The sequence below is a fragment of the Micromonospora sp. CNZ297 genome (assembly GCF_007827625.1).
In genome coordinates, this window is record NZ_VISU01000013.1 from 1 (window position 1) to 110760 (window position 110760).

Annotated in this window: 118 protein-coding genes, 1 tRNA gene, 1 pseudogene and 2 riboswitches (1 of these 122 only partly in view); of the genes and pseudogenes, 48 read left to right on the forward strand and 72 right to left on the reverse strand. The window is 73.3% G+C overall.

Annotated elements, in window-relative coordinates:
• Positions 1-145 precede the first annotated feature (145 nt).
• Positions 146-796: a flavodoxin family protein gene (locus FB454_RS21640; protein ID WP_145823373.1), complete on the reverse strand. Its 651-nt coding sequence runs from the start codon at positions 794-796 to the stop codon at positions 146-148.
• Positions 797-860: 64 nt separating this feature from the next.
• Entirely contained in the window at positions 861-1631 is a 771-nt protein-coding gene (locus FB454_RS21645) for a lysophospholipid acyltransferase family protein (protein ID WP_047894256.1), read from the reverse strand.
• Between the two features lie 207 nt (positions 1632-1838).
• Between FB454_RS21645 and FB454_RS21650 the strand changes: the two genes are divergently transcribed.
• Entirely contained in the window at positions 1839-3251 is a 1413-nt protein-coding gene (locus FB454_RS21650; protein ID WP_186461635.1) for a cytochrome ubiquinol oxidase subunit I, read from the forward strand.
• Between the two features lie 17 nt (positions 3252-3268).
• Positions 3269-4267 (forward strand): cytochrome d ubiquinol oxidase subunit II, encoded by a 999-nt coding sequence (gene cydB / locus FB454_RS21655; protein WP_013286337.1) that lies wholly within the window; start codon positions 3269-3271, stop codon positions 4265-4267.
• Positions 4268-4337: 70 nt separating this feature from the next.
• On the opposite strand, the gene FB454_RS21660 is transcribed toward cydB, so the two are convergent.
• Positions 4338-5024: a hypothetical protein gene (locus FB454_RS21660; protein ID WP_145823374.1), complete on the reverse strand. Its 687-nt coding sequence runs from the start codon at positions 5022-5024 to the stop codon at positions 4338-4340.
• A gap of 65 nt (positions 5025-5089) precedes the next feature.
• Positions 5090-5554, reverse strand: coding sequence for a peroxiredoxin (locus FB454_RS21665; RefSeq protein ID WP_221488069.1), 465 nt, complete (start codon positions 5552-5554; stop codon positions 5090-5092).
• Positions 5555-5644: 90 nt separating this feature from the next.
• On the opposite strand from FB454_RS21665, the gene FB454_RS21670 reads away from it, so the two are divergent.
• Positions 5645-6037, forward strand: a complete 393-nt coding sequence (locus FB454_RS21670) for a YciI family protein (RefSeq protein WP_186461636.1) — start codon at positions 5645-5647, stop codon at positions 6035-6037.
• Positions 6038-6056: 19 nt separating this feature from the next.
• Entirely contained in the window at positions 6057-7277 is a 1221-nt protein-coding gene (locus tag FB454_RS21675) for a DUF6596 domain-containing protein (protein ID WP_145823375.1), read from the forward strand.
• Between the two features lie 40 nt (positions 7278-7317).
• Here FB454_RS21675 and FB454_RS21680 read toward each other — a convergent pair whose 3' ends face one another.
• On the reverse strand, positions 7318-8151 hold the full coding sequence (locus tag FB454_RS21680; protein ID WP_013286343.1) for a patatin-like phospholipase family protein: 834 nt from the start codon (positions 8149-8151) through the stop codon (positions 7318-7320).
• 75 nt (positions 8152-8226) lie between these two features.
• On the opposite strand from FB454_RS21680, the gene FB454_RS21685 reads away from it, so the two are divergent.
• Positions 8227-8955, forward strand: a complete 729-nt coding sequence (locus FB454_RS21685; RefSeq protein ID WP_013286344.1) for an SDR family NAD(P)-dependent oxidoreductase — start codon at positions 8227-8229, stop codon at positions 8953-8955.
• Between the two features lie 50 nt (positions 8956-9005).
• On the opposite strand, the gene FB454_RS35500 is transcribed toward FB454_RS21685, so the two are convergent.
• Together FB454_RS35500 and FB454_RS21690 are read right to left on the reverse strand one after the other, a co-directional pair.
• Positions 9006-9131 (reverse strand): MFS transporter small subunit, encoded by a 126-nt coding sequence (locus FB454_RS35500; protein WP_013286345.1) that lies wholly within the window; start codon positions 9129-9131, stop codon positions 9006-9008.
• Positions 9128-10546 carry an OFA family MFS transporter gene (locus FB454_RS21690; protein WP_013286346.1) on the reverse strand — a complete coding sequence of 473 codons (1419 nt, stop codon included), beginning with the start codon at positions 10544-10546 and terminating at the stop codon, positions 9128-9130. The genes FB454_RS35500 and FB454_RS21690 overlap by 4 nt, the downstream gene beginning before the upstream one ends.
• A 179-nt stretch (positions 10547-10725) precedes the next feature.
• Between FB454_RS21690 and pdxY the strand changes: the two genes are divergently transcribed.
• The 5 genes from pdxY to FB454_RS21715 all read left to right on the forward strand — a co-directional run bounded on the left by pdxY (position 10726) and on the right by FB454_RS21715 (position 15417).
• Entirely contained in the window at positions 10726-11577 is an 852-nt protein-coding gene (gene pdxY / locus FB454_RS21695; protein ID WP_013286347.1) for a pyridoxal kinase PdxY, read from the forward strand.
• Positions 11578-11676: 99 nt separating this feature from the next.
• Positions 11677-12141 (forward strand): helix-turn-helix transcriptional regulator, encoded by a 465-nt coding sequence (locus FB454_RS21700; protein WP_013286348.1) that lies wholly within the window; start codon positions 11677-11679, stop codon positions 12139-12141.
• 5 nt (positions 12142-12146) lie between these two features.
• Positions 12147-12557 carry a VOC family protein gene (locus FB454_RS21705; RefSeq protein WP_013286349.1) on the forward strand — a complete coding sequence of 137 codons (411 nt, stop codon included), beginning with the start codon at positions 12147-12149 and terminating at the stop codon, positions 12555-12557.
• A gap of 8 nt (positions 12558-12565) precedes the next feature.
• On the forward strand, positions 12566-13015 hold the full coding sequence (locus tag FB454_RS21710; protein ID WP_071095000.1) for a pyridoxamine 5'-phosphate oxidase family protein: 450 nt from the start codon (positions 12566-12568) through the stop codon (positions 13013-13015).
• Positions 13016-13041: 26 nt separating this feature from the next.
• Complete coding sequence (locus FB454_RS21715) at positions 13042-15417, forward strand: ATP-binding cassette domain-containing protein (protein ID WP_030272240.1); 2376 nt, start codon at positions 13042-13044, stop codon at positions 15415-15417.
• Positions 15418-15487: 70 nt separating this feature from the next.
• Here the strand turns inward: FB454_RS21715 and FB454_RS21720 are convergent, their stop codons facing one another.
• Complete coding sequence (locus FB454_RS21720) at positions 15488-18271, reverse strand: hypothetical protein (RefSeq protein ID WP_145823376.1); 2784 nt, start codon at positions 18269-18271, stop codon at positions 15488-15490.
• A 677-nt stretch (positions 18272-18948) separates the two neighbouring features.
• Here FB454_RS21720 and FB454_RS21725 point away from each other — a divergent pair.
• The 3 genes from FB454_RS21725 (at position 18949) to FB454_RS21735 (ending at position 21968) form a co-directional block, all read left to right on the forward strand.
• Positions 18949-19938 carry a tyrosine-type recombinase/integrase gene (locus FB454_RS21725; protein WP_041799035.1) on the forward strand — a complete coding sequence of 330 codons (990 nt, stop codon included), beginning with the start codon at positions 18949-18951 and terminating at the stop codon, positions 19936-19938.
• 51 nt (positions 19939-19989) lie between these two features.
• The gene (locus FB454_RS21730) at positions 19990-21009 is read left to right on the forward strand and encodes a hypothetical protein (protein WP_013286355.1); all 1020 of its coding nucleotides are present in this window, start codon (positions 19990-19992) and stop codon (positions 21007-21009) included.
• Positions 21007-21088, forward strand: a riboswitch (ZMP/ZTP riboswitch). It overlaps the preceding gene by 3 nt.
• Positions 21089-21101: 13 nt before the next feature.
• Complete coding sequence (locus FB454_RS21735; RefSeq protein WP_013286356.1) at positions 21102-21968, forward strand: bifunctional 5,10-methylenetetrahydrofolate dehydrogenase/5,10-methenyltetrahydrofolate cyclohydrolase; 867 nt, start codon at positions 21102-21104, stop codon at positions 21966-21968.
• A gap of 3 nt (positions 21969-21971) precedes the next feature.
• Here the strand turns inward: FB454_RS21735 and FB454_RS21740 are convergent, their stop codons facing one another.
• A complete protein-coding gene (locus FB454_RS21740) occupies positions 21972-22751 on the reverse strand; it encodes an endonuclease/exonuclease/phosphatase family protein (protein ID WP_013476774.1) in 780 nt (259 codons plus the stop codon).
• Between the two features lie 174 nt (positions 22752-22925).
• Between FB454_RS21740 and FB454_RS21745 the strand changes: the two genes are divergently transcribed.
• Both FB454_RS21745 and FB454_RS21750 read left to right on the forward strand, forming a co-directional pair.
• Positions 22926-23699 (forward strand): sulfite exporter TauE/SafE family protein, encoded by a 774-nt coding sequence (locus FB454_RS21745; protein ID WP_174361713.1) that lies wholly within the window; start codon positions 22926-22928, stop codon positions 23697-23699.
• On the forward strand, positions 23684-24487 hold the full coding sequence (locus FB454_RS21750) for a GNAT family N-acetyltransferase (protein WP_013286359.1): 804 nt from the start codon (positions 23684-23686) through the stop codon (positions 24485-24487). The genes FB454_RS21745 and FB454_RS21750 overlap by 16 nt, the downstream gene beginning before the upstream one ends.
• On the opposite strand, the gene def is transcribed toward FB454_RS21750, so the two are convergent.
• Complete coding sequence (gene def / locus FB454_RS21755) at positions 24467-24976, reverse strand: peptide deformylase (protein ID WP_030272226.1); 510 nt, start codon at positions 24974-24976, stop codon at positions 24467-24469. The genes FB454_RS21750 and def overlap by 21 nt on opposite strands.
• A 99-nt stretch (positions 24977-25075) precedes the next feature.
• Here def and pip point away from each other — a divergent pair, with 99 nt between their 5' ends.
• The gene (pip, locus tag FB454_RS21760) at positions 25076-26026 is read left to right on the forward strand and encodes a prolyl aminopeptidase (RefSeq protein WP_013286361.1); all 951 of its coding nucleotides are present in this window, start codon (positions 25076-25078) and stop codon (positions 26024-26026) included.
• Between the two features lie 123 nt (positions 26027-26149).
• Here the strand turns inward: pip and FB454_RS21765 are convergent, their stop codons facing one another.
• Complete coding sequence (locus FB454_RS21765) at positions 26150-27343, reverse strand: chorismate-binding protein (RefSeq protein ID WP_013286362.1); 1194 nt, start codon at positions 27341-27343, stop codon at positions 26150-26152.
• Positions 27344-27466: 123 nt separating this feature from the next.
• On the opposite strand from FB454_RS21765, the gene FB454_RS21770 reads away from it, so the two are divergent.
• Positions 27467-27667, forward strand: a complete 201-nt coding sequence (locus FB454_RS21770) for a DUF5999 family protein (protein ID WP_013286363.1) — start codon at positions 27467-27469, stop codon at positions 27665-27667.
• 94 nt (positions 27668-27761) lie between these two features.
• Here the strand turns inward: FB454_RS21770 and gcvP are convergent, their stop codons facing one another.
• Together gcvP and FB454_RS21780 are read right to left on the reverse strand one after the other, a co-directional pair.
• Complete coding sequence (gcvP, locus tag FB454_RS21775; protein WP_013286364.1) at positions 27762-30584, reverse strand: aminomethyl-transferring glycine dehydrogenase; 2823 nt, start codon at positions 30582-30584, stop codon at positions 27762-27764.
• 73 nt (positions 30585-30657) lie between these two features.
• Positions 30658-30748, reverse strand: a riboswitch (glycine riboswitch).
• Positions 30749-30805: 57 nt separating this feature from the next.
• Complete coding sequence (locus tag FB454_RS21780) at positions 30806-31648, reverse strand: NAD-dependent protein deacetylase (RefSeq protein WP_145823377.1); 843 nt, start codon at positions 31646-31648, stop codon at positions 30806-30808.
• A gap of 88 nt (positions 31649-31736) precedes the next feature.
• On the opposite strand from FB454_RS21780, the gene FB454_RS21785 reads away from it, so the two are divergent.
• Complete coding sequence (locus FB454_RS21785; protein WP_013286366.1) at positions 31737-32393, forward strand: NAD(P)H-binding protein; 657 nt, start codon at positions 31737-31739, stop codon at positions 32391-32393.
• 49 nt (positions 32394-32442) lie between these two features.
• Here the strand turns inward: FB454_RS21785 and FB454_RS21790 are convergent, their stop codons facing one another.
• The 15 genes from FB454_RS21790 to FB454_RS21860 form a co-directional block, all read right to left on the reverse strand.
• Positions 32443-33123, reverse strand: a complete 681-nt coding sequence (locus FB454_RS21790; protein WP_013286367.1) for a DivIVA domain-containing protein — start codon at positions 33121-33123, stop codon at positions 32443-32445.
• Positions 33120-34286: a globin domain-containing protein gene (locus tag FB454_RS21795; RefSeq protein WP_013286368.1), complete on the reverse strand. Its 1167-nt coding sequence runs from the start codon at positions 34284-34286 to the stop codon at positions 33120-33122. The genes FB454_RS21790 and FB454_RS21795 overlap by 4 nt, the downstream gene beginning before the upstream one ends.
• 2 nt (positions 34287-34288) lie before the next feature.
• Positions 34289-34678 (reverse strand): group I truncated hemoglobin, encoded by a 390-nt coding sequence (locus tag FB454_RS21800; RefSeq protein WP_013286369.1) that lies wholly within the window; start codon positions 34676-34678, stop codon positions 34289-34291.
• A gap of 436 nt (positions 34679-35114) precedes the next feature.
• The gene (locus FB454_RS21805) at positions 35115-35708 is read right to left on the reverse strand and encodes a MerR family transcriptional regulator (RefSeq protein ID WP_083395227.1); all 594 of its coding nucleotides are present in this window, start codon (positions 35706-35708) and stop codon (positions 35115-35117) included.
• Between the two features lie 216 nt (positions 35709-35924).
• Positions 35925-36389, reverse strand: a complete 465-nt coding sequence (locus FB454_RS21810; protein ID WP_036311069.1) for a bifunctional nuclease family protein — start codon at positions 36387-36389, stop codon at positions 35925-35927.
• Between the two features lie 211 nt (positions 36390-36600).
• Positions 36601-37302, reverse strand: a complete 702-nt coding sequence (gene ftsR, locus FB454_RS21815; RefSeq protein WP_174361714.1) for a transcriptional regulator FtsR — start codon at positions 37300-37302, stop codon at positions 36601-36603.
• Between the two features lie 50 nt (positions 37303-37352).
• Entirely contained in the window at positions 37353-37805 is a 453-nt protein-coding gene (gene odhI / locus FB454_RS21820) for an oxoglutarate dehydrogenase inhibitor Odhl (RefSeq protein ID WP_007071101.1), read from the reverse strand.
• 216 nt (positions 37806-38021) lie between these two features.
• Complete coding sequence (gcvH, locus tag FB454_RS21825; RefSeq protein WP_013286373.1) at positions 38022-38402, reverse strand: glycine cleavage system protein GcvH; 381 nt, start codon at positions 38400-38402, stop codon at positions 38022-38024.
• A gap of 54 nt (positions 38403-38456) precedes the next feature.
• Positions 38457-39395 carry a DUF881 domain-containing protein gene (locus tag FB454_RS21830; protein WP_013286374.1) on the reverse strand — a complete coding sequence of 313 codons (939 nt, stop codon included), beginning with the start codon at positions 39393-39395 and terminating at the stop codon, positions 38457-38459.
• A gap of 10 nt (positions 39396-39405) precedes the next feature.
• Positions 39406-39738 (reverse strand): small basic family protein, encoded by a 333-nt coding sequence (locus tag FB454_RS21835; protein ID WP_007071104.1) that lies wholly within the window; start codon positions 39736-39738, stop codon positions 39406-39408.
• On the reverse strand, positions 39735-40700 hold the full coding sequence (locus FB454_RS21840) for a DUF881 domain-containing protein (protein ID WP_013286375.1): 966 nt from the start codon (positions 40698-40700) through the stop codon (positions 39735-39737). Before FB454_RS21840 ends, FB454_RS21835 begins: the two co-directional genes overlap by 4 nt.
• Positions 40697-41335 (reverse strand): cardiolipin synthase ClsA, encoded by a 639-nt coding sequence (clsA, locus tag FB454_RS21845; protein ID WP_013286376.1) that lies wholly within the window; start codon positions 41333-41335, stop codon positions 40697-40699. Before clsA ends, FB454_RS21840 begins: the two co-directional genes overlap by 4 nt.
• A 307-nt stretch (positions 41336-41642) precedes the next feature.
• On the reverse strand, positions 41643-42113 hold the full coding sequence (locus FB454_RS21850; protein ID WP_013286377.1) for a MarR family transcriptional regulator: 471 nt from the start codon (positions 42111-42113) through the stop codon (positions 41643-41645).
• Between the two features lie 48 nt (positions 42114-42161).
• Positions 42162-43349 carry a PP2C family protein-serine/threonine phosphatase gene (locus tag FB454_RS21855; protein ID WP_013286378.1) on the reverse strand — a complete coding sequence of 396 codons (1188 nt, stop codon included), beginning with the start codon at positions 43347-43349 and terminating at the stop codon, positions 42162-42164.
• A 98-nt stretch (positions 43350-43447) separates the two neighbouring features.
• A complete protein-coding gene (locus FB454_RS21860; RefSeq protein ID WP_013286379.1) occupies positions 43448-44194 on the reverse strand; it encodes an SAM-dependent methyltransferase in 747 nt (248 codons plus the stop codon).
• A 128-nt stretch (positions 44195-44322) separates the two neighbouring features.
• Between FB454_RS21860 and FB454_RS21865 the strand changes: the two genes are divergently transcribed.
• The 3 genes from FB454_RS21865 (at position 44323) to FB454_RS21875 (ending at position 45996) form a co-directional block, all read left to right on the forward strand.
• Entirely contained in the window at positions 44323-45168 is an 846-nt protein-coding gene (locus FB454_RS21865; RefSeq protein ID WP_091327721.1) for a universal stress protein, read from the forward strand.
• A 148-nt stretch (positions 45169-45316) separates the two neighbouring features.
• Positions 45317-45526 carry a hypothetical protein gene (locus FB454_RS21870; protein ID WP_013286381.1) on the forward strand — a complete coding sequence of 70 codons (210 nt, stop codon included), beginning with the start codon at positions 45317-45319 and terminating at the stop codon, positions 45524-45526.
• Complete coding sequence (locus tag FB454_RS21875; RefSeq protein ID WP_013286382.1) at positions 45523-45996, forward strand: hypothetical protein; 474 nt, start codon at positions 45523-45525, stop codon at positions 45994-45996. The genes FB454_RS21870 and FB454_RS21875 overlap by 4 nt, the downstream gene beginning before the upstream one ends.
• Here the strand turns inward: FB454_RS21875 and FB454_RS21880 are convergent.
• Positions 45993-46193, reverse strand: a complete 201-nt coding sequence (locus FB454_RS21880) for a hypothetical protein (RefSeq protein ID WP_013286383.1) — start codon at positions 46191-46193, stop codon at positions 45993-45995. The two genes, FB454_RS21875 and FB454_RS21880, sit on opposite strands and share 4 nt — an antisense overlap.
• Before the next feature lie 127 nt (positions 46194-46320).
• On the opposite strand from FB454_RS21880, the gene FB454_RS21885 reads away from it, so the two are divergent.
• Positions 46321-46977, forward strand: coding sequence for a hypothetical protein (locus tag FB454_RS21885; protein WP_145823378.1), 657 nt, complete (start codon positions 46321-46323; stop codon positions 46975-46977).
• A 6-nt stretch (positions 46978-46983) separates the two neighbouring features.
• Here FB454_RS21885 and FB454_RS21890 read toward each other — a convergent pair whose 3' ends face one another.
• The 10 genes from FB454_RS21890 to FB454_RS21930 all read right to left on the reverse strand — a co-directional run bounded on the left by FB454_RS21890 (position 46984) and on the right by FB454_RS21930 (position 58402).
• Entirely contained in the window at positions 46984-47166 is a 183-nt protein-coding gene (locus FB454_RS21890; RefSeq protein WP_013286385.1) for a hypothetical protein, read from the reverse strand.
• Positions 47167-47232: 66 nt separating this feature from the next.
• Positions 47233-48510: a hemolysin family protein gene (locus tag FB454_RS21895; protein WP_013286386.1), complete on the reverse strand. Its 1278-nt coding sequence runs from the start codon at positions 48508-48510 to the stop codon at positions 47233-47235.
• Positions 48510-48707, reverse strand: coding sequence for a hypothetical protein (locus FB454_RS21900; protein ID WP_013286387.1), 198 nt, complete (start codon positions 48705-48707; stop codon positions 48510-48512). Before FB454_RS21900 ends, FB454_RS21895 begins: the two co-directional genes overlap by 1 nt.
• A 45-nt stretch (positions 48708-48752) precedes the next feature.
• A complete protein-coding gene (gene selB, locus FB454_RS21905; protein ID WP_145823379.1) occupies positions 48753-50516 on the reverse strand; it encodes a selenocysteine-specific translation elongation factor in 1764 nt (587 codons plus the stop codon).
• 5 nt (positions 50517-50521) lie between these two features.
• Positions 50522-51814, reverse strand: coding sequence for an L-seryl-tRNA(Sec) selenium transferase (gene selA, locus FB454_RS21910; RefSeq protein ID WP_145823380.1), 1293 nt, complete (start codon positions 51812-51814; stop codon positions 50522-50524).
• A 22-nt stretch (positions 51815-51836) separates the two neighbouring features.
• Positions 51837-51932: transfer RNA gene (locus FB454_RS34965), tRNA-Sec, on the reverse strand.
• Between the two features lie 44 nt (positions 51933-51976).
• Entirely contained in the window at positions 51977-53158 is a 1182-nt protein-coding gene (gene nrfD, locus FB454_RS21915; protein WP_145823381.1) for an NrfD/PsrC family molybdoenzyme membrane anchor subunit, read from the reverse strand.
• Complete coding sequence (locus tag FB454_RS21920) at positions 53155-54198, reverse strand: 4Fe-4S dicluster domain-containing protein (RefSeq protein ID WP_013286391.1); 1044 nt, start codon at positions 54196-54198, stop codon at positions 53155-53157. Before FB454_RS21920 ends, nrfD begins: the two co-directional genes overlap by 4 nt.
• Positions 54191-57514, reverse strand: a complete 3324-nt coding sequence (fdh, locus tag FB454_RS21925; protein ID WP_013286392.1) for a formate dehydrogenase — start codon at positions 57512-57514, stop codon at positions 54191-54193. The genes FB454_RS21920 and fdh overlap by 8 nt, the downstream gene beginning before the upstream one ends.
• 300 nt (positions 57515-57814) lie before the next feature.
• A complete protein-coding gene (locus FB454_RS21930) occupies positions 57815-58402 on the reverse strand; it encodes a hypothetical protein (RefSeq protein ID WP_013286393.1) in 588 nt (195 codons plus the stop codon).
• Positions 58403-59285: 883 nt separating this feature from the next.
• Between FB454_RS21930 and FB454_RS21935 the strand changes: the two genes are divergently transcribed.
• On the forward strand, positions 59286-59612 hold the full coding sequence (locus tag FB454_RS21935; RefSeq protein WP_013476750.1) for a hypothetical protein: 327 nt from the start codon (positions 59286-59288) through the stop codon (positions 59610-59612).
• Entirely contained in the window at positions 59609-60259 is a 651-nt protein-coding gene (locus tag FB454_RS21940) for a nucleotidyl transferase AbiEii/AbiGii toxin family protein (protein ID WP_013286395.1), read from the forward strand. Before FB454_RS21935 ends, FB454_RS21940 begins: the two co-directional genes overlap by 4 nt.
• Before the next feature lie 91 nt (positions 60260-60350).
• On the opposite strand, the gene FB454_RS21945 is transcribed toward FB454_RS21940, so the two are convergent.
• On the reverse strand, positions 60351-61253 hold the full coding sequence (locus FB454_RS21945) for an SDR family oxidoreductase (protein ID WP_013476749.1): 903 nt from the start codon (positions 61251-61253) through the stop codon (positions 60351-60353).
• A gap of 150 nt (positions 61254-61403) precedes the next feature.
• On the opposite strand from FB454_RS21945, the gene FB454_RS21950 reads away from it, so the two are divergent.
• On the forward strand, positions 61404-63194 hold the full coding sequence (locus FB454_RS21950; RefSeq protein WP_145823382.1) for a 5'-nucleotidase C-terminal domain-containing protein: 1791 nt from the start codon (positions 61404-61406) through the stop codon (positions 63192-63194).
• Positions 63195-63231: 37 nt separating this feature from the next.
• On the opposite strand, the gene FB454_RS21955 is transcribed toward FB454_RS21950, so the two are convergent.
• Positions 63232-63417, reverse strand: coding sequence for a hypothetical protein (locus tag FB454_RS21955; protein ID WP_135240224.1), 186 nt, complete (start codon positions 63415-63417; stop codon positions 63232-63234).
• A gap of 95 nt (positions 63418-63512) precedes the next feature.
• Between FB454_RS21955 and FB454_RS21960 the strand changes: the two genes are divergently transcribed.
• Positions 63513-64547, forward strand: a complete 1035-nt coding sequence (locus FB454_RS21960; protein ID WP_123111734.1) for an NAD(P)-dependent alcohol dehydrogenase — start codon at positions 63513-63515, stop codon at positions 64545-64547.
• A 43-nt stretch (positions 64548-64590) separates the two neighbouring features.
• On the opposite strand, the gene FB454_RS21965 is transcribed toward FB454_RS21960, so the two are convergent.
• Positions 64591-65727 carry a geranylgeranyl reductase family protein gene (locus FB454_RS21965; RefSeq protein WP_123111738.1) on the reverse strand — a complete coding sequence of 379 codons (1137 nt, stop codon included), beginning with the start codon at positions 65725-65727 and terminating at the stop codon, positions 64591-64593.
• A gap of 143 nt (positions 65728-65870) precedes the next feature.
• Between FB454_RS21965 and FB454_RS21970 the strand changes: the two genes are divergently transcribed.
• Positions 65871-66107: a hypothetical protein gene (locus FB454_RS21970; RefSeq protein ID WP_013286401.1), complete on the forward strand. Its 237-nt coding sequence runs from the start codon at positions 65871-65873 to the stop codon at positions 66105-66107.
• Positions 66108-66178: 71 nt separating this feature from the next.
• On the forward strand, positions 66179-67633 hold the full coding sequence (locus tag FB454_RS21975; protein ID WP_145823383.1) for an MFS transporter: 1455 nt from the start codon (positions 66179-66181) through the stop codon (positions 67631-67633).
• On the opposite strand, the gene FB454_RS21980 is transcribed toward FB454_RS21975, so the two are convergent.
• The gene (locus tag FB454_RS21980; RefSeq protein WP_145823384.1) at positions 67606-68163 is read right to left on the reverse strand and encodes a helix-turn-helix domain-containing protein; all 558 of its coding nucleotides are present in this window, start codon (positions 68161-68163) and stop codon (positions 67606-67608) included. The genes FB454_RS21975 and FB454_RS21980 overlap by 28 nt on opposite strands.
• A gap of 71 nt (positions 68164-68234) precedes the next feature.
• On the opposite strand from FB454_RS21980, the gene FB454_RS21985 reads away from it, so the two are divergent.
• Positions 68235-68576, forward strand: a complete 342-nt coding sequence (locus FB454_RS21985) for a hypothetical protein (RefSeq protein ID WP_145823385.1) — start codon at positions 68235-68237, stop codon at positions 68574-68576.
• Positions 68573-69490 (forward strand): alpha/beta fold hydrolase, encoded by a 918-nt coding sequence (locus FB454_RS21990; protein WP_145823386.1) that lies wholly within the window; start codon positions 68573-68575, stop codon positions 69488-69490. The genes FB454_RS21985 and FB454_RS21990 overlap by 4 nt, the downstream gene beginning before the upstream one ends.
• Positions 69491-69541: 51 nt before the next feature.
• On the opposite strand, the gene FB454_RS21995 is transcribed toward FB454_RS21990, so the two are convergent.
• The 5 genes from FB454_RS21995 to FB454_RS22015 all read right to left on the reverse strand — a co-directional run bounded on the left by FB454_RS21995 (position 69542) and on the right by FB454_RS22015 (position 74326).
• On the reverse strand, positions 69542-70093 hold the full coding sequence (locus FB454_RS21995; protein ID WP_071094959.1) for a hypothetical protein: 552 nt from the start codon (positions 70091-70093) through the stop codon (positions 69542-69544).
• A gap of 334 nt (positions 70094-70427) precedes the next feature.
• On the reverse strand, positions 70428-71153 hold the full coding sequence (locus tag FB454_RS22000) for a hypothetical protein (RefSeq protein ID WP_030275023.1): 726 nt from the start codon (positions 71151-71153) through the stop codon (positions 70428-70430).
• Positions 71154-71373: 220 nt separating this feature from the next.
• Positions 71374-72474, reverse strand: a complete 1101-nt coding sequence (locus tag FB454_RS22005) for a DUF3626 domain-containing protein (protein WP_145823387.1) — start codon at positions 72472-72474, stop codon at positions 71374-71376.
• Positions 72475-72611: 137 nt separating this feature from the next.
• Positions 72612-73241 (reverse strand): MBL fold metallo-hydrolase, encoded by a 630-nt coding sequence (locus FB454_RS22010; RefSeq protein ID WP_145823388.1) that lies wholly within the window; start codon positions 73239-73241, stop codon positions 72612-72614.
• Positions 73238-74326, reverse strand: coding sequence for an S-(hydroxymethyl)mycothiol dehydrogenase (locus tag FB454_RS22015; protein WP_013286410.1), 1089 nt, complete (start codon positions 74324-74326; stop codon positions 73238-73240). Before FB454_RS22015 ends, FB454_RS22010 begins: the two co-directional genes overlap by 4 nt.
• Positions 74327-74465: 139 nt before the next feature.
• Here FB454_RS22015 and FB454_RS22020 point away from each other — a divergent pair, with 139 nt between their 5' ends.
• Positions 74466-74879 carry a hypothetical protein gene (locus tag FB454_RS22020; protein ID WP_013476735.1) on the forward strand — a complete coding sequence of 138 codons (414 nt, stop codon included), beginning with the start codon at positions 74466-74468 and terminating at the stop codon, positions 74877-74879.
• A gap of 38 nt (positions 74880-74917) precedes the next feature.
• On the opposite strand, the gene FB454_RS22025 is transcribed toward FB454_RS22020, so the two are convergent.
• The 5 genes from FB454_RS22025 to FB454_RS22045 form a co-directional block, all read right to left on the reverse strand.
• On the reverse strand, positions 74918-76201 hold the full coding sequence (locus FB454_RS22025) for an MFS transporter (protein ID WP_145823389.1): 1284 nt from the start codon (positions 76199-76201) through the stop codon (positions 74918-74920).
• On the reverse strand, positions 76198-76848 hold the full coding sequence (locus FB454_RS22030) for a GntR family transcriptional regulator (protein ID WP_036311809.1): 651 nt from the start codon (positions 76846-76848) through the stop codon (positions 76198-76200). The genes FB454_RS22025 and FB454_RS22030 overlap by 4 nt, the downstream gene beginning before the upstream one ends.
• A gap of 68 nt (positions 76849-76916) precedes the next feature.
• Positions 76917-77756, reverse strand: a complete 840-nt coding sequence (locus tag FB454_RS22035; protein ID WP_013286414.1) for an alpha/beta fold hydrolase — start codon at positions 77754-77756, stop codon at positions 76917-76919.
• Positions 77753-78664, reverse strand: a complete 912-nt coding sequence (locus tag FB454_RS22040; RefSeq protein WP_013286415.1) for an SDR family NAD(P)-dependent oxidoreductase — start codon at positions 78662-78664, stop codon at positions 77753-77755. The genes FB454_RS22035 and FB454_RS22040 overlap by 4 nt, the downstream gene beginning before the upstream one ends.
• A complete protein-coding gene (locus tag FB454_RS22045) occupies positions 78657-80153 on the reverse strand; it encodes a flavin-containing monooxygenase (protein ID WP_145823390.1) in 1497 nt (498 codons plus the stop codon). Before FB454_RS22045 ends, FB454_RS22040 begins: the two co-directional genes overlap by 8 nt.
• A 115-nt stretch (positions 80154-80268) precedes the next feature.
• Here FB454_RS22045 and FB454_RS22050 point away from each other — a divergent pair, with 115 nt between their 5' ends.
• Positions 80269-80949 carry a TetR/AcrR family transcriptional regulator gene (locus tag FB454_RS22050; protein WP_013286417.1) on the forward strand — a complete coding sequence of 227 codons (681 nt, stop codon included), beginning with the start codon at positions 80269-80271 and terminating at the stop codon, positions 80947-80949.
• On the opposite strand, the gene FB454_RS22055 is transcribed toward FB454_RS22050, so the two are convergent.
• A complete protein-coding gene (locus tag FB454_RS22055; RefSeq protein ID WP_145823391.1) occupies positions 80924-81379 on the reverse strand; it encodes a hypothetical protein in 456 nt (151 codons plus the stop codon). The genes FB454_RS22050 and FB454_RS22055 overlap by 26 nt on opposite strands.
• Positions 81379-81855, reverse strand: coding sequence for a hypothetical protein (locus tag FB454_RS22060; protein WP_145823392.1), 477 nt, complete (start codon positions 81853-81855; stop codon positions 81379-81381). The genes FB454_RS22055 and FB454_RS22060 overlap by 1 nt, the downstream gene beginning before the upstream one ends.
• Before the next feature lie 44 nt (positions 81856-81899).
• Here FB454_RS22060 and FB454_RS22065 point away from each other — a divergent pair, with 44 nt between their 5' ends.
• Positions 81900-82895 carry a helix-turn-helix transcriptional regulator gene (locus FB454_RS22065; protein WP_013286420.1) on the forward strand — a complete coding sequence of 332 codons (996 nt, stop codon included), beginning with the start codon at positions 81900-81902 and terminating at the stop codon, positions 82893-82895.
• Between the two features lie 51 nt (positions 82896-82946).
• On the opposite strand, the gene pdxR is transcribed toward FB454_RS22065, so the two are convergent.
• A complete protein-coding gene (pdxR, locus tag FB454_RS22070; protein ID WP_013286421.1) occupies positions 82947-84422 on the reverse strand; it encodes a MocR-like pyridoxine biosynthesis transcription factor PdxR in 1476 nt (491 codons plus the stop codon).
• A 29-nt stretch (positions 84423-84451) separates the two neighbouring features.
• Between pdxR and FB454_RS22075 the strand changes: the two genes are divergently transcribed.
• Positions 84452-85060, forward strand: coding sequence for a LysE family translocator (locus tag FB454_RS22075; protein ID WP_013286422.1), 609 nt, complete (start codon positions 84452-84454; stop codon positions 85058-85060).
• A 27-nt stretch (positions 85061-85087) separates the two neighbouring features.
• A complete protein-coding gene (locus FB454_RS22080; protein WP_013286423.1) occupies positions 85088-85795 on the forward strand; it encodes a B3/B4 domain-containing protein in 708 nt (235 codons plus the stop codon).
• A 132-nt stretch (positions 85796-85927) separates the two neighbouring features.
• Here the strand turns inward: FB454_RS22080 and FB454_RS22085 are convergent, their stop codons facing one another.
• Positions 85928-86317, reverse strand: a complete 390-nt coding sequence (locus FB454_RS22085) for a hypothetical protein (protein WP_013286424.1) — start codon at positions 86315-86317, stop codon at positions 85928-85930.
• 93 nt (positions 86318-86410) lie between these two features.
• On the opposite strand from FB454_RS22085, the pseudogene FB454_RS22090 reads away from it, so the two are divergent.
• Positions 86411-87215 (forward strand): annotated as a pseudogene (locus tag FB454_RS22090) (SDR family oxidoreductase).
• Positions 87216-87339: 124 nt separating this feature from the next.
• Here FB454_RS22090 and FB454_RS22095 read toward each other — a convergent pair.
• The 5 genes from FB454_RS22095 to FB454_RS22115 form a co-directional block, all read right to left on the reverse strand.
• The gene (locus FB454_RS22095; RefSeq protein WP_145823393.1) at positions 87340-88446 is read right to left on the reverse strand and encodes a dipeptide ABC transporter ATP-binding protein; all 1107 of its coding nucleotides are present in this window, start codon (positions 88444-88446) and stop codon (positions 87340-87342) included.
• Entirely contained in the window at positions 88443-89507 is a 1065-nt protein-coding gene (locus FB454_RS22100; protein WP_145823394.1) for an ABC transporter ATP-binding protein, read from the reverse strand. Before FB454_RS22100 ends, FB454_RS22095 begins: the two co-directional genes overlap by 4 nt.
• 16 nt (positions 89508-89523) lie before the next feature.
• Positions 89524-90513, reverse strand: a complete 990-nt coding sequence (locus FB454_RS22105; protein WP_047894706.1) for an ABC transporter permease — start codon at positions 90511-90513, stop codon at positions 89524-89526.
• A gap of 65 nt (positions 90514-90578) precedes the next feature.
• Positions 90579-92324 carry an ABC transporter substrate-binding protein gene (locus FB454_RS22110; RefSeq protein WP_013286428.1) on the reverse strand — a complete coding sequence of 582 codons (1746 nt, stop codon included), beginning with the start codon at positions 92322-92324 and terminating at the stop codon, positions 90579-90581.
• A 56-nt stretch (positions 92325-92380) separates the two neighbouring features.
• On the reverse strand, positions 92381-93388 hold the full coding sequence (locus FB454_RS22115; RefSeq protein ID WP_013476719.1) for an ABC transporter permease: 1008 nt from the start codon (positions 93386-93388) through the stop codon (positions 92381-92383).
• Positions 93389-93796: 408 nt separating this feature from the next.
• On the opposite strand from FB454_RS22115, the gene FB454_RS22120 reads away from it, so the two are divergent.
• From FB454_RS22120 to FB454_RS22135, 4 genes are all read left to right on the forward strand, one after another.
• Positions 93797-94198: an SSI family serine proteinase inhibitor gene (locus FB454_RS22120; protein ID WP_013286430.1), complete on the forward strand. Its 402-nt coding sequence runs from the start codon at positions 93797-93799 to the stop codon at positions 94196-94198.
• A 26-nt stretch (positions 94199-94224) separates the two neighbouring features.
• On the forward strand, positions 94225-95226 hold the full coding sequence (locus FB454_RS22125; protein WP_435089632.1) for a pentapeptide repeat-containing protein: 1002 nt from the start codon (positions 94225-94227) through the stop codon (positions 95224-95226).
• A gap of 188 nt (positions 95227-95414) precedes the next feature.
• Complete coding sequence (locus tag FB454_RS22130; RefSeq protein WP_013286432.1) at positions 95415-95669, forward strand: hypothetical protein; 255 nt, start codon at positions 95415-95417, stop codon at positions 95667-95669.
• A gap of 36 nt (positions 95670-95705) precedes the next feature.
• Positions 95706-95966, forward strand: coding sequence for a hypothetical protein (locus FB454_RS22135; protein ID WP_013286433.1), 261 nt, complete (start codon positions 95706-95708; stop codon positions 95964-95966).
• Here FB454_RS22135 and rnhA read toward each other — a convergent pair.
• Positions 95885-96448, reverse strand: a complete 564-nt coding sequence (gene rnhA, locus FB454_RS22140) for a ribonuclease HI (protein WP_013286434.1) — start codon at positions 96446-96448, stop codon at positions 95885-95887. The two genes, FB454_RS22135 and rnhA, sit on opposite strands and share 82 nt — an antisense overlap.
• A gap of 70 nt (positions 96449-96518) precedes the next feature.
• On the opposite strand from rnhA, the gene FB454_RS22145 reads away from it, so the two are divergent.
• The 3 genes from FB454_RS22145 (at position 96519) to FB454_RS22150 (ending at position 98500) form a co-directional block, all read left to right on the forward strand.
• A complete protein-coding gene (locus FB454_RS22145) occupies positions 96519-97307 on the forward strand; it encodes a tyrosine-protein phosphatase (protein WP_145823395.1) in 789 nt (262 codons plus the stop codon).
• Between the two features lie 75 nt (positions 97308-97382).
• Entirely contained in the window at positions 97383-97547 is a 165-nt protein-coding gene (locus FB454_RS35505; RefSeq protein ID WP_486485439.1) for a hypothetical protein, read from the forward strand.
• Positions 97544-98500, forward strand: coding sequence for a serine hydrolase domain-containing protein (locus FB454_RS22150; protein WP_486485440.1), 957 nt, complete (start codon positions 97544-97546; stop codon positions 98498-98500). The genes FB454_RS35505 and FB454_RS22150 overlap by 4 nt, the downstream gene beginning before the upstream one ends.
• Here FB454_RS22150 and FB454_RS22155 read toward each other — a convergent pair.
• The 5 genes from FB454_RS22155 to FB454_RS22175 all read right to left on the reverse strand — a co-directional run bounded on the left by FB454_RS22155 (position 98497) and on the right by FB454_RS22175 (position 103196).
• Positions 98497-99681 (reverse strand): lycopene cyclase family protein, encoded by a 1185-nt coding sequence (locus tag FB454_RS22155; protein WP_174361716.1) that lies wholly within the window; start codon positions 99679-99681, stop codon positions 98497-98499. The genes FB454_RS22150 and FB454_RS22155 overlap by 4 nt on opposite strands.
• A gap of 48 nt (positions 99682-99729) precedes the next feature.
• Positions 99730-100977 carry an MFS transporter gene (locus tag FB454_RS22160; RefSeq protein WP_013286438.1) on the reverse strand — a complete coding sequence of 416 codons (1248 nt, stop codon included), beginning with the start codon at positions 100975-100977 and terminating at the stop codon, positions 99730-99732.
• A 42-nt stretch (positions 100978-101019) separates the two neighbouring features.
• Entirely contained in the window at positions 101020-102165 is a 1146-nt protein-coding gene (locus tag FB454_RS22165) for an RNA polymerase sigma factor (RefSeq protein ID WP_013286439.1), read from the reverse strand.
• An 8-nt stretch (positions 102166-102173) separates the two neighbouring features.
• Complete coding sequence (locus FB454_RS22170; RefSeq protein ID WP_047893363.1) at positions 102174-102611, reverse strand: YciI family protein; 438 nt, start codon at positions 102609-102611, stop codon at positions 102174-102176.
• Positions 102612-102779: 168 nt separating this feature from the next.
• Positions 102780-103196 (reverse strand): DUF6069 family protein, encoded by a 417-nt coding sequence (locus FB454_RS22175; RefSeq protein WP_145755394.1) that lies wholly within the window; start codon positions 103194-103196, stop codon positions 102780-102782.
• 169 nt (positions 103197-103365) lie between these two features.
• On the opposite strand from FB454_RS22175, the gene FB454_RS22180 reads away from it, so the two are divergent.
• From FB454_RS22180 to FB454_RS22195, 4 genes are all read left to right on the forward strand, one after another.
• A complete protein-coding gene (locus tag FB454_RS22180; protein ID WP_145823396.1) occupies positions 103366-104469 on the forward strand; it encodes a histidine kinase in 1104 nt (367 codons plus the stop codon).
• Positions 104466-105134, forward strand: a complete 669-nt coding sequence (locus FB454_RS22185) for a response regulator (protein ID WP_013286443.1) — start codon at positions 104466-104468, stop codon at positions 105132-105134. Before FB454_RS22180 ends, FB454_RS22185 begins: the two co-directional genes overlap by 4 nt.
• A gap of 242 nt (positions 105135-105376) precedes the next feature.
• Positions 105377-105859, forward strand: a complete 483-nt coding sequence (locus tag FB454_RS22190) for a hypothetical protein (protein ID WP_013286444.1) — start codon at positions 105377-105379, stop codon at positions 105857-105859.
• A gap of 73 nt (positions 105860-105932) precedes the next feature.
• A complete protein-coding gene (locus FB454_RS22195) occupies positions 105933-106580 on the forward strand; it encodes a class F sortase (RefSeq protein ID WP_013286445.1) in 648 nt (215 codons plus the stop codon).
• A gap of 3 nt (positions 106581-106583) precedes the next feature.
• Here FB454_RS22195 and FB454_RS22200 read toward each other — a convergent pair whose 3' ends face one another.
• The gene (locus FB454_RS22200) at positions 106584-107585 is read right to left on the reverse strand and encodes an aminoglycoside phosphotransferase family protein (RefSeq protein ID WP_145823397.1); all 1002 of its coding nucleotides are present in this window, start codon (positions 107583-107585) and stop codon (positions 106584-106586) included.
• An 84-nt stretch (positions 107586-107669) separates the two neighbouring features.
• Positions 107670-108350 (reverse strand): tyrosine-protein phosphatase, encoded by a 681-nt coding sequence (locus FB454_RS22205; protein WP_145823398.1) that lies wholly within the window; start codon positions 108348-108350, stop codon positions 107670-107672.
• Positions 108351-108525: 175 nt separating this feature from the next.
• Here FB454_RS22205 and FB454_RS22210 point away from each other — a divergent pair, with 175 nt between their 5' ends.
• On the forward strand, positions 108526-108942 hold the full coding sequence (locus FB454_RS22210) for a YchJ family protein (RefSeq protein ID WP_145823399.1): 417 nt from the start codon (positions 108526-108528) through the stop codon (positions 108940-108942).
• Between the two features lie 98 nt (positions 108943-109040).
• Here the strand turns inward: FB454_RS22210 and FB454_RS22215 are convergent, their stop codons facing one another.
• Both FB454_RS22215 and FB454_RS22220 read right to left on the reverse strand, forming a co-directional pair.
• A complete protein-coding gene (locus FB454_RS22215; protein ID WP_030273179.1) occupies positions 109041-109430 on the reverse strand; it encodes a DUF2267 domain-containing protein in 390 nt (129 codons plus the stop codon).
• A gap of 124 nt (positions 109431-109554) precedes the next feature.
• Positions 109555-110760, reverse strand: partial view of a transketolase gene (locus FB454_RS22220; RefSeq protein WP_145823400.1) — the 3' portion only. It continues 657 nt past the right edge of the window; 1206 of the gene's 1863 nt are visible here — the last part of the coding sequence; its start codon lies off the right edge, out of view — the gene reads right to left on this strand; it ends in the stop codon at positions 109555-109557.

Consider the following 110760-nt stretch of genomic DNA (forward strand, 5'->3'; position numbering starts at 1 on the left):
ACCCGCTGCCTCAAGCGCTACATCGCCCGACAGCTCTACCGCACCATCACCACCCACCACCAAACCCCTTGACAACCCCACTCACAGATCGACGGCGGAGCAGCGGGCCGCGGGGTCGGGTCGGGTGCGGGCAGGGGGCGCCGGGTCAGCCGGACTGGCTGCTGGGGCCGGTGCCTGCGCCGCGGGTTCCGGGTGGCGGGTAGGGCTGCTCCGCGAGCAGCCGGGCCAGGTGGGCGCTGTTGAGCGCCAGCGCGGCGGTGGTGCGGCCGGTCGTGTCGGGTTTGGGGCGGGCGTCGACGTAGTCGGTCTTGTGCAGCGCCTCCCCGACCCAGTAGGTGGCCCCGGCGGCCGGGCAGGTGAACCCCACCTCGTTGAGGGCCTGCTGCACCTCGGCGATGGTGTGGTGCGCGCCGTCCTCGTTGCCGACCACGGCCACCCCGCCGACCTTGCCGTAGGTGCGCAGGCGGCCCTGGTCGTCGGTCTCGGACAGCTCGGCGTCCAACCGTTCGAGGACCATCTTGGTCACCGACGAGGGCTGACCGAGCCAGATCGGCGTGGCGATGATCAGGATCTGGGCGGCGAGCAGCTTGGCGCGGATGCCGGGCCAGCCGTCGCCGTCGCCCTCGTCGACGGAGACCCCGAAGCGCACGTCGTGGTCGACCACCCGGACGATCTCGCCGTCGACGCCCTGCTCGGCCAGCGCGTCGAGCACCTCCTGACCGAGCACCTGTGAACTGGACGTCGCCGGGGAGCGCTTCAGGGTGCAGTTGAGAACGAGTGCTCGGACAGCGGTCATGACCAGGTCCTCTCCACCTGAAGGGGCGCGAGGACTTGATACCCGCCACCGGCGCCGGGATGCGTCAGCCGGTGCGGCGGCGACGGTGGGCGCGGGCGGTGTCGACCGGCCGGCCCGGGTCGACGTGGCGCGGCCGGTCCGGCTCGTCGGGGCGCAGCGGCACCAGGTCGTCGGTGATCGCGTCGATGATCCGGTCGGTGGCCTGCCGGGCCGCGCCGGGGGAGCCCGACCGCAGGTCGTCCAGCGGCACCGGGGCGCCGAAGTGCACCCGGATGGCGGGCCGGCGGACGATCGCCCGGGCTGTCGCGCGCAGCATGCCCTTGGGCGCCCGGTAGGGGAGCACCTCGTGCGAGCCCCACTGGGCGACCGGGACCACGGCGGCGCCGCTGGCGAAGGCGAGCCGGGCGGCGCCGGTCTTGCCCCGCTCGGGCCACATGCCCGGGTCGAGCCCGATGCGTCCCTCCGGGTAGACCACCACCACCGAGCCGCCGGCCACGGCCTCGGCGGCGACCTCCAGTGACCGGTGCACCGCGGAGGTGCCCCGGTCGACGCGGATGTGCCCGGCGCGGCGCATCAGCGACCCGATCACCGGGGCGCGGAACAGACCGCCGGTGGCCATGATCCGGGGCGCGACGCGCCGGACCCGGCAGGCGGCGGCGAGCACCACCGGGTCGAACGGGCTGATGTGGTTGGCGGCCAGGACCAGCGGGCCGTGGCGCAGCGCGTCGGGCACGTCGCCGGTGACCTCCAGCCGGCCGACCAGCCCGACGACGGCGCGGGCGAGCGTCTGCGCGCTCCGCCACAGCAGCGGCGCGCGCCAGGGGGTGCTGTTCATCAGTGCTGGATGTTCCCACGCGCGGGCACAGCGGGGGGAGCCGGTGGGGGTCCTCCGGCGTGGGTGATCCCGGGACCGCAGGTCCTCCGGCAAGGTGATCAGGGTCATTGGTCCCGGGCCGGGTGGGGCCCTGCGGCCCTGCTGCTTTCGCTACGACGCCGAGTAGTATCTACTACGTCTCGTAGTATGCGCAGCTGGGGGTTTCAGGTGGACGCGTTGGACGTCGCCCGCTGGCAGTTCGGTGTCACCACCGTCTACCACTTCTTGTTCGTGCCGTTGACCATCGGCCTGTCCGTGCTGGTGGCGATCCTCCAGACCATGTGGCACCGCACCGGCAACGAGCGGTACCTCAAACTCACCAAGTTCTACGGCAAGCTCTTTCTGATCAACTTCGCGATGGGTGTGGTCACCGGCATCGTGCAGGAGTTCCAGTTCGGCATGAACTGGAGTGACTACTCCCGCTTCGTCGGTGACATCTTCGGCGCGCCGCTGGCCATCGAGGCCCTGGTGGCGTTCTTCCTCGAATCCACGTTCATCGGCCTGTGGATCTTCGGCTGGGACCGGCTGCCCAAGCGCCTGCACCTGGCCGCGATCTGGGCCGCCGCGATCGGCACCAACCTGTCGGCGTACTTCATCCTCGCCGCCAACTCGTTCATGCAGAACCCGGTCGGGTTCCGGATCAACCCGGAGAGTGGCCGTGCCGAGCTGACGGACTTCGTCGCCGTGCTCACCAACAAGGTCGCCCTGGTGACCTTCCCGCACACCCTGGCCGGCGCGTTCCTGGTCGCCGGGTCGCTGATGGTCACCGTCGGCCTGTGGCACGTGATGCGCAACCGCGACAGCGCCGACACCGGCGCGTACCGCTTCGCCACCAAGCTCGGCTCCTGGGTCGTCCTGATCTCCTCGGCGCTGGTCATCCTCACCGGCGACATCCAGGGCAAGATCATGACCGAGGTGCAGCCGATGAAGATGGCCGCCGCCGAGGGCCTCTACACCACCGAGAGCCCCGCCTCGTTCTCCGTGTTCACCGTCGGCAGCCTCGACGGCAGCCGCGAGCTGTTCGCCGTCAAGATCCCGTACCTGCTGTCGTTCCTCGGCACCGGCGACCCCAACGGCACCGTGCAGGGCATCAACGACCTGCAGGCCCAGTACGCCAGCCAGTACGGCCCCGGCAACTACGCCCCGATCATCCCGGTCACCTACTGGAGCTTCCGCTTCATGATCGGCTTCGGGCTGGCCGCCGCCGCGATCGCGCTGCTGGTGCTGTGGAGCCAGCGCAAGGGCCGCACCCCCACCAGCAAGTGGCTGCTGCGGGCCGGCCTGGTCATGCCCGTGCTGCCGCTGCTCGCCAACTCCTTCGGCTGGATCTTCACCGAGATGGGCCGCCAGCCGTGGATCGTCTTCGGCGAGATGCTCACCCGCGACGGCGTGTCCCGCAGCGTCTCCCTGACCGAGGTGCTCACCTCGTTCACCGCGTTCACCCTCATCTACGCCGTCCTCGCGGTGGTCGAGTTCAAACTGCTGGTCCGCTACGCCCGCGCCGGCGTACCGGACGTCACCCCCCAGTCCGACGACGACGACACCGACGACGCCGAGCGCCCGCTGGCGTTCGCCTACTGACACCCCGGAGCCCAACCGTGGAACTGACGACCGTCTGGTTTCTCCTCGTAGCAGTGCTCTTCACCGGCTACTTCATCCTCGAAGGCTTCGACTTCGGCGTCGGGATGCTGCTGCCGGTGCTCGGCCGCGACGACAGGCAGCGCCGCGTCCTGATCAACACCATCGGCCCGGTCTGGGACGGCAACGAGGTGTGGCTGATCACCGCCGGCGGCGCCATGTTCGCCGCCTTCCCCGAGTGGTACGCCACCCTGTTCTCCGGCTTCTACCTGCCGCTGCTGCTCATCCTGCTGGCCCTGATCGCCCGCGGCGTCGCCTTCGAGTACCGCCACAAGCGGCCCGAGGCGTCCTGGAAGCGCCGCTGGGACCAGGCCATCTTCTGGGGCTCGGCGATCCCGGCCGTGCTGTGGGGCGTGGCGTTCGCCAACATCTTCCGCGGCGTGCCGCTGGACGCCGACCACGAGTACGTCGGCGGCCTGCTCGACCTGCTCAACCCGTACGCGCTGCTCGGCGGCCTGACCACGCTGGGGCTGTTCCTCACCCACGGCGCGGTGTTCCTGGCGCTCAAGACCACCGGTGACATCCGGGAGCGCGCCGGTGCCCTCGCCGTGAAGCTCGGTGTCGGCACCGCCGTGGCCGCCGTGGCGTTCCTGAGCTGGTCGCTGAGCATCCGCTCCAGCGCCGCCGCCGTCGTGCTCGCCGTCGGCGCCGCCCTCGCCCTGCTCGGCGGTCTGGCCGCGGCCAAGGTACGCCGGGAGGGCTGGGCGTTCACCGGCACCGCCGTGGCGATCGCGCTGGCCGTGGCGACGCTGTTCGCCGCGCTGTTCCCGAACGTGATGCCGTCCACCCTCGACGCGGCCGGCACGCTGACCGCCACCAACGCCGCGTCCACCCCGTACACCTTGAAGATCATGACCTGGGTGGCTGTGGTGTTCACGCCGATCGTGCTGGCGTACCAGGGTTGGACGTACTGGGTGTTCCGCCGCCGGATCGGGGTACAGAACATTCCGCAACACTGATCGACCTGTGGGCGCAGGGGCGCGGGGCCGGTGCGAGGGGGTCGCACCGGCCCCGCGGGGCGTTCCGGGGTCAGCGCGCCTCGCGCAGCTCCGCCAGCCGCGCCTCGATCTCGGCCAGCTCGGCGCGCAGCTTCTCCGCCTGCTGCTCGGCCTCGGCCCGCTCGGCGGCCAGGATCTGCTCCACCGCCTCCTGCACCCCGGGAACGTCGACCAGCGCCACCATCCGCAGCGACTCGGCCGGCTTCACCACGTACGGCCGGGCCAGCGCCTTCGTGCCCTGCTGCGCGGCCACCGTCCACTCGCCCTCGGCGTAGGCCAGCGTGACGGTCAGCCCCGGCGGGGTCTTCGGCTTCACGGCCTTCACGACCCGCTTCGCCGGCTTCGGCTCCGCCTGCGGCTGCTCGGCCTTCGGCTCCTCCCGCCGCGGCGCCGGCACCCGCGGCGTGTCCAGCACGAACTCCGGCTCCGGCGCGGCCGGCGGCTGCTCCGGTTCCGGCTTCGCCTCGGCTGCCGGACGCCGCCCGGCACCCTTCGGGGCGATCGCCACGTCGGCGGGGGAGAACGGCAGCTCGTCGCGGCCGAACCGCACCACCACGAACTCCTCCGACGCCGCCGGGTCGGTCAGCTCCACCACCTGCCCGAGCTGCCCGGCCATCTGCCCGGCCGCCTCGGTGAACACCACCCGGGGCTTGCGGCCCGCGGCCAGCGCCTCCCGGATCCCCTGAACCTCGTCAGTGGACAAACCCTGACCCGCCATCACGCCCTCTTCCGTACACCTGTTTGACGCAGCCTTGATACCAGCCGGCTGCGACACCGCGATGATCAGCCCCCGAGGGCCCGCAGCGCCGCGTCGGCGTGCTCGTTCATGCTCAGCTCGCTGTGCACCACTGCGAGCACCCGCCGGTCCGTGCCGATCACGAACGTCATCCGCCGGGTGCTCAGCGCGCCCAGCGGCAGCCGCCGCCGCACCCCGAACGCCCGCGCCACCTCGCCGTCGACGTCGGACAGCAGCGGATAGTCGAACCCGTGCCGGCGGGAGAACTCCGCCTGCCGCTGCACCGGATCCCGGCTGATCCCTACCCGAGACGCGCCCACCGCCGCGAACTCCGCCGCCAGATCCCGGAAGTGGCAGCTCTCCGCCGTGCAGCCCCGCGTCATCGCCGCCGGGTAGAAGAACAGCACCACCGGACCGGCGGCCAGGAACTCCGACAGCCGCCGTGGCGTGCCCGTCTCGTCCGGCAGCGTGAAATCCTCGACCAGGTCACCGACACCCACCGCGTCACTCATGACGCGAGGATATGTAGACATCGGCGATCCCGCTCCGTCGTACCCGGCGAGCGGCGGGGAGGCACCGCCGCACGACGCGAAGGACCGACAGTGAAGTACGTGATCATGATCCACTCCAACCCGGAGCCGTGGGGCCACCCCACCTCCGAATACCTCGCCGCCCACCAGGAGCTGCCCGCCGAGGTACGCGACCGGCTCAACGCCGACTTCGAGCAGGTGATGACCGAGCTGCACGCCAACGGGGAACTGGTCGTCGGCGAGGCGCTCGCCGACCCCCGCACCGCCCGGCTCTACCGGTGGCGCGACGGCGCACCCCTGGCCACCGACGGCCCGTACTCCGAGGCCAAGGAACACCTCGCCGGTTTCTTCCTCATCGACGTCGAAGACCAGGCCCGCGCCGACACCGTCGCCGCGAAGTTCGCCGGCCCCGGGGAGACCGTCGAGCTGCGGCCCCTGATGTGGCCGGGCGGGTCCGATCAGTAACGCCCCGCCCCTCGCGGACGTGTGGCGCCGGGAGGCGCCGCACGTCCGCGCCGCGCTGCTGCGCCGCTACGGGCAACCCGACGCCTGCGAGGACGCCCTCCAGGACGCGGCGGAGGCGGCCGCCGCCCGGTGGCCGCTCACCGGCGTGCCCGACGAACCGCGGGCCTGGCTCATCCGGGTCGCCTCGCGACGGCTGATCGACCGGATGCGCGCCGAGGAGGCCCGCAGCCGCCGCGAGCGGCTCGACGCGGTCCGGCAACCCGGCGCCGGCGTCGTACCGCCCGTCGACGACACACCCGTGACCGGCGCCGACGACACGCTGCGGCTGCTGTTCCTGTGCTGCCACCCGGCGCTGAGCCGCCCCTCCCAGGTCGCGCTGACCCTGCGCGCGGTCGCGGGACTGCGCGTGGAGCAGATCGCCGCCGCCTACCTGGTGCCGGCCCGGACCATGACCCAGCGGCTGAGCCGGGCCCGCGCGACGCTGCGCGAGGCGGGCGCCCGGTTCACCATGCCGCCGCCGGACGCTCTGCCCGGCCGGGTGGCCGCCGTGCTGGACGTGTGCCACCTGGTGTTCAGCGAGGGCTACACCCGCACCTCCGGCGACCAGCTCCTCGACGTGGAACTCGCCGAGGAGGCGATCCGGCTCACCCGCCAGGTCCACGCCGCGCTGCCCGGCCACCACGAGGTCACCGGCGCGCTGGCGCTGATGCTGCTCACCCACGCCCGGTCGCCCGCCCGCACCGACGCCGCCGGTGACCTCGTGCCGCTGGCCGACCAGGACCGCTCCCGCTGGCGCGGCGACCTCATCGACGAGGGCGTCACGCTGCTCGGCCGGGCCCTGCCCCACGGCCCGGTGGGCCGCTACCAGCTCCAGGCGGCCATCGCCGCCGTGCACGCCGAGGCACCGGCCTTCCCGGACACCGACTGGCTGCAGATCAGCGTCCTCTACGACATGCTGAGCCGGGTCGCCCCCAGCCCGTTCGTCACGCTCAACCAGGCCGTCGCGGTGGCCATGGCGCACGGCCCCGCCGTCGGGCTGGCGCTGCTCGACCCGCTGCTGGCCGACCCGGCGATGCGCGGCCACCACCGGCTGCACGCCGTCCGCGCGCACCTGCTGGAACTCCACGGCGACCCACAGGCCGCCGCCGAGCACTACCGGCTGGCCGCGCGGCTGACCGGAAGCCTGCCCGAACAGCGCTACCTCAACCGGCGCCTGAGCCGCCTGACCGGCGTCTCCTGAGCTGCGGCGCCGGTCAGGCCGCGCCGTGCTGCACGCCCGGTCAGCGCCACACCGCGGCCACCTCGTCGGCCACCGCGTCGGCCTGGGCGAACCCGGCCCGCGCCGACGCCGCCCGCCGCGCCGGGTCCAGCACGTTGCGGCCGATCGCCGTCCGCGCCGCCCGGTCCGGCGATACCACTGCCACCCGCGCCCCCGCCTCCCGCAACGCCGCCACCTGCGCCGACAGCCGCGGCATCGGCCCCACCGCCGCGCGCGTCGGCGCCAGGACCACCACCTGCCCGCACCCGGCCGCCAGGTCCGCGTTCACCGGCGAGCGGACCCCGCCGTCGACGTAGCGCCGGCCGCCGACTGTGACCGGCGGCCACACCCCCGGCACCGCGCAACTCGCGCCGACCGCGTCCACCAGCGGCACCCCGCTGTCCGCGTCGAACACCACGAACTCGCCGGAGGCCGCGTCCACGGCGGTGACCAGCAGCCGCGCCGCCGGCCAGTCCGGCGACGGCAGCCGCGCCGCGATCACCGCCCGCCGTGACTGCTCCGACGGGGTACGCGCCGACAACGCCATCGCGCCGATACGTGCCCGGGCCCGCGCCGCGTCCCGGCCCCGCCCACCGGCCCACGCCCAGCGCAACAGCACGCCCGTCCCGAGCCGGGCCGGCACCTCGTCGCGGGGCGGCCGCAGCTGCGCCTCGTACAACCGCTCCGGCGGCGTACCCGAACGCACCTGCGCCCCCACCACCGACCCGGCCGACGTACCCACCACCAGGTCCGCCTCGTCCAACCGCAGGCCGTGCCCGGCCAGCCCGGCCAGCAGACCCAGCTCCCAGGCCACCCCGGTCACCCCGCCGCCACCCAGCACCAACGCGCGCCCCATGTGACAGTCCTCTCCACCCCGGATGGTCCCGCCCACGGTAACGTCGCCCCCACCGCAAGGCAGGGGAGAAGGGCATTGACCTCCGTCACCATCGTCACCGGGGGAGGACGCGGCATCGGCGCGGCCACCGCCCGCCGGCTCGCCGCCGACGGCCACGACCTGGTCATCGGCTACCGCACCGACCACACCGCCGCCGAATCCGTGGCTGCCGACGTGCGCGCCGCCGGCCGCCGCGCGGTCACCGTCGCCGCCGACACCACCGACCCCGACCAGGTACGCCGCATCTTCGACGCCGCCGACCGGCTCGGCCCGCTCACCGGCCTGGTCAACAACGCCGGCGTCACCAGCCCGATCGGCCCGTTCACCGACCTGCGCGTCGACGACCTGCGCGAGGTCGTCGACGTCAACCTCATCGGGTACGTGCTGTGCGCCCAGCAGGCGGCCCGGCGGCTCACCCGCGGCGGCGCCATCGTCAACGTCTCCTCCGTGGCCGCGACGCTCGGCTCACCCGGCGAGTACGTGCACTACGCCGCCGTCAAGGCCGCCACCGACACGCTCACCGTCGGGCTGGCCAAGGAACTCGCGCCGCACGGTGTCCGCGTCAACGCCGTCGCCCCCGGGATCATCCGCACCACCATCCACGCCCGCTCCGGCGTGCCCGACCGGCCCGACACCGCCGCGGGCCGGATCCCGATGGGCCGCGCAGGGGAACCCGAGGAGGTCGCCGGCGCGATCGCGTACCTGCTCGGCCCGGACGCCTCGTACACAACGGGCGCGGTCCTGCGCGTCGGCGGCGGTCTCTGACCCGGCGGCGGCCCGGGGATCTCCACCCCCGGGCCGCCGCGTCGCGTCTCCTACTGGGTGAACAGCTTCGCCGCCGTGATCAGCGTCTGCACCACGCCGTAGCCCAGCAGCGCCGACACCACCAGCCACGACACCACCAGACGGGCCCGCTGCCCGCCACCGGTCCGCTCGTTCACGATCCGCTCCTCTCCGCCGTCACCGGCTGCCCCGGTCCCGTCTCGTCCCGCCCGGACGCGGGCTCGTGGTAACGCTGCGGCACCGGCCGCACCAGCAGGTTCGCCACCAGACCCACCGCCAGCACGCCGACCATCGTGAACAGCGCCGGCCGGTACGCCGCCGCGGTCAACGTGCCCGGCTCGCCCTGCGCGTCGAGGAACGCGTTGACGATCAGCGGCCCGGCCACGCCCGCCGCCGACCACGCGGTCAGCAGCCGGCCGTGGATCGCGCCCACCTCGAACGTGCCGAACAGGTCCCGCAGGTACGCCGGCACGGTGGCGAACCCGCCGCCGTAGAACGACAGGATCACGCACGCCAGCAGCACGAACAACGCCGTCGCGGTCTGCCCCACCAGCGCCAGCAGCAGGTACAGCACCATGCCCACACCCAGGTACACCATGTAGATCGGCTTGCGGCCGATCACATCCGACGTGGACGACCACACGAACCGGCCCGCCATGTTGAACAGCGACAACAGCCCCACGAACCCGCCGGCCGCCGCCACCGACACCGCCGACGTGCCACCCTCGCGGAAGAAGTCCTGGATCATCGGGCTGGCCTGCTCCAGGATCCCGATACCCGCCGTCACGTTGCAGAACAGCACCACCCACAGCAGCCAGAACGACCGCGTCCTGACCGCGTTGGCCGCCGACACGTTCGCTGTCGTCACCAGCGGCTTGTCCGCCACCCGAGCCGGGTCGAACCCGGCCGGCCGCCAGTCCGCCGCCGGCACCCGCACGTTGAACACCCCGAACATCATGATCACGAAGTAGCCGACGCCGAGCGTCACGAACAACCACACCAGCGCCGGCCCCGACGCCGTGGAACCGCTGTTCGCCGGGTCGTAGGCCGGGTCGTAGAACGACAGCAGCTGCCGGGACAGGGGAGAGGCCACCATCGCCCCGCCACCGAACCCCATGATCGCCAAGCCGGTCGCCAGACCCGGCCGGTCCGGGAACCACTTGATCAACGTGGAGACGGGGGAGATGTACCCGATCCCCAGACCGATCCCGCCCAGCACCCCGTACCCCAGATACAGCAACCACAGCTGCCCGGTCGCGATACCCAGCGCCCCCACCAGGAACCCCGCCGCCCAGAAACACGCCGAGACGAACATCGCCTTACGCGGCCCGTTCGCCTCCACCCACGTACCGGCCACCGCGGCCGACAACCCCAGCATCACGATCGCGATACTGAAGATCACCCCGATCGCCGTCTGACCGGTGTCGAAATGCGCGATCAGGGAGTTCTTGTACACGCTCGTGGCGTAGACCTGCCCGATGCACAGATGGATCGCCAGCGCCGCCGGAGGAATCAGCCAACGGCTGTACCCCGGCGGCGCGACGGTGTGCCGACGATCGAGTGCGGAAAGCATCAGTGCTTCCTCCGTCCGGATGGCGAGAACACCCCGGTTCATGCCCCTGCCGCACGCTGCACCCAAACCCGCCCCGCGCCGGACGGCCGAAACGCTGCGCCGAACGGTCACCGCCGTCCCGGCCCGTCATCACCCCACCACCGGCAGTCATCCCCGGCCCGGGATGCGACGATGACCGGGTGAAGATCCTGTCCATCCAGTCGTCGGTCGCCTACGGCCACGTCGGCAACTCCGCCGCCGTGTTCCCGCTGCAACGCCTCCGCCACGAGGTCTGGCCGGTCCTGACCGTGCACTTCTCCAACCACACCGGCTACGGCGCCTGGCGCGGCCCTCTGCTCGCCCCCACCGACGTCGCCGACGTCATCGCCGGCATCGAGGACCGCGGCGTGCTCGGCACCGCCGACGCCGTCCTCTCCGGCTACCAGGGCGACCCCGCCGTCGGCGCCGTCATCCTCGACGCCGTCGCCCGCGTCAAGGCCGCCAACCCGGCCGCCCTCTACTGCTGCGACCCGGTCATGGGCGACGTCGGCCGCGGCATGTTCGTCCGCCCCGGCATCCCCGAATACCTCCGCGACACAGTCGTCCCGCGCGCCGACATCGTCACCCCCAACCAGTTCGAGCTGGAATTCCTCGCCGGCCGCACCACCGACACCGTCGACGACCTGCTCGCCGCCGTCGACACCGTCCGCGCCACCGGCCCCCGGCACGTCCTGGTCACCAGCGTCCTGCACGGCGACCTGCCCGCCGGCCACCTGGAAGTCGTCGCCGTCTCCGACGACGGCGCCTGGGCCGTCACCACCCCGCTGCTGCCGATCGCCCCCAACGGCGGCGGCGACGTCACCGCCGCCCTCTACCTCGCCCACCTCGCCACCACCGGCTCACCGAAGACCGCACTGGAACGCACCACCAACTCGATCTACGCGGTACTCGAGGCGACCCTCGAAGCCGGTACCCGCGAACTGCAACTCGTCGCCGCCCAGGACGCCATCGCCGACCCACCCACCCGCTTCACCGCCCGCCGGCTGCGCTGACCGACAGCGCGGGTGCACCTGCCGCGCGGGTGCACCCGCGCGGCGACTCGCCGCTCGAACAGGTGGACGACCCCACCGCCCACCAGGCAGGATGCGGACGTGCCACCGCACCCGGCAACCGACGACCCCGCGTTCGCCCAACGGCTGCGCGACCTCACCCGGCTGCGCCGCGTCCGCGACCGCATCGACCGCGAATACGCCAAACCCCTCGACGTCGAAGCCCTCGCCCGCGGCGAACACATGTCCGCCGGCCACCTCAGCCGGCAGTTCCGCCAGACCTACGGCGAATCCCCGTACGCGTACCTCATGACCCGCCGCATCGAACGCGCCATGGCCCTGCTGCGCCGCGGCGACCTCAGCGTCACCGACGTCTGCTTCGCCGTCGGCTGCCAGTCCCTGGGCACCTTCAGCACCCGCTTCACCGAACTCGTCGGCGAACCACCCAGCGCCTACCGCGCCCGCCACGCACCCGACACCGCCGAACCACCCCCGTGCCTGACCAAACAGGCGACCCGACCGATCAGGAATCGAGAAGCCCGCACCGGCCGACCACCACTAGCGTGACCACCATGACGATCACCATTCACTACGCCTTCCTGCCCCACACCGACGCCGACGCCGCCCTCGCCTTCTACCGCGACACCCTCGGCTTCGAACTGCGCAACGACGTCGGCTACAACAACATGCGCTGGCTCACCGTCGGCCCACCCAACCAGCCCGAGACCGGCATCGTCCTGCACCCGCCGGCCGCCGACCCCGGCATCACCGACGACGAACGCCGCACCATCCTCGAACTCATCGCCAAGGGCAGCTACGGCGCGCTCACCCTCGCCACCGACGACCTCGACGGCCTGTTCGACCGCCTCCAGGCCTCCGGCGCCGACGTCGTCCAGGAACCCACCGAACAGCCCTACGGCGTCCGCGACTGCGCCTTCCGCGACCCCACCGGCAACCTCATCCGCATCAACGAGCGGCGCTGACCCACCCCATGACCGACGCACCCCGCACCCGCGCCCGCCGCCGCAACGACACCACCCACCGCCTCGAAAACGACGTCGACTGCTGGGTCGCCACCGCCGAACCCGACGGCACCCCGTACCTCGTGCCCCTGTCCTTCGACTGGGACGGCCACACACTGCTCGTCGCCACCCCGGCCGACAGCCCCACCGGCCGCAACCTCGCCGGCGGCCGCGCCCGCGTCGGCCTCGGCCCCACCCGCGACGTCACCATGATCGACGGCGATGTCGAAACCCTCGCCCTCGACGCCCTGCCCACCGGCCGAAGCGACCGCTTCGCCACCCGAACCGGCTTCGACCCCCGTACCCTGACCACGCCCTACCGCTGGTACCGCATCACGCCACACCGCATGCAGGCCTGGCGCGAAGCCGACGAGCTACCCGGCCGCACCCTGATGCGCGACGGCCGCTGGCTCGACTGACACCCGCACCACCGGACGGAGAGACCATGAGCAAGGCCACCACCGGCCTGCACCACGCCGACAGCCACGACATCATCCGCGTCCACGGCGCCCGCGAGAACAACCTGCGCAACGTCGACGTCGAGATACCCAAACGCCGCCTCACCGTGTTCACCGGCGTCTCCGGCTCCGGCAAGAGCTCACTGGTCTTCGGCACCATCGCCGCCGAGTCCCAGCGCCTCATCAACGAGACCTACAGCGCCTTCGTCCAGGGCTTCATGCCCACCCTGTCCCGCCCCGAGGTCGACATCCTCGAAGGCCTCACCACCGCCATCATCGTCGACCAGGAACGCATGGGCGCCGACCCCCGCTCCACGGTCGGCACCGCCACCGACGTCAACGCCATGCTGCGCATCCTGTTCAGCCGCCTCGGCGACCCCCACATCGGCCCACCCAACGCCTACTCCTTCAACGTCCCCTCCGTACGCGCCGCCGGCGCCATCACCGTCGACCGCGGCCCCGGCAAGACCCAGACCAAGAAGGGCACCTTCAACCGCCTCGGCGGCATGTGCCCCCGCTGCGAGGGCCGCGGCGCCGTCACCGACTTCGACCTCACCGTCCTCTACGACGAGAAGCTCTCCCTCAACGAGGGCGCCATCACCATCCCCGGCTACAGCATGGACGGCTGGTACAGCCGCACCTTCCGCTCCAGCGGCCTGTTCGACCCCGACAAGCCCATCCGCGACTACACCAGACGCGAACTCGACGACCTGCTCCACAAGGAGCCCACGAAGATCAAGGTCGACGGCATCAACGTCACCTACACCGGCCTCATCCCCGCCATCAGCAAGTCGATGCTCGCCAAGGACGTCGACGCCATGCAGCCCCACATCCGCGCCTTCGTCGAACGCGCCGTCACGTTCACCACCTGCCCCGACTGCGACGGCACCCGGCTCGCCCCCGAAGCCCGCTCCTCGAAGATCAACGGCATCAACATCGCCGACGCCTGCGCCATGCAGATCAGCGACCTCGCCACCTGGGTACGCGACCTGCACCAACCCTCCGTCGGCCCGCTGCTCAAGGCACTGGGGGACACCCTCGACTCCTTCGTCGAGATCGGCCTCGGCTACCTCAGCCTCGACCGCCCCGCCGGCACCCTCTCCGGCGGGGAGGCCCAGCGCACCAAGATGATCCGCCACCTCGGCTCGTCCCTCACCGACGTCACCTACGTCTTCGACGAACCCACAATCGGCCTGCACCCGCACGACATCGCCCGCATGAACAACCTCCTGCTCCAACTCCGCGACAAGGGCAACACCGTTCTCGTCGTCGAACACAAACCCGAGACCATCGCCATCGCCGACCACGTCGTCGACCTCGGCCCCGGCGCCGGCACCGCCGGCGGCACCATCTGCTACGAAGGCACAGTCGCCGGCCTGCGCGCCAGCGACACCACCACCGGCCGCCACCTCGACGACCGCGCCACCCTCAAGGACAAGCTGCGTACGCCCACCGGCACCCTGCCGATCCGCGGCGCCCGCACCCACAACCTGCGCGACGTCGACGTCGACATCCCCCTGGGCGTCCTGGTCGTCGTCACCGGCGTCGCCGGCTCCGGCAAGAGCAGCCTCATCCACGGCTCACTGGCCAAACGCGAGGACGTCGTCAGCGTCGACCAGACCGCCATCCGCGGCTCCCGCCGCAGCAACCCCGCCACCTACACCGGCCTGCTCGACCCCATCCGCAAGGCCTTCGCCAAGGCCAACGGCGTCAAACCCGCCCTGTTCAGCGCCAACTCCGAAGGCGCCTGCCCGACCTGCAACGGCGCCGGCGTCATCTACACCGACCTCGGCATGATGGCCGGCGTCGCCAGCACCTGCGAGGACTGCGAAGGCAAGCGCTTCCAGCCCGCCGTCCTCGACTACCACCTCGGCGGACGCGACATCAGCGAGGTCCTCGCCATGTCCGTCGACGAAGCCGAGACGTTCTTCAGCGACGGCGAGGCCCGCACCCCGGCCGCCCACACCATCCTCGACCGGCTCGCCGACGTCGGCCTCGGCTACCTCACGCTCGGTCAGCCCCTCACCACGCTGTCCGGCGGCGAACGGCAGCGGCTCAAGCTCGCCACCCGGATGGGGGACAAGGGCGGCGTGTACGTCCTCGACGAACCCACCACCGGCCTGCACCTGGCCGACGTCGCCCAACTGCTCGGCCTGCTCGACCGGCTCGTCGACACGGGGAAGTCCGTCATCGTGATCGAGCACCACCAGGCCGTCATGGCGCACGCCGACTGGATCATCGACCTCGGTCCGGGCGCCGGACACGACGGCGGCCGGATCGTGTACGAGGGCACCCCGGCGGATCTCGTGGCGGCCCGGTCGACGCTCACGGGCGAACACCTGGCCGACTACGTCGGCGCCTGACCGCCGGACGGCAGCACAGGGGAGAGGCCCGGCGGAGGGCCCCACGACAAGGATGCGCGGGCACGTCCCTTCAGGGCTCAAGTTGAATGTTCACCGGGTCGACGAATTCGACCCGCAGCCGATCATCAGACAGGATGTCGACTACCTGCTGCCAGTGCGCGGCACGCCGGCCGCAGACCGCGCGCAGGCGCTCGACGCCCGGCCTCTCTCCTTCCGCGTCGACCCGCCTCAAGGTCGCCAGGCCGACCTCAGCGGTGGCAGCGCTCAGCGTCGCGGTCACCCGGCCGACCTGCTGGACGACCTCGTCCACGTGCCGGGTCAGCTCAGCCACCCGGGCTTCGACGGATTGGTCGCGTCGAGACAGCGACTCCAGGCCGTCCGGCTTCTCGATGACCAACTCGTCGAACACCGGCACAGGTGGCGGGAATCGAAGATCCGCGACGTGCACGAGCTCCACCGCCTCGGTGACGAGCCGGCAGAACTGCGCCCGGTGCAGCCAGTACCAAGCGCGGTCCTCCGCCATCCTCGCCAGCAGCCGCCATGTCCGATCATCCAGCTCGAGCCACTTGATCAGGTCGTGGACATCCGCCCGCCACGGCGGCTCACAACGCTGGTGCCAGTTTCGCTCCAGCAGCGCCGCCCCGTCGTGAAGCAGCTTCTTGACATACGCGGCGATCCGAATACGGGTGACGTTCTCGGGGCGCCGCAGGACCGATCGCATCGGCTGGTCCAGGTCCAGTTGAAGGAACCGAAAGTCGTCACTGCCGCGGAGGCGACCGAAGTCCGGGTCACTGCTGGCGATCCAACTGCGCAGCCGTGAGGCCACACCGGTCTGCGTGGTGGCCTGGAGCGAGACCTGCCCGGCGACCTTGCTGCCAGCGCTGGCCAGCACGGCCTGGAGTTCGATCACCGCGTACTCGGTCAGCAAGCGTTGGCGCTGGTCGTCACCGAGTTCGCCGGGAGGAGCGGGAGCGACACCTGCCGCCGGACTCGGTGGGGGAACGGGGAGATAGCCGTACAGCCCGTAGGCGTATGCAGCCGCCGCCTGGTAGTAGTCCAGGTAGCCCAGACGCCCCGGGCCGAGCCGATGACGACGCTGTGCGCGGATGACGGCGTCGCGAAGCGACTCCGGCTGGACAGGCCAGCTCCGCACCATCGTCTCGACTCGCCGGTACAGCCGTCGCGGCCACCAGCGTCGCAGGTTCCGCATCGCCATCAGCTTCTGCTCGGCAAACCAGCCGACCTCGACGCCGGCAACCGTCAGCTGGTCCTGGGCCAAGTCGTGTACGGCGCGGGCGAGCCGGAGCGGCGCCCACACGTCTCGCGCGAAGCGAAGCAGGCCTCTGGTCACCTCGGAGCGGGTTCCGCGGACCAACCACGCCAGGGCTGCGTCCTCGTGCAACCGGTGAAACTCCTGGAGCGCGGCCAGGTTGAGCAGCACCCGAGCGGTGGCCGGGGCACCGAGCATCTCCTTGACCTGCTGTTGCGCCTCGGCACGGTCCGCCGCATCGCGAAAGGAAGAAAACAACGGCCAGTACCGCCCCACGAAGACCGCGATCAACCGATCCTTGATCTGGTCGCGGAGAACCTTCCGCTCTCCGACGGCATCGACGGCGAACCAGTCCTCCGCTGTGCGTTCCGAATACGCCAGAGTCTTCGCGTACTGGTAGCGCAGGCGGATGAGCTCCCGGCGACGGCGGATGGCCCACAGCATCGAGATGGGGTAGCGGAAGGGGTGCCTCCACCGGTCCCGTCTGCGGGTCCAGAGCGAGGCGGTGTAGCGGCTCTCCAACTCACCGAGGCAGAGTGCCCCGTGGTACGTGTCCAGGGCGGCGAGGAACAGACCCAGGTCTTCCTGAACGCTGGCCACCATCATGCGGATGTCGGAGTTGAAGGGGTCCAGGCGAAGAGCTTCCCGATACCACCAGAGCGCGTCGTCGAGACGCCGCTCGTCGTGCCGCTTCTTGGCCTCGTTGTACGCCTCGAACAGCCCGGTCGGCAGGTCGCGGAGTCGCCACGTCCGCCACGGTGCCTCATCAGCCAGGCGAGTCACCGGCAGAATCTTGGCCATCGTCCAGTAGGCCGCCTTACACGTGGCGTCTTCCCAGGTCATGCCCCACTCGGTAGTCGTCGCGCTGCCTGTGGCACCAGCGAACGACGTGACCGTGACCGAGACGCCGTAACAGGGCTCCTGCTTCCGCTCCTGGAGAGTCGCCCTGATCATGTAACCCGTCCGGGGCCAGAGCCGCGCCATGAACTTCGGCAGGACCGCCAACGGGTTCGTGAACGTTCCCGGCTCCTCGCCGAGGACATCGAGGAAGTTCTGCGCCGGGAGGGTCGTCGGGCCCGCGTACGGCGGATAGATGCTGGTGGTGGCGAGTTGACGGCAGAACCGGCTCTTCAGGTACGCCGCCCGGCCGGTGTCGTTCGCGTCCGCGGCGTTCTCGAAGTCACGCACGTCGACCGCCCCTGGACGGTGTGCGAGCCACTCACGGCGGAAGTTGCGCCACGCGACGAAGGCCGCCAGGAACAGGAACAGTATCCCGATCCGTCGCCACAGCTCAGTGGACCGGTCGAAGGCACGAGCTACACCGATCAGGAGGAGACGGAATGGCTCCAGCAACTCCCAGTCGCTCTGACCGGTCGGGACGGCGCCGGACCGAGCTAGGCGGTCGAGTGCCAGGAGCAGCGCCACCGTGCTGACGATTCCGAGGACGAGCCAGGGCGCTGGTTTCGGGATCGGCAGGGGCGAGGGCGCGGTGCGGGCCTTGCTGAAGATCCGATGGGGGGACCGGACCTTCCAGGACTCGGGGCGTGGGTTCCTCTGCTCGGCGTGATCGTGCCGGTTGTCCATCGAGAACGCTCCTGACGACCGCCCGGAACTGCGGTTCCAGGCTAAGTGGCCAGGTAGCGGGGAACTGGAAAACGGCGGATCGGTTGTCATGCCCGGAAAGCAGGCCATACTCTAGCGACCCTTGCTTTCCGGCCCGTGGGTTCGACGTGGCCCACCCGGTTCGATAATGCACATTATGTCAAGTATCGCTGAGGTGGGAGCTCCCCGAGCGCCCGCGCGAGGCAGGTGACCGCTTTTGCGGGCCTTCGGGGTGCCGGAGGGTCAAGCAGTCACCCCCTGTCGTGCTGCGGGACCGCGTGCTCCACCTGGCGAGCGCTGGCAGCGGCAGCAAGCTCGCCGCGAGCCGGCTCGCACCTCCGGACACGATGTCGCCGCCGTTGCGCCCAGGCACCAATCATCGGGCCGGCCCACCCACCAGGCGACCCGCGCATCCCCCGCCGGATCCCACCTCGCTCCACCCACCGTCCGCCGATCATGAAGTTGGCGGCGACAAATTAGACGGCACTCCCGGCCAACCTCATGATCGCCGGAGCCGCCGCCAGTTCGCCGATGTGGCTGCATCGGAGCACTGGGATTACCGCCATCTCGGCGAGATGGAGTTGATCATGGCTTTGATCGCCCGCGCTCCCCTGATGCGCCTCCTGACGGGAACGCGAGAATCATGCATAATATCCCTTATGCATGACAAACCGGACGGAACGGTAGGCGCTCTTATTGAGGAGTTCCTGACCGCCCGGGCCACCCGTAAGCCCTCCCCCCACACCCTGGCCGCGTACCGGCGGGATCTGACCACTGTGGCCGAGCTGGTGGCGGCGGCCGGTGACGCCTCTCCCCTGCGCCTACCGGTCAGCACCCTCTCCCCCAAGGTGATGCGCGCGGCGTTCGCGCGGTTCGCCGCTCCCCGTGCCGCCGCGTCGGTCCATCGTGCCTGGTCGACGTGGAACAGCTTCTTCACGTTCCTGGTCGCCGAGGGTGTCGTACCGGGGAATCCGATGCCGGCGGTGGGGCGGCCCCGTACGCCGCTCCCCCGGCCCAAGCCGCTGCGGGGCGAGGACACCCCGGAGGAGTTGCTGGCGGCGGTGGCCCGGGCGGAGGGCCGGCAGCGTGATCCGTGGCCGGAGCGCGACCTGGCGGTGCTGGCGCTGGCGTTGTGCGCGGGGTTGCGGCTGTCGGAGCTGCTGGCGCTGCGGGTGTCGTCGGTGGCCGGGCGCGACGGTGAGCGGCGGGTGGACGTGGCGGGCAAGGGCGGGCGGCCGCGTACGGTGCCGATCGAGGACGGTGTGGACCGGGTGCTTGCGGGTTATCTGGACAGCCGGCGGCTCCGGTTCGGGTCGCGCAGTGTGCGGCCGGACGCGCCGTTCCTGGTGGATCGTCAGGGTGAGGCGTTGCGGCGGGGTGGTCTGCAGTACCTGGTGGAGTCGTGTTACCGGCGGTCGGGCATCGGTGACCGGGTGCCTCGGGGTGCGCGGTTGCACGCGTTGCGGCACACGTTCGCGACGCGGTTGGCGGAGGACGGGGCGAGCGCGGCGGAGATCATGCGGTTGCTGGGGCACGCGTCGTTGGCGTCGTCGCAGACGTACATCGAGGTGACGGCGGGTCAGCAGCGGGCGGCGGTGGCGGCGAACCGTACCAACCGGGCGTTGTCGGGGCTGGCGCCGCGGCGGTGAGTGTCGTGCGGCGGGCGGCGTGTGGGGTGGCGCGCTGGCAGGATCGGCGAGATGCGGGTGGGTGCGGCGCGGGCGGTGGCTGTCGGGTGGGTGCGGGAGCGGATGCGCGTCGACCCGTCGATCGAGGGGGCGTTGTTCAGCGGGTCGACTGTGGGGTTGCCGGACGACGCGGTGCTGCCGGTGTGGTCGGACGTGGACGTGCTGCTGGTACGCCGGGAGCCCGGTGTGAAGGTGGGCAAGTTCGTGCACCGGGGGGTGCTGCTGGAGGTCAGCACTGTCACGTGGGAGGAGTTGGGTGGCCCGGAGGACGTGCTGGGGTCGTGGGTGTTCGCGCCGATGTTCCGTACCGATGGGGTGATCGCGGATCCGTCGGGGCGGCTGGCCGCAGTGCGGGAGCGGGTGGCGGCGGGGTTCGCGGATCCGGTGTGGGTGCGGGAGCGGTGCGCGGGGGTGCGGCGGCGCATCGAGGCCGGGTTGCGGGCGGTGGGCGGTTCGGCGCCGGTGGCGGAGCAGGTGCTGGCGTGGGTGTTTCCGACGTCGTTGCTGGCGGTGTGGCCGGCGGTGGCGGGTCTGGCGGATCCGACGGTGCGGCGGCGGTACGTGCGGGCGGAGCGGGTGCTGTCGCGGTTCGGGTTCGCGGATCGGTACGCGGGCCTGCTGGACACGCTCGACGGCGGCGGGGTGGGTGTGGACGCGGCGCGGGTGCGGGAGCATCTGGCCGGGTTGGCGGTGGTGTTCGACGAGGTGTCGCGGTTGCCGCGGGAGGGGTTCGCGTTCGGGGCGGATCTGGGCGCTGCGGGGCGTCCGGTGGTGTTCGACGGTGCGGCTGAGCTGATCGAGGCGGGCCGGCATCGGGAGGCGATGTTCTGGGTGCTGGTGACGTGGGCGCGGTGTCATGTGGTGTCGGGCGTGGTGGCGCCGGAGTGGGAGCGGGCGTTCGGGGCGGTGCTGGCTGATCTGGGGGTGGCGTCGGCGGCGGACCGGCGGCGGCGGGCGGACGGTTTGCTGGCGGCGTTGCCGGGGTGGCAGTCGGTGGTGGATGCGGTGGCGGTGGAGGCTGTGGCAGGCTGAGGGGAACGCGACTGGCGGCACGGGGATGGGTGAACCATCGGGGAGCTCGTCGCGGGGGTCGACCGCCTGGGCCTCCGCGGGCGAGGTGTCGTATGTCTTCTGCGCGGTTGTTGCCGGGTGCCCCGGTGGCGGAGCAGGTGTTGTCGGAGGTCGCCGCGTCGGTGGCGGAGCTGCGTGCGGCGGGGGTGACGCCGGCGCTGGCGACGGTGCTGGTGGGTGACGACGACGCGAGCGCGGGTTATATCCGGATCAAGCAGCGTCAGGCGGCGGAGCTGGGGTTCGTGTCGCCGCACGTGCATCTGCCGGCGTCGGCGTCGCAGGCGGATCTGCATGCGGTGCTGGCGGATTTCAACGCGGACAAGACGGTGCACGGGGTGCTGGTGCAGTATCCGATTCCGGGTCACCTGGACTACGACCGGGCGTTGGCGGTGCTGGATCCGGACAAGGACGTGGACGGGATGCATCCGGTGAACATGGGCTGGCTGGCGTTGGGGTTGCCGGGTCCGTTGCCGTGTACGCCGGCGGGGATCGAGGCGTTGCTGGCGTTCCACGGTGTGCCGGTGGCGGGCCGGGAGGTGGTGATCCTGGGCCGGGGTGCGACGTTGGGTCGGCCGCTGGCGATGTTGCTGGCGCAGAAGCGGCCGACGGCGAACGCGGCGGTGACTGTGGTGCACACGGGGGTGGCGGACTGGCCGCGGTACACGCGGCGGGCGGAGATCCTGATCGCGGCGGCGGGGGTGCCGGGGATCGTGCGGCCGGAGCATGTGCGTCCGGGTGCGGTGGTGGTCGGTGGCGGGGTGCGGTACGAGGGGCGGCGGCTGCTGCCGGACGTGGACGAGTCGTGTGCCGAGGTGGCGGGGGCGATCACGCCGCGTGTGGGCGGGGTGGGTCCGACGACGGTGGCGATGTTGTTCCGCAACGCGGTGGAGGCGGCGCGGCGGCAGAGCGGTCTGGGCTGAGCGTCAGCCGAGGTCGACGACGAGGGGCCGGTGGTCGGAGATGGTCGCCAGCGGGGTGTGGACGGCGGTGACGGCCGGCAGCCGGTCGAGCCCGTGCCGGTCGGCGAGGATGTGGTCGAGCTGGACGCGGGGTTGCCCGGCCGGGTAGGTGGGGCGGCGGGCCAGGGGCTGCCAGCGGGTGAGCGCGGCGGCGGGTCCGGCGGGCAGGTTGAGGTCGCCGAGCAGGATCCGGGGTGCGGGCAGGGTGCGCAGGACGCGCACGACGCGGCGTAGTTGCCAGATGTTCCAGCCGGGGACGAAGGACAGGTGGGTGGCGGCGACGGTGAGGGGGCCGTGGGGGGTGTCGAGGACGGCGGCGAGCACGACGCGGGGTTCGTCGCGGAGCAGGACGAGTCCGCCGCCGGGGCCGGGTGCGTAGATGGGTGAGCGGACGGGGGCAGCGCGCAGGCGGGTGACCTGCCAGGAGCGGACGGGGTGGCGGCTGATGAGGCCGATGCCGTAGAGGGGTTCGCCGTGGCCGTCGTCGTCGTGGGTGAGGGGGCGGAACTGTTCGCCGGGGGTGCCGACGACGGCGGCGGCGAAGCGGTGGTGGTCGGCGTGCAGGGCGCGGGCGGCCACGGCGGTGAGGTCGAGTTTGCCGCTGCGGGTCTGGTCGCGGTCGACTTCCTGGAGGGCGAGGACGTCGGCGTCGAGGTCGGTGACGGCGGCGGTGAGCCGGTCGGGGTCGACGAGCCCGTCGGTGAGGGATCGGCCGTGCAGCAGGTTGAAGGTGGCCAGGCGCACCTGGACACCCTACGTCGTCGTGGGAGTCTTGCTGGGTGCTGAAACTGCTGTGCTGTTCGATGCTGGTGTTCGTGGCGGTGGGGTCGGTCGGGGTGTGGTTGCGGCGTCGCCGGGGGCGGTGAGGCTGGCCACAGGTGGTCTCGTCGCTGGTGGCGGCGTGGGCAGAATGCGTCGGTGGATGCCCTGTCGTTGACGACGTTGCTGACCGCTGCCCTTCTGGCGGGGTGGGTGGACGCGGTGGTGGGTGGCGGCGGTCTGTTGTTGTTGCCGGCGTTGCTGGTGGCGGCGCCGGGTGTGCCGGTGGCGACGGCGTTGGGCACGAACAAGCTGGCGGCGATCTTCGGTACGTCGACGGCGGCGGTGACGTACGCGCGGCGCACGAAGCTGGACTGGGCGGTGGCGGGTTCGGCGGCCGGGTTGGCGGTGCTGACGGCGGGGTTGGGTGCGGCGTTGGCGGGTGCGGTGCCGGGTAGCGCGTACCGGCCGGTGGTGCTCGTGGTGCTGGTGGCGGTGGCGGTGTTCGTGCTGGCGCGGCCGTCGCTTGGTGTGGTGGCGTCGCCGCAGCGGCGGACCCCCGCGCGGGTGGTGGTGGCGGTGGCGGTGGCCGGTCTGGGTATCGCTCTGTACGACGGGTTGATCGGGCCGGGTACCGGCACGTTCCTGGTGCTGGCGTTCACCGCGATTCTGGGTTCGGATTTCGTGCATGCCTCGGCGATGGCGAAGGTCGTGAACGCGGGCACGAACCTGGGCGCGCTTGTGGTGTTCGGGTTGACCGGGCACGTCTGGTGGGCGTTGGGCGCGGCGATGGCGGTGTGCAACGTGGTGGGGGCGGCTGTGGGCGCGCGGATGGCGTTGCGGCGGGGCGCCGGGTTCGTGCGGGTGGTGCTGCTGGTGGTGGTGCTGGCGCTGGTGGCCCGGTTGGGTTACGACCAGTGGACGGCGGGCTGATCGCGGTGGCGGTGCGGGCGGAGCACGACCGGGCGGTGCTGGCGGGTCTGCTGGGCCGGGATCCGGTGTTGCACGCGTACCAGTTGGGTGATCTGGACGATTTCTTCTGGCCGTACACGTCGTGGTTCCGGCGTGGCGACCAGGTGGTGTTGCTGTATCACGGGGTGGAGTTGCCGACGTTGCTGGCGTTCGCGGCGCCGGAGCGGGTGGCGGAGATGGCCGGGTTGCTGACGGAGGCGGCGCCGGTGTTGCCGGCGCGGATGTGGGCGCACCTGTCCCCCGGTCTGGAGGCGACGCTGGGCCGCTGGTTCGTGGTGTCGGAGGCGGCGGCGCATCACCGGATGGCGTTGACGGATCCGGGGCGGCTGGCGGCGGTGCCGGCGGTGGGTGAGCCGTTGGGGCCGGCGGACGCGGCGGAGCTGGCCGCGTTGTACGCGGTGGCGTATCCGGGGAACTGGTTCGATGCGCGGATGCTGGAGACGGGCCAGTACGTGGGGGTGCGGGAGCACGGCCGGCTGGTGGCGGTGGCGGGGGTGCACGTGTTCTCGCCGCGTTGGCGGGTGGCGGCGCTGGGGAACGTGACGACGCATCCGGACGTGCGGGGTCGTGGTCTGGGTGCGGGTGTGGTGGCGGCGTTGTGTGCCCGGCTGCGCGCGTCTGTGGATCATGTGACGTTGAACGTGCGGGCGGACAACGCGGCGGCGGTGCGGTTGTACGAGCGGTTGGGGTTCTCCCGGGTGGCCGGGTTCACCGAGTGCGCGTTGACGTCAGCGGCCGCGGCTGGGTGAGTCGAACCGGCCGGCGCGGATCTCGCGCAGGGCCCGGCGGCGGGTGTCGCCGCGCAGGGTGTCGACGTAGAGGCGTCCGCGCAGGTGGTCGGTCTCGTGTTGCAGGGCGCGGGCGAGGAAGCCGCTGCCGGTGACGGTGAGCGGCTCGCCGTGCTGGTCGTAGCCGTGGGCGGTGGCGTGCAGCGCGCGGGGGGTCGGGAAGTACAGGCCGGGGATGGACAGGCAGCCCTCCTCGTCGTCCTGGAGTTCGTCGGACACCTCCAGCGTGGGGTTGATCATGTGGCCGCGGTGGCCGTCGGCGTCGTAGACGAACACCTGGGCGTTGACGCCGATCTGGGGTGCGGCGACGCCGGCGCGGCCGGGTGCGCCGAGCAGCGTGTCCATCAGGTCGGTGACGAGGGCGCGCAGTTCGGCGTCGAAGCTGGTGACGGGTTCGCTGGGGGTGCGCAGCACGGGGTCGCCGATGATCCGGATGGGGCGCATAGTCATGTCCGGAAGGCTATCCGTTGCTTACCGCTGCGCGGGGGGCACCCGCCGGGGCGGTGGGGCTCGTAGGGTGTGCGGACACTGTCGCAGGGAGGCCGCCGTATGTATCCGCCGATCGAGCCGTACGCGCACGGGATGCTGGATGTCGGGGACGGGCAGCGCGTGTACTGGGAGACGTGCGGCAATCCGGACGGGCGGGCGGCGCTGGTGGTGCACGGTGGGCCCGGTTCGGGGGCGGGCGCGTCGTGGCGGCGGCTGTTCGATCCGGCCGCGTACCGGATCGTGTTGTTCGACCAGCGTGGTTGTGAGCGCAGCGCTCCCCCGGCGTCGGATCCGTCCACTGACCTGTCGGTGAACACCACCGGGCATCTGCTGGCCGACATGGAGCTGCTGCGCGCGCATCTGGGGATCGACAGGTGGCTGCTGTGCGGCGCGTCGTGGGGGTCGTCGCTGGCGCTGGCGTACGCGCAGCGGCACCCGGGGCGGGTCAGCGCGCTGGTGCTGTTCAGCGTGGTCGCCAACACGAACCGGGAGATCGAGTGGGTGACCCGGGACATGGGCCGGGTGTTCCCGCAGGAGTGGGCGCGGTTCCGTGGCGGGGTGCCCGAGGCCGACCGTGACGGTGACCTGTCGGCGGCGTACGCGCGGCTGGTGAACGACCCGGACCCGGCGGTGCGGGAGCAGGCGGCGCGGGACTGGTGCGAGTGGGAGGACGTGCACGTGTCGCTCGCCGGTGGGTTCGCGCCGGATCCCCGGTTCGACGATCCGGTGTTCCGGTACGGGTTCGCCCGGCTGGTGACGCACTACTTCGCGAACCGGGGTTTCCAGCCGGACGGGCAGGTGCTGCGCGACGCGGGCCGCCTGGCGGGCATTCCGGGGGTGCTGGTGCAGGGCCGGCTGGACGTCAGCGGGCCGCCGGACATCGCGTGGCTGCTGACCCGGGGCTGGCCGGACGCGCGGCTGGAGATCGTGGAGTCCGGCGGTCACGGCGGCGGGCACGGCATCGGCGAGCGGGTCGTCGCCGCCCTCGACGAGTTCGCCGCCGCCGGCTGAGCCGCCGCGCACGGCCGCCACCGCCCGCGTAGCCCGAGGCGCCGCGCACGGCCGCTACCGGCCCGCGGAGCCGCCGCGAGAAGGCCGGGCCGCCGCGAGAAGGCCGGGCCGCCGGGCGACCCGTCAGCCGGCGAGCAGGGCGCGGATCGGGGCGGCCTTGGCGGCGGCCTCGGCGACCTCCGCGGCGGGGTCGCTGTCCCAGGTGATGCCTCCCCCGGCCCACAGGTGCAGCAGGTTCCCGTCGGCGGCGGCGGTGCGGATGGTCAGGCCCAGGTCGAGGCGGTCGGGTCCGACCCAGCCGAGCGCCCCCATGCTCGCGCCGCGGCCGACCGGCTCCAGCGCGGCGATGTGGGCCAGGGCGGCGTGTTTGGGCGCGCCGGTGACCGACCCGCCGGGGCAGACCGCGCGCAGCAGGTCGGCCAGGCCGAGGCCGTCGGCGGGCGCCGCCGACACCGTCGACTCGGCCTGCCACAGGTCACACCAGCGGCGTACGGCGAACAGCTCGTCGACGCGTACCGAGCCGGTGCGGGCGACGCGGGCCAGGTCGTTGCGTTCCAGGTCGACGATCATGACGTGTTCGGCGCGTTCCTTGGCCGAGGTGAGCAGGTCGCGGCGTCCGGCGGGGGTGGCCGGGCGGGTGCCCTTGATGGGGCGGGTGACCAGCCGGCCGTGTTCGACGGCGATGAGGGTTTCCGGGGAGGCGCAGCCGAGGGCCCAGCCGGGGCCGTGCAGGGTGCCGCCGTAGCGGGCGCCGGGTAGCGCGGCGAGGCGGGCCAGCGCGGGCAGCGGGTCGCCGGTGTAGCCGGCGGCGGCGTGGCCGACGATGTTGACCTGGTAGACGTCGCCGCGGGCGATGGCGTCGCGGACCGCGGCGACGGCGGCGGCGTGCGCGGCCGGGGTCCAGCTGTCCTGCCAGGGTCCGAGCCGCCACGGGGCCGGGGCCGGCGGCGGGGGCGCCGTGGGGCGGTCGGTGTGGTGGTAGACGACCACGACCAGGTCGGGCAGCGCCGGTGCGGGGCTGGGCGCGCCGGGCGACACGCCGAGGGTGTACGCGCCGGCGGCGGCGGACAGGTACAGCGCGGCGCCGCACACTCCGGCGTCGGAGTCGTGGCGGCCGGGCCGGGTGAGGTCGCCGCGGTCGATGCCGTGTGCGGCGAGGAAGCGTTGTGCCAGGTCGGCGGGGTCGCCGCCGTCGCCGACGGACCAGTGCAGCCGGGCGGTCTCGACGAGCCGGCGGCGGCATCCGGGCGGGGCGCCGGGAGCATCGACCTCCACCTGTGGGAGCGCTTCCACGACGTCCGGGCCGTTACGGGTCATCCGTTCAGCCCATTCTGGGTGAACAAGACGCATCCTTGCTCGTTGCCGCTCACTTTTCCTTGGTACTGTGCGTCACTGGTCATGTGAACCATGACACAGTGCCCCCACAGTCCGGAGAACCCGATGTGTCAGCACCAGCCCACCTGCCCCTCCGCCGACGCGACCGACCGCGAGGCCGCCCGCGTACTCGCCTGCTTCCCTGAGCAGGGCTGGAGCCTGCTCTGCAACGGTGTCATCGTCTTCGAGGACACCGGTGAGCTGCTCCCCGACGGGCGCACCATCGCCCCGCACCGGGGTCCGGCCCGCCACGCCCTCGTCGCCTGAGCGATCACGCAGCGTCAGTGAGCGTACGCGCCGGTCATGACCGTCCGGCGCACCGGCCGGGGCGGCGAGAGCCCACCGCCCCGGCGTCAGCCGCTCAGTCCTCGAACGCCTCCGGCGCGGGGCACGAGCAGACCAGGTTCCGGTCGCCGTACGCGCCGTCGATGCGCCGCACCGGAGGCCAGTACCGGCCCGCCCGGTCAACACCCGCCGGGTAGGCGCCCATCGACCGCGGGTACGGGTGCGGCCACTCGTCGGCCGACACCATCGCCGCGGTGTGCGGCGCGTTGGACAGCGGATTGTCCCCCGCCGGCCACTCCCCCGAGCCGACCTTGTCGATCTCCGCCCGAATCGCGATCATCGCGTCGCAGAAGCGGTCCAGCTCGGCCAGGTCCTCGCTCTCGGTCGGCTCCACCATCAGCGTCCCGGCCACCGGGAACGACATCGTCGGCGCGTGGAAGCCGTAGTCGATCAGCCGCTTCGCCACGTCGTCCACGGTCACGCCGGTGGCCTTGGTCAACGGACGCAGGTCCAGGATGCACTCGTGCGCGACCAGGCCCTTGTTGCCGGCGTACAGCACCGGGAAATGCGACCGCAGCCGCGCCGCGACGTAGTTCGCCGCCAGGACCGCCACGCCGGTCGCGCGGGCCAGCCCGTCGGCGCCCATCATCCGCAGGTACGCCCACGGGATCGGCAGGATCCCCGCCGACCCGTGGTTCGCCGCCGAGATCGCCGGCCGCCCGTCGGCGCGCGCGCCGAGCGGGTCGCCGGGCAGGAACGGCGCCAGGTGCGAGCGCACCGCCACCGGGCCCACACCCGGGCCGCCGCCGCCGTGCGGGATGCAGAACGTCTTGTGCAGGTTCAGGTGCGACACGTCCGCCCCGAACCGGCCCGGCTTGGCGAACCCGACCAGCGCGTTGAGGTTCGCGCCGTCGACGTACACCTGACCGCCGGCGTCGTGGACCTTCGCGCACAGCTGGGCGATGCCGGTCTCGTACACGCCGTGCGTCGACGGGTACGTCACCATGATCGCGGCGAGCGCGTCCCGGTGCTTGTCGATCTTCGCGTCGAGGTCGACCAGGTCGACGTTGCCGTCGGCGTCGCAGCCGACCACCACGACCCGCATGCCGGCCATCACGGCGGACGCGGCGTTCGTGCCGTGCGCCGACGACGGGATCAGGCACACGTCGCGGTGGCCCTCGCCGCGCTCCCGGTGGTAGCCGCGGATCGCCAGCAGCCCGGCCAGCTCACCCTGCGACCCGGCGTTCGGTTGCACGCTGACCGCGTCGTAGCCGGTCACCTCGGCCAGCCAGCCCTCCAGCTGCGCGATCAGCTCCCGGTACCCGGCGGTCTGCTCGTCCGGCGCGAACGGGTGCAGGTGCGCGAACTCCGGCCAGGTGATCGGTTCCATCTCGGTGGTGGCGTTGAGCTTCATCGTGCACGACCCCAGCGGGATCATGCCGCGGTCCAGCGCGTAGTCGAAGTCGGCCAGGCGGCGCAGGTAGCGCAGCATCGCCGTCTCCGAGTGGTGGCTGTGGAACACCGGGTGGGTGAGGAAGTCCGACGTGCGGGCCAGCCCGTCGGGCAGGGCCGCGTCGGTGTCGCCGTCGAACCCGTCGACGCCGAACGCCCCCCACACCGCCTGCAGGTGCGCGGGCGTGGTGGTCTCGTCGCAGGAGACGCCGACCCGGTCGGCGTCGACCAGCCGCAGGTTCACGTTGCGCGCCGCGGCGGCTGCGACCACCTCGGCGGCCCGGCCCGGCACGGTCGCGGTGACGGTGTCGAAGAACGCGACCTCCGCGACCTGCACGCCCCCGGCGCGCAGCCCGGCCGCGAGCCGCGCCGCCGCCTCGTGGGTACGCCGGGCGATGGCGCGCAGCCCGTCCGGGCCGTGATAGACGGCGTACATGCCGGCCATCACCGCGAGGAGCACCTGGGCGGTGCAGATGTTGCTGGTCGCCTTCTCCCGGCGGATGTGCTGCTCACGGGTCTGCAACGCCAGCCGGTACGCCGGGTTGCCGTCGGCGTCGCGGGACACCCCGACGAGGCGGCCGGGCAGCATCCGCTCCAGGCCTGAGCGCACCGCCAGGTAACCGGCGTGCGGCCCACCGAAGCCCATCGGTACGCCGAACCGCTGGGTGGTGCCGGCGGCGATGTCGGCGCCGATCTCGCCCGGCGGGCGCAGCAGCGTCAACGCCAGCAGATCCGCGGCGACCGTCACCAGCGCGCCCACGCCGTGCGCCGCGTCGACAAGCGCCCGGTGGTCGCGGACCGCGCCGGAGGCGCCCGGGTACTGCAGGTGCAGGCCGAAGAACTCCGCCGGCAGCTCGTCACGCTCGACGTCGACCACGCGCACCTCGATGCCGAGCGGCTCGGCGCGGCTGGCGATCACCGCGACGGTCTGCGGCAACGCGTCGGCGTCGACCACGTACACCGGGCTCTTGCTCTTGGACGCGCGGCGCGCGAGCGTCATCGCCTCGGCCGCGGCGGTGCCCTCGTCGAGCATCGAGGCGTTCGCGGTGGCCAGGGCGGTCAGGTCGGTGACCATGGTCTGGAAGTTCAGCAGCGCCTCCAGCCGGCCCTGGCTGATCTCCGGCTGGTACGGCGTGTACGCGGTGTACCAGGCGGGGTTCTCCAGCACGTTGCGGCGGATCACCGCCGGGGTGTGCGTGCCGTGGTAACCCAGGCCGATCATGGACACGGCGACGGTGTTGCGGGCGGCCAGGGCGCGCAGCTCGGCGACAGCCTCCCGCTCACTGGCCGGGGCGGGCAGGTCCAGGGTGCCGTGCCAGCGGATCACCTCGGGGATCGCGGCGTCCATCAGCTCGTCGACGGAGCCGTAACCGACGGTGTCCAGCATCCGGCGCTCGTCGTCGCGGCCGGGACCGATGTGCCGGTCGGCGAACTGCTCTGCGGTCATGCGCTGCGCTCCTTGGTGGGGCGAGGTCGACGGGTCGGCCTCCCCCTGAGTCGCGCTGACGCGCTCCACAGCGCCTGCCCACGTGGTCCTTTTGCCTGAGAGGTTCCGGGGAGAATCTGCCCCTTCGGCGCCGTCGGATCGACGGTCTCTCCCACGTGGGTGGTACCGGCACCCCCAACGCTACCAGCGGGCGTGTTTCCGGCTCATGTCCCGGGGGTTGATCACACCGGCGCCGGCGCCGCCGCCACCCGGTCGGCCAGCGCGCACAGCGTCGCGCCCAGCGGCGCGTCCAGGCGCAGCGCCGCGTACCCGTCGCCGCGGGTGACGCCCTGGTTGACGATCGCCACCGGGATGCCGTGGCGGGCCGCCCGCAGCACGAACCGCCGCCCCGACATCACCGTCAACGACGACCCGAGCACCAGCAGCGCCCGGGCCCGCTCGACGAGCGCGAAACAGTCCGCGACCCGCGGGGCGGGGACCGTCTCACCGAAGAACACCACGTCCGGTTTCAGCATGCCGGCGCCGCAGACCCCGCAGTCGACGGTGCGGAACCCGGTCACCGCGTCGTCGGGCAGGTCCACGTCGCCGTCGGGGTTGACACGCGCCACCCGCGCGTCGAAGCCCGGGTTCGCCTCCGACAGGCGCCGGTGCAGCTCGTCGCGGCCGGTGGCGTTACCGCAGTCCAGGCACGTCACCTCGTCGAGGCGGCCGTGCAGCTCGATCACGCCGGTGGCGCCGGCGGCGGTGTGCAGCCCGTCGACGTTCTGGGTGATGATCCCGCCGAGCAGCCCGGCGTCCTGCAGCCGGGCCACCGCCCGGTGCCCGTCGTTGGGCGCCGCCCGGGCGATGGTCTGCCAGCCCAGGTGGCTGCGCGCCCAGTACCGCCGCCGGGCCAGCGGATCCCGGGTGAACTCCTGGTACGTCATCGGGGTGTGCCGGCGCGCCGCGCCACTGGGCCCCCGGTAGTCCGGGATGCCCGACTCGGTGGACAGGCCCGCGCCGCTGAGCACCACCACGTCACCGGCGGCCACCAGCCGCGTCAACTCCTCGAACGCCTCACTCACCCGTCCATGCTCCCTCGCCGGACCCCGCACCTCCCACCCGTACGGCGGTCGCGCGGCGGGGTGCGGCCAGGCGGGCTAGGTTGAGCCCATGCGCGTCGTCATCGCCGGAGGGCACGGAAAGATCGCCAAACTGCTGGAGCGGGAACTGGCCGGACGCGGAGACACCGCGCTCGGACTGATCCGCAACCCCGACCACGCCGCCGCGCTGCGCGCCGCCGGCGCCGAACCCGTCGTGTGTGACCTGGAACACACCGACGTCGACACCCTCGCCGCCCACCTGGCCGGCGCCGACGCTGTCGTGTTCGCCGCCGGCGCCGGACCCGGCAGCGGCGCCGCCCGCAAGGACACCGTCGACCGCGGCGCCGCCGTGCTGCTCGCCGACGCCGCCGTACGAGCCGGGGTACGCCGCTACCTGCTGGTCTCCTCCATGGGCGTGGACACCGCCCCCGCCGAGGGCACCGACGACGTGTGGGCGGCGTACCTGCGGGCCAAGAAGGCCGCCGAGGACGACGTCGCCGCGCGGGACCTCGACGTGACGGTGCTGCGGCCCGGCCGCCTCACCGACGACGAACCCGCAGGCCGCATCACCCTGGCCCGGCACGTCGAAGCCGGCGCGATCAGCCGCGCCGACGTGGCCCGGGTGCTGCTCGCCCTGCTGTACGCCCCGGCCACCGCCGGGCACACCCTGGAACTCGTCGGCGGAGACACCCCCATCGCCGACGCGATCGCAGCCGTCGCCGCCTGACACCCGCCGGCGCGTCCCGGCCCGCCGTGAACACGGGCCGGGACGCCGCTCAACGCTGGTGCCGCGACAACGCCGGCTGCGGCGCGGTCCCGCCGCCCTGCGGCAACTCCCGGGCGATCCGCTCCATCGTGCGCGACAACTGCTCACTACCATCGTCGAGGTGCCGGGCCGCCGCCTGCATGTGCGAAATCATCATCTCGCCGAAGATCCGCAACGCCTCACGCGTCGCCACCGAGTCGTCGAAGCCGCTCCCCGCGGTACTGCGGTACTCCGTCACCGCCCGCTCGGCCTCCCGCTTCGCCTCCTCCGCCGCCGCCCGCATGTAACTCTCGTACTGGGTACGGGCGTACTCGGCGACCCGGCGGGCATAGTCGTGGGCCTGCGCGATGATCTGCTCGGCCTCCCGCTGCGCCGCCGACAACAGGTTGACCTCCTTCGCCGCCGGCGCCACCGCCGCCTCCGTGCTCGGGATCACCCCGTGCCGGTGCAGCTCCAGATGGTCGTTGAGCCGCTCGTTCTCCGCCCGCAGGTTCGCCACCTGCGCCGCCAGCAGATCCAGCTCGTCGGCCACCTGCAACCGGAACCGGTCCACATCGGTCTGGTCGTAGCCGCGCCGCGTGAACGCCGCCGACCCGAACTCCCACCGCCGGACCCGGTCCGAGGTCAACCGCACCTGCACCGGACCGGACACCTGCTGCGCGTCGTAACTGCTGATCGGACCCGCGCTCACCGGCTCACCTCCGACTCGTCAGCCCCCGTCATCGTCCGCCACGCCGGGCCGTACCAGTGCTTGCCGTAACCCTCGTGGTGCACCTGGCCCGGCTGGAACCCGGCACCGGTCAACGCCGCCACCGAATGACCCACCATCTCGTCCGAGCCGCACACGTACACGTGCCGCGACCGCCAGTCCCCGTCGGCCAGCACCCGGTCGGCGATGCGCACCGACTCGCCCGGCCGGGCCGGATCCGCACCGGCCACGTACGACACCCGCAGCCACGGATGCGTCGCCGCCAGCTTGTCGATCGCCTCGCTGTCGTAGAACTCCGTCCGCGAACGGGCACCCACGTACAGGTCCACCCGCCGGCCCGAACCCTCCGCCGCGACCTGCTCCACCAGCGCCTTCACCGGCGCCCAGCCGGTCCCACCGGCCAGCAGCAGCAGATCCGACGACCCGGCCTGCCACAACGTCAACCGGTCGCCCACCGGCGACGCCAGGTGGATCTGGTCACCGGCCGCGCACCCGTACACCAGACGCGACGACACCACACCACCCGGCGCGGCCCGCACGTGCAGCTCCACCGTGCCGTCCGGACGCGGCGCGTTCGCCGGCGAGTAGTACCGCCACGACCGCACCGCCGGATGCGACACCCCGATCGACTGGCCGGGCGTGAACGGCAACAGATACTGCGGGCGTACGGTCAGCACCGCCACGTCGAACGTGCGCTGCTCGTGGGTCAGCACCTCCGCCACCCACCACGGCGGCGACTTCGACTCCGCGGCCTGCGCACCCTCGGTCATCACCTGCGCGACGAGCCCGTACGCGGCGGTCCAGTCAGCCGCCAGCTCCTCGGTCCACGCCTCACCGCAGAAGTGCCGCAACGTCGCCAGCAGCGCCTCACCGACCGCCGGGTAGTGCTCGGCGCGCACCGCGAACTTCCGGTGATCCGCGCCGAGGTCCCGCAGGAACCCGACCAGCCGGTCCACCTGGTCCACGTGGGACACCACATGCCCCAGCGCGGCCACCAGACGGTCCCGCTGCCCGGCCATGTTCGTGGGGAACATCTGCCGGGTCTCCGGATGCGCCAGGAACAGCGTCGAATAGAAGTAGAGCGGCACCTGGTCGCCGTGCGCGGCGACCAGGGACCAGCTCTGCTTGAGCCGTGCGACGTCCACGCTCAGGCGTCCCCCGCCGACACGACCTGCTCCCGCACCTGCCCGAGCACGACCTGCACGTCGGCGATCACGTCCGCGGGCACGCCCAGCTCCACCAGCGTCGCGGTCAGATGCTCACCGACCTTCGCGTAGTGCTCACCGGTGATGTTCAGCGGCTGGTGCGCCTCCTCCAGGCCACGGCCCGCGTACTCGTTGGGACCGCCGAGCACGACCGCCAGCATCAGCGCCAGGTGCCGCCGCTGCTCCACCATGTCCACGTCGGCGAAGTAGCCGGCCAGATCCGGATCGGCCAGCACCTTGTCGTAGAACAGCTCCACCGCGGCCTTCACCGCGGCCGCGCCGCCGATGCGCTCGTAGTGGGAGATCGGGGTGGTCTCGCTCGTCACCGTCATGCTCGGTCCTTCCACAAGGGGTCCGCGGGCAGCGCCGCGGCAGGGGCTCGCCGTCCGGCGCGGCGTCACACAGCGTTCCGCCGTGACGTCGACACGCCGACGACCGGAACGGACCATAGCGCGCCCGCAACGACACTTCACGCCGACCCTGTCCTGATCCCGAGAACTGTCAATCACGGACAGTCAGCAACGCGACCCGAGTCGGTGGACGCACCGCAGCCGGTCACACACAGGCCGTAAACATGCACGACGTACCGTCCTTTTCGGACATCACGCTCACACGTGCCGTGGCCTGCGCCGACCCTCACCCGGACCGGTCCACACCGTCCGATCACCTCAGCCCACAGGCGAGGACCACACCCCGTCACCAAAACACGAATCGCGCCACACCCTTTTTCGGGCGCGGCGCGATCCCGTCAACGAGACGCGACGCAGGTCACCCGGCCCGGCGCCGCGCCCGGCGCGCCGCCAGCTCGTCACCCACCGACTCCGAGTCCGACTCCGGCTCCACCGCCGGCACGGCCGGCTCCTGCCCACCCACCGGCTCCGCCGGCAGATGCGACAACGAACCCTGGATCTCCTTGAACGCGCCACCGATCGCGATGCCGAACACCCCCTGGCCGCCCTGCAACAGGTCGACCACCTCCTCCGGCGACCGGCACTCGTACACGGTCGTCCCGTCGGAGATCAACGTGATGCCCGCCAGATCGTCCACCCCACGCGACCGCAACGCCTCGATCGCCTTGCGGATGTTCTGCAACGACACCCCGGCGTCCAGCAGCCGCTTCACGACCTTCAACACCACCAGGTCGCGGAACGAGTACAACCGCGACGTCCCCGAACCAGACGCGTCGCGGACACTCGGTACCACCAGCGCCGTACGCGCCCAGTAGTCCAACTGCCGGTAACTGATCCCCACCGCCGAACACGCGGTCACACCCCGGTAGCCGACCTCGCCGTCACCGGCCGGATCGGCCCCCACACCCGCCTGCTGTTCCGCACCCGGACCAGGATCCCGTGGCTCGTGCATCCGGACCAACCTCCCCGCGCCCGTGGCGGTGCCGCGCCGACTCCCCGTACGCGCACCCCTCGACACGGCAACCCTAACGCCGCCCCCCGGACTTCACCCGCAGAAGACACCGCGACACGCCGCGCCACCACCCGGCAACAAAAACACACGGCGGCCGGCCGCCACCTGCCGTGACAACCACCGCCGCGCCGACCCCGGCCACCCGGCCGGGACACCTCAACCCGCGAAGTCCTCCGGACGCACCTGCTCCAGGAACTCCCGGAACTTCTCCACCTCGTCCTCCTGCTCGTCCGGGATCACGATCCCCGCCTCACTGAGGACCTGCTCCGCACAACGAATCGGAGCACCCACCCGCAACGCCAACGCGATGGAGTCACTCGGCCGCGCCGACACCCGCACACCGTCACCGAGGAGCAGATCCGCGTAGAACACGTTCTCCTTCAACTCGGTGATCTCCACCGCCCGCAACGGCGCCTGCAACGCCGTCAGCACATCCCGCAGAAGATCGTGCGTCAACGGCCGGGCCGGCTTGACCCCCTGCTGCTCGTAAGCGATCGCCGTCGCCTCGACCGCGCCGATCCAGATCGGCAGATAGCGGTCCCCCTCGACCTCCCGCAGCAGGACGATCGGCTGGTTGCTCGGCAACTCCACCCGAACTCCGACCACGCTCAGCTCGCGCACCGCCGCCTCCGTGTCGTCGTCACCATGCACCGCGCCCTTCCCTGCACGGTACACGGACCAGGACACGGGAGTCCCACGCGCTACGTGCACCACGCCTCGCCGGACGGGCATACCCCGGCAAGCCTACGACACGCTCCGCCGACCAGATCTTTCCGCGCCCACCCACGACGAAGGGCCGGGCGCACACCGCACCCGGCCCCTCGCACCGACCTCACCGGCCCAACGTCGACCGCAGCCCCACCCGCACCAACGCCGCGTGCAACCGCTGCGACAACGCCAGCAACTCCCGCGCCGTCTCCGCCGCCCGGGCCCGCGCCGCCGGATCGCTCTGCCGCGCCAACGGCGCCACCAACTGCGCGAACAACCCGACCTCACGATCCGCCGCCGACCGGTACGCCCGCAGATGCCGAGGCTCCAGCCCGTACGCCGCCAGACCCGCCACCGCACTCGCGATGATCAACGCGTCCGCGTCGTACCACCCCGGCGGATCCGACACCAGCACACCCAGCCGCTCCAACTCCGCGAGCGTCGACTCGTCCACACCACTACGAGCGATCAGACCCGCCCGGTCCAGCCGCACCTCCGACGACTCGACCGACTCCACCGGCTCCCGGCCCGGAACCTCACCACCCGGACCCACAGCCACCAGATTCGGCCGCCCCCGCCCCGGCGACGGACCAGACCCGTCCCACTGGGCCAACTGCTCCCGGATCACCCGCAACGGCAGGTACTGATCCCGCTGCGCGGTCAACACGAACCGCAACCGCGCCACATCGTCCCAGCCGTACTTCCGATAACCCGCCGGCGTCCGCTGCGGCTCCACCAGGCCCTCGGCCTCCAGGAACCGCAACTTCGAGATCGTGACGTCCGGAAACTCCGGCCGCAACTGCGCCAGCACCTCGCCGATACTCATCAGCGCAGGCGCCCGCGCCGCCCCGGACGGCGTCGAAGCCGCAGGCTCGTTCACCCCCGGCCGGCCTCCTCCTCCGGGCGCGGACCGGCGATGAACACCACCCGGAACTTGCCGATCTGCACCTCGTCACCGTTGCTCAGCGTCGCCGCCTCGACCCGCTCACGATTCACGTACGTGCCGTTCAGGCTGCCCACATCCCGCACCGTGAACGTCCCACCGTCACGGTGGAACTCCGCGTGCCGACGCGACACCGTCACGTCGTCCAGGAAGATGTCACTGTCCGGGTGCCGCCCACTCGTCGTCACATCGTGGTCCAACAGGAACCGGGCACCCGCATTCGGACCCCGGCGAACCACCAGCAACGCCATACCCGGCGGCAACGAGCCGGACATCCGGCTCGGCACCACATCGGTGTCCGGGCCCTCCAGCACTTCGTCGAGCGAGCCGAGATTGAGCGTCGAAGTGACGTCGAGCGGGGGGAACTCGTCGTCTGGGCGCGTCATGGGACCACCTCACGGATCTGTTCGGTCGGCGTCAGGGAATGGCGGGTCTGGCCGCCGGGCAACACCACACCCGGCGGCTGGCTCCCCGTGCCCGGGAAGGCGCATTCCGCAACGCTCAAACTATTGGTTCTCGGTCGACTGGGCGAGCCTAGCCAGCGCCGAAATGCAGGGCAACCGGACGCGCGGAACCTCGCCGCCGCCCGGAACAGCACGAACTCAGCTCTCGGTGAGCTCGCGGTACGCATCGGCGGTCAGCAGACCCTCGACCGCCGCCGGATCGTCCGGAGTGATCTCCACCAACCACCCCGCACCGTACGGATCCGTATTGATCACCTCAGGGGTGTCGGCCAACGCCTCGTTGCGCGCCGCCACCGTGCCGCTCAACGGCGCGTAGATCTCCGACACGCTCTTCGTCGACTCGATCTCGCCCAGCGACTCACCCGCCGCCACCACCGCACCCGGCTCCGGCAGCTGAACGAACACGATGTCACCCAGGGCGTCCTGCGCGAAGTGCGTGATACCGACGCGGACGACACCACCGTCACCACCGACCACCCACTCGTGCTCGGCGGTGTACCGCAGATCCTCAGGAATCACCAACTGCGTCCTTCGTCATCGGTGCACCGGAGAAACCGGCGCGGCCGCGACCGGTCACGAGACCGGCCGGGCGTGGTCCAGCTTGATCGGCGCGTGCAGCTGCGAAACCTCCACAACCTCACGATCCTCGGAGGTCACGTTACCGCCGCCGTCCCGCACCGATGCGACCACCCCGCCGGGAATGTTCAACGCCGTACGCATCGTCGCCGGATCACCGATCACCATGATCGTGAACGGACCCGTCAACCGCCGCCCGTCCACCACCAGCGCACCGTCGGGCCCGTCCACGAAATACGTCGACGCGATGATCCGCGCCGCCGTACCGTCCGTGCCCTGGATCTGCATCGCCTCCGCGCCCGCACCCCGCAGCTCCTGCACCGCGTCCAGGATCCGCGTCGACGACACCGCCTTCGCCGGCCCCGAGAACCGCACCTCAAGACCCGGACCCACCGCCGGCAACGTACCCGCCAGGATGCCCAGCTCGTCCGCCCGCCGCGTCGCCTCCTCCAGCGCCGCCTGCCGACCCTGCTCACCCGACCGCAGCTGCCGCTGGCTCTCCTCCAGCAACTCGATCTCCTGGCGCAGCCGCCGCTCCCGCGAATCCAGATCCGACGAGATCCGCACCAGGTCCTCCTCCCGCGTCGCCGCGAGCGTCGGATCCGTCGACGTCGTCTTGAACTGCACCACCAGCGTGAAACCCAGCAACGCCAGCAACACCGCGATCATCGCGCCCGCCGACGAGAACCGCCGCGCCGCCGACGGCGCACCGGCACCGGCCGCCGCACCCGGCTCCGGCTCGGACTCCGGCACCGCCTCCCGCTCCGCGGGCTCCGCCGCCTCGTCCGGCACCGGCTCCACCGGCGCCAACGGGCTCAACTCGTCCGGATCGGGCGCGTCCGGGCGCGGATCCGGCTCACCCGCCGGACCCGACGGCCGCGCCGGCTCCCCCGGCCGCGGCCACCCGGTACCCGTCTCCCTGTGTTCCTCGCTCATCGCCACAAACCTACGCCCGGAACAGGTGCCGGCGGATCGCCGCCACATTTCCGAAGATGCGCACCCCGAGCACGACCACCACACCGGTCGACAACTGACCGCCCACGCCCAACTGGTCACCCAGGTACACGATCAGACCCGCCACCAGCACGTTCGAGATGAACGACACCACGAACTGCTTGTCGTCGAAGATCCGGTCCAGCTTCGCCCGCACCCCACCGAACACCGCGTCCAACGCGGCCACCACAGCGATCGGCAGATACGGCTGCAACGCCGCCGGCACCGTGGGGTCCAGATACACCCCGAGCACCACACCGGCGAGCAACGCCAGCACCGCGATCATCGGCCACCTCCCGAGGGGCTGGAAGAACCACCCGGGCCGGACGACCCGGGACTCGACGAACCGGCGCCACCCGAACCCGACGGGCGCGCGCTCCCGCTCGGACCCGGGCTCGCCGGAGGCTCGGCGTAGCGTAGCCGCGGCTGCGGCGCCGCCGGCAAGGTGAGGTCGTCGACCCGCTTCACCCCGAACGACAGACCCGTCGTCCGCGCCACCTCACGCATCAACGCCGCCGCCCGGCTCTCGTCGAACCGGTCCCGCATCGACCTCGGCCCGATCGCCTGCACCTCGTACGGGCCCGTCACCGGCCGGTAGTCCACCAGGATCGCCTCACCCGCCGAACGGATCGTCGACGTCGCCGTCAACCGCTGCCCGTTCACCGCCACCGCCTCGGCGCCCGCCGCCCACAACGCGTTCGCGACCTTCTGCAGATCCGAATACAGCACCCGGGACGGGCCCGCGTCCCCGCCGGTCACCCCGTCCTGGTCCGCCGCCGCGTCGGCCAGCCGCACCACCACGCCGTCCCCCCGCACCCGGGCCAGGCCGGTGCCCGCCTCCAGCGTGCGCAACCGGGACGCCTGCGAACCGCTCAACGCCGCGTCCCGCTGCCGGCCGACCTCCTCACGCAACTGCTCGGCGCGCTCGGTCAACCGGTCGGTCTCCGCCTCCCGCCCCTTGATCTCGGCGACCAGACCCGCCCGCGCCGTCGCGCGGCTCGGCTCCTCCGCCACCGTCTCCCGGTACGCCACCGCGAACAGGAAACCGATCAGCGCCAGCACCACCAGGCTCACCGGCCGGCCCAGCACCTCCCGCAGCCGCGACATGGAGCCCGTCGCCCGGCGCGCCGCCGCGTCCCCGTACCCCGGGTCCAGCGGATTGCGGAACAGCTCGGTCAGGAAGTCCGGGGCGTACACCCGGGTCGACGGGTCGCGTTCCTTGTCCCCGTCCCGTGACGGCGTCGTCATGCCGCCGCCTCCGTACGCCGCGCCCGCATGGCCCGCACGAGGCGGCTCGCCTGCACCACGTACATCGCGCCGGCGACCCAGTAGAGGACCAGGCCCCACCAGGCCAGGCCCCAGCCGATCGCGCCTGCGGCGGTGCCGGCGTCCGGCACCGCGTCGGCCAGCAGCAGGATGGGGAACGCCGCCAGGAGCAGGAACGTCGCGGTCTTGCCCACGTAGTGCACCGGCGGCGGGCCGTAGCCGTACCGGCGCAGCACCCCGAGGGACACCAGCAGGAGCAGCTCCCGGGCCAGCAGCGCGCCGGTGAACTGCCAGGGCACCACCTCGCGGGCGGTGAACGCGAGCAGCGTGGCGAGGATGTAGAGGCGGTCGGCCAGCGGGTCGAGCAGCTCCCCGAGCCGGCTCACCTGGCCCAGGCGGCGGGCGATCCAGCCGTCCACCCAGTCGCTGGTGCCGCCCACGGCGAGCACCGCGATGGCGGCGACGTCGGCCCGCACGACGAGGAACAGGTAGAGGAAGATCGGTACGCCGACGAGCCGGACGAAACTGATCAGGTTGGGCAGCGTGAGGACGCGGTCTCCCACGACCGTGGCGGTCCCGGAATCCGGTTGCTCCGCTGGAGCCGGCCGACGCGACACCGAACCCTCCCTTCGCAGCACGGTCCGGCAGCCGGATGAACGGCCGCTGGAGGGACGTGCGCGTTGCCGGCCGGTCAGACGCCGGCGCCCTCTGTGATCCCGGTCTGGGACCTCCCCGACGCGGCCCGCCCTCGTGGTGATCACGGGCCGCCCAGTTGCGCTGCCACTATATCGGGCTCGCCGCTCTCGCCCGGTGGCCCGCTGCGTCGTTGCTCAGTGGTGTCACGGTGGTGACCGTCACAACCGCTAAGGCATCCTAGGACACTAGTTGAGCGGTGGGACGCAGGGCGGACATCGGTGCGAGGGATCAGGCGGTACGGGCGGTCGAGTCCGAGCCGGCCTGCGGGGCGGTGGCCGCCGCGGCCTGGCTGAACGCCACCAGCGCCAGCAGCAGCTCGTGCTGCACCCGGTTGGGCATCCGGTCGAGCACGGCCTGCACCGCCCGGTGCCGTCTCTCCTGGAGGTCGCGCAGCAGCGTATCGGCGGCAGCGGTCGGGATCAGCCGCACCTCCCGCCGGTCGCGCGGGTCCGCCACCCGGCGCAGCAGGCCGACCGCCTCCAGACGGTCGCACAACCGGCTCGCCGACGAGGGGACCACGTCCAGCAGCTCGGCCAGCCGGTTCACGTTGGTGTCCGGATGCGACACGATCAGCGACAGCACCCGCAGCTGGGTGGGCGAGACGCCGACGGTGTGCCGGGACGTCGCCGAGTCGAGCACACCGATGAGCGCCTCCGCAGCCGATTCGATGGCCGCGGCAAGATTCGGAGGTCGCTCCACTCGCCGTCCCCTGCGATCGTCCCGCTCGTGTTCGCTCCGCAGCCCCGGTCACTGCCCCGTCACGTCGCCGGACCGGCTGGGGCCGCGCCAGTCCAGGCAGACGACGACCGCGTCGTCGCGGAGATCCGCGTCGGCATGGTACGCGTGCAGTTCGCGCATCACCGTACCAACTGCCTCGGTCGCCGGCTGCAGCCGAGTCGACCGCATCGCACGCGCCATGGCCCGGACGCCGTACGGCTCCTGCTCGTCGGGCTCCGCCGCGTACACCCCGTCGCTGACGACGAAGAGGCGATCGCCCGGCTCCAGAGTGAACTCCTGCACGTCGTAGCGCGTCTCGGCGAACATGCCCAGCGGCAGCTGCTGCTCCAGCGCGATCGGCGTGACGCGGCCCCCACGCAGCCGCAGCAGTTGCGGTGAGCCGGCGTCGACCACGCGCATCACGCCCCGGCGGCTGTCCAGCTCCAGCAGGAGCGTGGCCACGTGCCGGTCGCCCCGGTGCTGGTAGTAGATGGTGTCCGAGGCCAGCTCCGCCTGCTCCACCAGGCTGCCGCCCGAACGCCTGGCGTTGCGCATGGCGTTCACCGTCATCGCCGTGAGCATCGACGCGGCCAGCCCGCTGCCGGTGCCGTTGAGCACGGTGAGGGTGAGCCGGTCGCCGTCCACCGACCAGTCGAAGTGGTCACCGCCCACGGTGTACGCCGGTTCGAGTTGCCCGGCGAGCAGCGCGTCACCGAGCCGTACGCTGCGCCCCGGCAGCAGGTCCCACTGCATCTCGGCAGCCATGCTCAGCCGCTCCCGCCGCCGGGCGCGCCGGTAGCGGTCGGTCTCCCGGTCGGCCGCCCGGATCGCCACTGCCAGTTCCCCGGCGGCGTCGCGCGCGGCCTCCACAGTGGCCACGTCCGGGTCGCCGGGCAGCTCCACCATCAGCACGCCGAGCCGCTCCCCCCACACCGACAGCGGCAGGTAGGCGCGGCAGCGGCCGTCCTCGACGATGTCCAGCACCGGCTCCTGGCTGCTGAAACAGCGCTGCGCGACGCTGTGGGCCAGCAGCGGGCCGCCGTCGGGCACGTCCGGGTCGAGCACCGGCCAGAGTCCGCTGGCGCGGTAGTCGGCGACGAACACCTCCGCCCGCGCGGCCCCGAGCGTCTGGCGCAGCACCGCGTCCGCGGTCTCCGCCAGTTGGTCGGGTGGCGCCGTGCGCAGGGCACGTGACACCGATCCGGACGCCTCCGGCATGCTCATCCTCCGATGACGACTATTGCTACAGGGCAAACATCATACGAAGGCCGCCAGACGGCGAACGCCCCGCCTCGGCCGGGCGTGACGGGACCGGCTCAGCCGGCCGTGCGGAACGCCAGCGCGCCGTGGAACGCGTCCGGCACCGGCTCGGGCTCACCGGCCGGCCGCCACCGCGCCACCGGCACGATGCCGTCGCCGGTCGGCTGCCAGCGGCCCAGCAGCGGCGCGAACCGCTCGGGCGCCCGCATCCGGAACGCCGGGCCCATCATGGCCAGCGCCTCGGGGTGCCCGGCCAGCTCCTCGGTGTCGAAGTCGATCGCCAGCCGGCTGCCCGGCGCCACCGCCTGGTACAGCTCGTCGAGCGTACGGGCGAGCGTGTCGTCGTCCAGGAACGCCGCCAGCCCGAGGAAGACCACACCCACCGGCCGTCTCCCCCAGCCCGGCACGAACCGGTGCAGCTGCGCCCGGTCGACGGTACCGATGTCGGTGGCGTCGCCGTAGCCGTACCCGGCCCGGTCGCTGCCGGCGAGCAGGCTCCGGCCCAGGCGGACCGTCTCCGGGTCCACGTCGGTGTAGAGCACTGTCGCCTCCGGTGCGACCTCGTGCACGTTGCCGCAGGTGGGCACACCCGCGCCGAAGACCAGGAAGCCGTCGATCCCGTCGGCGGCCATCGCCTGCACGGTGCGGCCGAGGAAACCACGCAGCGACCGGAAGATCGCCGCGCAGGGCCCGTACGCCGCCTCGAAAGCGGCGGCCGCGGCGACGTCCACCGGACGGTGGTGCCGGCCGCCGAGCCAGTAGTCGATCATGCGGGCGGTGCTCGGTCCGTCCGGCTGATCCATCGACGGGGCTCCCTCCCCTGGGTGCTGCACGCCAGCGTACCCACCGGGCGACCCCGGCGGTATCGCCCCGGGCCGCCCACCCGGGCCGCGATACTGGCCGCGGGGGCGCCGGCCACGAGGAGGTACGGGTGAACTCGGCGAACGGGGCCGCGGTGGTGGTCGGGGTGGACGGCTCCGAACCCGCGACACGGGCGGTGCGTCTGGCGGCCCGGGAGGCGCGGCGGCGCAACCGCCCGCTGCGGGTGGTGCACGGTTTCATCTGGCCGCTGCTGCGCGTGCCGGTCTCCGCGCCGGCCGGGTCACCACCCGGTGCCGGGTTGCGCAACCAGGCCGAGCAACTGGTCTCCGACGCGGTCGCGGCGGCCGAGGCGGAGTCGCCCGGCCTGCGCATCACCGGCGAGATCATCGACGGGGAGGCCGCCGCGGTGCTGCTCGGCGAGTCCCCCACCGCCGCCCTGATCGTCCTCGGCGACCGGGGACTGGGCGGATTCGCCGCGCTCGTGGTCGGGTCGGTCGCGGTGCAGGTCGCCTCGTACGCCGACTGCCCGGTGCTGATCGCGCGCGGCACCGCCCGCGCGGACGGCCCGGTCGTGGTCGGCGTGGACGGCTCCACGCTGTCGCGCGCCGCCGTCGAGTTCGCCGCCGAGACCGCGTCCGCGTGGGGCGCGCCGCTGCACGTGGTGCACGCCCGCCCCGCCCCGCCCGGGCGCAAGGGCGGGGCCGAGGAGGACGAGCGGGTGCTCACCGAGGCGGTCGACGGGATCGGCGAACGGTGGCCGGACCTGCCGGTGCACGCCGAGACGGTACGCGCCAAACCGGTCGCGGCACTGACCACGGCGTCAGCCGGGGCTCAACTGGTCGTGGTGGGCCGGCAGGGCCGGGGCGAGCTGGGCGGGCTGCTGCTCGGCTCGGTCAGCCAGGGGATCCTGCACCGCGCCGCCTGCCCGGTCGCGGTGGTCCGCGCCTCCGACTGAACGGCGTCCGGCGCGCCCGGCTGAGCGGTGGTCCACACCCCCGCTTGAGCGGCGCTCCAGCCGGGCGGGGATGCGCCCGCAACGGTTGGTCCCGGCCCGGGCGGGTAGACGCCTACGGTCAGCCGACAGCGATCCGGAGGAGGCCGAGATGCCAGGACCACGGCCGGGCAGCAACGCGTACGACAAGCAGCGAGCACGCCTTCGCGACCTCGTCGAACAGTCCGGACGGGCGTCGGACAAGGAGGCGAACCAGGTCGCCAACCGGATCCTCCAGGACGACCGGGGGCAACGCGGTGTGGTCCGGGGCGAACGGACCTACGGCCCCAAGGGCAACCGGGAACCGGGTGACCCGAAGTGAGGACGGCAGCGGTTGTCGACGGCGCCATCGCGGGCGCCGTCGGCAGCGCCGTCCTCAACGCGGTCTCGTACCTCGACATGGCGTTGCGGGCCCGGCCGGCCAGCAGCACCCCGGAATCGGTCGCCGGACGGCTCGCCGACGTCACACACGTCGACCTGGGCCCCGGCGACGAGGCGGAGAACCGCCGCTCCGGTCTGGGGCCGTTGCTCGGGTACGCCACCGGCATCGCCGCGGGGGCCGCGTTCGGTCTGCTCGCCGCGCGCCGGCGAATCCCGTTGCCGCTGGCCACAGTGGTGCTCGGCGGCGGGGTGATGGCCACCTCCGACGGCTCGATGACGGTGCTCGGCGTGACCGACCCGCGTACCTGGCGGCGCAGCGACTGGGTCTCCGACCTGATCCCGCACCTCGCGTACGGGCTGTCGGCCGCAGCCACCTGGCGGCGGCTGCGGCCGACGTCGGCCCGCGGCTAGCTCTCGTCGTCGGCGACCGGCTCACCGGCCGGGCCGTACGGCGACACCTGTCCCTTGGGGACCGGGCGTCCCGCGTCGCCGTTCGACGTGCCCCGGCCTCGCGAACGGCTGCCCGCCTGGGTAGCCGTCTTGCGGCTGTCCTGGCTGGTGGCGCCGAGGTCGTTCCGGCGCAGTTCCTCCTGCTGCGGCTTGACCACGGGTCTCTCCTTCCCGGTGGAGCACACGGCCGTCGACCGCGCACCCGACCCGCGTACCCGCCGCCGCCCGGCGCATTCCGGATCGGCCCGGGGGTCTGGCCGGGGCCGGGGCGGGTAAGCCGGACGGATGCCAGACGATCGCAACGTCGCGCGCGCCCTGCTGGAACGGCAGAACCGCACATACGCGGAGGAGGCCGGCATCGCCCTCGCGGACCGGCCCGGCCCGCTGTACCAGTTGCTGGTGCTCACCACGCTGCTGAGCACCCGGATCCGGGCCTCGGTGGCGGTGGCCGCCGCCCGGGAGCTGTTCGCCGCCGGCTACCGCACCCCGCAGGCGATGGAGGCGGCGAGATGGCAGGACCGGGTCGACGCGCTGGGCCGGGGCCACTACCGGCGCTACGACGAGCGGACCGCCACCATGCTCGGCACCGGCGCCCGGCTCTGCCTGGACCGCTGGCACGGCGACCTGCGCCGGCTGCACAAGGAGGCCGGCGCCGACCGGGCCGTGCTGCGCCGGCTGCTCACCGAGTTCCCCGGCATCGGCCCCACCGGTGCGGACATCTTCCTGCGGGAGGCGCAGTCGGTGTGGCCGGACGTGCGCCCGTACGCCGACCGGCGCACGCTCGCCGGGGCGCGGCGGCTGGGCCTGCCGGCGAGCCCCGGTGACCTGGTCGGGCTGGTCGGCGAGGCCGACTTCGGCCGGCTGGCGTCGGCGCTGGTGCGGGTGGCCCTGGGCGAGGAGTCGGCGGGCGAGGTGAGTCGCAGCGCCGCCACGGCCCACTGAGGGTCGCTACTTGGCCGGGCCGGGCTTGGTCAGGTTCCAGGCCAGCAGCGAGGCGAGCAGCGCGAGCAGCACCACGCCACCGGAGACGCCACCCTCCTCGCCGCTGCCACGGCTTCCGGAGAAGCCGAAGTAGATCACGGCCAGTCCGGCCAGCACGGTGACGAACGTACGCAGTCCTCGGTCCTTCACGCCCGGACCGTACGACCGGCGACGCGGCCCGGGACGGGTATCGGGCGGTTGTCCCCCGTCCGGGTGTCAGTCCGGCGTGCGGCCGACAGCGGGGCCGCGCAGCCGGACCCGGCGGATCGCCCGCCCCGCCACCTCGACCACCTCGACGGTGAGGCCGGGCAGCCGCACCCGCTCCCCCGGCCCCTCGGGGAGCCGGCCCAGGCCGGCCAGCACCAGCCCGGCCACCGTGGTGTACTCCCGGGACAACGGGAACGTCACGCGGACGCCCACGTCGGGCAGGTCGTGCAGCGGGAAGTCGCCCGGCAGCAGCAGCGCGCCGTCCGGCTCCCGCACGGCGCGGCGCACGTCCCGGTCGGTCTCGTCGTACAGCTCGCCGACCACCTCCTCGAGCAGGTCCTCCATGGTGACCAGGCCGTCCACGCCGCCGTACTCGTCGACCACCAGGGCGAGCTGCTCGTGCCGCTGGCGCAGCTGCCGCATCGCGTCGGCCACCGGCAGCGTGCCCGGCAGCAGCACCGGCGGGCGGGCCCGGTCGCCGACGAGCGCGCCGTCGGCGTCCACCAGGTCACGGATGTGCACGGTGCCGCGTACGTCGTCGAGCCCGCCGGGTCCGATCACCGGCGCCCGGGACCGGCCGCCGGCCGCCAGCCGGCGCATCGCCTCCGCCGCGGGCAGGTCGGCGGGCAGAGTGGTCACGTCGCGGCGCGCGACGAGGATCTCCCGCAGCGTACGGCCGGCGATGTCGAACGCCCCGGCGAGGATCTCCCGCTGCTGGGCGGACAGGCCGCGCTGGCTGACCAGCATCTCCCGCAGTTCCTCCTCGGTCACCTCCTCCCGGCTGGCGCGCGGGTCGCCGCCGGCGAGCCGGACCAGCAGGTCGGTGGAGCGGCCGAGCAGCCACACCGCCGGCCGGGACAGCCGGGCGAGCAGGTCCAGCGGCCCGGCGCTGACCAACGCCCACCGCTCCGCCGTCTGCATGGCCAGCCGCTTGGGTGCCAGCTCCCCCACCACGAGCGTGAGGAACGTCAGCAGCAGTGTCACCAGGAACACCGCCACCGGGCGGGCGGCCGCGCCCAGGAAACCCAGCGGGCCGACCAGCGGCTCGGCCAGCGTCACGGCGGCGGCGGCCGAGGCGAGGAACCCGGCGAGCGTGATGCCGAGCTGGATGGTGGCCAGGTAGCGGTTCGGTTCGCGGGTGAGGCGGCTCAGCCGCGCCCCGGCCCGCCCGGACCGCGCCAGCCGGCGCAACTGCCCCTCCCGCAGGCTCACCAGCGCCATCTCGCTGCCGGACAGGGCGGCGTTGATCAGGATCAGCACCAGCACCAGCGCGACCTGCACGCCCATCAGTCGGTCTCCAGGTCGTCCAGTGAGATCGCGTGGGTCATCAGCCAGCGGGCCAGCGCGGCCATCCCGAACAGCCACAGCGGCGCCGACTCGGTGGGGCCGTTCGTGGCGAAGATCGCGAAGCGCAGGTCCGGGGCCCGGTACGCCTCGATCCGCCACTTGTGGTTCTTGTCCCGCCAGACCGCGGAAGGGTCCATGGCGCCACGGTAGGTGACCGGCGTGGGCCGGTGGCACCGGTTGGCTCAGCCCGGCGGGCGGACCACCTCGCGGGCGTCGTCAGGGAGCCGCCGGGTGGCGCCGCGCCGGTCCAGCAGTTCCAGCAGCGGCACCGCCACCCGGCGGGTGGTGCCGAGCGCCTGCCGGGCGGCGCTGAGCGTGAACGGCTGCGGCAGCCCGGCGAGCACGCGTACCGCGTCGTCCGGGGCGCCCGGCAGCAGCACCACGTTCTCGGCCAGCTTCAGCAACGCGCCGGCGCGTACCGCGGCGCCGATCTCGCGGGGCCCGAGCCCGAGGTCGGCCAGGTGGTGCGCCTCGGGGGCCTGGAACGGCCGGTCGCCGTACTCGGCCCGGACCCGGTCCACCGCCCGGGCCACCGGGTCCGGCAGAGTCCCCTGCGGGGCGGCGGTGACCAGACCGTCGCGCAGTCGCAGCGGCGGGCGCAGCAGCGCCGTGACCAGAGCACGCTCGGGCAGGTCGAGCCGGTGCCGCAGCACGTCGACCGGTACGCCCGCGGCGAGCGGATGCTCGGCGGCGTACCGGGCCACCTCCTCGGTGAGGCGACGACCCAGGTCCCGCCAGTGCTCCGGGTCGGCCAGCCACTGCCCGGCCACCGGCGTCGCGGTCGGCGGCACGCCCATCCGGGTCAGGTCACCGGCGCGGACCAGCCGTCGCCGGCGCAGTTCCCCGGCCAGGTCCGGCCGCCCGTCCAGGCCGGCCAGCACCGCCGTGCGGGCGGCCGCCGCGCCCCGGCGGCGCAACGGCGGCGGGTCCACGTCCAGCACCGTCACGCCGCCCGCGACGTGGTGCCGGCCGGGGTCGCGCAGCAGCGCCCGGTCCCCGATCAGCAGCGGCAGCGGGCGGGCCAGGCGCAGCCGTACCGTGTCCGGGCCCAGCGGCCGGACCTGGGCGGGCACCGCCGCAGAGCCCACGTGCAGGGTGAGCGTGGCCGGCAGGTCGGCGGCCGGATCGCCGGACAGCCGCACGTCGAGCAGGTCGGTACGCCCGAACCGGCCGGGCGTGAGCAGCGCGTCGCCGCGCCCGACCCGGTCGCGGGACAGCCCGCGCAGGTTCACCGCGACCCGGGCCACCGCCTCGACCTCGGTCCGGGCCGTGCCGAGCGAGTGCAGTCCGCGTACCCGCACCGCCTCGCCGGTGGCGGCCAGCTCCAGCTCGTCGCCGACGCGCAGCCGGCCACCGCCGAGCGTGCCGGTGACCACTGTGCCGCTGCCGCGCACGGTGAACGCCCGGTCCACCCAGAGCCGCACCGGAGCGTCCCGGGCCGGGTCGGGCAGCCGGGCGCCCAGACGGTCCAGGGCGGCGCGCAGCTCGGGCAGCCCCGCGCCGGTGACCCCGGAGACCGGCACCGCCTCCACCTCACCCAGCGAGGTCGCGGCGATCTCCGTACGGGCCCGCGCCGCCGCCGGCCCGGGGTCGGCCAGGTCCGCGCGGGTGACCGCGAGCAGCCCGTACGACACACCCAGCGCGTGCAGCGCGGCCAGGTGCTCGGCGGACTGCGGCATCCAGCCCTCGTCGGCGGCCACGACGATCAGCGCGGCCGGGACCGGGCCGATGCCGGCGAGCATGTTCGGCACGAACCGCTCGTGCCCCGGTACGTCGACGAAGGCGAGGGTGCCGCCCGACGGCAGTGTGGTCCAGGCGAAGCCGAGGTCGATGGTCATGCCCCGGCGGCGTTCCTCCGCCCACCGGTCCGGTACCATCCCGGTCAGCGCCCGCACCAGCGTGGACTTGCCGTGGTCGACGTGCCCGGCGGTCGCCACCACCCACATGCCGGTCAGTCCCCCACGCTCAGCACGGCCGCCCGGACCCGGTCGTCTGCGCTCTCCGGCACGGCGCGCAGGTCCAGCAGGAGCCGGCCGTGCAGCACCCGGCCGAGGATCGCCGGTTCGCCGGTGCGCAGCGGCTCGGCGTACCGCTCGGGCAGGCTCAGCGCCCACGAGTCCAGCTCCACGCCGGGCGCCCCGCCGCCGCCGACCACAGCGACGCCGGGCACCACCTCGGCCTTGCAGCCGTCCTCGCCGAGCCGGTCACGCAGCCGCTCCAGCCGCTGCCGCAGCCGAGCCGGGTCGGCGTGCAAGGCGTCCCGGGTGGGCGTGGACGGCGCGTACAGGGTGGCGGCGAGCGCGGCGAGGGTGAGCTTGTCCACCCGCAGCGCCCGCGCCAGCGGGTGGCGGCGCAGCCGGTGCACGAGGTCGGCGTCGCCGAGCAGCAGACCGGCCTGCGGGCCGCCGAGCAGCTTGTCGCCGCTGGCGGTGACCAGGTGCGCGCCCGCCCGCAGCGTGGTGGCCGCGTCCGGCTCGGCCGGCAGCAGCGGGTCCGGCGCGAGCAGCCCCGACCCGATGTCGGCCACCACGGGTACGCCCAGCGTGGCCAGCTCGGCCACCGGCACCGCCGAGGTGAACCCGGTGACCACGAAGTTCGACGGGTGCACCTTGAGCACGAACCCGGTGTGCTCGCCGATCGCGGCCTCGTAGTCGGCGCGCGTGGTGCGGTTCGTGGTGCCCACCTCGCGCAGCCGCGCGCCGGTGCTGGCCAGCAGGTCCGGCAGGCGGAACCCGTCGCCGATCTCGACCAGCTCGCCGCGGCTCACCACGATCTCCCGGCCGGCGGCCAGCGCGGTGGCGGCGAGCGCCAGGGCGGCGGCGCCGTTGTTCACCACGTGCACCGCCCCGGCGTCGGGCACCGCCGCGGCGAGCGCGTCGAGCGCCTCCCGGCCGCGCCGGGCCCGTCGCCCGGTCCGCAGGTCCAGTTCCACGTCGGTGTGCCCGGCGGCGGCGACCAGGGCGTCCACGGCGGACGGGGCGAGCGGCGCGCGGCCCAGGTTGGTGTGCAGCACGACGCCGGTGGCGTTGAGCACCGCGCGCGGTGTACGGCCGGGCAGGTCCGCCAGCGCCGCGTCGCGTACCCCCTCGGGGGTCAGCTCACCGCGGCGGGCGCGGTCCTGCGCGCGGACGATCGCGGCCTTGACCCGGTCGCGGCCGAGCGTGCCGACGGCGGCGGCCAGCGCGGGATCGGCGAGCAGCGCGTCGGTGCGCGGCACCCGCCGTCGCGGGTCGACCTCACGCATCGGCGCACTCCCGGGAACGGTTTGGCGGAGACGGACGGGAATCGAACCCGCCTGGCCCGGATCCCGGACCACACCGGTTTTGAAGACCGGGAGGGGCACCAGCCGCCTGAACGCCTCCACGCAGAAGTCAACCACAGCGGACGGAAGGCCGCCCGGGGAGGTTCAGTCCTGCTCGGCGGCCCGCCGGTCGGCGCGTTCGCGCTGCGGCACCACCGTGTACCGCGGATCGCGCGCCGAGGCGACCCCGCCGTGGAAGATGCCGAACCGGGTGCACACCGACGCGGCGATCAGCGCGCCGCCGGAGAGTGCGGACAGCACCCGGCTGCGGCGGCCGAGCAGCGCGCCCACGACACCGGCGGCGGTCAGCGCCCGCCCGGCGCGCAGCAGCTTCCCGGGTGTGCCCTGCGTGTAGGGCTCGCTGAGCAGCCCGAGCCGGTTCTCCACCCGGTGCGAACCCCACAGCTCCATCGCCGCGCCCGCGACCGCGAGGCGCCGCGCCGGACCGGCCTGCGCGCGGGGCGCGGCCACCAGCCCGACACCCGCGCCGCTGGCCAGCGCGCTGCCCGCGAAGATGGCCGGCAGTTCCGGGTACGCCTCGTGCCACGACGGCACCGCCGTGTCCGCCAGCAGCACCCCGGTGTACGTGGCCAGCGCCGGCGCGGTGACGGCGGCGACCAGGCCGGCGGCGTGCCCGGCCGGGGGCAGCAGCCGGCGGCCGAGCCCCAGCACGCCGCGCTCGGGCAGCAGCGGGGCCGCCTCGGCGATCGCCGCGACCCCGGCGGCCGGGCCGAACACGCTGAGGATCCACGTGCCCACCGACATCGGCGAGGTCACCTTCGCCACCCGCAGCATGTGGTGGAAGCGCGACGGCCTCCCCAGGTCGTTCACCAGGAAGTACGTGCTGGCGCCGACCGCCGCGAGCGCGCTGACCCGGCCGGCGCGGCGCAGCGCCGGGCGGCCGGTGAGCTGCCCGCCCGCCGCGAGCAGCGACGAGCCGGCGGCGAGACCGCCGGTGAACAGGTACGCGGCGATGTCCCACCGCCACACCGGCGGCTTGAGGATGGGCCGGCCGTAGTAGGAGGTGAACTCGGCCGGCGGGACGTTGAGCTGCTCCCCACCGCCCTTGCCGCCCCTGCCCCGGCGTCGGCGCGGTGCCGCGTCGCGGGGCGGATGCGGCGCGAGGCCGGCGTCGCGGGAGCCCGCGTCGGTGCGGCCCACGCCGGGACCGGCCGCGGTGGCCCGGCTGCCGTTCTCCCGCTCGGCGGCGCCGCCGTCCTCCTGTTCGGCGGACAGGCGTTCGCGGAAGCGGCGGAACAGGTCACCGACCGGGCGGTCCGGGCTCACGACGATCCTCCGACGAACGCGGCGACGGTAGCCGCCGCCATGGCCAGGGCGGCGAACCCGGCCCGCTTCCACATCTTCGGCAGGTCCCGGGTGGTGACCACCGGGTCCGGCGGCAGCCCGTACACCTCCGGCTCGTCCAGCAGCAGGAAGAACGCGCCGTCGCCGCCGACACCGTCGGTCGGGTCGTGGCCGTACAGGCGCGCCTCCGGCACACCCCGCTCGTGCAACGCGGTGACCCGCTTGGCGGCCCGTTCCCGCAGCTCGTCGAGCGGCCCGTACTGGATCGACTCGGTCGGGCAGGCCTGCGCGCAGGCGGGCGTCATGCCCGCGCCGATCCGGTCGTAGCACAGCGTGCACTTCCACGCCCGGCCGTCGCCCTTGCGCTGGTCGATCACGCCGTACGGGCAGGCGGAGATGCAGTAGCCGCAGCCGTTGCAGATGTCCTCCTGCACCACCACCGTGCCGAACTCGGTGCGGAACAGCGAACCGGTCGGGCACACGTCCAGGCAGGCCGCGTGCGTGCAGTGCTTGCACACGTCGGACATCATCAGCCAGCGGAAGTCGGTGCGGCTCTCCGGGCCGGTGGCCCGCCCGGGCGGCTGGGCGCCGGGCATGCCGAGGAACTCCGGACCGGCGGCCATCCGCGCCGCCGCCTCCGGCTGCCCCGGCGGCAGGCCGGGATTCGTACCGGTGTCGGGAGCGGTGAGCGCGCCGGCCGCCGCTGACGCCGGGCTGGTCGCCGGGCCGGTCGGGTCACCGGCGAACGGCGGCGTGCGGTGCCCGGCCGGGCGGGGCTGCTCGATGAACGCGACGTGCCGCCACGAGTTCGCGGTCAGCGCGCCGGTGTTGTCGTACGACATGCCGAGCAGGTCGAAACCCGAGTCGGGGACGCCGTTCCACTCCTTGCAGGCCACCTCGCACGCCTTGCAGCCGATGCAGACGCTGGTGTCGGTGAAGAAGCCCATCCGCGGCGGCGCGTCGACCCAGCCCGCGTCCGGGGCCGGGTCGAGCGGGCCGTACAGGCTGTTGGCGTCAGGCATCCCGATCCCCGTCCTGGTGCGCGGCGGCCGACTGCTCGTCGGTGCTGCCGGCGGCGTCGTCCCCGCCGGCCGCGTCGGTGGTCACCACCGGCACCTTGCGGTCCGGTGTCATCCCGGCCCGCCGCTGGTAGTCGCCGACCAGGTCGAGCAGCGGCGGGCCGGTGGGCCGCCGCCCGGGCCGGACGTCGCAGGTGCCGACCTTGCTCTCCTGGATGAGGACGTTCGGGTCCAGCGTGATGCCGAACAGATCGTTCGCCGAGTCGCCGGTGACCAGACCCTCGGTGCCGAAGTGGTACGGCAGCCAGACCTGGTGGATGATCCGGCCGTCCACCCGCAGCGGGGTGAGCCGGTCGGTGACCAGCACCCGCGCCTCGATCACCGCGCGTCCGCTGATCAGGTGCGCCCAGCCCAGGTGGGCCAGCCCGATCTCGCCGGCCAGTTCCGGGGACACCTCGACGAACATCTCCGGCTGCAGCTCGGCCAGGCGCGGCACGGTACGGCTCATCCCACCGGCCGTGTGGTGCTCGGTGAGACGGCTGACCGTGAACACGTACGGGAAGACCTGGCTGTGCGGCTCCGGCGGACTCGGGTTCATCCGGTTGATCGGATGCTCGTAGATCTTGCGGGTCGGGTTGGCCTGCTGACCGTAGAGCGGGTTGCGCATCGGCGACTCGGCCGGCTCGTAGTGCGTCGGCAGCGGACCGTCGAGGACGCCGCTCGGCGCGTACAGCCACGCCTTGCCGTCGCCCTGCATGACGAACGCGTCGTCACCGGCGAGCGCCGCCGGGCCCGACGCGCCCTCCGGCGGCCGGTACGACGGCGGCTTCGTCTTCTCGAAGTCCGGCACGTCGTACCCGGTCCACTCGCCGGCGTCCGGATCCCACCAGACGTACTTCTTGCGCTCGCTCCACGGCCGGCCCTCGGGGTCGGCGGAGGCGCGGTTGTAGAGCGTGCGCCGGTTCGCCGGCCACGCCCAGCCCCACTCGGCCGCCACCCAGTCCTGCTCGTGGCGGGACCGGCGGCGGGCCGCCTGGTTGACGCCGTCGGCGTACACGCCGGAGTAGATCCAGCAGCCGATCGCGGTGGAGCCGTCGTCGCGGGCCTCGCCGAACGCGTTCAGCAGGCGGCCGGTCGCCACCTCGTACCCGTTGATCTCCTTGAGCACCGCCTCGGCGCTCGGCTCGGCGTGCGGACCGTGCGTCGGATAGTCCCAGGTCAGGTCCAGCAGCGCCCGGTCCCGGCGCTCGGTGGAGGCGGCCAGCTTCTCCCGCAGCACCCGGCCCAGGTGGTAGAAGAACCACAGCTCGGAGCGGGCGTCGCCCGGCGGGTCGACGGCCTTCTCCCGCCACTGCAGCAGCCGCTGCGTCTGGGTGAAGGTGCCCTCCTTCTCCACGTGCGAGGCCGCCGGCAGGAAGAACACCTCGGTGCGGCACTCCTCCGGCACGATCTCGCCGGTGGCGACCTCCGGGCTGTTCTTCCAGAACGTGGCGCTCTCGATCATGAACAGGTCGCGGACGACGAGCCAGTCCAGGTTGGCCATGCCGAGACGCTGAGCGCGGCCGTGCGCCGAGCCGACCGCCGGGTTCTGGCCGAGCAGGAAGTAGCCCTTCACCTTCCCGTCGATCATGTTCAGGACCTGCTGGTACGTGCCGTGGTCGCCGGTCATCCGGGGCATGTAGCCGTAGCAGAAGTCGTTCTCCGGCGTCGCCGCGTCACCCCAGTACGCCTTGAGCAGGCTCGCCGCGAAGGCCCGCGAGTCGCCCCAGAAGCCCTTCTGGCCCGGGTGCCGGATGCTGTCCACCCACTCGTCGAACGTCGGGTGGTCGGCGTGGTGCGGCATCGGCAGGTAGCCGGGCAGCAGGTTGAACAGCGTCGGGATGTCGGTCGAGCCCTGGATGCTGGCGTGCCCGCGCAGCGCCAGGATGCCGCCACCCGGGCGGCCCATGTTGCCCAGCAGCGTCTGGATGATCGAGCCGGTGCGGATGTACTGCACGCCGACGCTGTGCTGCGTCCAGCCGACCGAGTAGACGAGCGCGCCGGTGCGCTCCCGGCCCGAGTTCTCCGTCCAGGCGCGCGCCAGTTCGAGGAACTTCTCCTCCGGGATGCCGCACACGCGGGCCACCATCTCCGGGGTGTAGCGGGAGAAGTGCCGCTTCAGGATCTGGTAGACGCAGCGCGGGTGCTGCAACGTCTCGTCCCGCGGGGCCTGCGCCGGCACCGGCTCGCCGTGCGACTCGTGCTCCAGCCCGGAGGCCGAGTCGCGTTCCTTGCCGGTGCCCCGGACCTTGGCGTTGTCCTCCTGCCCCTCGTACTGCCAGCTCGCGTGGTCGTACGAGCCGGTGTCCGGGTTGTAGCCGGAGAACAGGCCGTCCAGGTCCTCGGTGTCGACGAACTGCTCGCTGACGATGTTGGCCGCGTTCGTGTACGCCAGCACGTACTCCCGGAAGTCCAGCTCGTTCTCCAGGATGTAGCGCACCACGCCGCCGAGCAGTGCGATGTCGGTGCCCGCCCGGATCGGCAGGTACGTGTCGGCGAGCGCGCTGGTACGCGTGAACCGCGGGTCGACGTGGAAGACCTTCGCGCCGCGCTTCTTCGCCTCCATCACCCACTGGAAGCCCACCGGGTGGGCCTCGGCCATGTTCGAGCCCTGGATGACGATGACGTCAGCGTTGGCGAGGTCCTGCTGGAAGTCCGTGGCGCCGCCGCGACCGAAGCTGGTCCCCAGACCGGGGACGGTGGCGGAGTGTCAAATACGGGCCTGGTTCTCGATCTGGAGTGCCCCCATCGCCGTGAACAGCTTCTTGATGAGGTAGTTCTCCTCGTTGTCGAGCGTCGCGCCGCCGAGACTGGAGATGCCCAGCGTCCGGTTCAGCGGGCGGCCCTCGTCGTCGACGTCCTCCCAGGTCTCCGCGCGGGCGGCGAGGATCCGGTCGGCGATAATGTCGAGCGCGACGTCGAGGTCCAGGTCTTCCCACTCGGTCGCGTACGGCCGGCGGTAGCGCACAGTGGTCTGGCGCAGCGGGCTGGTCACCAGGCTCTTGCTGGCCGAGCCCTTCGGGCAGAGCCGGCCGCGCGAGATCGGGCTGTCCGGGTCGCCCTCGATCTGGGTGACCTGGCCGTCGGAGTGGAAGACGCGCTGCCCGCAGCCGACCGCGCAGTACGGGCAGACCGAGCGGGCCATGCCGTCGGCGGTCTCGGTGCGGGCGGTCAGGCCGGCGGAGCGCGCCGACTGGGCGGCGGCGCCGCGACCGAGCGGGTCGGTGCCGGTGAGTTGCCGGTAGACCGGCCACCCCTGGATGAACGTCTTGAAACCCATCCGGGCACCCCCCTCTCCGTCGAGAACGGCTCACCTCTGCCAGTAACCCTAGGCCAGCGGCCCGGGGCGTGCGACTCGAGCCCACAGACAGAGCCGCCCCGGCCGGATGGCCGGGGCGGCTCTGGGCGTCGGTGTGCATGTCGCCTCTCGGCGAGTGGCGCGACGCGGCTCCAGCCGAACGGTATTCCGCGAAGGCAATTTAGGTGAGGCCCGGGGACACTGAACACACCGACGCTCTGCACAACGGTACCGGGGTCACGGTTCTTCCGCTCGTTCGTCGTGACCCCGGTCACCGCCGGGTCAGCTGTTCCAGTGCTGGGCGACGAGGTCGGCGGCCTGCTGCTCCCACTGGGCGTAGTGGTCCGGGTAGGCCGACACCTGGACGGTCTGGGCGGCCTTGGTCAGCGGCATGTCCTGCCAGCCGTCGACCTGCTTCAGACCCTTCAGGAACGCGGTGGTGGAGTACTCGGGGTCGGTGATCTGCTCGACCGTGCCCCAGCCGGAGGAGGGGCGCTGCTGGAACAGGCCCTGCGAGTCGTGGTCGTTACGGTCACCGAGGTGGCCGAGGTTCTCCAGCTTCGACTCCTGCAGCGCCGTGGCGATCGACACGACAGCGGCACGCTCGTCCATGCCGGCCTTCTTGGTGGCGGCGATGATGGCCTTGACGTTGGCGGTCTGCTCGTCGTTCAGGTCGATGTGGGACTGGGTGCCCTGCACGCCGTGCGGGATGAGTGTGGCGGTGTCGAGCTTCGCGGCGGCCTGAGTGGTGGTGACGGCCGCGTCCCGGGCGGTGGGGGTGCTGTCGTGGTTGAGGGGGCCGGCGGCGAGGCCACCGGCGACGGTCAGACCGGCGATACCGAGGATGCTCTTACGCAGGATCGTGTTCATGAGGGGGCTCCATTCGGGGGTCGACGCACACCCGGGGGTGGGGTGCGTGGGCATCGTCAGGCGCTCAAGAAAGGTTCTCGGGGGGATCCGGCGTCCTGCTCACACGCGGCCCGCAGCACGCCCGGGGGTGGCGTGCGAGGTTCGGCTGGGTGGCGCCGGAGACATCCACAACGACCGCCGGCCCAGGATGCATTCCCGGCCCCTGCCACCCGCGCTCGCGTGCTGCCGGGGGTGCTGCTGCGGTCGTTCACCAGGTATAACGCCCCGGCCCCGCCCACGATTCCGCCAGCCGGGTGTCCCCCACCACCCCGAAACCCGACACCCGACGCAGCCCGGACACCGCCCCCGAACCATCCCCTGGTCCTCCGGCGTCCCGCCCAGCCTCAACATCCGTCCGTTCCGTTCCGTCCCGGCCCGATCCGATCCCGGCCCCGTCCTCTGCCTGGACTCACCTGGCCCCGTCAAACATGAGGTTGACGGCACACGGTGTCCGGTTTGTCGCAGCCACTTCATGATCGGGGCATGCTCGCGGCGACGTCCGCACTGCCGGACGGAGATCTTGGTACGAGTGTGCCCCCATGAGGGCCGTTGCGTACCAAGATCTCTCGTCGGCGGAACGCCGTGACCCGTGCGCCGGCGTTGGCGCACGCGCCACCGTGGGAGATCTTGGAAGGAAACGGCCGCCATAGGGGCCCGAATCTTCCAAGATCTCCGGCGGAGTGCCGCGCTAGGCGAACAAGGCGAACAGGTAGCGAGGATGCAGCGGTCGATCATGAAGTTGGCGGGGACGAAACGGGCGCCGCACGCCGTCAACTTCATGATCGACGGGGTGGGGGCGGGAAGGGCGGGGGGTGTTGGGCCGGGTTGGGGTTACCCTGATGCCATGTCGGTCAGCGCGCACGCGTACCTCGCCCGTCCCGGGCGACCCGCCGTGGTGGCGCGCACCCTGGACGAGCTGACCGGTCCCACGACCGGCATCGTCGAGCTGCCGGTACGCCTCATGTGGAGCAGCGAACGCGCGTTCGACCTGGGCGACCCGGACGAGTTGCTCTGGATGTACGAGAACGTGCTGCGCGAGACGACCCGGGTCGAGGATCTGCGCGAGCTGATCCACGCGGGCACGTTGCGCCGGCTGTGGCCGCTGCTCAACCTGCCCCGGGGCGTACGCCTGGCCTGGGAGGGCCGGCACCGGAGCCTGCGCGCCGCGTGACCCATCCGCACGACTTCTACCGGCAGGTGGCCCGGGTGGCGCTGGCCGCGGCCGGCCCGCACCGTTTCGTGCTCGGCGGCGGGGTGGCGTGGGCCGTACACGGCCTGGTCACCCGCCCCACCGAGGACGTCGACCTGTTCGCCGACGTGGAGGGCGCCGCAGCGGCGGCGGCCGACGGGGTACGCGCGGCGCTGGAGCGGGCCGGTTACCGGGTGGCCGAGGTGGACCCGGGCGGGCTGGGCGAGGTGTTCGACGGATTCGACCGGGACCTGCGGGACTTCGTGGTGAGCCGGGACGGCCGGCAGATCCGCCTGAGCCTGGCCCGCCTGGACCGGCACCGCAGCCCGGTGGTGATGGACCTCGGCCCGGTCATGGACGTCCGCGACCTGATCGCCAACAAGACCGCGGCGCTGGTGAACCGGCGGGAGGTACGCGACTACATCGACGTCTCCGCCGCGCTGGACCGGTACACGGTCGCGGAGCTGCTGGAGCTGGCCCGTCAGGTCGACCCGGCGCTGGACGACGAGGACGTACGCGCCGCGGGCCGCTACCTCGACGGGCTGGCCGACCGCCGGTTCACCCGCTACGGCCTGGACGCGCCACGCATCGCCGAGGTGCGCCGCCGGATGGCCGTCTGGCCCCGCTGAGCGGCGGAACCAGACGACCGGGGGCGGGACCAGGCGGCCGGCACGGGCCAGCGAGCCAGCCAGAACGGGAAAAGCCGGACCGGACGACGGCTCACTTCGTCGGGCGGCCGCCAGTGACGCCGAGGATCTCGCCGGTGACGTAGCTGGACTCCTGCGAGGCGAAGTAGACGTACGCGGGCGCCAGCTCGGCCGGCTGACCGGGACGGCCCAGCGGCGTGTCGGTGCCGAACTGCTTGACCTTCTCCTCCGGCATGGTGGCCGGGATCAGCGGCGTCCAGATCGGGCCGGGCGCGACCGCGTTGACCCGGATGCCCCGGTCGGCCAGGTTCTGCGCGAGCGCCTTGGTGAAGTTGGCGATGGCGGCCTTGGTGGTGGCGTAGTCGAGCAGCTGCGGCGACGGGTCGAACGCCTGGATCGACGACGTGTTGATGATCGTCGAGCCTTCCTTCATGTGCGGCACCGCGAACTTGCAGAGCCAGAACATGGCGTACACGTTGGTCTTGAAGACCCGGTCGAACTGCTCGGTGGTGATGTCGAGCAGGCCGTTGTCCTGCGACATCTGGTACGCCGCGTTGTTGACCAGGATGTCGACGCCGCCGAGGTCGCGGACGGCCTGGTCGACCAGGGCGCGGCAGTTGGCCTCCTCGCGCAGATCGCACCGGACTGCGACGCCGGTGCGCCCGGCCTGCTCGATCAGGGCGACCGTCTCCCGGGCGTCCTTCTCCTCCTCGTCGGCGAGGTACGTGACGAGCACGTCGGCGCCCTCGCGGGCGAAGGCGACGGCCACGGCCCGGCCGATGCCGGAGTCACCGCCGGTGATGACGGCGCGCTTGCCGGTGAGCCGGTCGCTGCCCCGGTACGACTCCTCGCCGTGGTCGGGCTTCGGCCCCATCTCCTGCTCGTTGCCGGGCGGCGTCTGCTGCTGCGACGGCTGGCCCTCCTGCTGTCCGTACTGCTCGGCCGGGTGCTGCTGGGTGAACTGGTCCTCGCTCATGGATGCGCCCTACCCCGGTGACGGGCGGGAAAACAGCAGCCTGTGACCGGAAGGGAAACGATTCGGGCCGGTGTGGCGCAGGTGACATGTGGTGGTTATGGTGCGCAACGGCGCCCACGAGGCGCGTACCCCCATTGGAAAGGCACCTCCATGACTTCCTCCTCCGGCGCCTCCCGGCGCCAGGTGCTGGCCGTCGCGGCCGCCGCCGCGACCGCTCCCCTGCTGGCCGGCGCGCCCGCCGAGGCGAAGCCGAAGCAGCCGAAGACCTGGGACCTGACGATCCTCGGCACGTCTGACACCCACGGCAACGTCTACAACTGGGACTACTACAAGGACGCCGAGTTCGACGACAGCAAGCACAACGACGTCGGCGTCGCGAAGCTCGCCACCCTGGTCAACCAGATCCGCGCCGAGCGCAAGGGCAGGGCCACGCTGGTCCTGGACGCCGGCGACACCATCCAGGGCACGCCGCTTGCGACGTACTACGCCAAGCAGGAGCCGATCACCAGCACCGGCGAGACGCACCCGATGGCCCGCGCCATGAACATCCTCAAGTACGACGCGGTGACGCTCGGCAACCACGAGTTCAACTACGGCCTACCGCTGCTGGCGACCTGGATCGAGCAGCTCGGCTTCCCGGCGCTGGCTGCGAACGCGCTCAACGCGAAGACCGGCAAGCCGGCGTTCCTCCCGTACGTGATCAAGGAGGTCAAGCTCGGCGGGCACGGCGCGCCGAAGCTGCGCGTGGGCATCCTCGGCCTGACCAACCCCGGCGTGGCCATCTGGGACAAGGGCAACGTCGAGGGCCGCCTGGTCTTCGCCGACATGGTCGCCACCGCCGCGAAGTGGGTGCCGGAGATGCGCCGCCGCGGCGCCGACCTGGTCGTCATCTCCGCCCACGGCGGCGACAGCGGCACCTCCAGCTACGGCCCGGAGCTGCCGAACGAGAACCCGACCGCGCTGATCGCCGAGCAGGTCCCCGGCATCGACGCGATCCTGTTCGGCCACGCGCACAACGAGGTGCCGGAGAAGTTCGTCACCAACCTCACCACCGGCGAGCGGGTCCTCACCTCGGAGCCGTCGAAGTGGGGCCAGCGGCTGACCCGGATGGACTTCACGCTGGCCCGAGAGAAGGGCCGCTGGACGGTCACCGCCAAGTCGGCCACCACGCTGAACACCAACACCGTGGTCGAGGACCCGGCGGTGCTCGCGGCCGTGCGCGGCCAGCACACCAAGACCGTCGAGTACGTCAACCGGGTCGTCGCCCAGTCGAGCGTGGAGCTGTCGGCCGCCGAGTCGCGGTACAAGGACACCCCGATCCTGGACTTCATCAACCACGTCCAGACCGAGGTGGTCACCGAGGCGCTCGCCGGCGGCGAGTACGCGGGCCTGCCGGTGCTGTCCATCGCCGCGCCGTTCAGCCGTACCGCGGTGTTCCCGCAGGGTGACGTGCGCATCCGCGACGTGGCGGGCCTCTACGTGTACGACAACACGCTGGAGGCGGTCGTGCTGACCGGCGCCGAGGTGAAGGCGTACCTGGAGTACTCGGCGAAGTACTTCGTTACGCTGCCGGCGGGCGCGCCGGTGAACCCGGAGACGATCAGCGACCCGGCGGTGCCGGACTACAACTACGACGTGTTCTCCGGCGTCGACTACGACATCGACATCGCCAAGCCGGTCGGCCAGCGGATCACCCGCCTGGTGCTGGCCGGCACCGACACCCCGGTCGCGGCGGACGCCCGGTTCGTGGTGGCGGTGAACAACTACCGGCGCAGCGGCGGCGGCAACTTCCCGGGCATCGTGAAGACCCAGGTCTACAACGCCCAGCAGGAGATCCGCCAGCTGCTCATCGACTGGGCGCAGGCCAAGGGCGTCATCGACCCGGCCGACTTCTTCGTACCCAACTGGAAGCTGGTCCGCGACGGCGTGCCGGTCTTCTGACCGTCAGGCGGCGGGGCCCGGCGGTGTCCGGGCCCCGTCAGCCGCCCGCGCGCAGGTGCCACTCCGACTCCCCGCCGACCGGGTCCGGCCGGTCCGGCGGGAACTCGGTCTCGGCGGACTCGACCCGCTCCTCCGGGCGTACCCGGGCGGGCAGTTCGCCGAAGCGGACGTGCCGCAGGAACGCGTACTCCTCGTCGGTGAACGACTCGGCCGGCTCGCTCATGACCGCATTGTGCGCCCACCCGTCCCGTCTCCGCATCAACCGCCACGGCACGGGTATGCCGCCGCGTCGACCGTCGGCGACGAGGTGGAGGAGACATGCGCGCAGTACGGATGACCGCACCCGGTGTGCTGGAGCACACGGAGGTGCCCACGCCGCAGGCCGGCCCGGGTGAGGTGCTGCTGCGCGTCGGCGCGGTCGGCGCCTGCCACTCCGACCTGCACATCCTCGACGCCCCGGCGGGCGTTTTCCCGATCCCGATGACGCTCGGTCACGAGATCGCCGGCACCGTCGACACGGTCGGCCCCGGCGTGGACGGCTGGTCGCCCGGCGACCGGGCCGCCGTCTACGGGATCATCGGCTGCGGCCGGTGCCGGGCCTGCCTGCGGGGCGAGGAGAACCGCTGCCGGGTCATCCCGGTCGGCGGCATCGGGCTCAGCCGCGACGGCGGGCTGGCCGAGTACGTGGTGGTGCCCGCGTCCCGGCTGCTGCCGGTCGGCGACATGGACCTGACCCAGGCGGCGCCGCTCACCGACGCCGGGCTGACGCCGTACCACGCGGTGGACCTGGCGCGGCCCCGGCTGCGACCCGGCACCTCCTGCGTGGTGATCGGCATCGGCGGCCTGGGGCACATGGGGTTGCAGATCCTGCTGGCCACCACAGCGGTACGGATCATCGCGGTGGACACCAACACCGCCGCGCTGGACCTGGCCGGCCGCCTCGGCGCGCACCACACGGTGCAGGCCGGCCCGGACGCGGTGGACAAGATCCGCGAACTGGTCGGACCGGCGCCGGACGGCGCGGACGTGGTGCTCGACTTCGTCGGCGCGCAGCCCACGCTGGACACCGCCCGGCAGGTCGTCGCCACCGGCGGCCAGATCCTGCTGGTGGGCCTGGCCGGCGGCACGCTGCCGGTGCGCCCGGTCGCCGACGAGCCGCCCCCGGTGCCGCTGGAGACCGGTGTGGTGGTGCCGTTCTGGGGCACCCGGGCCGAACTGCACGAGGTGATCGCGCTGGCCCGCGACGGCCGGCTGCACGCCGACGTGCACACGTTCCCCCTCGCGGAGGCGCCGCAGGCGTACGAGGCGCTGCGCCGGGGCGAGGTGCGGGGGCGGGCGGTCATCGTCCCCTGACGCGGGGCGCTCAGTGGTGCGGGAACACCGGCACGACGCCCGGTCAACCGGCCACTGACCGTACCTTCGCGGGCAGGCGGTCGAGCATCGCCAGCGCGGCCCGTACCGGCCGCCGGTCGAGCACGTCGGCGAAGCTCGCCCGGCCCTGGCAGAACCGGACGAACATCCGCCAGCCGGGCGGGCTGGCCAGCATCGCGTGGAACACGTCGGGCCGCCGCTCGAACACCTCCAGCAGCCGGTGCCCGGCGCGCATCTCCGGCGTCAGCCGCCGGTCGACCTCCCGGGCGTACGCGTCGAGGTCACCGGCGGCCACCGCCTCCCCGGCCAGCCGGCCCGAGCGCAGCGCGTAGCTGATCCCCTCGCGGCTCCACGGTTCCAGCAGCCCGGCGGCGTCCCCGGCGACCAGCACCCGGCCGTGCCGCAGCGGGGAGTCCCCGGTGCGGCAGCGGGTCAGGTGACCGGAGTCGTGCTCCGGCCTCACCCCGGACAGGCCGAGCCGGTCGGTGAAGTCGCGCAGGTAGGCGCGGGTGCGGTCGCCGTCGCCCCGGGCGGAGATGACACCCACAGTGAGACGGTCGCCCTTCGGGAACACCCAGGCGTAGGAGCCGGGCAGCGGCCCCCAGTCGAGCAGCACCCGGCCGCGCCAGCGGTCCCGTTCGGCGGCGTCCACCGGCAGCTCCAGTTCCAGCCCGAGGTCGACCTGCCGGAAGCGCACCCCGACGTGGCGTGCCGTCACGCCGGACGAGCCGTCCGCGCCGATGACGGTACGGGCGCGTACCGTCTCACCGCCGGCCAGGCGCAGGCGTACCTCGTCGGGGTCCTGCTCGATCGCGCGGACCGCGACGCCCTCGCGGACCTGCGCCCCGGCGGCGACGGCGGCGGCGCGCAGCCGGTCGTCGAACTCCTCCCGGCGGATCATGGTGACCAGCGGCGCGGGGTGCCGGCGGGTGAACGCGCGTCGCCCGTCCCGGGTGAACGTGACCCGGCCGATCCGGTCGTGGGCGGGCACCTCGACGCGGCCGGCGACCTCGGCCAGCGACGTGCCGATCAGGCCGCCGCCGCAGGTCTTGTAGCGGGGGTGGGTGGCCCGTTCGACCACGAGCGTGCGCACGCCGGCCCGGGCCGCGGCGTGCGCGGCGGAGAGTCCGGCGGGCCCGCCGCCGACCACGACGAGATCCATGATCACGGGTGCAGCCTAGGGCACCGCCGTGCCTCGCCGCCCGGTACGACAGTCGAACGGGTGCGCATCATCGCGGCCCGTCCGGGTAACCGCCGGTCGCCGGCCGTCCGCGGGTCGGGCGGTCCACGCCGAGGAGGGAAGCGATGCCTCAGGTCCAGCTGTCTGCGGTCGAGGAACGGGTCTACCAGGCGGTGTCCGCGCTGGAGGTGCAGGGACACGTCCCCTACCCGGACCTGATCGCCCAGGAGACCGGGATGACCGAGGAGGAGCTGCGCGAGCCGCTGCACTCGCTCACCGAGCGGGGGCTGCTGCACCGCGAGGACTCCCCGATGTCCGGCCTGGACTTCGGACCCCGGTGGTGCGCGCGCCAGATGGCGTGATCGAGTCGTTTGCCCCACCGGGCACCGGGTAGCGATCGGAGTCGGGTGATCGACGGTCTGTGGGGGGCACGATGAGCGAGGGCCGGTCGTCGACGCCGGTGCCTGACACCGGGTACGACGGCCGGCGCCGCTGGCGCGCGCTGAGCGTCGGCCTGATCGCGGCGTTCATGACGCTGCTGGACGTCAGCATCGTCAACGTCGCGGTGCCGTCGATCGACCGGGCGCTGCACGCCACGCCGAGCGATCTGCAGTGGGTGCTGTCCGGGTACGCGCTGACGTTCGGCCTGGTGCTGGTGCCGGCCGGGCGGTTCGGTGACGCGCGCGGGCGGCGTACCGCGTTCGTGGTCGGGGTGGGGCTGTTCACGCTGACCAGCGCGCTGGCCGGGCTGGCGCGCTCGCCGGAGTGGCTGGTCGTCGCCCGCCTCGTCCAGGGCGCCGCCGCCGGTGTGGTGAACCCCCAGGTCAGTGGCATGATCCAGGAGCTGTTCCGGGGCGCGGACCGGGGCCGGGCGTTCGGGCTGCTGGGCGCGACGATCGGCATCTCCACCGCCGTGGGTCCGCTGCTCGGCGGGCTGCTCATCCAGCTCGGCGGCGCCGAGCACGGCTGGCGGTGGGTGTTCTTCGTGAACATCCCGGTCGGGATCGTGGCGATGCTGCTCGGCTGGCGGCTGATGCCGGCCCGGCCCACCAACCCCGCCGGACGGGGGCGGCTCGACCCGCTCGGCGTGCTGCTGCTCGGCGCCGGAGTCACGGTGATCCTGCTGCCGCTTGTGCAGCGGGAGCAGTGGCGGGGCCCGGGCAAGTGGCTGCTGATCCCCGCCGGCCTGCTGCTGCTCGCCGGGTTCGCGCTCTGGGAGCACCGGTACGCCCGGCGCGCCCAGCCGCTGTTCGACCTGCGGCTGTTCACGGTGCGCTCGTACACGCTGGGCGCGCTGATCGGCCTGATCTACTTCGCCGGGTTCACCGCGATCTTCTTCATCTTCACGCTCTACCTCCAGATGGGGCTCGGCTACAGCGCGCTCGTGGCCGGTCTGGCGATCACCCCGTTCGCGCTCGGTTCGGCGCTCGCCTCCGCGCTCGGCGGCCGGGTGGTCACCCGCTACGGCCGTCCGCTCGTCGCGATCGGGTTGCTGGCCGTGGTGGCCGGGCTGATCGCGACCGACCTGGTGCTGGCCGGCGGTCCGCACGACGACGTGCCGCTGCGGACCGCGCTGCCGTTGCTCGTCGCCGGGCTGGGCAGCGGCCTGGTGATCGCGCCGAACCAGACGCTCACGCTGTCCGAGGTGCCGGTGCCGATGGCCGGCAGCGGCGCCGGGATGCTCCAGACCGGGCAGCGGATCGGATCGGCCGCCGGCATCGCCGCGGTGGGCGCGCTGTTCTTCTCGACGATCGCCGACGACCGCGGCGACTGGAGTACGGCGTTCCGCCACTCACTGCTGCTCGCCGCCGGGATCATCGTGCTGGCGCTCGGCGCCGCGGTGGCGGACATCGTGCTCGGTCACCGGCGGTCCGCGGGTCGCTCCTGATCGGCGGCGGGCAGCAGGACTGTGGTGAGCAGCCGCCGGGTGCGGCCGGGCCCGGGGCCGAGAGCCGCGTACTCGGCGAACAGGTCGCGGAACCGGGTGACGAACTCGGCGGTCTCGGCGTCGGTGGCGTGGAACGCGTTCTGCCGGTAGCCGGCCACGTCGCGGGCCAGGTCGGCGTCGCCGCGGTCGAGGTAGCCGTCGAAGTCGGCGAGCAGGCCCGCGACGAAGGTGAGGAACGCCTGGCGGTGCCGCTGCGGGCTCATGGCCCGGGCCTCGTCCGGGTCCACCGACGCGGCGGCCTCGTGGAGCCGGTAGCTGCGCTCGACGGCGCCGCGGGCCCGCCGTTCCCCCACCGTGTGCAGGACGCCGTGGTCGGCGAGCGTGGCGACCTGCCGGTAGAGCGTGGCCGGTGGCACGTCGCTCAGTTCGGTGCGCAGCTCGGTGGTGGTGAGCGTGCGGCCACCCAGGAACGCCTGGACGATGCGCAGCCGGACCGGGTGCAGCAGCAGCTCCACGGTGTCGAGTGCCACAGTGGCTCCCCTTTTTGTTATCGCCTCCGGTAATGTTCTCAGCAACGATAACAGAAGCGAGGAGTTCGCCGATGGCCACCATCGACCTCACCCCCGACCGCATCGACGTCCGGCTCACCACCGCCGAGAAGGTCTGGGCGCTGCGCGGCGACCTGTCGTTCCCCCGCTCCGCCGTCAGCGGCGCCGTCGTCGTACCGGACGGGGCGCGCGCCACCCGCGGCATCCGGGCGCCCGGCCTCGGCGTCCCCGGCACGCGCAACGTCGGCACCTGGCGCGGCAGGGCCGGCAAGGAGTTCGTCAGCGTCCGCGGCGGCCAGCGGGCCGTCCGCATCACCCTCACCGGCCAGGCGTACGACTCCCTGCTGATCGGCGCCGACGACGCCTCCGCCCTGGCCGCGGCGGTGCTGCCGTGACGGTCGAGCGTCCGCTCGCCGTCGACTCGGCCGGGCAGCGGCTGTCCGGCACGCTCACGCTGCCCGACGGCGCCGGACCGCATCCGTTGGCGCTGCTGCTGCCCGGCTCCGGGCCGATCAACCGCGACGGCGACCACCGCCGCCTGCCGCTGGGCATCCAGCGGCACCTGGCCGCCGCGCTGACCGGCGCCGGGATCGCTGTCGCCCGGTACGACAGGCGGGGCGTCGGCGAGAGCAGCGGCGAGTTCCTGCGTACCGGCTTCCACGACAACGTCGACGACGCGGCCGCCGTGCTCGCCGCGGTGCGCGACGACCCGGCCGTGGACGCCGGGCGGCTGTTCCTGGTCGGGCACAGCGAGGGCGCGCTCACCGCTGTCGCGCTCGCCGCGCGCGGCGTACCAGTGGCCGGCCTGGTCCTGCTCTCCGCGCCCGGGCGCACCGGCGCCGAGGTCCTGCGCCGGCAGGCCGGGCTGCTGCTGCCCACCCTGCCCGCGCCGGTACGCCTCGTCCTCCGGCTCACCCGCACCGACCTGCTGGCGAAGGTGGCCCGCAACCACGAGAAGATCCTCGCCACCGACAAGGACGTGGCGTGGGTCGGCGGGCAGCGGCTCAACGCCCGCTGGTTCCGGGAGTTCCTGCGCTACGACCCCCGGCCGGACCTGGCCCGCGTCGACGCGCCGATCCTCGCGCTCACCGGCGACAAGGATCTCCAGACCGATCCGGCGGACCTGCCGGTCATCGCCGCGCACGCGGGCGGGCCCGTGCAGACCGGGGTGCTGCCGGACGTCACCCACGTGCTGCGCCGCCGGCCGGGTCCGCCGTCGCTGCGGGCGTACCGGGACGAGGCGAAGCAGCCGCTGGACCCGTCGGTGGTCGAGCCGGTGCTGTCGTGGCTCGCCGCGCACAGCGGCTGAGGGCACGCGAAAGGCCGGCACCCGGATCGGGTACCGGCCTTTCGTCAGGTCTTACTTGTTCCAGTGCTCGGCGACGATCTCGGCGGCCTGCTTCTCCCACTGCGCGTACGCGTCGGGGTAGGCGCTGACCTGCACGGTCTGCGCGGCCTCGGTCAGCGGCATGTCCTGCCAGCCGTCGACCTGCTTGAGGCCCTTGAGGAACGCCAGCGTCGAGTACTCGGGGTCGGTGATCTGCTCCGGCGTACCCCAGCCGCTGGACGGCCGCTGCTGGAACAGGCCCAGCGAGTCGTGGTCGTTGCGGTCACCCAGGTGACCCAGGTTCTCCAGCTTCGACTCCTGCAGCGCGGTGGCGATCGAGATGACCGCGGCGCGCTCGGGCAGGCCCGCCTTCTTGGTGGCCGCGATGATGGCCTTGGCGTTGGCGACCTGCTCGTCGTTCAGGTCCACGTGCGACTGCGCGCCCTGCGGGCTCACGCCCTGGACCGCGACGGCGGCCGGCTTGGCGGTGTCCGCCGCGTGGGCGGCGACCGGACCGGCGAACACGCCACCGGTGAAGGCCAGACCGGCGATACCGAGGATGCTCTTGCGCAGGATCGTGTTCATGGTGGGCTCCGTTCGGGGGTCGACGCATCCGGGGGGATGCGTGGGCACCGTCAGGCGCTCAGGTTTCTCGGGGGGATCCGGCAGCGCGCGGCGTGCCGGGTGCATCTGCAACGACCGGCAGCCCGGGGTTGTTCCCGGGTGGCGCTCGGCGGCGCCGCTCCGGTCGCGCACCGGGTTACAACGCCATCCGCCCACCCCCGATTCCGCCCGCACAGTGCCGCCCACCACAGCGCAACCGGACATCGCGCCCACCCGGCCGCCCTCCCCCCGAGGGCCTGCTCCGTGCGAGAACGGCCGGCCCCGGAAGGGCCGGCCGTTCGCTACGGGTGTCGGGTCACCAGACCTGCTGGACGATGTCCGCCGCCTGCTCCTCCCACTGCGCGTACGCGTACGGGTAGGCGGACACCTGGACCGTCTGCGCGGCGGTGGTCAGCGGCAGCTCGTGCCAGCCGCCCACGTTCTTCAGCGCGTTGAAGAACGCCTTGCTGGAGTACTCCGGGTCGGTGATCTGCTCGGACGTGCCCCAACCGGACGACGGGCGCTGCTGGAACAGGCCCTCCGAGTCGTGGTCGTTGTACGCGCCGAGGTGACCCAGGTTGTACAGCTTCGACTCCTGCAGCGAGGTCGCGACGCCGATCACGGCGCCCCGCTCCCCCACGCCGGTCTCCTTGGCCGCCTCGACGATGGCCTTGGCGTTGTCGAGCTGCGCGTCGTCGAGCGGGATGCGCGACTGCGCGCCCTCGACGCCGTGCGGCACGAGCTTCTCCTTGGCCGGCCGGTCGGCCCGGGTCGGCACCTTGTCCAGGCCGGTGGTCTGGCCGGGCTTCACCGCCTCGGTGGAGGTCTTCTTGCCGGTGGCCAGGTCGATCGCGGCCTTGGCGCCGGCGTGCGGCCCGCTGGTCACGGGCGCGGCCACGGCGACGGGGCCGACGGCCAGGCCGCCCAGGACTGCCACACCCGCCACGCTCAGCGCGGCGCGGCGGTTACGGGTGACGGCGGCGGTCTTCGCGACGGCGGTCTTCGCGATGGCGGGGAGCCATCGAGTGAAGTGCTGCTTCACGATGGTTGCCCTTTCGATCGTTACGACGCGCTCCGGGGTGAGCGCCCCTCGAGGGACTACCGCCGGGTAGGTGTTTGGCTTCCGGCGGTACGGGGGACACAACCAGCCCGCAGTGTCGGTCATTCCGGAAATGCCGGGCAGGGCCGAGGCTGCGGTCCAGGTCACCCGCGATTCCGGGCAGCGGCTGCCGGAGCGCGGCGGACGGGACGAACAGGGATGATCAGGCCGGAACGCCGAACCGGACCAGCACGTGCCAGAGCTGCTTGAGGTGCTGAAGCGTCACCGCGGCCGGCCCCCGGTCGGCCCAGCGCTGCGGCTCGCGCACCACCGAGGCGGCGGCGCGGCCGACGAGCGCCGCGTGCAGCGGCTCCCCCGGGCGGGCGAACTCGGCGGCGACACGTACGGCCAGCGGCGGGATGTCCGGGCCGCGGAACTCGGCGTCCACGGCGTCGACGGGCAGCATGAAGCCGGGGTGGAAGCGCAGCGCCACGCCGTGCCGCGCGGCGATGCCCTCCAGGCGGCGCCCCACGTCGGTGCCGCGGAACGACGGGTCGACCACGAGCGCCTCGACGTCGCGGGCCAGGCTGATCTCGCCGTGCACCTGCGCCTCGATGTAGTCGTCCAACGCCCGGCCGACCCGCCCGGACTCCCGTTCCCGGCGGCGCAGCAGCGTCCGCAGCAGCGTGCCGGTGTCCATGCCGGCCACGCCCAGGGCGACGCCGGTGCCGGCGGTGGCGGCCAGCAGCGCCGCGAACACCGGCTCGAAGACGTCGACGGTGCCGAACTCGGTGGGCTCGATGTGGCTGTCACCGAAGCTGAACGTCGCCCGGGCCAGCACCTCCGGGCGCAGCCGCAGGTGACACGAACCGAACCGGGGGCACGCACCGTCGGCGTGGTCGAGCAGGTTCAGGCCGCCGTACTTCGGGCGCTCCGTGGGGAGCACGCCGGGACGCTGGTACGCGCCGCCGAACATCGCCTGCTCCCAGACGTCCCGGTCGCCGCCCGGGTACGCGGTCAGCCCGCCGTTGGAGATGCCGGTCTCGAACTGGCTGCGGTAGACGCCCTCCTCGTCCAGCGCCTCGATCACTGTACGGCCGTGCCGCAGCACCCGGTCGGGGTGGAAGTTGACAGTCAGGCGCCCGTACCCGGTCACCGCGGCGACGACCTCCTCGTACCGGTACGTGGCGCCGGAGGCGGCGAGGTGGCGGGCGATGACGGCGAGCGCCGCCGGGCGGTCGCGCAGCGCGACGTCGCGGACGTGGCGCAGCGCGGCGGACTGGGCGGCGGTGAGTGTGGCGACGGGCACGGGCCCGAGTATCACCGGACGGGACCTCGCCCGGCCACACGGTTTCGGTGCCGTCCGAAGCGGACGGACGCCCGCCGGCGCGCGGACGGGCCGGGAGACGCCGCGGGCCCGAACCGGACTGCTCCGGCCGGGCCCGCGCGGGTGTTCGGTCCTCAGTGGCCCCGGGCGATCCACTCGTCCAGGTGCGGCGCCTCGGCCCCGATCGTGGTGTCGTCGCCGTGCCCCGTGTGCACCACCGTCTCCGGCGGCAGCGTGAGCAGCCGGGTACGGATCGACTCGACGATGGTGCCGAAGTCGCTGTACGACCGCCCGGTCGCGCCCGGTCCACCGGCGAACAGGGTGTCGCCGGTGAAGACCGCGCCCAGGTCGGGGGCGTACAGGCTGCACGCGCCGGGGCTGTGGCCGGGCGTGTGCAGCACCCGCAGCGTGGTGCCGCCGACGGTGAACGTCTGCCCGTCGGTGAGGTCGCCGTCCGGGGCCGTGTCCGGGTGCACCATGTCCCACAGCACCCGGTCGGCCGGGTGCAGCAGCACCGGCGCGCCGGTGGCCCGGGCCAGCTCGGGCGCGACCCGGACGTGGTCGTCGTGGGCGTGGGTGGCGATGATCGCCAGCACCCGCCGGTCACCGATCACCTCGCGGACGGCCGCCACGTCGTGCGGCGCGTCGAGGACGACGCACTCCGAGTCGTCACCGATCACCCAGACGTTGTTGTCCACGTCGAACGTCTGGCCGTCGAGCGAGAACGTGCCGGAGGTGACGGCGTGGTCGACGCGGGCGGTCACGGGAAGACCACCACCGAGCGCAGCACGTCGCCGTGGTGCATCCGGGCGAACGCCTCCTCGACCTGGTCGAGGGCGATCTCCTCGGTGACGAACGCGTCCAGGTCCAGCCGGCCCTGCCGGTACAGCTCGGTCAGCATCGGGAAGTCGCGGCTAGGCAGGCAGTCGCCGTACCAGCTGGACTTGAGCGCGCCGCCGCGGCCGAAGACGTCCAGCAGCGGCAGGTCGACTGTCATCTCCGGGGTCGGCACGCCGACCAGCACGACGGTGCCGGCCAGGTCGCGGGCGTAGAACGCCTGCTTCCACGTCTCCGGGCGGCCGACCGCGTCGATCACCACGTCGGCGCCGAAGCCGCCGGTGGCCGCGCGGATGGCCTCCACCGCGTCGTCCTCGGAGGCGTTGACGGTGTGGGTGGCGCCGAACTTGCGCGCCCAGTCGAGCTTGCGGGAGTCGGTGTCCACCGCGATGATCGTGGTCGCGCCGGCCAGGGCCGCGCCGGCCACCGCCGCGTCGCCGACGCCGCCGCAGCCGATCACCGCGACCGAGTCGCCCCGGGTCACGTTGCCGGTGTTCATGGCCGCGCCGAGACCGGCCATCACGCCGCAGCCGAGCAGGCCGACCGCCGCCGGCCGGGCCGACGGGTCGACCTTCGTGCACTGCCCGGCGTGGACGAGCGTCTTCTCGGCGAACGCGCCGATGCCGAGCGCGGGCGTCAGTTCGGTGCCGTCGGTGAGCGTCATCTTCTGGGTCGCGTTGTGGGTGGCGAAGCAGTACCACGGGCGGCCGCGCCGGCATGCCCGGCACTGCCCGCAGACCGCGCGCCAGTTGAGCACCACGAAGTCGCCGGGTGCCACGTCGGTGACGCCGTCGCCGACCTGCTCCACGATGCCGGCGGCCTCGTGGCCGAGCAGGAACGGGTAGTCGTCGTTGATGCCGCCCTCGCGGTAGTGCAGGTCGGTGTGGCAGACGCCGCACGACTGGATGCGGACCACCGCCTCGCCCGGCCCCGGGTCCGGCACCACGATGGTGGTGACCTCCACGGGCGCGCCCTTGCGCCGCGACACGACTCCCCGGACTTCCTGGCTCACGGTGCCTCCTTCGTTGCGTGCGTCTGCACCCAGAACCTACCGCTGATCATGACCCGCGAACCAATGAAGGCCGCCGGATTGTCCTGGTCATGACCGGGTACCCGGTGTGCCGGTTCTACCAGGTGGGACGGGAGTGATCATGAGGCTGTCGCATGCGCCGCTGCGGGTCGCCATCGGCGCGTACATCCTGAACTCCGGGCTGGGCAAGCGGGGTCTGGAGGGTGAGGCCGCCGCGGGCATGCACGGCATGGCGGCCGGCGCGATGCCGCAGTTGCGGCAGATCCCGCCGGACCGGTTCGCCGTGCTGCTGTCGCGGGGCGAGGTCGCGCTCGGCGCGGCGCTGCTCGCCCCGTTCGTCCCGTCGCTGCTGGCCGGAGCCGCGCTCACCGCGTTCGGCGCGGGTCTGGTGCAGCTGTACCTGAAGACGCCGGGCATGCGCGAGGGCAGCAGCCTGCGGCCGAGCCAGGAGGGCATCGGCCTGGCCAAGGACGTGTGGCTGGTCGGCGCGGGGCTGACCCTGGTGCTCGACTCGCTGGTGCGGCACCGGCCCTGAGCCGGCCGCGCCGAAACCGCGCCCGGCTGCCCGCGTACTCAGGCCGCCGCCGGCACCGCAGCGGCGGCCCGCTCGTCGGCGAGGCGGCGGCGGGCGGCGTTGCGGTAGCGCAGCACCTGCGCCGCGCCGAGCGCCCAGAGCAGGAACTGCACGGCGAACGCCCAGCGGAACGCGGACAGCGGCGGCGCGTCCCGCCCGGCCGGGGTGGCCAGGTCGAGCACCACGCCGACGGCCAGGATCAGCGCGATCGAGGCGACGAAGCCGCCCACGTTGACGATGCCGGTGGCACTGCCGATGCGGTGCACCGGGTTGAACGTGCGGGCGTAGTCGAACCCGATCATCGAGCCGGGTCCGTTCACCGCGAGCACCACCACGAGCGCCACCAGCAGCCAGTGCGGCGCGCGGCCGGGCCAGGCCAGCACCACCGCCCACACCCCGGCGGTGGTGGCGGTGATCGCGAAGACCACCACCGAGCGGTGGAACGGGTGGCGCGAGCACAGGTGCGCGATGACCGGCCCGCACACGAGCGTCACCACTGTCATCAGGGTGAGCATCCCGGCCGCCGCGGTCGGCGAGAACCCCTGCCCCTGTACGAGGAACGGGTACCCCCACAGCAGCGCGAACACCGCGCCGGAGAACTGGGTGACGAAGTGCGTCCACAGGCCCAGCCGCGTGCCGGGCTGCGCCCAGGCGTCGGCGAGCTGCCGCCGTACGGTGGCCAGGTCGGGGGCGAGCGCGGTGGCGTGTTCGGCGTGCGGGGTGTCGCGTACCGCGACGAGGACCAGCAGCACCACCGTGGTGCCGAGCGCCGCGGCGGTCAGGAACGCCGGGGTCCAGCCCGCGCGGTGCAGCAGCAGCACCAGGGGTACGGCGCCGAGCACCGCACCGAACTGGCCGACGGTGCCGGTGAGCTGCACCAGCAGCGGGTTGCGCCGGCCGGGGAACCAGAACGCGACGATGCGCAGCACGCTGATGAAGGTCATGGCGTCGCCGAGACCGACGAGCACCCGGGCGGCGACGGCGGCCGGTACGTCGCCGGCCACCGCGAACAGGAGCTGCCCGGCCACCATGAGCGCGCCGCCGGCCAGCAGCAGCCGGCGTGAGCCGTAGCGGTCCAGCAGCACCCCGACCGGCACCTGCATGGCGGCGTAGACGGCGAGCTGGGCGACGGAGAACGTGGCGAGCGCGGCGGCGTTGATGTGGAAGCGCTCCGCCGCGTCGACCCCCGTCACGCCGAGGGAGCTGCGGTGGAACACGGCCGTCAGATAGGCGGTGACGGCCACCGCGTACACCAGGGCGGCGGGGCGGCGACCCGCGTTCACCGCAGCGTCCCGAGCATCCGCGCGGCGGTGTCGATGTGCGCGGCGACCGCGTCGTGCCAGGCCTGCGGGTCGTCGCCGTCGAGCGCGGCGAGCTGGCCGGCGTGCTCGGTGAGGGCGACCTCGGCCCAGCCGGGTGAGAGCCGGAAGCTCGCCTCGCCCATGCGGAGCTGCCTGTCGCGCAGCCGGTGGTACAGCTCGGCGAGGATCTCGTTGCCGGCGGCCTCGACCACTGCGGCGTGGAACGAGCGGTCGGCGGCCATCAGGGTGGTGATGTCACCGGCGGCGTGCGCGCGGCGCATCTCGTCCAGCCAGCGGGCCAGGTCGGCGCGCAGCTCGGCGCGGCGCGGCCAGACCCGGTCGGCGGCGTGCAGTTCGACCAGGCGGCGGGCCTCGATCACGTCGGCGATCTCCCGGGCCGACACCGGCCGGATCAGCGCGCCGCGCTTCGGGTAGAGCTTGACCAGCCCTTCGGTCTCCAGCCGCAGCAGCGCCTCCCGGACCGGGGTGCGGGACACCCCCGTCGCCTCGGCGACCTCGCCCTCGCTGACGAGCTGGCCGCCCGGGTAGACCTGTTCCAGGATGGCCTGCTTGAGGTGCCGGTACGCCCGCTCGGCGGCGGACGGCGCGGTCCGGCTGGGATGCGTCATGTATCTAAGCTTGCTCCGCCGGCCGCCCGCCGGCCCGGCGCGGGCCGGGACAGTGGCGCAGGCCACGGTCAGGCCCACAGCTCCCGCAGCAGCGCCTCCACCTCGGCGGTCCGCTCGATCTGCGGCATGTGCCCGGTGTCGCGGAACAGGTGGCTGCGCGCCTCGGGCAGCCGGGTGCTGGCGTACGCCAGGTGCGCGGCGGGCAGGACCAGGTCGCGCTCGCCCCAGACGAGCAGCGTGGGCAGGCCGAGCGCGGCCACCGCGTCGAGCAGGTCGGCGCGCCACTGCGGGCGTACGCCGCGCCAGGTGCCCAGGTCGCGGACCAGCTCCAGCATCACCCGGGCGGCGTGCGGCTGCCGGGCCACCGCGAGCGCGGTGGCGAGCCGCTCGGCGGTGACGTACGCCGGGTCGTGGAAGATCGCCCGTTCGGTCCGGCGGACGATCCCCGGGTGCGGGCGCAGCAGCAGCCGGGCCAGCGGGCGTACCGCGAGCAGCCGCAGCGCCACCGTCACCTCGCGGCCGAAGCCGGCGCTGTTGAGCAACGCCAGGCTGGCGACGCGCCGCGGTTCGTCGGCGGCCAGGCGCATCGCGACCGCCCCGCCGAGGGAGTTGCCGACCAGGTGGGCGGGGCCGGTCACCCCTGCCACGTCCAGGAAGCGGGCCACCGCGGCGGCCAGCGCCGGGAGCGTGTGCGGTCCGTCCAGCGGCGCGGAGCCGCCGTGCCCGGGCAGGTCCACCGCGAGCACCAGGTGGTCGCGGGCCAGCTCCGTGTGCAGGGCGGTGAAGTCGTCGAGGGTACGGCCGATGCCGTGTAGAAGCACCACGGGCGGCCCGTCGCCGCTGATCCGGCAGCGGGTACGCCGCCCGTCGACGGTGCGCTCGCCGGCCGGGGGCAGGGCGAGCGTCACGCCCGGCGTCCGGGTTCCGCCCCGGCCTCCTCGCCGGTCCGGGGAGACGGCACCGGCACGCCGGCGTCGGCCCGCCGGGCCGGACGGAGGCGCATGCCCAGGGCCAGCACCCGGCCGTACCCGGCGGGGGCGACGCGGGCGAGCAGGTCGGGCAGTTTCGCCGACCAGCCGATCAGCACCCGGCCGCGACGGCGCTGCGCGCCGCGCAGGATCACCTCGGCGGCGGTCGCCGGGTCGATGGTGAGCAGCTTCTCGAACTGCTTGCGTCCGGCCTCGTACTCGTCGAGGGCCACGCCGCTGCCCACCCGGGCGCTGGCGGCGATCCGGGTGCGGATGCCGCCCGGGTGCACCGATGTGACGCCGACGCCGTCGTCGACGAGCTCGTGCCGCAGCGCCTCGGTGAACCCGCGTACGGCGAACTTGCTCGCCGCGTACGCGGCCTGCCCGGCGGGCGCGATCAGGCCGAACAGGCTGGACACGTTCACCAGGTGGGCGCCGGGTTCGGCCTTGAGCGCGGGCAGCAGCGCGTGGGTCAGGCGCACCACCGCCCGGAAGTTGATCTCGATGACCCAGAGGAACTCCTCCAGGGTGACCTGGTCGAAGCGTCCGCCCAGCGCCACACCGGCGTTGTTGATCAGCAGGCGGATCCGGGGGTGCGCACTGTGGATCTCGGCGGCGACCCGGTCGGTGGCGTCGGCGTCGGCCAGGTCGACCAGATGGGTCTCCACCCGCCGGTCCGGGTACGCGGCCCGGATCGCGGCCACGGTGGCGGCCAGGCCGTCGGCGTCCCGGTCGAGCAGCACCAGATCGGCGCCGCGCCGGGCCAGGCCGTGGGCCAGTGCCGCGCCGATGCCGCTCGCCGCGCCGGTGAGCACCGCCGTGCCGCCGGGGAAGACGAGGTCACGCATCGGTTCCTCCCGAGGTGGTGGCCGCCGTGGCGGGTATGCCGGCGCGGTCGAACCGTACGCCGTCGGTGAGCGGGCCGTGCCGCATCAGGCGTACGTCTCGGGGATAGTTCTGGTGCAGCCGCCACGGCGCCTGCGGCCCCTGCTTGGGCAGCTGGTCGACGGCGCGCAGCACGTAGCCGGACTGAAGGTCGATGATCGGCACCAGGTCGTCGGTGTCCGGGGCGAGCGGCGTGACGATCTGCCGGCCGGTGTCGTCGAGGTGGCGCAGCAGCCGGCAGACGTACGTGGCGACGAGGTCGGCCTTGAGCGTCCAGGAGGCGTTGGTGTAACCGATGGTCATGGCGAAGTTCGGCACGCCGGACAGCATCATGCCCTTGTAGGCGACAGTCGAGGCGAGGTCGACCTCGGCGCCGTCGACAGCCAGCGTCATGCCGCCGAGCGCGAGCAGGTTGAGACCGGTGGCGGTGACCACCACGTCGGCGGGCAGCTCCTCACCGGAGGCGAGCCGGATGCCCTGCTCGGTGAACGTGTCGATGGTGTCGGTCACCACCGACGCGCGGCCGGCGCTCAGCGCGGCGAACAGGTCCCCGTCCGGCACCACGCACAGCCGCTGGTCCCACGGGTTGTAGCGGGGCGAGAAGTGCCTGTCGACGTCGTACCCGGACGGGAGGCGGCCCTTCGCGGCCCGGCGCAGGAACCGCTTCACCACGCCGGGGGCGCGGCGGCTGAGCTGGAAGTTGGCCACGCCGAGCGTGACGTTCTTCCACCGGGCCACCGCGTACGCGGCCTTCGGGGGCAGCCAGCGCCGCGCGGCGTCGGCGAACGGGTCACGCGAGGGCAGCGCGATGACGTACGTGGGTGAGCGCTGGAGCATGGTGACGTGGGCGGCCCGCTCGGCCATGGCCGGGACCAGGGTGACGGCTGTGGCGCCGCTGCCGATCACCACGACCCGCTTGCCGGTGTAGTCCAGGCGCTCGGGCCAGTGCTGCGGGTGCACGAGCGTGCCGGCGTACCGCTCGACGCCGGGGAACCGCGGCGTGTACCCCTCGTCGTAGCGGTAGTAGCCGGAGTTGGTGAACAGGAACGCGCAGGTGAGGGTGACGTCCTCGCCGGTGTCGTCGCGGTGGGCGTGCACGGTCCAGCGCGCGGTGGCGCTGTCCCACTCGGCGCGTACCGCCCGGTGGTGGAAGCGGATGTGCCGCTCCACGTCGTACTCGCGGGCGGTCTGCCGGACGTACGCCCGGATGGAGTCGCCGTCGGCGATGGCCTTCGGGTCGGTCCACGGCTTGAACGAGTAGCCGAGGGTGTACATGTCGGAGTCGGAGCGGATGCCCGGGTAGCGGAACAGGTCCCAGGTGCCGCCGATGGCGCCCCGGGCCTCCAGCACCGCGTAGGTCTTGCCGGGGCACTCACGTCCGAGGTGGACGGCGGCGCCGATGCCGGACAGGCCGGCCCCGACGATGAGGACGTCGACGTGGTCTGCGGCCATCGCTTCTCCCGTTCGCACCGGCGGTGGACCGGACACTATCCATCGCCGTCGACCGCAGTCAACACCGTGTCGAGTCGAATCGACAGGGTGTCGAGCGGGTGTAGCATCTGCCGACATGACGACCGCCCGTACGCCGACCGGCGCCGCGCCGACGCGCGGGCGGCGGGCCGGCCGGTCCACCGGCGACGACCGGGAGACCGCGATCCTGGCCACGGCCGAGCGGTTGCTCGCCGAGCGTCCCTTCGCCGACATCTCCATCGACGACCTGGCGCGCGGCGCGGGGATCTCCCGGCCCACGTTCTACTTCTACTTCCCGTCCAAGGACGCGGTGCTGCTCACGCTGCTCGACCGGGTCACCGAGGAGGCCGACGCCGCCGCCGGGGGCGTCTTCGAGCGGCTCGCCGAGGATCCGCGCGCCCACTGGCGGGAGCTGATCGCCCGGTTCCACGCCACGTTCGGCGGGCACCGGGACGTGGTGCTGGCCTGCGCCCAGGTGCGCGGCACCAACGCCGAGGTGCGGCGGCTCTGGGCCGAGGTGCTGGAACGCTGGGTCCGCGCGGTGCAGGCCGCGATCGAGTCCGAACGCGCCCGCGGCGCGGCCCCGGACGGGCTGCCCGCCCGGGACCTCGCCATCGCGCTGAACTCGATGAACGAGCGCGTCTGGTACGCCACGTTCGCCGGGGACGGCCCGGCGGTGGCCGAGCGGGACGTGGTGGACGTGCTGCTCGACGTGTGGCTGACCGCGATCTACCGGACCGCCACGCCGCCGGTCACCGCGTCCGGCGGAACTCCATGACCCAGTTGGTCTCCCACGTGCGCTCACCGTCGGTGGAGAACGCCTGCTCCCAGCGGCATGAGTCGGCGGTGACCGCCGACCAGAGGAACCGGCAGCGTACCGGCCGCCCCTCGTCGGTGTCGTCGGCGTAGAACGTGCCGACGCCGCCGGTGAACCGGCCGACCACCGGGGGCAGTTCCAGCACGCCACGGCTGCTGTGCATCCAGTAGATCGACCACAGCCCGGTCGACGGGTTCACGATGCGCACCGTGGAGCCGGAGAAGCCCCGGCTCGGGCAGCGCATCTCGTCGAAGCTGCCCGCGCCGTCGAAGAACGAGCGCGCCTCGCTGACACCGGCGAACTCGTCCCAGTCGTCGCCGCCGACGTGGCGCTGCCGCAGGCGCCGGTTGGTCACGTCCCAGGTGCCGACGAGGAAGTCGAAGTCGCCCATCAGCGGCCCACCGGCCCCTCGGCCCGGGCGTCGGCCAGGTAACCCGCGAGGTCCGGCCGGTCCGGTGCGAGCACGTGCCGGATCCAGGCGGTGCGCTCGTGTTCCAGTACGCCCAGTTCCCAGACGCAGCCGACGCCGGGGCGGGTGAGGTCGACGAAGTGCGCCGGGTCGTCGTCCGGGCAGTCCAGCGCGGGCTGCCCGGCGATCGCGATGCGGCACTCGACCACGTTGTCGAAGAACCAGCTGTACGCCAGCAGGTACGCCCCGGTGTCCGCGCCCCGGTGCAGCACCACCCAGCTCGCCGGCGGGGTGGAGCCGTCCGGGCCGGGCAGCAGCGACGGCAGGTACGCGTACGCGGCGTCGACCACCCGCGGTTCGAGACGGCGGTCCGGCTGGTCCATGTGGTAGCGCTTGACGTGCCGGCCGGCCACCTGGACGGTCCCCGGCACGGTCAGCTCCTTGTCGTGAAAAGCCATGCGGGCACGCTAGGACCGCTCCCCTGACAGCTAGTGTCAGTGGAATGCGGGCCAGTCGACTCCTGTCCATCCTGCTGCTCCTCCAGGCGCACGGCCGGCTCACCGCCGCCGACCTGGCCGCCCGCCTCCAGGTGTCGGCGCGCACGATCTACCGGGACGTGGAGGCGCTGCACGCCGCGGGCATCCCGCTGTACGGCGAGGCCGGACACGACGGCGGCTACCGGCTCGTGGAGGGCTGGCGCACCCGGCTGACCGGGCTGACCGCCGAGGAGGCGGACCGGCTGCTCTTCGCCGGGCTCCCCGGGCCTGCGGCCGAGCTGGGCTACCAGTCGGTCGTCGCCGCCGTCCAGCTCAAGCTGCGGGCCGCGCTGCCCGCGCCGCTGGCCGACCGGGCGGCCCGGCTGGAACAGCGGTTCCACCTGGACACACCGGGCTGGTACTCCGACGGCGACCCGTCGCCGCACCTGGCCGAGGCCGCCGAGGCGGTGTGGCGGCAGCACCGGCTCCGGGTGCGGTACCGGGGCTGGCGGGGCGAGACGACCCGGGTCCTCGAACCGTACGGGCTGGTGCTCAAAGGCGGACGCTGGTACCTGGTCGCCGCCCGGCCGGACCGCGCCGACCCGGCCACCTACCGGGTCAACCAGATCCTGGACCTGACCCCGCTGGACGAGCCGTTCGAGCGGCCGGAGTTCGACCTGCCGGCGTGGTGGCGCGCGCACGTGGTGGAGTTCCGGGCCGGCCTGCACCGCGACGAGGCGCGCATCCGGCTGTCGCCACGCGGGTTCGCCCGGCTGCGCGAGGTCGGCAGCGACGTGGTGGTGGCCGCCGCCGAGGCGAGCGCCGGCCCGCCCGACGCCACCGGCTGGGTGCACGCGGTCATCCCGATCGAGTCGCTCACCCACGCCCACGGCGACCTGCTCCGGCTCGGCGCCGACGTGGAGGTCCTCGCCCCGGAGGCGCTGCGCACCCGCCTGTCCGAAACCGCCGCCGCCCTGGCTGCCCTCTACCACCCGCCCTCCGCCCCGCCTCTCCCCGGTTGATCAAGGAGTTCGTGTCCTTCCAGGAGATCGACTCGGACACGAACTCCTTGATCACGGGGGCGGGGTGACGGCGTCGGCCACCGTGGAGAGGGCTCGGTCGATCTCGGAGGGCGGTGTCGCCGCGTAGCCGAGGACCAGGCCGGGTGGCTGCGGGCGCCGGCTGTGCCAGGACAGCGGGTGGACCTTGACGCCGCGGCGCAGCGCCGCCGCCGCCAGCGCCCGGTCGTCGACGTCGCCGGGCAGCGTGACCATCAGGTGCAGCCCGGCCGCCGCGCCGTGCACCACCGCCCCCGGCAGGTACGCGCGGACCGCCCGGATCATCGCGTCCCGCCGGCGTACGTGCCGGTGGCGCAGCAGCCGCAGGTGCCGTTCCAGCGCGCCGGACTCCATCAGCTCGGCCAGCACGAGCTGCGGCAACGCCGCGTTGCCGAGGTCGGCTGCCCGCTTCGCGGCCACCACGTCGGCGTGCAGCGCGGGCGGCACCAGCATCCACCCGATCCGCAGGGCCGGCGCGAGCAGCTTGGAGATGCTGCCGACGTAGCAGACCCGATCCGGCGCCATGGCACGCAGCGCCGGCACCGGCGGACGGTCGTAGCGGTGCTCGGCGTCGTAGTCGTCCTCCACCACCAGGCCGCCGTCGCGTGCCCACCGCAGCAGCCGCCGGCGCCGGTCGCCGTCGAGCACCACCCCGGTCGGGAACTGGTGCGCCGGGGTGAGCAGCACGGCCGGAGCGCCGGAACGCTCCAGCTCGTCGACACACAGGCCACTGTCGTCCACCGGGATCGGCGGTGTCGCCAGCCCGGAGTAGACCAGGTGCTGCCGTACGCCCAGCGAGCCGGGATCCTCCACCGCGACGGTGTGCGTACCCCGGTCGTGCAGCACCCGCGCGAGCAGGCCGAGCGCCTGGGACACCCCGGCCACGATCACCACCTCGGCCGGGTCCGCACGGACGCCCCGGTTGCGGGCCAGCCAGTTCGCGACCGCGAGCCGCAGCGCGGGCGTGCCGGCCGGGTCGCCGTAGCCGAGCGCGGCGGGCGTCATCCGGTGCAGCACGGCCCGCTCGGCCCGCAGCCAGGCCGCGCGGGGAAAGGCCGCCAGATCGGGTACGCCGGGAGTCAGGTCCACCTGCGCCGGTACGGCGCGCAGCTCGTCGAACGCGTCGACGCCGGGCCGGGTGGCGAACACCTGCGGTGCTGTCCTCGGCTCGGGCGGCCGGGTGATCACGGCGGCCGGCGTGGCGACCACCACCGTTCCGGCCCGGCCGCGTCCCGCCACCTGCCCGTCCTCGGCCAGCCGCTGGTACGCCTCGGTCACCACACCGCGGGAGACACCCAGCTCGGCGGCGAGCACCCGGCTGGCGGGCAGACGCGTGCCCACCGGCGCCCGTCCGTCGGCGATGGCGGATCGCAGCCGGGCGGCGAGCCAGTCCGCGCGGCCGCCGGGCGGCGCCTCGCCGACGTCGAGCTGGAGGAAGTCCGCGCCGGCCGCTTTGGACTCCTCGGGAGCGGCAGCTTTGGCCCTGTCCATCGGGCCATTATGGGCACAGGCTGGACCGCATGACAGTCGCCTTCCTGCTGACGTCGCTCGTCGTCGCGATCACTCCGGGCACCGGGGTGATGCACACGCTCGCCACCACTGTGACCGCCGGACGCCGGGCCGGCCTGGCCGCTGCCGCCGGCGGCACGCTCAGCCTCGTCCCGCACGTGATCGCCGCGGTGACCGGACTGGCCGCCCTGCTGCGCGTCGGCACCCCGGCGTTCCGCGTGGTGACCTGGCTGGGCGTGGCGTACCTGCTCTGGATGGCCTGGTCGGCGCTGCGCGACCGGGGCACGTTCGCCCTCGACGGCGACCGGCCCCCGCGTCCGGCGGCGGCCGTGTTCCGGGACGGGGTGCTGCTGAACCTGCTGAACCCGAAGGTGACTGTGTTCTTCGTGGCGTTCCTGCCGCAGTTCGTACCGCCGGACGCGCCCGCCGCCACAGCGCGCATGCTCGCCTGCGGCCTGGTGTTCATGGCCGTCACGCTGCTGGTGTTCACCGGGTACGCGCTGCTGGCCGGGGCGTTGCGCCGACGGGTGCTGTCCCGGCCCCGGCTGACCGGGCTGCTGCGGCACGCCTTCGCCGGCAGCTTCCTCGTCCTGGGCCTCGGCCTCGCGTTCACCGCCTAGCCCTCAGCACCTGGAAGGAGTCTTCCCGTGCGTTTCCGGCACTCCCCCGAGATCTGGTCGGCCTTTCCCGAACTGACCTGCGGCGTCCTGCACGCCACCGGCGTCACGCCCGACGTCGACGTCACGCCACGGCTGGCCGGGTATCTCGGCACCGCCCGGGACCGGCTCGCCGCCGGGCCGGAGGGCGGCTTCCCGGAGATCCAGGCGTGGCGTCGCGCGTTCGCCCGGATGGGCTGCCCGCCGACCCGCTACCGCTGCGCGGCCGAGTCGCTGCTGCGCCGGCTGCGGCGGGACGGGGACCTGCCCCGGCTGCATCCGCTCGTGGACCTCGGCAACGCGCTCTCGGTCCGGTACGCGGCGCCGGTCGCAGTGCTCGACGTGGCCCGGATCGGCGGCGACCTGACAGTGCGCCCGGCCGACGGCACGGAGTCCTATCTAGGGCTCGGCGGTGACAGCGAGCAGCCCGCGCCCGGCGAGGTGATCTTCGCCGACCAGGGCGGGAACGCGCACGCCCGGCGCTGGTGCCACCGGCAGAGCGGCACGTCAGCCGTACGGGCCGGCACCACCGAGGTGCTGGTGGTGGTCGAGGCGATGCACGACGGGGCGGCGCCGACCGTGCGCCGGATGCTGGACGAGCTGGCGGCGGCGCTGGACGAACAGTGGCGCGTGCCGTCGCGGACGGCGCTGCTCACCGCTGACGCGCCCGAGTTCGCCGTGCCGGTCCGGACGGGCTGACCCGCCGGCGTGGTGACGGCCGGTCGCGCGGCGTGACGCCGGCTCCGGGCGTCCGGCGACGACGCCGGCAGCCGCCCGGCTCGTCGTCAGGCATCGGGGTCGTCGGGGCGGTCGCGCGCCATCAGCTCGTCGTCAGGCGTCGGGGTCGATGCGGTCGCGCGCCATCAGCTCGTCGAACTCGGCCGGGGTGATCTCGCCGGTGCGCAGCCGCCGGGCGTTGGCGGCGAACCGGGCCGTCGCCGCGCCGCGCGCGTCCGGCTCGGTGAGCAGCCCGGCGTCGGCCGTCAGAGCGCTCGCGGCACCCGCCACGTCGTGCGGATCGGCCAGGTCGACCGGCTCGCCGTGCAGCTCGCGCAGGGCGTCGGCGAGTCGCGCGTCGGCGGCGTCACCGGTGCCCCACAAGCGCCGGGCGAGGTCGACGGTGCGGCCGAGCGAATCCTCGCCCACCCGTTCGGTGCCTATCTCGGCACGCATCATGCGCAGGAAGCGGATTGTCACAGCGTCGGAGTCATCGGCGATCACGCCCGTACCCTAGCGAGCGGCTACGACGAAACCGCCGGGCGAGCCGGGGTCGTCCGGCCGGTTGAGGTCGCCACCCGCGGGTAGTGCGCGGACATGCCCGAACGATACGAGGACTACGACCGCGTCGCGATCGTCACCGGTGCGGACTCCGGCATCGGCAAGGCGTGCGCGGTGGCGCTCGCCGAGGCCGGTTACGACATCGGCATCACCTGGTACGGCGACGCGGCGGGGGCCGACCGTACCGCCACCGAGGTACGCGCCACCGGCCGCCGCTGCGAGACCGCCGAGCTGGACCTGACCCGGCTGCCCGAAGCGGCGGCGGTGGTCGACGAGCTGGCCGACCGGCTCGGTGGCCTGGGCGTACTCGTCAACAACGCCGGCACCGGCCTGTCCGAGCCCTTCGTGGACGTGAGCTGGGAGAAGTGGCGGGACGTGCTGGCGGTGGACCTGGACGGGCCGTTCCTGTGCTCGCCCGGCCGCCCGGCGGATGCGCGCGGCCGGGCGAGGTGGCCGGATCATCAACATCACCAGCGTGCACGAGCACGCGCCCCGGGTCGGCTCGTCGGCGTACTGCGCGGCGAAGGGCGGGCTCGGCCTGCTCACGAAGGTGATGGCGCAGGAACTGGCGGCCGACGGGATCACAGTCAACGCGGTGGCACCGGGCGAGATCGCCACGCCGATGACCGGGCAGGAGGACGTCGACCCGTTCACGCAGGAGCGTCCCGGCGTGCCGGTGGGGCGCCCCGGTGACGCCCGCGAGGTGGCAGCGGTGGTGGCGATGCTCGCCTCACCGGCTGCGGCGTACGTGACGGGGGCGTCGTGGGCGGTGGACGGGGGGATGCTGCTGATGGGTCCGCAGGCTTCTGCGCTTTCCTCCCATTCGTGGCGCTCGGTCTAGGGTCCGTACCGGGTCACCGTTCAGGCTCCGGTCACCGTTCAGGGCCGGGGGCGACCGTGCCCGGCTCCGGGCGGTCAGGCTTGATCCCTGCGCCGGGCACGGTCGCCCCCGGCCCCGTCGTGGGTCAGGTGCGTTCGTCGGTGCCGGGTTCGGGGGTGGCTCCCACCGCCGCATCCTCTCGGGAGCTTGCGGGCTCGTTCTCGGGGTAGTGGCAGGCGGTTTGCTGTCTGCCGTCGTCGCGGGTGGTCAGCGCCGGTTCTTCGGTGGCGCAGTGGTCGGTGGCTTTCCAGCAGCGGGTGCGGAAGCGGCAGCCCGACGGCGGGTTGAGTGGCGTGGGCACGTCGCCGGTGAGACGGATCCGTCCGGCGGGCCCGAGGGTGGTGACGTCGGGGATCGCGGACAGCAGCGCCCGGGTGTAGGGGTGCTGGGGGTGGGTGTAGATGGTGTCGCGGTCGCCGATCTCGACGATCTTGCCGAGGTACATGACGGCGACGCGGTGGCAGAAGTGCCGCACGACGGCGAGGTCGTGGGCGATGAACACGAACGCCAGGTCGAGGTCGCGTTGCAGGCTGCGGAGCAGGTTGATGACCTGCGCCTGGATCGACACGTCGAGGGCGGAGACGGGTTCGTCGGCCACGATGAGTTTGGGTTTGAGGGCGAGGGCGCGGGCGATGCCGATGCGCTGGCGTTGCCCGCCGGAGAACTCGTGCGGATACCTGTTGTAGTGCTCCGGATTCAACCCGACCAGTTCCAGGAGTTCCTGCACCCGCTTCTTGACGCCGCCGGGTGGGGTGATGCGGTTGACCTGCAACGGCATCGCCACGATCCGCCCCACCGTGTGGCGGGGATTCAGCGACGCGTACGGGTCCTGGAAGATGATCTGCAGGTCCTGCCGCAACCCGCGCAGCTCACCACGCCCCGCGTGGGTGATGTCCCGCCCCGCGAAGGTGATCGACCCGGCGGTGGGCTCCAACAGCCGCACCAGCATCCGCCCGGTCGTGGTCTTCCCGCACCCCGACTCCCCCACCAGTCCGAGGGTCTCGCCCGGCCGCACGTCGAAGTCCAACCCGTCCACCGCCCGCACCGCACCCGTGCTGCGCAGGCCCTGCCGGACGGGGAAGTGCTTGGTCAGCCCCCGCACCGACAGCAGCGGCTCGCCGCCCGGCACCGCACGGACGGCCTCACCCCGCCGGCCGTCGACCGCGCCCGTCGTGTCCCGGTCAGCACTCATCGGGCCACCCCCACCTGCGCGACCTCGTCGCGGTAGATCCGCTCCCGCGCGGCGACCGGCAGATGACACGCCACCAGATGCCCTGCCGCCCCCGCCGGAACCAGCTCCGGAACCTCGGTGCGGGACCGGTCGCCGTTCACGTCGGCCCACCGGCACCGCGGATGAAACGCACACCCCGACGGCAGGTTGATCAGACTGGGCGGGTTACCCGGAATCGGCAGCAGGTCCGCGTCCGCGTCACCGTGCAACGACGGCACACTCGACAACAACCCCCACGTGTACGGATGCTGCGGCGCCCGCAACACCCGCTCCACACTCCCGTGCTCCACCGCCCGGCCCGCATACATCACCAACACGTCATCAGCCACCTGACTGACCACACCCAGGTCATGCGTGATCAACACGATCGCCGACCGGAACTCCTCCTGCAAATCGGCAAGCAGATCCAGGATCTGCGCCTGCACCGTCACATCCAACGCCGTCGTCGGCTCATCCGCGATCAGCAGATCCGGATCGTTCACCAACGCCATCGCGATCATCGCCCGCTGCCGCATCCCACCCGAGAACTCATGCGGATACTGCTCGAACCGCCGCGCCGGCTGCGGAATCCCCACCCGGCCCAACATGTCCACCGCCCGCGTCCGCGCCTCCCGCCGACCGGCCCTCGGATGATGCACCCGGTACGCCTCAGCGATCTGCCCACCCACCGAGTAGTACGGATGCAACGCCGACAACGGATCCTGGAAGACCATCGCCATGTCCCGGCCCCGCAGCCGCCGCACCTCCTCCTCACCCAACCCCACCAGCTGACGCCCACCCACCGAGATCTCCCCCGAGATGACCGTCCGCCTCGCGTTGTGCAAACCGAGGATCGCCAGCGACGTGACGCTCTTACCGGAACCCGACTCCCCCACGATCCCCAGCGTGCGACCCCGCTCCACGGCGAACGACACACCGTCCACGGCCCGCACCACACCGTCCTCGGTGTCGAACCGCACCCGCAGATCCCTGACCCGCAGGTACGGGCCCTCGCCGCGACGCGGCGCCGGAAGCTCCACCATGTCCGTCTCCTCCTCCTCAGCCCAACCGGACCCGTGGGTCGATCACCGCGTACAGCACGTCGACGACGATGTTGGCGACCACGATGAACACCGCCGCCAGCAGCACCGTCGCCATCACCACCGGCAGGTTGAGGAACTGCACCGCCTCCACAGTCGCCTTGCCGAGACCCTGGAGGCCGAAGATCGTCTCGGTGATGAAGGTGCCGCCGAGGCTGGTGCCGATGTCCAGCCCGGCGATCGTGACGATCGGTGTGATCGCCGCCCGCAGCGCGTGCCGGGTGTGCACCTTCCGGGCGGGCAGGCCCTTCGCCCGGGCGGTACGGACGAAGTCCTCCGACAGCGTCTCCACCATCTGCGCCCGGGACAGCCGGGCGTACAACGCCGAGTTGAGGAAGCCGAGCGTCATCCAGGGCAGAATCAGCCCGGCCGCCCAGCGGAACGGGTTCTCGGTCAGCGGGGTGTAGCTGGGGAACGGCAGCAGCCCGGTGGAGTAGACGAGCAGGTAGAGCAGGATCAGCCCGAAGAAGTAGACCTGCATCGACGCCCCGGCCAGCGTGACGCCGATCGCGGCGCGGTCGAACGCCGTACCCCGGCGTAGCGCCGACACCATGCCGAGCGAGATGCCGAGGCCGAGCCAGAGCACGGCGCCGCCGAGGACGATGCTGAAGGTCACCGGGGCGCGCTGGGCGACGATCTCGGTGACGGGCTGGTTGTTGCGGAACGAATAGCCGAGGCAGGGTGCCGGGCAGTCCTGCCGGAAGTCGCCCTCGCCGTAGGTACGGCCGGCGAAGACGCCGCTGACGAAGTCGGCGTACTGCCGGGGCAGCGGCTGGTCGATGCCGAGGCGGCGCTCGACCTGGGCGATGTCCTCGGCCGTGCAGTTCTTGCCGCACATCACCTTCGCCGGGCTGCTCGGCACCGCGAAGAAGAGACCGAACGTGACCAGGCTGATGACGACCAGGGTCAGGGCGGCGACGAGCAGCCGCCGTACGACGAAACGGAGCACGGGAGCACCTCCCCCGGGGTGGGCGCGGGGGGCGGCCGCCGTGGCAGCCGCCCCCCGCGCGGCTGTCACTTCTTCACGTAGATGCCGTTGAGCGAGATGATCCCGAACGCGTCGCTGAGGAAGGCGTTGCCGACCTTCGAGCCGTGCAGCTCGTAGGTGGCGTCGTAGTAGCAGGGCACCACCGGGGCGTACTTGTCCATGATCATGCGGTCGAGCGCCATCCAGCCGGCGTCCTGCTCCGCGGCCGGCAGGTCGCGGACCCGGTCGATCTCCGCGCTGACGGACGGTTCATTGAGGTACGACAGGTTCTGGTTGCCCTCGGCCACGATCTCCCGTCCGTCGTAGACCGGGGGGATGACAGTGGAGCCGGTGGGCCAGTCCGAGCCCCAGCCGGTGAGGTAGAGGTCGTACGGGTTGTCCTTGCGGCCGACCTCGTCGTAGTAGCTGCTGTTGTCGATCGGCTTCATCACGATGTCGAAGCCCATGTCGGTGAGGTTCTTGCGCAGCGCCTCGGCCTGCTGGGTGCGCAGTTCCAGGTTGGAGTGGGCGAGCACCAGCTTCGGCCGCTTGCCGGCGAGCAGCTCGGCGGTCTTGGCCTTGTCGCCGGTGACCGGGGCGTTGTACAGGTCGTACGGTACGAATCCGGCGGTGGTGGGCGACATGAGCGTGGTGGCGGGTGAGCCGGCGGCCTGCCCGCCGAGCACCTTGAGCAGGGCGTCCTTGTCGACGGCGTAGTTCAGCGCCCGCCGGACGCTCAGGTCGGTGACCCGCTGGGTGTTGATGCTCAGCACCCAGTTGTACTGCGTCGGGCCGCGTACCACCCGGTCGGAGACGCCGGATCCGGTGGTGCGGGGCAGCACCGACGGCGGCACGTCCGACCAGCTCAGCGCCGCCTGGTCGGCCGGCCCGTCGGCGACCAGGCGCTCGGCGATCTGGGCCTGCTCCAGGCCGAACGTCATCCGGATCGCGTCCGGGTACGCGTTGCGGATCGGGTCGGTCGCCGGATCCCAGTTCGGGTTGCGTTCCAGCTCCAGCGACACGTCGCGCTGGTAGGTCTTCACCCGGTACGGTCCGGACGAGAACGGCCGCAGGTCGTAGTTCGCGCGGGTGTCCTTCGCGGCGGGCACGGGCGCGCTGGTCGGCAGCGCCGCCGCGTACGGCAGGTCGCAGTGCGGCTGCGGGAAGGTGAACCGGATGGTCCGGTCGTCGGGTGTGGCGACGCCGTCGGGCACCGGCTTGCCCCCGTCGTACGGTCCCTTGTAGGTGGCGTTGTACGCCCCGCCCGGGTAGAGCCACTGCTGGATGTAGTGCGGGCCCTCGTTGAGGTTCGCCGCGAACGACCGGGCGATGCCGTGGGCGACGTCCTTGCTGGACACGGGCGTGCCGTCCTCGTACTTCACGCCGTCGCGCAGGGTGAACTCCCAGACCTTGCAGTCGCCGTTCACGTCCTTGCCGGGGTTGGTGGCCAGGTCGCCGACGAGCAGCAGCTTGCCGCTGCCGTCCTCCTTGTAGCCGTTGAGCGCGCGGTACAGCAGCCCACCGGCGACCTGCTGCACGTTGACGTAGTTGCGGGCCGGGTCGAGGTGCTCGAAGTCGGCCGGCTGCATCACGGTGAGGGTGCCGCCGCGGGTCGCCCCGTCGACGTCCTTCGCCGGGCCCTGGTTGTCGGCGGCCTCGTACGAGATCGATCCGCTCTGGGTCTTGGTCTTCTGGTCGTCGCCGCCGCCGTCGTCGGTGGTGGGGCTGCAGCCGGCGGCGGCCAGCGCCGCCGCGGCGAGGACACCTGTCAGTGTCCGGGTTCGTGCGCGCACGGTGTGCTCCTTCCTGCCCGGCGGCCCCCGCCGGCCGGGCACTGATGGCCGTGGGACTACCGGGTGGAGCGGGGGTCCAGCGAGTCGCGCAGCGCGTCGCCGAGCAGGTTGAACGCCAGGACCAGCAGGAAGACCGTCAACCCGGGGAACAGGGTGTACCAGGGGTCGCTCGCGACGTAGCCGATGCTGTTGAAGATCATGCGGCCCAGGTCGGGCGTGGGTTCGGTGACGCCGATGTTGACGAACGCCAGCGCCGCCTCGATGGCGATGAACTGCGGCACCATCAGCGAGACGGTGACCAGGATCGGCGCCCAGATGTTCGGCAGCAGCTGCCGCAGCAGGATGTGCGTGGTGCCGGCGCCGGCCGCACGGGCCGCCTCGACGAACTCCCGCTCGCGCAGCGAGATCACCTGCCCGCGGACCAGCCGCGCGGTGTACGTCCAGCTGAACAGGCCGAACGTCGCGACGATCAGGGCCACCCGGAAGGCCGGCGACGGCGCCTCCCGGTCGGAGTAGAAGCGGTCCTGGAGGATCGGGATGACCGCGAGCGCGAAGATGAGGAACGGGAACGCCAGCGTGAGGTCGATCAGCCAGTTGACGACGCTGTCCAGCCAGCCTCTGGCCCACCCGGCCAGCACACCGACAGCGACACCGATGCCGGATGCCAGCAGCGCCGAGGTGAACGCGATGAACAGGGACGTCCGCAGGCCGTAGACCAGTTGCATCAGGATGTCCCGGCCGCTGCCGGGTTCGAGCCCCAGCCAATGGTCGGAGCTGATTCCGCCGGCGTACCCGATCGGCATTCCGAAATCGTTGAGGCGGTCCACGAACTTGTCGGTCGGGTCGATTCCGGTGAGCCGTCCCAGCAGAGGCGCGCCGAGCGCCACCAGGGCGGCGACGGCGAGCGTTACGGCGCTGGCCTTGGCCGTACGGTCGCGTTTGAGCCGCAGCCAGGCGAGCCGGCCGGGCGACCGGCCGACGAATTCGCCGGGCCGGCCGGCGGGGCCGGGAACGGCCTCGACATCGGGGCCGGGAGCGGCCGGTGGGTGCGACAGTTCGCTCATGAGCAGTCCTCCCGACGGGGACGAAAACGCCCTGCCACCCGACGGTAATGCGCTATGAGGTGCTCAAAAGAATCGTTCCGGTAACGGCCGTTCCGGTTGTCGTGCATTGACAACGATCCGGCGTACGGAATGCATCGGCGCAATAACGGCCCGATTCGGTTGTCAGCCTTTCAGGTGGCCGTACCGCCAATTCGGAATGCGCTCCCGCGAGGCACTCGGGCGGTTGTCAGCCGTTCGGGCATTCCCGTGCGCCGATGTAACACCGGACCGGCGGCGGGGTCGACTGGCGTAACACTTCGTGACTCTTCGCGTTCACACCGTCCACCTAGGGTTCTCGGCGGTCCGGTTCGCACGACGTGCCGGGCCGTCCACCGGCCCTCACCCGGGGCCCCGACGGAAGGACCACCCATGCCCTTCGCCCGACGTACCGCCGCTCTGGCCCTGGCCGCCGCGCTCGGCGGCCTCGCCGCGCCGGCCTCTCCCGCGCAGGCCGCGCCGCGCCCCGGCCCGGAGACCCCCTCGGTGCTCCTGCTCACCGTCGACGACGGCGCCGGCCTGCGCGCCACGGTGCTGACCTGCGGGCCCACCGGCGGCCTGCACCCCGACCCGATCACCGCCTGCCGGCTCGTCGCCCGCGTCGACGGTGACCTGGACGCGCTCGACGTGGACGGTGCGCCGTGCACCTCGCAGTACGACCCGGTCGTCGCGCGTGCCGTGGGCATCTGGCAGGACCGCCCGGTCTCCTACACCCGGACGTTCGGCAACGCCTGCCTGATGCAGCGCACCACCGCCTCCCTCTTCACCTTCTGACCCCGCCTCACCTTGTCGCGTTGATCATGAGGTTGGCGGCGGTTCCGGTCCGTTTTGTCGCCGTCAACTTCATGATCGACGGGGTGGGTCGGGAGGTGGGTGGGGTGGGTGCGGAGAATGGGGGCGGGGTGTTCGGAGGGGAGACTGTGCGGGTGGACGGGCCGGTGGCGGGCGGGGGCGGCGGGCGGGAGTTGCGGGCGGACTGCTCGCGCTGCGCCGGGGTGTGCTGCGTCGCTCCCGCGTTCACCGCGTCGGCCGACTTCGCCATCGACAAGCCCGCCGGGCGGCCCTGCCCGAACCTGGGCGCCGACTTCCGCTGCGGCATCCACACCGAGCTGCGGCAACGCGGCTTCCCCGGCTGCACCGTGTTCGACTGCTTCGGCGCCGGTCAGCACCTCACCCAGCACACGTATGCCGGCCGCGACTGGCGTGCCGACCCGGCCACCGCCGCGCGGATGTTCGACAGCTTCGCGGTGCTGCGGCCGCTGCACGAGCTGCTGTGGTACCTGACCGAGGCGGTACGCCTGACCCCGCCCGGCCCGCTGCGCGACGAGCTGACCGCCGCGCTCGACGAGACCGGCCGGCTCACCGACGGCACCCCCGACGACCTGCTCGCCCTCGACGTCGACGCGCACCGGGACCGGGCCAACCGGCTGCTGTCCCGCGCCGCCGAACAGGCCCGCGCCGGGCGGGCCGGCCCGGACCGCCGGGGCGCGATGCTGATCGGGACGGACCTGCGCCGTACCCCGCTGACCGGGGCGAACCTGCGCGGCGCCTGCCTGATCGGGGCCGACCTGCGGGGCGTACGCCTCGGCGCCGCCGACCTGACCGGCGCGGACCTGCGCGGGGCCGACCTGCGCGGCGCGGACCTGGGCGAGTGCCTGTTCACGCACCAGTCGCAGCTCGACGCCGCACGCGGCGACCACCGCACGGTGCTGCCGCCCGGACTACGCCGCCCATCCCACTGGTCCCTGACGCTGACCCCGACGCGCCCTCAGCCGCGCCAGCGCCGCCCCCGACCCCGCTGACGCCACCCCGCCCGCACTCGCGCCCGCGCTCGCGCTCGCACAGCGGTGATCAAGGAGTTTGTGTCCGGTTCGGGGCCGGATCGGGACACGAACTCCTTGATCACCGCGAGACGGGCCGGGGCCGCGTTTGGTGGGGGTGGGGTGGGGTAGGCGGCGCGGACGACTGTTGACCGACAGGAGGGCCACCGGTGGGGTATCGGGCACGCGACGGTGAGGAGCCGGTCGACCCGGCGCACGCCGAGGACGAGGCCGGGCAGGTGCCGCTGGTGCAGACGGCCGCGGACACCGACGTGCCGGCCCCCGCTCCCGGTGCGCCGAAACCGGACGAGGTGACCGAGGACGACGGATCCGGCATGGCGGGCGGCGCCTCCGGCAGCAGCTCGGGCGGCTCCTCGATGCCGACCCACCCGGACGCGGCCCGCGGACGGGACGCCGCCCGCTGAACGTTTGCCGTCACCCGCTGCGGGCAGGAGTGCGACATGACCAGTGAAGAGTCCTTCGGCCGCGCGGCCGGTGACGAACCCGACGGCGCGACCGCGTACGAGGCGTCCCTGCGCCCGCCGGGCGAATCCCTGCACACCACCGACGACACCGGTGACGACTTCGCCGACCTGCCCGCCGAGGACCGGCGCTCGGCACGGGAGGTCAGCCGCGCCGGTTACGACGTCGATGCGGTCTCCGGCACCGGCGACCCGTCCGAGGAGCCGGAGGAGATCGAGGAGGGCCGGCCGCTGCGCTGAGCCGTACGCGGGGCGGCCGCCGCGCCGCTCCGCGCCTCGGTCATGCCCCGGTTCGCCAGCGCGTCGGCGCGCTCGTTCTCCGGGTGCCCGTTGTGGCCCTTCACCCACAGCCACGTCACGTCGTGCCTGGCGCAGGCCGCCTCCAGCGCCTGCCACAGGTCGGCGTTCTTCACCGGCTGCTTCGCCGCGGTCAGCCAGCCGTTGCGCTTCCACGCGTTCAGCCAGCCGGTGATGCCGTTGCGCACGTACGTGCTGTCGGTGTGCAGCCGTACCGTCACCGGTCGGGTGAGGCTCTCCAGCGCCCGGATCGCGGCGGTCAGCTCCATCCGGTTGTTGGTGGTCGGGGTGGCCTCGCCGCCGCACAGCTCCCGCTCGTGCCCGCCCCAGCGCAGCACCGCACCCCACCCGCCGGGCCCGGGATTGCCGCTGCACGCGCCGTCGGTCCAGATCTCCACGACCCGGCCGGTCTCCGCCTCCGCCATGCCCGGCAACCTACCGGGTACGCGAGCACGCGGGACCACCCGACCCGCCGCGCCCGGCTAGCGTGCCGGTGTGACCACTCCCCCGGACTTCGCCACGCTCTGCAACTTCCGTGACCTCGGCGGCTGGCGGACCGGCGACGGCCGCACCGTCGCCCGGGGCCGCCTCTACCGCTCCGACTCGCTGGCCAAGCTCGCCGGTGAGGATCTGGAACGGTTCGCGGCGCTCGGCGTCCGCACCGTGATCGACCTGCGGTACCCGTGGGAGATCGCCGACCGCGGCCGGGCCCCGGAGAGCCTCGGCGTGACCTGGCTCAACCTGAGCATCGAGCACCGGCCGTACGTGCAGGCCGACATCGACCCCGACGTGGACCCGTGGCGCTACCTGGCCGACCGGTACGCCGAGGTGGCCGAGGACGGCGTGGCCGAGCTGCGCCAGGCGATCGAGGTGATCGCGGACGGCGAGCACCCGCTGGTGTTCCACTGCGCGTCCGGCAAGGACCGCACCGGACTGCTCGCCGCGCTGGTGCTGTCCCTGCTCGGCGTCGACGAGGACCAGATCGCAGCGGACTTCGCGCTCACCGAGCAGGCCACCGACCGCCTGGTCGCCGAGTGGCGGGACCGCAACGGCGGCGCCACGCCGGGCTGGCCCGCGTACGGGCGGGCGCCGGCCGAGATCATCCGGCTGGTGCTGGCCGAGCTGCGGGCCGCCCACGGTTCGGTGCACGGGTACGTGACCGGCCGGCTCGGCGTCGGCCAGGAGACGATCGACGCGCTACGCGCCCGGCTGCTGACCGGCGACTCCATCCCGCTGCCCACCCAGGGCACCACCGGCAGTACGCCGACGCCGGCCGGCCGGTAGAGCACCGCCGGCCGCCGTCGCCGTCCCCCGAAATGCGGACGACGTCGATGCCATGGTCTGGCACGCTGCGGGATCGTGGACACGCGGTGGGACGGCCTGCGGGCCGAGGTACGGGCGACGATCGGCGAGCTGGTCTCCTCCGGGCGGGAGGCCGGTGTGCAGGTGGCCGCCTACCTGGACGGGTCGCGATCGTCACCGAACAGGCCGGGCTCGCCGACACCACCACCGGCCGGCCGATGACGGCCGACACGCCCGTGCACGCGGTCTCCACCGGCAAGGGCCTCACCGCCACAGTGGTGCACGTGCTGGCCGAGCGGGGGCGGCTCGACTACGACCTGCCGCTGGCGCGGGTGTGGCCGGAGTTCGCCCGGCACGGCAAGGACGGCATCACGCTGCGGCACGTGCTCACCCACACCGCCGGTCTGCCCGCGCTGCCGGCCGACGTCACGCCGGAGGACTTCACCGACTGGACGCGCATGTGCGAGCTGCTCGCCGACGCGCGGCCGCTGTGGGCACCGGGCGAGCGGCTCGCGTACCACGCCTGGACGTGGGGCTGGCTGCTCGGCGAGGTGATCAGGCGGGTCACCGGCGCCCCGGTGTCGCAGGTGCTCGCCGAGGAGGTGGCCGGGCCGCTCGGCGTGGACCGGGAACTGTTCCTCGGCGTACCGGAGGCGGACCTGCCCCGCCTGGCCCGGCTGGAGGACGCCGGCCTGTCCGCGCTGATGACCTGGGGCGGGGTCAACCTGCCGCACTTCGACGCGGTCGCCCCGCCCGCGGTACGCCCGGACACCGTCATCGGCTCCCGCCCCGACGTGCTGCGCGCCGACGTGCCGTCGGTCGGCACGATGAGCGCCCGCGCGGTGGCCCGGATGTACGCGGCGCTGCTCGGTCCGGTCGACGGGGTACGGCTGATCTCCGCCGAGCGGACGCGGGAGGTGTCCGCCCCGGCGGTACGCGCGCAGGAGTGGGTGTTCGGGCAGGAGAGCACGTTCGGGCTCGGGTACGCGGTCGAGGACGACGGATCGTTCGGCACCGCCGGTAGCGGCGGCAGCCTCGCGTTCGCGTACCCGGAGCTGGGGTTGACGGTGGCGGCGGTGCGCAACCGGCTCGGCGCGGGCGACGGTGACCCGATGGAGCAACTACGGACGCTGGTGCGCGACCGCGTCGCCGCGGCGACCGGCCACCGAGGCTAGCGGCGCAGGCGGGCGCGCAGCCGGCCGGCCGCGTCGCCGAGCACCGCGCCGGTCATCGGCAGCAGCGGGCTGGACCGCATCACCGCCAGGTCCTCGGCGGGGCTGGTCAGGCCGTCGAGGAACCGCAGCACCCGCTCCGGCGGGTTGCGGTCGAACAGCCGCTCGAAGAACTCCACGCCGCCGACGTGCCCCCGGTCCAGCGCGCGCAGCGCCACCGCGTCCATCCACAGGTGCCGGCCCGGGTACGCGGGCGCCGGCACCGGCGGACGGCCGGCGGCGTGCGCCCCGGCCACCTGGTCGGCCTGGCGCAGCATCGCCGAGAACGTGAACCCGGTGGACGGGCGCGTCGCCCCACCGGCGGTGCCCAGCCGCACCACGCGCGGGCTCGGGCGGGACTCGAACGGCCCGTCGGTCATCGGGATCACGCCGTCCTCGACCTCCCGCACCCGCAGCGCGGTCAGGTCCAGGCCGAGCAGGTCCGCGTACCCGCGCAGCGCCGCGTCGTAGCCCGCGTCGTCGAGCAGGGCCGGCCCGAACTCGGTGTACTCGACGAGCGCGAACCGGTCGTCGACCGGCAGCACGTACCCGAAGGACACCCCGCGCGCCGGCTGCGGAGTGCGGAAGTCCATCAGCACCGCCCGCTCCGGGTCGAACGTGGGCCGGTCGGCGGCCAGCCACCAGCCCCGGAAGTGCTGCAACCAGCTGGTCCGCCCCGGCCGCTTCGGCCGCCGGGGCCGCGAGTCCAGCACCCACCCGGCCCGCACCAGGTCCCGCCCGTCCGGGTCGCGGACCGTGACCCGCTCACCGTCGTCGTGCAGTTCCCCCGCCGGGACGCTGATCCGGACCGCGTCCAGCCGCCGCTCGGCCTCGGCAGCCCGGTCGTAGACCGGGGCGGAGCGGAGCATGGCGTACCGCAGGGGGTCGAGCGACAGGACACGGCGGCCGGCCGGCGTGACCACGTCGACCTGCGACCAGCTCGCGCTCAGCATCGGGTCGAGGTCGTCGCCGGGCAGGCCCCAGAACGCCCAGGTGCGGTCCTGGCCGCGCTTGTGCACCGGGTCGACCACCGCGACCCGCAGCCCGGTCACGTCGTGGCGGTCCAGCGCGGCCAGGACCAGGGACGCGGCGCCGCCGCCGCCGACCAGCGCGAGGTCGACGTCGACCGGGAAGGATGCGTGCATCCGGCCACGCTGCCACATCGGCGGAGGCGGCCACCGGCCGACCCGCGCTCAGGCCACCGGCGCGGGCTTCTGCGGGGCCGGCTCGGCGTAGGCGGCGGCCACCGTCGCCCGGTCGAAGACCCGCCACGTCGCGGCGATCACCGCGACCGCCACCACGAAACCCACCCAGTACGGCGCGGTGATGCCGAACCGGGCCGCCACCACGCCGCCGAGCAGCGCGCCGACGCAGTTGCCGCCCGCCGCGACGAACAACGTGGTGCTGCCGACCCGGCCCATCAACGCGGGCGGGGTGAGGCGCTGCCGCAGCGAGTTCGCCACGATGTTCCACAGCGCGCTGTGCGCCCCGAACGCGAACAGCGCGAACCCGACCACGGCCGCGCTGCGGGACGCGGCGAGCGCCAGGTGCAGTCCCGCCTCGACCAGCAGCCCGGTCCGCACCGTCCAGGTGGGTGTGATGGCGGCGATCAGCCGGTCCCCCACCAGCGAGCCGAGCACCCCGCCGACCGCCATGCAGGTGAACAACGCGCCGTAGCCGACCGAGCCGAGACCGAGCCGCTCGGTGGCGAGCAGAACCAGCACCGCCACGGCCGCGGTGAGCGTGACGTTCAGCAGGCCGATCAGCACGGTCATGGTGCGCAGCAGCCGCTGCCCCCACAGCCAGCGGAACCCCTCCGCGACCTCCGCCCGCACCGAGCGCCGCTCCTCCGGCGCCGGCCCGCCCCGGTACGTCCCGGCGAGCAACCCCACCAGGACGGCGCTGAGCGCGTACGTGCCGGCGTTGAGGGCGAACGGCAGCGACGCCGCCAGCACGAACAGGAACCCGCCGAGCGGGCCGGCGATCATGTTCTGCATCACCTGGGTGCCGCCGCCCAGCCAGCCGTTGGCGCGTTCCAGCAGGGAGCGCGGCACCACCGCCGGCAGCACCGCCTGCGCGGCGGTCCGGAACACCACCTCGCCGGTGTTCACCACGAACAGCACCGCGTAGAGCAGCGCGATCCCGGCCCGGTCGGCCAGCATCGCCGCCGCCAGCACGGCCAGCGCGCCGACGCGTACCCAGTCGATGAGCACCATCAGCCGCCGCCGGTCCACCCGGTCCGCCAGGACGCCGCCGGGCAGCGCGAACAGCAGCCACGGCAGCCACGACACCGCCGCCCCGGCCGACACCACCAGCGGATCGTCGGTGATCGACGCCACGTACAGCGGCGCGGCCACCGTCGCCGTCCCGCTACCCAGCGCGGACAGCGTGCTCGCCGTCCACAGTCGGGCGAAGCGCCCGCCGAGCCGTTCCCCCGTCACGGCGAGGCAACCTACCAGCGGCGACGCGCGCCGCCGACCGGTTTATCCGGGGCGGCGGGTGTTGAGGCGGGCCGCCTGCCGGTTCAGGTGGTCGCGTTCGGCCAGGCTGGACGCGCGGCGGGCCGCCTCCGCGTACAGCCGGGCCGCCCGGTCCGGGTCGCCGTCGCGTTCGTGCAGGTACGCGGCCACCGCCGTGTACCGGGGCAGCGAGTCGTCGAGCGCCGCGAGCGCCGCCAGCCCGGCGCGCGGGCCGTCCGCCTCGCCGACCGCCACCGCCCGGTTGAGCCGGGCGATCGGGCTGCCGGTCAGGCGCACGAGTTCGTCGTACCACTCGACGATCTGCACCCAGTCGGTCTCGGCCGCCGTACGCGCGTCGGCGTGCAGCGCCGCGACGGCGGCCTGGGCCTGGAACTCGCCCAGCCGGTCGCGGGACAGGGCGGTCTGGAGGATGCTCACGCCCTCGGCGATCAGCGTGGTGTCCCACCGGCCGCGGTCCTGCTCAGCCAGCGGCACCAGGCTGCCGTCCGGCGCGGTCCGCCCGGCCCGGCGGGCGTGGTGCAGCAGCATGAGCGCGAGCAGCCCGGCCACCTCGGGGTGGTCGATCGCGGCGGCGAGCTGCCGGGTGAGCCGGATCGCCTCGGCGGCCAGGTCCACGTCGCCGGAGTAGCCCTCGTTGAACACCAGGTACAGCACGCGCAGCACGGTGGCGACGTCACCGGGCTGATCGAACCGCACCCCGGACACGGTGCGCTTGGCCCGGCTGATCCGCTGCGCCATGGTGGCCTCCGGCACCAGGTACGCCTGCGCGATCTGCCGGGTGGTGAGCCCGCCGACGGCGCGCAGCGTCAACGCGACGGCCGACGACGGGCTCAGCGACGGATGCGCGCAGAGGAAGTAGAGCCGCAGCGTGTCGTCGACCGCCGGCACCGGGCCGGGCGGCGGTTCCTCGTCCACGAGGTCCTCGCGCCGGCGCCGGGCGGCGTCGGCGCGCACCACGTCCAGGAACCGCCGCCAGGCCACGGTCACCAGCCAGCCCCGCGGATCGCGGGGCGGGTCGGCCGGCCAGACGCGCAGCGCCTCGATGAGCGCGTCCTGCACGGCGTCTTCGGCCGCCGCGAAGTCGGCTCCGCGGCGGACGAGGACACCGAGCACGCCCGGGATGAGGCTGCGGAGCGCGACCTCGTCCATCGGACGGATCACTCGGTGATGGTCGGCGGCGCGGTCAGGAACGGGCGCAGCTCCAGCCACTCGTGGATCGGCTTGCCGCCCTGCCCCGGCGCGGCCGACAGCTCGGCGGCCAGTTCGAGCGCGCGCTCGTAGCTGTCCACGTCGATCACCATCCAGCCGGCGATGAGGTCCTTCGTCTCGGCGAACGGGCCGTCGGTCACCGGCGGGCGTCCCTCGCCGTCGTAGCGGACGAACGTGCCCTCCGGGGCGAGCGCCTGGCCGTCGACGTACTCGCCGCTCTCCTGCAGCTTCGCCGCGAACTCCTGCATGTAGTGCACGTGCGCGGAGATCTCCTCCGGCGTCCACTTGTCGATCATCGGCATGTCGGACACCGGGGTCGGGCCGCCGCGGTAGTGCTTCAGGAGCAGGTACTTCATGAGTGTCTCCTCGTGGAGGGTGCGACCCATTCTGGCCGCGTTCACTCCGGGGACGAAGCCGGCGCTGCGTTCTCGACATCGGTGGCGGAGGAATTTCGGCGTCACATCGCGTAAGCCATCCTAGGAGGCTAGTTCTGATGGTCCGGACCGCCTGCCCCCGTCGCGGCGGTCCGGACCCGTCAGCGGATCGCCCGGCCGTCAGCGGGCCGCGGTCCGGCGCAGGCCGGTGATCAGCACCGCGCCCGCGACCAGGTGCAACGCCACCAGCGTCAGCGTCGCCGCACCCCCCACTCCCCCGCCCAGCGGCCCGAGCAGGGACACCAGCAGCACGAGGCCCGCGACCACCGTCCAGACGGTGCGGGCACGGGCGGTGAGCCGTTCCAGCAGGGCCAGCAGCGCCCAGCCGGCCAGCCCGGCGAGCAGCGTGCTCACCACCACGGCCACCGGCGTCACCCGCTGGTCCGTAGAGCCGCTGCGCGCGATCAGCTCCACCCCCGCGACCGGTACCGCGACCACCCAGCCCAGCAGCGCGGCGGCGGTCGCCGCGGACACCGTGAGCAGGCGGTCCCGGCGGCGGTTCGGGCGGGCGGTGACTGTCGGGATCGTGGTCTCCATCGGTGACTCCTCCACATCGGGACGACTGCCGGAAACGCTAGGTCCGGCGGGCCGCCGCGCGGATCGGGCCGCGGAGCGGTTCCCGGCTCCGTCGCCCGAACGACCACCGGCCCGGATCTCCGTCTGGCGACCGATGAGAAGCGGTGGACCGGCGGCCTAGCATCCGGACATGAGGTGCGCGCCCCGGTCCCGGTTCCTGCTGCTGCTCGACGGCGGCATCGCCACCGTGAGCATCGCCGTGTGCCTGCTCGCGCTGCTGGCCTCCGACGCCGGCCCGGACACGCCCGGCGCGACCGCCGTCGCGGTCGGCCTCGCCGTGGCGCAGGCGAGCTGTCTGCTGTGGATCCGGCGCCACCCGGGGTACGCCCTCACCGTCGCCGCGCTCGCGGGCGTCGGCCTGGAGGCGCTCTGCCCGCAGCTCGGCTGGCTCGGCCTGGTCGCGGTGCCGATGGCGTACGTGGCCCGGCTGCGCCCGCCCCGGTACTCGCTCGTCGCGCTCGGGCTGCTGCTGGCGCCCACGCCGTGGAAGCTGGTCACCGGCGGCTGGCGGGACCTGCTGCTGGCGGTGACCGCGCTGGCCCTGAGCTGGACGCTCGGCGAGCTGCAACGGGGCCAGGCGCAACGGCGCTGCGCGTGGGAACGGCAGGTGCTGGCGGCCGAGCGGGAACGCATCTCCCGGGAACTGCACGACGTGGTGGCGCACCACGTCGCGGTCATCGCCGTCCAGGCAGCCGCCGCGGAGGACGTGTTCGACGAGCATCCGGAGCAGGCCCGCGCCGCGCTCGCCGCGATCGACACGGCGGCCCGGTCGGCGCTGACCGAACTGCGGGCCATGCTGCACGCGCTCGCCGCCGACGACGGGTCCGAGCAGGGCGGGCCACAGCCGGGGCTGGCGCAGCTCGACGCGCTCGCCGACGCGGTCCGGGCGGTCGGCCTTCCGGTGACGCTGCACCGGGAGGGCGACGGCGAGGCGCTACCCGGCGGGGTACAGCTGTCGGCGTACCGGATCGTGCAGGAGTCACTGACGAACGCGCTGCGCCACGGGCACGCCACCCGCGCCGACGTGGACGTCCACTATCGCGACGGCGTACTGCGGCTGGAGGTCGTGAACGACGGCCCGGCGCCCGCCCGCCGGCCCGGTACGCCCACCGGGCGCGGCATCGTCGGCATGCGGGAGCGGGCCCGGCTGCTCGGCGGCACGCTCGACGCCGGCCCGCTGTCGGCCGGCGGGTTCCGGGTCCACGCGCGACTGCCGGTCGGGGCGGGCCGGTGACCGTGCGGGTGGTGGTCGCCGACGACCAGGAGCTGATCCGCGCCGGGCTGCGTACCGTCCTCGACGCGCGGCCCGACCTGAGCGTCGTCGGGGAGGCGGCCGACGGTGTCGAGGCGGTCGCGGTGGCGACGCGGACCCGACCGGACGTGGTGCTCATGGACGTGCGGATGCCCCGGCGCGACGGCATCGCCGCCACCCGGGACCTGGTGGCCGCCGGCAACCCGGCCCGGGTGGTCATGCTGACCACGTTCGACCTGGACGAACACGTCTACGCCGCGCTGCGCGCCGGGGCGAGTGCGTTCCTGCTCAAGGACACCCGTCCGGCCGACCTCGCCGAGGCGGTACGCGTGGTGGCCCGGGGCGAGGCCCTGCTCGCGCCCACAGTGACCCGGCGGCTGCTGGACCGGTACGCCGACCGGCTGCCCGCGCCCGCGCCCGCCGGCGACGTGCTCGCCGTGCTGACCGCCCGCGAGCGGGAGGTGCTGACGCTCACCGCGCGGGCACTGTCCAATGCGGAGATCGCCGCCCGGCTGCACCTGAGCACCGCCACCGTGAAGACCCACGTCTCGGCGATCCTCACCAAGCTGGGCCTGCGCGACCGCATCCAGGCGGTGGTGCTCGCGTACGACACCGGGCTGGTCCGGCCGGAGCCGCCGGTCCGGTAGTCGCGAACGGGACACCAGACCCCAGACGCGGCGAACCGGGACGGTTCGCCGTCCGGGCTGGCCCGGCATGTCCGCCGTGTCGTGGCGGCAGGGAGCACACCGGACGGCAACGAAGATTTCTCAATTACCCCCAGTGACCGCCGCAACCCTCCTAGTGTTGGCCACACCGGTGCTCGTCACGGAGTTGGCCACCCGAACGACGTCCCACGCCTACAGCGGACGAAAAGTGAGGGAAGACGCGGATGAAGGCACAGTCATTTCTCGGATCGGCGGCGTTCGGCGTGGGCCTCGGCGCACTGCTGCTCCCGGCCGCCGCGCTGGCGGACACCAGAGTCTCACCCGCCACCACCCCGGTCGGCGGCACCGTCGTGCTGACCACGACGTGCAACCCGAACGCCGGTGACGCGATCTTCCGGGTCACCGGCCCGGACCGGGACCAGAACGTCCGGTCCACCACGGCCGCCGCGGGCGGTGGCCTGAGCGCCGAACTGTTCACCGCCGGGTTCACGCTCGGCACGTACACGGTCGCCACCACGTGCGGCGACGGCAGCGACGGCGGCAGCGCCACGTTCACCGTCACCCCGATCGGCGGCGCGCAGGCCGGTGGCGGCGGACGCGACGGCGACACCGGAGTGCTGATCGCCGGTGGCGTGCTGGCCGCCGGGGCGCTCGCCGGAGGCGCGTACGCGGTCATCCGCCGGCGCCGCGCGGACGCCGCCGCCTGACCGGCTCGCCGAGCGGTCCGCCCGCGCCGGAGCATCCGGCGCGGGCGCCGCGTCCCTGTCGGACGGAGGTGGGATGCTGGCCTCGTCGCCGCACGGCGGCCGGTCGCGACTGCGCACCGCCGCCGTGGTCACCGCTCTCACGGTCGCCGCCGCCGCGGGCGCCGGCCTGGTCTCGGCCGGGCTCGGCACCACGTCGGCGGCACCACCGCAGCCCGGCGTCTCCGCCGCGCCCGCCACCGAACGACCGGGTACGGCCGGCCCGGCACTCCCCCGGTCCACGCCGGTCCGGGTCACCATCCCCCGCATCGGCGTCGACGCCGAGATCGTCCCGGTCGCCACCGACGCGGACGGCGCGCTGGAGGTGCCGCCGCTGGAACGCCCGGAGGTCACCGGCTGGTACCACCCCGGTCCCGCACCCGGCCAGGCCGGCAACGCGGTGCTCGTCGGGCACGTCGACTCGCAGCACGGCCCGGCGGTCTTCTTCGACCTCGGGCGGCTGCGCAGCGGCGACACCATTCGCGTGCTGCGCGCCGACGGCCGGACCGCGACGTTCACTGTGGACGGCGTCGGGGCGTACCCGAAGGAGCGCTTCCCCACCGCGCGCGTCTACGGCGGCGACGCGGCGGCGCGGCTGCGGTTGATCACGTGCGGCGGGCGGTTCGACCCGCGGACCGGCAGCTACCCGGACAACATCGTCGTCTTCGCCACCGCGACCCGGTGACGCTCAGTCCGCCAGGTCGGCCAGTTCCGCGCCGAGGAGTTCCGCCAGCAGCTCCACCCGGCCCGGGTCGTTGTCGGCGGTGATGTTCCGGCTGGGCATCTCGACAGTCATCAGCAGGTAGAGATACAGCCGGTAGAGCCCGAGCCGCCGCCGCGCCCCGGCGTCGAACGGGAACGGCGCCGCCGCCCGGTAGGCGCGTACCAGCGGGTCGTCCGGCTCGTCCTCGGCGCGGCGGAACAGCAGCGGCGACACGAGGTCCATCAGCGGGTCGCCCCACAGGTACCGCTCGCCGTCGACCAGGCCGGTGAGCCGGGGCGTGCCGTCCGGCCCGTCCACTGCCAGCACGTTCCCGGCCCAGCCGTCGAAGTGCAGCAGCGCTGGGCGGTGTACCGCGTCGAGCACTTCCGCGTGCCGCGCCACCAGCTCCCGGATCCGGGTCGCGGGCGCCGGCAGCGGCACCGCCCAGTCCGCGGCGTCGGCGAGCATGTCGTCCACCATGGCCGTGTAGGCGTCCCGCCAGGTCGCCCCGGAGGCCCGGTCGCCGTCGTAGCCGTACCGCTCGCCGGTGACGCCGTGCAGCGCGGCGAGCGCGCGGCCGAACTCCGCGCGCAGCGGCCCGACGTCCGCGCCGGCCCGGCTCAGGTCCCAGAGGGTACGACCTGGTAGCCGCGCCATGAGCAGCCAGTCACCGAGGTCGGGGTCGGTGCCGTGGTGCAGCAGCGCAGGCGTCGGCACCCCCGGTGCGCGGTCGGCCACCAGGCGCAGGTAGTGCGCCTCCGCGCCGATCATGTCGCGCTCGTAGCGCAGCAACGGCACGTGCGGCGCCGGACCGACCTTGAGCACCACGTCCCGGCCGTCGGTGAGGCGTACCCACCAGACGGCGGCGAAGCCGCCACCGGTCAGCGGCCCGCAGCCGGCCACCTCGGCGCCGGATCCGAACGAGGCGGTGAGGTGGCGGCGGACCTGATCCGGGTCGAGGGCACGCTGAGTCGGGCTCACGCTCATGGTCCGGGGAGCGTAGCGCCTGCGGCTGCCTCGTGGGCGCAGCGATTGCGAAGACGTGCGGTACCGGCCGGTGGCACGACCGTGTCAGGCAAGCACCCCCCGCAGGGCCTCCAGTTCGACCTCGGTGGCGCCGGCAGCCTGAAGATAGGCGGAGACCGAGCCGTGGTGGCTGCGGATCCACACCATGGCATGAAGCAGGTGCGCTGCGGTCACCGGGCGGGTGCCGTGTCCGATCGCCGCGCCGGCCGGCGATCCGGTGAGGTCCAGAGCGGCGTTCGAGCGCAGGAAGTCCTGGGTGACCTCCGTATCGGAAGCATTCAGGAGAGTCTGGATGACGGCGACGACGACTCCGGTGCGGTCCTTGCCGGAGGCGCAGTGGACCAGGGCAGGTAGTGCACCAGGGGTGATGAGCTGCCGAATGATCGCGACGGTGGCACGACCCGCCTGCTCAGCCATGTACGGGTACAGCGCCACCTGGTCGTCCGGCCAGCTCTGCTCGGTGAACACCGGAAAGTGGCAGTGCTCGACGCCGAGACCCGCACACCGGTCCGGCCGGTCGGCCACCTCTCGGATGCTGCGGAGGTCGATGACCGTGCGTAGCCCGAGGTCCTCCAGCTCCCGGGCACCCTCGGGCGTCAGGAGATGCAGGGCGCCAGAGCGATACAGGACCCCACGGCGCAACGACCCGACGCCGCCTGCGTCGCGGAGGTTCCGGACGCCGGAACCGCCGGTGGTGGCGTCGGCCGTGGCCCCACGAGTGATCATGGAGGCGACTATACGAGGTCGGTCAGCCGACGCTGGTGGCCTCAGCCGCCTCGCCGGCGACTGCCCCTCTCGACCGTCCTCGCCATCGAACAGTGCGCCCTCTCATCCTGTCCCGTCCGGGATTCCCCGGCCTACCGGCGGCGAGGGAGGTCGTGGTGTGGGAGAGAATCGCCGGGTGGCGAGACGGAAGGCGCGCGAGGGCGCGGGTGAGCGTCCGGCGGCCTGCCCGTGCGGCACCGGCCGGCCGTACGCGGACTGCTGCTCCCCGGTGCACCGGGGCGAGGCGACGGCGGCGACAGCGGAGGCGCTGATGCGGTCCCGGTTCAGTGCGTTCGCGCTCGGCGACGCGGCCTACCTGCGGCACAGCTGGCACTCCACCACCCGCCCTGAGCGGCTGGAGCTGGACCCGGGCACCCGCTGGACCCGGCTGGAGATCGTGGAGACCGGGCAGGGCGGCCTGTTCGACAGCGCCGGGACGGTGCGGTTCCGGGCGCACTACCGCGAGGGCGGGCAGGCGGGCGTCCTGGCCGAGCACAGCCGCTTCGCCCGCGAGGACGGCCGCTGGGTCTACCTGGACGCGCTGCCCGAGTGACGCCTCCCCCGGCGCCGACGGTGGCGGCCCGTGGCGGCGGGTGTTAACAAGGGGCCCTTCCTCTACCGGAGGCGTTAATAAGGGGCCCTTCCTTTCGCCTAGGCGGGGCGCGGGGCGGGCTGGGCCAGCTCGGCGATCTCCCGGGGCAGCTGGGACAGCGCGCGGTTGAACTGGGCCGGCCCGATCACCCGGTGCAGCGCCTGCAACACCGCCCGGGCGCCGCGCTCGGCGTCGGACGGTGTGGCGCCGGAGCGCTCGGCGACCCGGCGCAGGAACTCGTCGTACCCGAAGACCTCGGGGTCCTCGACGCGGGCGCGTGCCAGCAGCGGACGCAGCTCGTGCGCGACGTGCGCGGACAGGTCGTCGGCCTCGCCGCCGCTGATCCGTTCGGCGAGCGTGCGCAGCGTCGCCTCGGTCAGCGCGCGGGCCGTCTCCACCGGCACGCCGGCACGGGCGGAGACCCGCGCGTAGAACTCCGGTTCGGCCATCGTCTGTCCTCCCGTCGCAACGGCACCGTGGCTACCCGCCGCCGGTCCGGGCAAACACCGCCGGCGTCCGGGGACCGCGCAGACACCGTCCCAGGCCGGGCACGCGCCGCCGGCGAATAGGCGCTCAGGCCAGGGCCCGCGCCGCCGAGACGATCGCGCCGACGCCGATGCCGGCCCGGTCGAGCTGCTGGGCGGGGGTGCCGGAGCCGGGCAGCCCGCGTACCGCCAGGTGGTTGACCCGGGCCGGTTCGCCCAGGTCGGCGAGCGCCTCCAGCACCGCGGAGCCCAGCCCGCCCTCCGGGTAGTGGTCCTCGACCACCACCAGCCGTCCGCCGGTCTCCACGACGGTCTCGGCCAGGCGCTGCCGGTCCACCGGTTTGATCGAGTACAGGTCGATCACCCGGGCGTCGATGCCCTCGCGGGTCAGTTCGTCGGCGGCGGCGAGGCAGAGGTGCACCGTGACGCCGGTGCCGAGCAGCGCCACGTCCCCGCCGTCGCGCAGCATCCGGCTGCCGCCGATCGGGAACGGCTCGGCGTCGTCGTAGAGCACCGGGTACGCGCCGCGCGTCGTCCGCAGGTAGCTGACGCCCGGCTGGTCGGGCATCTGGGCGACGAGGGCCGCGCAGGAGACCGCGTCGGCCGGGCACAGCACCGTGGAGCCGGGCACCGCCCGCAGCGCGGCGATGTCCTCCAGCCCCATCTGGGACGGGCCGTCCGGGCCGATCTCCACCCCGGCGTGCGAGCCGACGAGCGCGATGTCGGCCCGGGAGACGCCCGCCATCCGGATGAAGTCGTACGCCCGGGACCAGAACGCGGCGAACGTAGCCGCGAACGGCCGGTAGCCGCGCACCGCCAGGCCCACCGCCGCGGCGGCGAGCTGCTGCTCGGCGATGAACATCTGGAAGAACCGGTCCGGGTACGCGGTGGCGAAGCGCTCCGCCCGGGTGGAGTCGCTGACCTCGCCGTCGAGCGCGACCACGTCGGGCCGGGCCGCGCCGAGGGCGCGCAGCGCGTCGCCGTACGCGTCCCGGGTGGCGACCTTCGCGCCGCGCTCGTACGTCGGCAGTTCCGGTTGCCGGATCTCCGGCGCGGCGGCCCGGGGCGCGGGCGGTGGCTTCGGTCCGGCGACCCGGATGCGCCGGGGGCCGCCGAGCGCCCGCACGGCGCGCTCGGCCAGCTCCGGGTCGAACGGCTTGCCGTGCCAGGACGGGTTGTTCTCCACCTCGGGCACGCCCTTGCCCTTGACCGTGCGGGCCAGCACCACTGTCGGCCCGGTGGCGTCGCGTGCCTGCCCGTACGCCTCGTCGATCGCGCCCGGGTCGTGGCCGTC

Excerpts from the sequence above, each read along its gene's own strand:
- FB454_RS21955 (WP_135240224.1), bottom strand. The coding sequence starts at position 63,417 with ATGAGCGAGCCGGCCGAGTCGTTCACCGACGAGGAGTACGCGTTCCTG.
- selB (WP_145823379.1), bottom strand. The coding sequence starts at position 50,516 with ATGTGGGTGGTGGCGACCGCCGGGCACGTCGACCACGGCAAGTCCACG.
- FB454_RS21710 (WP_071095000.1), top strand. The coding sequence starts at position 12,566 with ATGACCGACGCACCCCGCACCCGCGCCCGCCGCCGCAACGACACCACC.
- FB454_RS22120 (WP_013286430.1), top strand. The coding sequence starts at position 93,797 with ATGCCCTTCGCCCGACGTACCGCCGCTCTGGCCCTGGCCGCCGCGCTC.
- FB454_RS21855 (WP_013286378.1), bottom strand. The coding sequence starts at position 43,349 with ATGCCGGAGGCGTCCGGATCGGTGTCACGTGCCCTGCGCACGGCGCCA.
- FB454_RS22050 (WP_013286417.1), top strand. The coding sequence starts at position 80,269 with ATGACGACCGCCCGTACGCCGACCGGCGCCGCGCCGACGCGCGGGCGG.
- FB454_RS21965 (WP_123111738.1), bottom strand. The coding sequence starts at position 65,727 with ATGGATCTCGTCGTGGTCGGCGGCGGGCCCGCCGGACTCTCCGCCGCG.
- ftsR (WP_174361714.1), bottom strand. The coding sequence starts at position 37,302 with ATGAGTATCGGCGAGGTGCTGGCGCAGTTGCGGCCGGAGTTTCCGGAC.
- FB454_RS21645 (WP_047894256.1), bottom strand. The coding sequence starts at position 1,631 with ATGAACAGCACCCCCTGGCGCGCGCCGCTGCTGTGGCGGAGCGCGCAG.
- FB454_RS21765 (WP_013286362.1), bottom strand. The coding sequence starts at position 27,343 with ATGACCCGTAACGGCCCGGACGTCGTGGAAGCGCTCCCACAGGTGGAG.
- FB454_RS21735 (WP_013286356.1), top strand. The coding sequence starts at position 21,102 with ATGTCTTCTGCGCGGTTGTTGCCGGGTGCCCCGGTGGCGGAGCAGGTG.
- FB454_RS22180 (WP_145823396.1), top strand. The coding sequence starts at position 103,366 with ATGAGGTGCGCGCCCCGGTCCCGGTTCCTGCTGCTGCTCGACGGCGGC.
- FB454_RS22055 (WP_145823391.1), bottom strand. The coding sequence starts at position 81,379 with ATGGGCGACTTCGACTTCCTCGTCGGCACCTGGGACGTGACCAACCGG.
- FB454_RS21985 (WP_145823385.1), top strand. The coding sequence starts at position 68,235 with ATGGCCACCATCGACCTCACCCCCGACCGCATCGACGTCCGGCTCACC.
- FB454_RS21930 (WP_013286393.1), bottom strand. The coding sequence starts at position 58,402 with ATGAACACGATCCTGCGTAAGAGCATCCTCGGTATCGCCGGTCTGACC.
- FB454_RS21830 (WP_013286374.1), bottom strand. The coding sequence starts at position 39,395 with ATGAGCGAGGAACACAGGGAGACGGGTACCGGGTGGCCGCGGCCGGGG.
- FB454_RS21970 (WP_013286401.1), top strand. The coding sequence starts at position 65,871 with ATGCCTCAGGTCCAGCTGTCTGCGGTCGAGGAACGGGTCTACCAGGCG.
- rnhA (WP_013286434.1), bottom strand. The coding sequence starts at position 96,448 with ATGGCGGAGGCGGAGACCGGCCGGGTCGTGGAGATCTGGACCGACGGC.
- FB454_RS21945 (WP_013476749.1), bottom strand. The coding sequence starts at position 61,253 with ATGAGCGAGGACCAGTTCACCCAGCAGCACCCGGCCGAGCAGTACGGA.
- FB454_RS21715 (WP_030272240.1), top strand. The coding sequence starts at position 13,042 with ATGAGCAAGGCCACCACCGGCCTGCACCACGCCGACAGCCACGACATC.
- FB454_RS21725 (WP_041799035.1), top strand. The coding sequence starts at position 18,949 with ATGCATGACAAACCGGACGGAACGGTAGGCGCTCTTATTGAGGAGTTC.
- FB454_RS21895 (WP_013286386.1), bottom strand. The coding sequence starts at position 48,510 with ATGGGCGTGCAGGTCGCGCTGGTGCTGGTGCTGATCCTGATCAACGCC.
- FB454_RS22170 (WP_047893363.1), bottom strand. The coding sequence starts at position 102,611 with ATGGGTCGCACCCTCCACGAGGAGACACTCATGAAGTACCTGCTCCTG.
- FB454_RS21785 (WP_013286366.1), top strand. The coding sequence starts at position 31,737 with ATGCGCGTCGTCATCGCCGGAGGGCACGGAAAGATCGCCAAACTGCTG.
- FB454_RS21730 (WP_013286355.1), top strand. The coding sequence starts at position 19,990 with ATGCGGGTGGGTGCGGCGCGGGCGGTGGCTGTCGGGTGGGTGCGGGAG.
- pdxR (WP_013286421.1), bottom strand. The coding sequence starts at position 84,422 with ATGGACAGGGCCAAAGCTGCCGCTCCCGAGGAGTCCAAAGCGGCCGGC.
- FB454_RS21690 (WP_013286346.1), bottom strand. The coding sequence starts at position 10,546 with ATGCTTTCCGCACTCGATCGTCGGCACACCGTCGCGCCGCCGGGGTAC.
- gcvP (WP_013286364.1), bottom strand. The coding sequence starts at position 30,584 with ATGACCGCAGAGCAGTTCGCCGACCGGCACATCGGTCCCGGCCGCGAC.
- FB454_RS22065 (WP_013286420.1), top strand. The coding sequence starts at position 81,900 with ATGCGGGCCAGTCGACTCCTGTCCATCCTGCTGCTCCTCCAGGCGCAC.
- FB454_RS21640 (WP_145823373.1), bottom strand. The coding sequence starts at position 796 with ATGACCGCTGTCCGAGCACTCGTTCTCAACTGCACCCTGAAGCGCTCC.
- FB454_RS22115 (WP_013476719.1), bottom strand. The coding sequence starts at position 93,388 with ATGAGCGAACTGTCGCACCCACCGGCCGCTCCCGGCCCCGATGTCGAG.
- pip (WP_013286361.1), top strand. The coding sequence starts at position 25,076 with ATGTATCCGCCGATCGAGCCGTACGCGCACGGGATGCTGGATGTCGGG.
- FB454_RS22100 (WP_145823394.1), bottom strand. The coding sequence starts at position 89,507 with ATGGTGGAGCTTCCGGCGCCGCGTCGCGGCGAGGGCCCGTACCTGCGG.
- FB454_RS21900 (WP_013286387.1), bottom strand. The coding sequence starts at position 48,707 with ATGGACCCTTCCGCGGTCTGGCGGGACAAGAACCACAAGTGGCGGATC.
- FB454_RS21860 (WP_013286379.1), bottom strand. The coding sequence starts at position 44,194 with ATGGATCAGCCGGACGGACCGAGCACCGCCCGCATGATCGACTACTGG.
- FB454_RS21870 (WP_013286381.1), top strand. The coding sequence starts at position 45,317 with ATGCCAGGACCACGGCCGGGCAGCAACGCGTACGACAAGCAGCGAGCA.
- FB454_RS22165 (WP_013286439.1), bottom strand. The coding sequence starts at position 102,165 with ATGGACGAGGTCGCGCTCCGCAGCCTCATCCCGGGCGTGCTCGGTGTC.
- FB454_RS21665 (WP_221488069.1), bottom strand. The coding sequence starts at position 5,554 with ATGAGTGACGCGGTGGGTGTCGGTGACCTGGTCGAGGATTTCACGCTG.
- FB454_RS22205 (WP_145823398.1), bottom strand. The coding sequence starts at position 108,350 with ATGATCACTCGTGGGGCCACGGCCGACGCCACCACCGGCGGTTCCGGC.
- FB454_RS21770 (WP_013286363.1), top strand. The coding sequence starts at position 27,467 with ATGTGTCAGCACCAGCCCACCTGCCCCTCCGCCGACGCGACCGACCGC.
- FB454_RS21950 (WP_145823382.1), top strand. The coding sequence starts at position 61,404 with ATGACTTCCTCCTCCGGCGCCTCCCGGCGCCAGGTGCTGGCCGTCGCG.
- FB454_RS21660 (WP_145823374.1), bottom strand. The coding sequence starts at position 5,024 with ATGGCGGGTCAGGGTTTGTCCACTGACGAGGTTCAGGGGATCCGGGAG.
- FB454_RS22200 (WP_145823397.1), bottom strand. The coding sequence starts at position 107,585 with ATGAGCGTGAGCCCGACTCAGCGTGCCCTCGACCCGGATCAGGTCCGC.
- FB454_RS22020 (WP_013476735.1), top strand. The coding sequence starts at position 74,466 with ATGAGGCTGTCGCATGCGCCGCTGCGGGTCGCCATCGGCGCGTACATC.
- selA (WP_145823380.1), bottom strand. The coding sequence starts at position 51,814 with ATGCGTGAGGTCGACCCGCGACGGCGGGTGCCGCGCACCGACGCGCTG.
- FB454_RS21885 (WP_145823378.1), top strand. The coding sequence starts at position 46,321 with ATGCCAGACGATCGCAACGTCGCGCGCGCCCTGCTGGAACGGCAGAAC.
- FB454_RS22095 (WP_145823393.1), bottom strand. The coding sequence starts at position 88,446 with ATGAGTGCTGACCGGGACACGACGGGCGCGGTCGACGGCCGGCGGGGT.
- FB454_RS22215 (WP_030273179.1), bottom strand. The coding sequence starts at position 109,430 with ATGGCCGAACCGGAGTTCTACGCGCGGGTCTCCGCCCGTGCCGGCGTG.
- FB454_RS22040 (WP_013286415.1), bottom strand. The coding sequence starts at position 78,664 with ATGCGTGACCTCGTCTTCCCCGGCGGCACGGCGGTGCTCACCGGCGCG.
- FB454_RS22030 (WP_036311809.1), bottom strand. The coding sequence starts at position 76,848 with ATGACGCATCCCAGCCGGACCGCGCCGTCCGCCGCCGAGCGGGCGTAC.
- FB454_RS21680 (WP_013286343.1), bottom strand. The coding sequence starts at position 8,151 with ATGGGGCGCGCGTTGGTGCTGGGTGGCGGCGGGGTGACCGGGGTGGCC.
- FB454_RS21920 (WP_013286391.1), bottom strand. The coding sequence starts at position 54,198 with ATGCCTGACGCCAACAGCCTGTACGGCCCGCTCGACCCGGCCCCGGAC.
- FB454_RS22195 (WP_013286445.1), top strand. The coding sequence starts at position 105,933 with ATGCTGGCCTCGTCGCCGCACGGCGGCCGGTCGCGACTGCGCACCGCC.
- FB454_RS22150 (WP_486485440.1), top strand. The coding sequence starts at position 97,544 with ATGACGGCCGACACGCCCGTGCACGCGGTCTCCACCGGCAAGGGCCTC.
- FB454_RS21800 (WP_013286369.1), bottom strand. The coding sequence starts at position 34,678 with ATGACGGTGACGAGCGAGACCACCCCGATCTCCCACTACGAGCGCATC.
- FB454_RS22060 (WP_145823392.1), bottom strand. The coding sequence starts at position 81,855 with ATGGCTTTTCACGACAAGGAGCTGACCGTGCCGGGGACCGTCCAGGTG.
- FB454_RS21720 (WP_145823376.1), bottom strand. The coding sequence starts at position 18,271 with ATGGACAACCGGCACGATCACGCCGAGCAGAGGAACCCACGCCCCGAG.
- FB454_RS22175 (WP_145755394.1), bottom strand. The coding sequence starts at position 103,196 with ATGGAGACCACGATCCCGACAGTCACCGCCCGCCCGAACCGCCGCCGG.
- FB454_RS21805 (WP_083395227.1), bottom strand. The coding sequence starts at position 35,708 with ATGCACGAGCCACGGGATCCTGGTCCGGGTGCGGAACAGCAGGCGGGT.
- FB454_RS22135 (WP_013286433.1), top strand. The coding sequence starts at position 95,706 with ATGACCAGTGAAGAGTCCTTCGGCCGCGCGGCCGGTGACGAACCCGAC.
- FB454_RS21835 (WP_007071104.1), bottom strand. The coding sequence starts at position 39,738 with ATGATCGCGGTGCTGGCGTTGCTCGCCGGTGTGGTGCTCGGGGTGTAT.
- FB454_RS21995 (WP_071094959.1), bottom strand. The coding sequence starts at position 70,093 with ATGAACACGATCCTGCGCAAGAGCATCCTCGGTATCGCCGGTCTGGCC.
- FB454_RS22075 (WP_013286422.1), top strand. The coding sequence starts at position 84,452 with ATGACAGTCGCCTTCCTGCTGACGTCGCTCGTCGTCGCGATCACTCCG.
- FB454_RS21705 (WP_013286349.1), top strand. The coding sequence starts at position 12,147 with ATGACGATCACCATTCACTACGCCTTCCTGCCCCACACCGACGCCGAC.
- FB454_RS21960 (WP_123111734.1), top strand. The coding sequence starts at position 63,513 with ATGCGCGCAGTACGGATGACCGCACCCGGTGTGCTGGAGCACACGGAG.
- FB454_RS22155 (WP_174361716.1), bottom strand. The coding sequence starts at position 99,681 with ATGCACGCATCCTTCCCGGTCGACGTCGACCTCGCGCTGGTCGGCGGC.
- FB454_RS22045 (WP_145823390.1), bottom strand. The coding sequence starts at position 80,153 with ATGGCCGCAGACCACGTCGACGTCCTCATCGTCGGGGCCGGCCTGTCC.
- odhI (WP_007071101.1), bottom strand. The coding sequence starts at position 37,805 with ATGACGCGCCCAGACGACGAGTTCCCCCCGCTCGACGTCACTTCGACG.
- def (WP_030272226.1), bottom strand. The coding sequence starts at position 24,976 with ATGACTATGCGCCCCATCCGGATCATCGGCGACCCCGTGCTGCGCACC.
- FB454_RS21935 (WP_013476750.1), top strand. The coding sequence starts at position 59,286 with ATGTCGGTCAGCGCGCACGCGTACCTCGCCCGTCCCGGGCGACCCGCC.
- FB454_RS21840 (WP_013286375.1), bottom strand. The coding sequence starts at position 40,700 with ATGACGACGCCGTCACGGGACGGGGACAAGGAACGCGACCCGTCGACC.
- FB454_RS22190 (WP_013286444.1), top strand. The coding sequence starts at position 105,377 with ATGAAGGCACAGTCATTTCTCGGATCGGCGGCGTTCGGCGTGGGCCTC.
- FB454_RS21975 (WP_145823383.1), top strand. The coding sequence starts at position 66,179 with ATGAGCGAGGGCCGGTCGTCGACGCCGGTGCCTGACACCGGGTACGAC.
- FB454_RS22125 (WP_435089632.1), top strand. The coding sequence starts at position 94,225 with ATGAGGTTGGCGGCGGTTCCGGTCCGTTTTGTCGCCGTCAACTTCATG.